The organism is Nonomuraea sp. NPDC003707 (genome assembly GCF_053587055.1).
Map to the genome: position 1 here is coordinate 1 of NZ_JBSFNK010000018.1, position 111,118 is coordinate 111,118.

Sequence of the window (111,118 nt, forward strand, 5' to 3'; positions counted from 1 at the left end):
CGGTTACATTCCGAACCCGGAAGTTAAGCTTCTCTGCGCCGATGGTACTGCACTCGGGAGGGTGTGGGAGAGTAGGTCGCCGCCGGACAATCTTTGAGGGGGTTCGACGCCTTGGGCGTCGGACCCCCTTTTTTTTGTGCCATCACGGCCCCCGGTCGGGAGCGCTGCCGGCGGTCAGTAGGGTTAAGGGGTGGATTATCGTGCGGTAGAACGCGCGATCATGGAGCGCGGCGTCGAGTGGGATTTCGAGCCGACGCTCGACAGGATCGCGGCCCTTCTTGATGTGCTCGGTTCGCCGCAGAGGGCGTACCCGGTCATACACATCGCGGGCACCAACGGGAAGACGAGCACGGCCCGGCTCACCGAGGCTCTGCTCAAGGAGCGCAATCTCAGAGTGGGGCGGTTCACCAGCCCTCATCTGGTGTCGGTGCGCGAGCGGATCACGGTGGACGGCGAGCCGCTGAGCGAGGAGCGGTTCGCGGAGGTCTACGAGGAGATCATCCCGTATGTCGAGCTGACCGACACCCAGGGGCGGCGCATCCAGTTTTTCGAGCTGCTGACCGCCATGGCCTTCGCCGCCTTCGCCGACACCCCGGTCGACGTCGCGGTGATCGAGGCCGGCATGGGTGGGTCCTGGGACGCGACGAACGTCGCCGATGGCCTCGTGTCCGTGATCACGCCCATCTCGCTCGATCACACCGACCGTCTGGGTCCCGACATCCCCAGCATCGCCGGTGAGAAGGCGGGCATCATCAAGCCCGGCTCGACCACCGTGCTCGCCCAGCAGGAGCTGGCCGCGGCCGAGGTGCTCATGCGACGGGCCGCCGAGGTCGGCGCGGTCGTGGCCCGTGAGGGGATCGAGTTCGGCGTGCTCAACCGGGAGGTGGCCATCGGCGGGCAGCTGCTCACCCTGCGCGGCCTCAAGGGGGTCTACGACGAGGTCTACCTGCCGCTCTACGGCGCGCACCAGGCGAGCAACGCGGTCTGCGCGCTGGCCGCCGTCGAGGCGCTGACCGGCGGTGACGACCCGCTCGACGTCGATCTCGTACGGCAGGCGTTCGCGCAGGCCGCCTCGCCGGGGCGGATGGAGGTCGTGCGGCGGACACCGACGGTCGTGATCGACGCGGCCCACAACCCGGGCGGCATGCAGGCGACCCTGGAGGGGCTGCACGAGGCGTTCGACTTCGCCAAGGTCGTCGGGGTCCTCGCGGTCATGCGGGACAAGGACGTCGACGCGCTGCTCGAGCTGCTCGAACCGATGCTCGACGAGATCATCGTCACGCGTAACTCCTCGCCCAGGTCCATGTCGCCGGAGGAGCTGGCGTCCCTGGCCGAGCCGCTGTTCGGCGAGGAGCGCGTACACGTGGTCGAGCGGCTCGACGACGCCATCGACCAGGCTATCGGCGTCGCCGACGCCGAGGGGGAGTTCAGCGGCACGGGCGTGTTCATCACCGGGTCGGTTGTAACGGCGGGTGACGCGCGGCAGCTGCTCAAGGCGGATGGTTCGCGATGAATTTCCAGGTGACTCCAGGTATGCGCAGGCTGGGCGCCAGCGTGCTCGGCATGGAGGCCATCGTGGCGGGGCTGATCACGCCCGTGGCGATCACCGTGGGCGGGGTGGCGCCCGCGCTCGCGGTGACCGCCGGCATCGGGCTGGCCGTGCTGTGCGTGGTCGCCGCGGGCCTGCTCAAGCGGCCTTTCGGCTACATCCTCGGCAGCCTCGTACAGGTGCTGGCGATCTGCACGGGCTTCCTCGTGCCGATGATGTTCTTCCTCGGCGCGATCTTCACAGCGCTGTGGATCACGGCGATTATCGTCGCTCGGCGTGTTGAGGGCGCTACTTCCCGCTAAAGTCGGCGCATGACCGTCCCCCCGATTCAGCGGTCGGCCGGGCCCAGGGTCCCATGGCTGCTCGATGTGACGCTCGGGCTGCTTGTCGTTGCCGCCTTGCCGCTGGCGATCGTCACCGTTCCCAATACGCTTTCCGTCGTCGCCAAGCTGCTGCCCGGCGACGTCGACCAGGTCGGGCTGATGCGCACGCACGGGCTCGCCCTGCCCGCGCTGATGCTGACCGTGCCGCTGGCGGCGGTGGTGCTGCGGCGCGTGCAGGTGGTTCACGTGGTGCTGCTGGGGCTGGCCCTGGTGGCCCTGTCCGACGTCGCCGGTGGGTACGCGGGCTCGGAGCTCCTCGCCGGAGTGGTGCGGGTGCTGCGCGGCGTCGGCGCGGGCCTGGTCGTGCCCGCCACGCTGGCGGCCGTCTGGGACCGCGTGCCGGTGTTGCGGGCGCTGTGGGTGGGCGTGTTCAGCATGAGCCTGCTCGCGGCCGAGGCGCTGGCGCTGTGGCCGCTCGACAAGGCGAGCAGCTGGAAGGTCACGCTGCAGCCGTACCCGATGCTGACGGGGATCGCGCTGGCCCTGGCGGGCGCGTACCTGCTCATCTGGATCCTGCTCGGGCGGCCGGCCACGCCGATGCTCAACGACGGGGAGCGGAGCCGGCTGCTGCTGGCCGCCGTGCCGGCGGCGGGCATCGCGGTCGTGGCGATCAGCACCGCGACCGAGGGGTGGCGGGCCATGCCGGTGATCGTGCTGGCGGTGGTGGCCGTGGCCGGGCTGCTGGGGCTGGCCACGATAGGGGCCGCGGAGAGCCGTACGCTGGCGTACTCCATGGTGGCGGTCGGCGTGGTGCTGCTGCCCAGCGCGGCGCAGGTCACGCTGGTGGAGATGGGCGGGCTCGGCGGGCCAGGGCTGCGGGGGCTCTGGGTGCCGTTCGCGGTGGCCGGGCTGCTCGCCGTCGGCGCTGCCGCGGCCGTGCGGCGGTTCGCGCCGGCCCCCGGGCGGTGGCTGGTGCCTTTCGGGTTGCTCGCGATGGTCATGGGGCTGTCCTCGGTGCGGCTCGTCGTGCCGTCGGCCGACGGGTTGGTGCTGGCGGTGCCGTTCACGCTGCTCGCGGTGGGGGCAGCGGTGGCGTTGACGTCGGCGCTGCAGGGGGTGGGGGTCGGGACGGCCGTCTTCGGGCTCTCGCTGTGCGTCGCGGGGGTGCTGGCGGGGTTCCTGCTCGGTACGGGTGTGCAGATGGCGATGCTGGACGGGGTTTCGTCGGCCCAGGAGCTGGTGGACAGCTTCGTCGGCGCGCTGCACTCGTGGGCCCTGATCGGCGGCTTCCTCGTGGTGCTGGTCATCGTGCTCTCCACCGTGATGGCCCGGCGGGGTGCCGCCAGGCCCGAAGAGCCGGCGTCCGCGTCGCCTGCGGAGGGGGCGGAGGATGAGGACGAATCTGCCGGTTCGGTGCCCGCCGTGCCGCCGCAGGGCCAATCGCCCGAGGACACCGCCTCTCCATGACGCCGTTCCGTAGGAAAACGAGGGTGGGGGCGCGGGACGGTAAGCTGAGGCCCAAGCCACGGCGACGCGTGGGCCCGTCCCCCGCGAAGCATCCCGCGGCCGGGCCGGGCGCCCGTGATCGCGATCCTCACTCTGTTCGAAGGAGAACTCCAAGTGTCCGAGCGCACTCTTGTCCTGATCAAGCCCGACGGGGTTAAGCGCGGCCTCATCGGTGACGTGATCGCCCGTGTGGAGCGCAAGGGCCTCAAGGTCGTGGCGATGGACCTGCGCACCCTCGACGCCGACACCGCCAAGTCGCACTACGCCGAGCACTCCGAGCGGCCGTTCTTCGGTGAGCTCGTCGAGTTCATCACGTCGGGGCCGCTCGTCGCCCTGGTCCTCGAGGGCCCGCGGGCCGTCGAGGCGTTCCGCGCGCTGGCCGGCGCCACCGACCCGGTCAAGTCGGCCCCCGGAACGATCCGCGGCGACCACGCCCTCGAGATCGGCGAAAACGTCGTCCACGGCTCCGACTCGCCCGAGTCCGCCGCCAGGGAGATCAAGATCTTCTTCCCTGACCGTTTCTAGGCGATTCGCCTCGCCAATCCGCGCCCGCGCAGCATGTCGCTGCGCGGGCGCGCGTTTTTGTCGGGCGCCTGTCGTAGGGTGGCGAGGTCTTGGTGTGCGGGGTCGATTCGTGGGCGTGGCGGGGGCGGGATTTTGTCGGCGCTTCCGCGTACGGTTGGCAGGGTCGATACGTGAGGCCTCGAGCCGATGGGCGTTTTGGATCGTTCCAGCAAGCCTTTGGGTGTTGTGGTGCAATCCGGGCAAAATTGCGGTTGAGGTAGGGGCTGGAGATTTTTGTGGGGCGCGAGGGCTCATTGCGCCCATCGGTGGGTACGTCACGTTACGATTCGAATTCGATCCGTAATCATTCGCGAACGACGTTACGGAGGGCTCCGTTCCCCATGGGCAGCAAGCTCGCGTTTCTCGGCCGTGACATGGCGGTCGACCTGGGCACCGCCAACACGCTGGTCTACGTGCGCGGCCGGGGCATCGTGCTCAACGAGCCCTCAGTCGTAGCGATCAACACCGCCACGGGCAAGATCGTGGCGGTCGGCATCGAGGCCAAGCGGATGATCGGTCGTACGCCTGGCAACATCGTCGCCGTCCGCCCGCTCAAAGACGGCGTGATCGCCGACTTCGATGTGACTGAGCGGATGTTGCGATATTTCATCCAGAGGGTGCACCGACGTCGGCATCTCGCCAAGCCACGCATCATCATCGCCGTGCCGAGCGGCATCACCAGCGTGGAGCAGCGCGCGGTGAAGGAAGCCGGATACCAGGCAGGCGCCAGGAAGGTCTACATCGTCGAGGAGCCCATGGCCGCCGCCATCGGGGCCGGGCTCCCGGTGCACGAGCCGACCGGAAACATGGTGGTCGACATCGGTGGGGGCACCACCGAGGTGGCGATCATCTCGATGGGCGGCGTGGTCACCAGCCAGTCCATCAGGATCGGCGGCGACGAGCTCGACCAGGCGGTGATCGCGTTCGCCAAGAAGGAATACTCGCTGATGCTCGGCGAGCGCACCGCCGAGGAGATCAAGATCGCCATCGGTTCGGCCGGCCCGACCGGCGAGGAGTCGCACGCGGAGATCCGCGGGCGCGACCTGGTCAGCGGGCTGCCCAAGACCATCGTCGTGTCGAGCGAAGAGGTCAGGAAGGCCATCGAGGAGCCGGTCAACGCCATCGTCGACGCGGTCAAGACCACGCTCGACAAGTGCCCGCCCGAGTTGTCCGGCGACATCATGGACCGCGGCATCGCGCTCACTGGCGGGGGCGCCCTGCTCAAGGGGCTGGACGAGCGCGTCAAGGCCGAGACGGGCATGCCCGTGCACCTGGTCGAAAACGCCCTCGACTCGGTCGCCATCGGCTCCGGCAAGTGCGCCGAGGAGTTCGAGGCGCTCCAGCAGGTCCTGGTGCCGGAGTCGCGGCACTGATGAGAGACTCTCGCCATGCGCGGCTGATCCTGGGCGGGCTGCTGACGGCGGCCCTGATCATCTTGACCGTCGACCATCGCACTGGCAACAGCTCGCCGCTGCGGCCGCTGCGAACGGCGGCGGCTTATGTGTTCGGCACAGCGGAACAGTTCGGCGGGGGGCTGGTGCGCCCCGTCAGCGGGTTCGTCCGCGCTCTTGTGGACGCGCCCGGCGCCCAGGACCGCATCAACGCGCTCAAAGCGGAGAACGCCCAGCTCCGGGCCGGCCTGGTCGCCAGCAAGCTCGACGCGACCCGCTCCAAGGAGCTCAAGCAGTTGCTCGGCCTGTCGGGGTCGGGCGGATACAAGGTGGTCCCGGCCAACGTGGTCGCCCGGCGCGGGCTGCCGGGCTTCGAGGACGCCGTGCAGATCGACGCCGGCACGAGTGACGGCATCCGTACGGAGATGACCGTGCTGAGCGGCGACGGTCTGGTCGGGCGCGTGATCAACGCGGCCCCGCACAGCTCGACGGTGGTGCTCCTCAGCGACCCGGCCTCGGCCGTCGGGGCGCGGCTGGAGGGGGGCAAGGAGATCGGTGTGGTGCACGGGGTGGGGGAGAACGGGCGGCTCGTCCAGTTCCGGCTCCTCGACTCCACAGCCCCGCTGACCAGCGGCGCGCGGATCGTCAGCTTCGGCTCGCAGAACGGCAGCCCGTACGTGCCGGGGGTGCCCATCGGGGTGATCGAGCGGGTGGAGTCGACGCCGGGGGAGCTGACCCGCATCGCGTACGCCCGTCCGTACGCGGATCTTTCTTCGCTGGACGTGGTCGGGGTGGTGGTGGAGGCTCCGAAGCGGGATCCGCGTGACGCGGTGCTGCCCGCCAAGGCGCTGCCTGCCACGGAGGGATCGCGATGATCGGGCGGCGGGCGGTTCCACGGCGCCTGCCGATCAATGGGCACGGTGATCCGGGTGCGCGCGGAAGCGCTGGCTGTCTGGGTGCGAGGTGCGGTGCCGGCGCGTATCTGGCTGCGTGGGGCGGTGTTGGGGCGTATCTGGGCGCACGGTGCGGTGCCGGCCGGTGTCTTGGCGTGTGCGGTGCCGGCCGGTGTCTTGGCGTGTGGGGTGCTGGTGGGCATGCGGACGTGACGTGGCGTGCTGATGGGCATGCAGGCGCGCGGCGCGGTGCTGGCGGGAGCGTAGACGCGAGATGGGGTGCTGGCGGGCGTGTGGGCGCGTGTCAGGGCGGCAGTGGCCGTCTGGAGCGTTCCATCGGGGGTCGGCGCTACGCGTCTCTGAGAGCGCTTGTGGCGGCGTCTGACGAGGGTTGGGCGTGGGCGGTGCGGAGGCCTTCGGGGTGGATCGGCCCGCGAGCGCCGCGCGGAAGCTCGGCTCCGGGGTGGGAGTCGGTGAAAACGTCGGCTTGGGTGTCGGGCTCGCGTGGGCTCCGGTCGCCGGCCCGGGTCCGGTCGTCGGCGCGGGTCCGAGCGGCCGGCGGTGGCCGGTGGGCGTCGGTGTCCGCTCGGCTGGATCGCCGGTGGGCGTCGGTGGCGGGTGGGTCGGATCGTTGGTGGCTCGGTTCGCTGGAACGGCTCGAACGACCTGGCCGGGCTCCATCCGGCGGGTCGGGCACGGGGCGCGCGTGCGGGGCGGGGCGGATTGTGAGGGATTCCCGGGAGGGGGCGCGGTGATCGGCGGGTTGTCCGTGTTGTTGGCCTTGCTGGCGCAGGTCATGTTGGTCAACCGATTTCCCCTGCCGGCCGGGGGCTCGCCCGATCTGGTGCTGCTGGCCGTGATCGGGGCGGCGTTGGGGCGTGGAGCGTCGTCCGGGGCGGTGCTCGGGTTCAGTGCCGGGCTGCTCGTCGATGTCATGCCGCCGACCGCGCACCTCGTGGGGCAGTACGCGTTCGTGCTGGCGCTCGTCGGTTACGTGGCCGGGCGTGGCGCGGGTGGGCCGGTCACCACCGTGGTGTTGTGCGTGCTGATGGCGCCGTTGCTGGCGGCGGTCGTGAGCGGGCTGATCGCCGATCCCCGGGTGACGATCTCCACGCTGACCGAGCAGGTGCCCGTCACCATCGTCTACACGCTGGTCGTGTCCCCCATCGTGATCTGGCTGACCACACGGGGCAGGGAGGCGGGGTTCTCGACATGATGCGGATGCGGGCCAGGCTGCTGCTGGTGCAGGTGCTCGTCGTGACGTTGCTGGTCGTGCTGGCCGTGCGCCTGTGGCAGGTGCAGGTGGTGCGCGGGAACGAGTTCGTGACGCGGGCGACGGAGACCAGGACACGGGCCGTGATCGTGCCCGCCGTGCGGGGGCAGATCCTCGACTCGCACGGGCGGCCGTTGGTGCGCAACAAGACCGCGTTGGTCGTGTCCGTGGACCGGACCAGGCTGACCAGGATGAAGGACGGCGGGCTCAAGGTGCTGGGCAAGCTGTCGGCGGTGCTCGGCCGGCCCGTCGCCGATCTGCAGCAGCGCATCACGCCGTGCGGGCCGGGAGTCCGCAAGCCCTGCTGGACGGGATCGCCGTACCAGCCGGTTCCGCTCGACGAGAAGGTGGACACTCGGGAGGCGCTGCAGATCCTCGAGCGGCAGGAGGAGTTTCCCGGGGTGACGGCGGAGATCCACTCCGTCAGGCAGTACCCCGGCGGGCGCGACGGGGCGCAGATGCTCGGCTACCTGCAGCCGGTCACCGAGGCCGAGCTGGAGAAGCGCGAAGGGCTGAAGGCCAGCTTCTCCGGGGTGGACCTGGCGGGGCGTGACGGGCTCGAGTACGTCTACGACGAGGCGCTGCGCGGCAAGTCGGGGCTGCGCAGGGTACAGGTCGACAGGATGGGCAAGGCGCTCGGCGTCGAGGAGCAGATCACCCCGATTCCCGGCGACCACCTGGTGACCAGCATCGACTCGCGGGTGCAGTCCGTGGTGGAGAAGGCGCTGGCGAAGGCGATGAAGTCCGCGCCGGCGGCTGACGGCGGCGCGGGGGTGGTGCTCGACGCGCGTACGGGACGGGTGGTGGCGCTGGCCAGCGCTCCCGGATACGACCCGGCGGTCTGGGCGGGTGGGATCTCGACGCGCGGATATCAGTGGCTGCTGTCGGATAAATCAGACATGCCGCTCGTGTCCCGGGCGATCAACGGCCAGTTCGCGCCGGGTTCGACGTTCAAGATCTCGTCGGTGTCGGCGATGTTGCGGTCCGGATACCCGCTGAACGGCACGTACGGATGCCCCGGCTCCTACATGGTCGGCGACCGGGCGTTCAGCAACTTCCGCGGCGTTTCGCTCGGCTCGCTCAGCCTGCACACCGCGCTGGTCAAGTCGTGCGACACGATCTTCTACAAAGCCGCGTACGAGCAGTACTTGAAGGACGGCGGGCGCAACCCGAAGAAGGCCACCAAGGAGATCTTCGCCAACACGGCCAGGGCGTTCGGGTTCGGCAGGCCGACCGGGGTGGACCTGCCGGGCGAGTCCTCCGGGCGCATCCCCGACCGGGCGTGGAAGAAGGACCTGTGGAACCGCACCAACGCCGTGAGCTGCGAGCGGTCGCGCAAAGGATACCCGGAGGTCAAGGATCGGGCGCGGGCCGACTTCCTCAAACGGCTCGCGCTGGAGAACTGCACCGAGGGGTTCCTGCTGCGGCCGGGCGACTCGGCCAACTTCTCCATCGGCCAGGGCGACGTGCTGGTGACGCCGATGCAGCTCGCGCGGGCGTACATGGCACTGGTGAGCGACGGGAAGCTGCGCAGCCCGCGCATCGGGTGGGCGCAGGTGCGGCCTGACGGCAAGGTCGTCAGGACCATCCCGGTGCCGGTCGTGGGCAAGCTGCCGATCAGTGAGAAGGAACGGCTCTACATCAAGAACGCGCTGAGCCAGGTCCCCTCGGACGGCACCGCGGCGGGGGCCTTCGCCGGGTTCCCGATGGACAAGGTGCGCATCGGCGGCAAGACCGGCACCGCGGAGGTCTGGGGCAAGCAGGACACCTCGTGGTTCGCGTCATTCGCGCCCACGAAGAATCCGCAGTACGTGGTCGTGGTCATGGTCTCGCAGGGTGGCATGGGCGCGCAGACGGCGGCGCCTGCCGTGCGGGAGATCTACGAAGGGATCTACGGCATCAAGCGGCCTCCCGCCGTGCCCGGTGGGAAGCTCACGACGAGGTTGCCCAGCTTCTCGCCCGACGGAACGGTGGCCGGAGGATGAGCGCCCAGAGCCTGGAGCTGGGCACGGGCGGTCGGACGGTCGGCACCGGCGCCGGCGGTGGTCGTGAGAGTCGGTCGGTGGTGAGTGGTGGTCGCGGGGGCCGGCGTGTGGCGGGTGGTGGCCGGAGACGTTGGTTGGCGGTGGGGGATCGCCGTGGAGGCTGGCCCGTCGCAGGCGGTGCGGGCCGGGGTCGGCTGGTGGGCGGCGCGCGCAGAGGTTGGCCCATGGTGAGCGGTGGGCGGAGCGGGGTTCGGCGGCCGGGTGGTGGGACGGCGGGCCGGTGGGTGGTCGGCCGCGTGGTCGGAGGGGTGGTCGGCTGGGCGGCCGGGTGGGTGATCGGCTGTGTGGTCGGGTGGGTGACTGGCCGGGTGGTCGGGTGGATGGTCGCTGGGATGGAGGTGCGGAGGTGATCGATCGAACGGTGGCCGTCCGGCGGCCGTCGCTGTTCCGCCGAGTCGCCGGTGAGAACTCGACGGTGCGCAGGCTGGATGCCCTGATGCTGGTCGCGGTGGCCGGGCTGTGCGTGATCGGCACGCTGCTCGTCTGGTCGTCCACCAGGACCTGGGCCCCGGGCTCGACGGGGCTGGTGAAGAAGCACGTCTTCAACGAGATGATCGGGATCATCCTGTGCGCGATCGTGGCGACGGTCGACCATCGCGCGATGCGCGCGTACGCGCCGCTGGTGTTCCTGGTGTCGCTGATAGGGCTGGGGCTGGTCATCACGCCGCTGGGTGCGACGATCAACGGGTCGCACTCGTGGATCCTGCTCGGTGGCGGGTTCGCGGTGCAGCCGTCGGAGTTCGCCAAGGTCGGGCTGCTGCTGATCATCGCGATGCTGCTCGCGCAGCCGGCCGAGGGCAGTGATCGGCCGCGCGCGCTGGACATATGGCTGGCGCTCCTCGCCTCGGGGGTCACGATGGGGCTGGTGATGCTCCAGCCGGACCTCGGGACGGCGCTGGTGCTGGCGGTGATCACGGCCGCCGGGCTGATCATCGCGGGGGTGCGCAAACGGTGGATCGCGGCGCTGACGCTGGTGGCTGCTGGCGGGGTGTTCTCGGTGTTCTACTTCCAACTGCTCGAGCCGTACCAGGTGGCCCGGTTTACGGCGTTCGTCGATCCGAGCGTCGATCCGCGCGGGGTGGGCTACAACAGCACGCAGTCGATGATCGCGATCGGCTCCGGGCAGCTCCTGGGAAAGGGGCTGCTGGGGGGCGGGCAGACGACCGGGCGGTTCGTGCCCGAGCAGCACACCGACTTCATCTTCACGGTGGCGGGGGAGGAGTTCGGGTTCCTCGGGTCGGTCACGGTGGTGCTGCTGCTCGGGGTGGTGCTGCTGCGCGGGCTGAAGATCGCCAGGCAGTGCGACGACAGGTTCGGGACGTTGGTCGCGGGCACGATCGTGTGCTGGTTCGCGTTCCAGACGTTCATCAATGTGGGCATGACGATCGGGATCATGCCGATCACGGGGCTTCCGCTGCCGTTCGTGTCATATGGCGGTACGGCCACGTTCGCGAATCTCATTGCGATTGGGCTTCTCCAAGCCATCAGGGTGCGAAGACAGTCGTTTAATTAGAGACATGTTCTTGGCCTATTGCGATGAGTGCGAGGAGCGCTTTCTGCTTCCCGCGAACCACGTCGTCGGCGTGCACAATCTGGCGAGCGGCGTGATCGCCGTCGAGCTGACCTGCTACGAAGGGCACCGTCTCCTGGTGCTCATCGGCAACGACATCGACATCCCTGGACCTGCCACCGTCTGAGCGCCGCTACCCTGGACCGTATGTCTGTCGAGTCGGTGTTCCCCCGCCTGGAAGCGCTACTGCCCAAGGTGCAGAAGCCCATCCAGTACGTCGGGGGTGAGCTCAACTCGACCGTCAAGGACTGGGACTCCGCCGACGTGCGGTGGGCGCTGATGTACCCGGACGCCTACGAGGTCGGGCTGCCCAACCAGGGTGTGGCGATCCTCTACGAGATCCTCAACGAGCTGCCCGCCACGCTGGCCGAGCGCACCTACGCGGTGTGGCCGGATCTCGAGGCGCTCATGCGGGCCGAGGGCGTCCCGCAGTTCACCGTCGACGCGCACCGGCCGGTGCGCGCCTTCGACGTGTTGGGCGTGTCCTTCTCGACCGAGCTGGGCTACACCAACATGCTCAACGCGCTCGATCTGGCGGGCATCCCGCTGATGGCCGTGGACCGGGGTGAGGACGACCCGATCGTGCTCGCCGGCGGCCACGCGGCCTTCAACCCGGAGCCGATCGCCGACTTCCTCGACGCGGCCGTGCTCGGCGACGGAGAGCAGATCTCCATCGCCATCTCCGAGGTCATCCGCGAGTGGAAGGCCGAGGGCAGACCCGGCGGGCGGGACGAGCTGCTCATGCGGCTCGCCGAGTCCGGCGGGGTATATATCCCGAAATTTTACGATGTGGACTACCACCCGGACGGTCGCATCAAGCGCGTCGCCCCCAACAGGGCCGACGTGCCGTGGCGGGTGCACAAGCACACCGTGATGGACCTCGACGAGTGGCCCTACCCGAAGAAGCCGCTGGTCCCGCTGGCCGAGACCGTGCACGAGCGGTTCAGCGTGGAGATCTTCCGCGGCTGCACCCGTGGCTGCAGGTTCTGCCAGGCGGGCATGATCACGCGCCCGGTGCGGGAGCGCTCGATCACCACCATCGGGGCGATGGTCGAAAACGGCATCAAGGAGTCCGGCTTCAACGAGGTCGGCCTGCTGTCGCTCTCGTCGGCCGACCACTCCGAGATCGGTGAGGTCGCCAAGGGCCTGGCCGACCGCTACGAGGGCACCAACACCTCGCTCTCGCTGCCGTCCACCAGGGTCGACGCGTTCAACATCGACCTGGCCAACGAGTTCTCCAGGAACGGCAGGCGTTCCGGCCTGACGTTCGCGCCGGAGGGCGGCTCCGAGCGCATGCGCAAGGTGATCAACAAGATGGTCACCGAGGAAGACCTGATCCGCACCGTCACCACGGCCTATTCGCAGGGGTGGCGGCAGGTCAAGCTCTACTTCATGTGCGGCCTGCCCACCGAGCAGGACGAGGATGTGCTGGGCATCGCCGACCTGGCCAAGAAGGTCATCCAGGCGGGCCGCGAGGCGACCGGCAGCCGCGACATCCGCTGCACGGTCTCCATCGGCGGCTTCGTGCCCAAGCCGCACACGCCGTTCCAGTGGGCCGGACAGGCCGATCACGAGACCGTCGACCGGCGGCTCAAGCAGCTGCGCGACTCGCTCAGAGGCGACAAGCAGTACGGCAGAGCCATCGGCTTCCGCTACCACGACGGCAAGCCCTCGATCGTGGAGGGCCTGCTCTCGCGCGGCGACCGCCGGGTAGGCGCCGTGATCCGCGCCGTCTGGGAGGACGGCGGCAGATTCGACGGCTGGAGCGAGCACTTCTCCTACGAGCGCTGGATGGCGGCCGCCGAGAAGGCGGGCGTCGACGTCGACTGGTACACCACGCGCGAGCGGGCGGAGAACGAGGTCCTGCCATGGGACCACCTCGATGCCGGGCTCGACCGCGAGTGGCTCTGGCAGGACTGGCAGGAGGCCGTCTCCGGCGGCGAGGTCGAAGACTGCCGCTGGACTCCTTGCTACGACTGCGGCGTCTGCCCGACGATGGGCACGGAAATTCAGATCGGCCCCACGGGGCGAAAACTCCTTCCTCTTACGGTGGTCTAGCGCGCTCAGTGGGCAGCCGGTGCCTCGGCGTACACATACACGCGCCAGGGCGGCTTATCCTGAGACGAAGGAACTCTGACAAGGGAAGGACGACAAGCTCTGAAACCTGTTCCCGAAGGGCCTCCGCCCGCGCCCACGGTGCAGCGCCTTCGCGTGCGCTACGCCAAGCGCGGCCGCCTGCGCTTCACCAGCCACCGCGACATTTCGCGGGCCGTTGAGAGAGCGGTTCGCCGTGCCGGCATACCGGTGGCCTACAGCGCAGGTTTCTCGCCCCACCCGAAGATCTCCTACGCGGGCGCGGCGCCGACCGGCGTCGCCAGCGAAGCCGAATATCTCGAGATCGGTGTCACCACGCCGTGCGATCCCGAGCAGGTGAGACAGGACCTGGATGGGTCGCTGCCGCCGGGGCTCGATGTGCTCGACGTTGTGACAGCGGGCCCGGGTGGGCTGGCTGACCGCTTGGAGGTCTCCGACTGGGAGGTGCGGCTGCCCGGTGCCGATCGCGAGCTCGCCGAGGTGGCGGCGGAGAAGTTTCTCGCGGCAGGCGCTGTGGAGGTCGAACGCCTCACCAAGAAGGGCCCCCGTCGCTTCGACGCGCGGGAGGCCGTCCTGGGGCTAACGGTGTCCGAGGGAACAGACAGAACTGCAGCTCAGGTGCTCGGAGGGCCGTGTGTCATACTGCGCATGGTTGTTCGGCACATGACGCCTGCCGTTCGACCCGACGATGTGCTCACAGGGCTGCGCCTTGTGGCCGACTTCGCGCCGCCGGTTCCCCCCGAGGTGACCAGGCTGGCGCAGGGGCCGCTCGACGTCAGCACTGGTGCGCTTGCCGATCCGCTCGACCTGGACCGCGACACCACGCGCGGCGGCGAGGCGGGACCGGCGAGTGAGCACGTCGCCGGTTGAGGAGGTGCCCCGCGCGAGCGGGGCACGACCGCTGACAGGACTTGGCGCCGACACCCCCACCTCGGGGGCGTTGGCGGACAACGAGACACGAGAGCTCCTGCGCGGCGCGGCGACGCGCCCGGGAGCTGACGGGAGAGCGCCCGCATGCTCGAGAACGAGCCCAACGCCGGGGCCATTGGCCCTGACGGGGAGACAATTGAACAGCCAGAGGTGACCCCACGTCGCCGCTCCGCCAGCCGCCCGGCGGGTCCGCCGCCGGAGCCGGAGGAGCCTGCCCACGTTCCGGTCACCACTGCGGCGGCGCAGACCGCGCCGTCGGTGGCTGACGTACAACCGGTGCAGAGCACCGCCGCGCAGCGCGCGGCGGGAGAGCCCGCGCCTCAGATCCGCACCGCCGCGCCCGAGCCGGAGGCCGCTGCGGCGACCGCGCCGGAGAGCCCGGTCGAGGCGGCCGTGGCCGAGACCGTTGCCGAGGCCGCCGCCGAGGAGAAGCCCAAGAGGACCACGCGGACCCGGTCCACCGCCACGACGACGCGGCGCCGTACGACGAAGAAGGCCGCCGAGGCCGAAGCCGAGGCTGCCCCCGTGGTGGAGGAGCCGCCCGCTGAGGCCGCCGAGCCGGTGAAGCGGCGCAGGACGCGCAAGAAGGTGGAAGAGCCCGTCGAGGAGGCCGTCGCAGGCGCTGTGGGGGCGGTGGCCGACTCCGAGAAGGCCGCCGCGAGCGAGGGCCTGGCCGGCAAGGCCGCGACGACGGCGCTGACCGCCGAGGCGGCGCCCGCCGGTGGCGCCCAGGCGACCGCCGAGGCTGTGCGTGCCGGTGGTGTCCAGGCGGCTGCCGAGGATGAGGACATCCTTGAGAGCCTGCCCGACAACGAGCCCCTTGACGACGAGCCCGCGGGCGAGGACCTCGACGAGGAGCCCGCACGGGCGAGCCTGCTGTCCGACCCGTTCGGGTTCGCCGCGCGCACGCCGGCCGAGCCCGGCACCGCGTTCCAGCGGCCGGCGGCCATCTTCGCGCCGCTGTTCCAGGCACCCGACCCCAGCCAGGCCAAGCCAGCCGTCACCCGGCGGGCCGAGGCGCCGCAGCCCGCTCCCGAGCCCGAGGAGGTCGAGGAGCCGGTCGACGAGTCCGCGGTAGAGGACGAGACCGACCTCGACACCTCCGACGAGCAGGAGGAGGAAGAGGGCGCGGGCCGTCGCCGCCGTCGCAGGCGGGGCGGCCGGGGCCGCGGCAAGTCGCGCGAGCGTGACGAGGGCGAGGAAGGCGACGAGCAGGACGAGGAGGCCGAGGAGGAGCAGGCCGAGGAGGGCGCCGCTCACGACGAGGAGTCCTCGACCTCGCGCCGCCGCCGTCGCCGTCGCCGCCGGGGCTCCGAGGAGGGCGCCGAGCCGGCCAGCGACGACCCGCCGAACACGGTGGTGCGCATCCGCGCGCCTCGTGCGGGCCGCAGCAGCGGGCTGGAAACCGCGACCGACGGTGTGCAGAGCGTGCGCGGCTCCACCCGCCTCGAGGCCAAGAAGCAGCGCCGCCGCGAGGGGCGCGAGCTGGGCCGCAGGCGTCCGCCGATCATCACGGAGTCGGAGTTCCTGGCCCGCCGCGAGTCCGTCGACCGGATGATGGTGGTACGCCGCCAGGGCGACCGTACGCAGATCGCGGTCCTGGAGGACGGCGTGCTCGTCGAGCACTACGTCAACCGCGAGGCCAGCCAGTCCTACGTCGGCAACGTCTACCTCGGCAAGGTCCAGAACGTGCTGCCCTCGATGGAGGCGGCGTTCGTGGACATCGGCAAGGGCCGCAACGCCGTCCTGTACGCCGGTGAGGTCAACTTCGACACCGCCGGGCTGGAGGGCCAGCCCAAGCGCATCGAGGCGGCGCTGAAGTCGGGCCAGTCGGTGCTCGTACAGGTCACCAAGGACCCGATCGGGCACAAGGGCGCCCGGCTCACGTCCCAGATCAGCCTGCCCGGGCGATACCTCGTCTACGTGCCGGACGGGTCGATGACCGGCATCAGCCGCAAGCTGCCCGACAAGGAGCGCACGCGGCTCAAGAGCATCCTGAAGAAGGTCATGCCGGAGAACGCCGGCGTGATCGTGCGTACCGCCGCGGAGGGCGCCTCCGAGGACGAGCTGGCGCGTGACGTGGCCCGCCTGTCCGCCCAGTGGGAGAGCATCCAGAAGAAGGCCAAGTCGGCCAGCCCGCCCGAGCTGCTGTCCGCGGAGCCCGATCTCACGATCCGGGTCGTGCGCGACGTCTTCAACGAGGACTTCACCTCGCTGATCGTGCAGGGCGCCGACGCCTGGGACACGGTGGACGACTACGTCAAGTACGTCGCGCCGCACCTGGGCGAGCGCCTGGCGCGGTGGGACGGCGACCAGGGTGACGTGTTCGAGCACTACCGGATCGACGAGCAGCTCGGCAAGGCGCTCGAGCGCAAGGTCTGGCTGCCCAGCGGCGGCTCGCTGGTGATCGACCGTACCGAGGCGATGACCGTCGTCGACGTCAACACCGGCAAGTTCACCGGGCAGGGCGGCAACCTCGAGGAGACCGTCACCCGGAACAACCTCGAGGCGGCCGAGGAGATCGTGCGCCAGCTCAGGCTGCGCGACATCGGCGGCATCATCGTGATCGACTTCATCGACATGGTGCTGGAGTCCAACCGCGACCTGGTGCTGCGGCGGCTGCTGGAGTGCCTGGCCCGCGACAGGACCAAGCACCAGGTGGCCGAGGTCACCTCGCTGGGCCTGGTCCAGATGACGCGTAAGCGGGTCGGACAGGGGCTGCTGGAGGCCTTCTCCACGCCGTGCGAGTGCTGCAACGGGCGTGGCCTGCTCGTCTCCACGGAGCCGGTCGAGCCCAAGCCCGAGCCGCGCGGCACGCAGGGGAAGATGGCCATCGAGAAGGCGGTCTCCGACAAGGTTTCCGCGGCCAAGGACACCTCGAGCCGTGATACGGTGACCGGTGCGCTTGAAGACGTCCCGACTGAGGACGACCAGGCTGGCCAGACTTCCGGCAGAGGGCGGCGACGCTCGCGCCGAGCCAAGTCGGCCGAGTAGTTCTCGGCAGGCTTCCGACGTTCCGTCCGGTTCGCCTAGGGGACCGTTAATCCGGTACCCTGGTGTATCGGTGCGTCAGGTGACGTGCCCTGTTGGCGCGCTTACTCGGTTCGTCGGTTTGAGACAGGCCGAATGACAGGCGCAGCATTCGGCGGCCGCCTCTCGATGAGGCGGCTGATGTACGAGACAACAGTGAGTCAGAAGGGTTCCGCGGTGTACGCGATCGTTCGTTGCGGCGGCAGGCAGCAGAAGGTCTCCGTCGGTGACGTCCTCGAGGTGGACAAGGTCGCCGGCGAGGTCGGCTCTTCGGTTTCGCTGCCGACGGTGCTCGTCGTCAACGACGGCGATGTGACCACGGAGGCGGGCAAGTTCACGGTCAGCGCCGAGATCCTCGGTGAGACCAAGGGCCCGAAGATCCGGATCCTCAAGTACAAGAACAAGACCGGTTACAAGAAGCGCCAGGGTCACCGTCAGCGGTACACCCAGGTGAAGATCACCGGTATCGAGCAGGCCTGAACGGGAGTTTGAGAGATGGCACACAAGAAGGGCGCGTCGTCCACCCGGAACGGTCGTGACTCCAACGCCCAGCGCCTGGGCGTCAAGCGCTTCGGCGGCCAGCTGGTCAACGCGGGCGAGATCATCGTCCGTCAGCGTGGCACCCACTTCCACCCCGGCGACAACGTGGGGCGTGGCGGCGACGACACGCTGTTCGCGCTGGCGGCCGGGCACGTGCAGTTCGGTGTCAAGCGCGGCCGGCGGGCCGTGAGCATCGTTCCCGTCGCGGAGTAGGGGTTCTTCCTCTCCGTAGACCTTGGGTTTTCTTGCCAAAGGGGTGGATCGCGGCGTCGATCCGCCCCTTTGCTTTTGGCTGACTTCCGCCGGTGGGCGGTGTGTGGAGGAGTGCAGAGTGCCGGACTTTGTGGACCAGGTGGTCCTTCATATCGGTGCCGGTGACGGGGGGAACGGGTGCGCCTCCATCCACCGGGAGAAGTTCAAGCCGCTCGGCGGCCCGGACGGCGGCAACGGCGGCCGGGGCGGTGACGTCGTCCTCGAGGTCGACCCCAACACGGCGACGCTGCTCGAGTACCACCGCCGGCCGCACCGCAAGGCCGAGAACGGCAAGCAGGGGCAGGGCTCCAACCGGGACGGGGCCAACGGGCCGGACGTGATCCTGCCGGTGCCCAACGGCACCGTGGTGAAGAACGCCTCCACGGGTGAGGTGCTGGTCGACCTCGTGGGCGTCGGCACGCGGTACGTCATCGCCGAGGGCGGGCACGGCGGCCTGGGGAACGCCGCCCTCGCCTCGACCAAGCGGAAGGCGCCCGGGTTCGCGCTGCTCGGGGAGCCCGGGGACGCGCTCGACGTCATGCTGGAGCTCAAGAGCGTGGCGGACGTGGCGCTGGTCGGGTTCCCGAGCGCCGGCAAGTCCTCGCTGATCGCCGCCCTGAGCGCGGCCAAGCCCAAGATCGCGGATTATCCGTTCACGACCCTGATCCCCAACCTGGGGGTGGTGACCGCGGGGGAGACCGTGTTCACCGTCGCCGACGTGCCCGGTCTGATCCCCGGGGCCTCGCAGGGGAAGGGGCTCGGGCACGAGTTCCTGCGGCACGTCGAGCGGTGCGACATGCTCGTGCACGTCATCGACTGCGCCACCATGGAGCCTGGACGCGACCCGATCACGGACTACGAGGTCATCGAGTCGGAGCTGCACGCGTACGGGAAGCTGGAGGACCGGCCCCGGCTGGTCGTGCTGAACAAGGCGGACGTGCCCGACGCGCGGGAGCTGGCCGAGCTGGTCAGGCCCGAGTTCGAGGCGCGGGGGCTGCGGGTGTTCACGATCTCCGCCGCCACGCATGACGGGCTGCGGGAGCTCACGTACGCGATGGGCGAGTGGGTCGCCGCGGCCAGGGCCCAGAAGCCGGTCGAGGAGCCCACCAGGCTGGTCATCAGGCCCAAGCAGCTCGGCGAGACCGGGTTCCGGGTGCGGCGGGTCAACGAGAACCTGTTCCAGATCACCGGTGAGAAGCCGGAGCGGTGGATCAGGCAGACGGACTTCACCAATGACGAGGCCGTGGGCTACCTCGCCGACCGGCTCGAACGGCTCGGCGTGGAGGCGGAGCTGGCCAAGGCCGGCGCCACCGCCGGCGCCGAGGTGGTCATCGGGTCGATGGAGGGCGGCTACGTCTTCGACTGGCAGCCCACGCTCAGCGCCGAGTCCGTACGGCAGGGCCCGCGAGGGTCCGACAACCGCCTCTGACAGAAGCGCCACGGGCGTAGGACGGCTTCGGCGTCGATGACCTGAGCGCCGGGCCGGCCGGCGTTGACCCTCCCTGAACTGCGGCGCGTGGAGGTGGCCGTCGTCATGCGCCGGGAGGCAGGTTTTCGGGCCGTATCCCGCCGGGCTCCGGGAGCGAAGGGCTCTCGGGGCTCGGATAGGCTGCCAGACGTGCGGGAACAGATCAGCTCAGCGTCGAAGGTCGTTGTCAAGGTCGGCTCCTCCTCGCTCACCACCCCCCAGGGCACGATCGACGTCGATCGGGTCGACGCCCTTGTGGACGTGCTGGCGGCGCGGCGCCGTACGGGGACCCAGATCGTCCTGGTCTCCTCCGGGGCGATCGCGGCGGGCCTCGGCCCGCTCGGGCTGACCGCGCGACCACGCGACCTGGCCACCCAGCAGGCGGCGGCGTCCGTCGGGCAGGGTGTGCTCGTCGCCCGCTACACCTCCTCCTTCGCCCGCTACTCCCTGCGCGTGGGCCAGGTGCTGCTGACCGCCGACGACATGATGCGGCGCGCCCACCACGCCAACGCCCAGCGCACGCTCGCGCGCCTGCTGGAGCTGGGCATCGTGCCCATCGTCAACGAGAACGACACCGTGGCCACCGACGAGATCCGCTTCGGCGACAACGACCGGCTGGCGGCGCTGGTGGCGCACCTGATCCACGCCGACGCGCTCGTCCTGCTGTCGGACGTCGACGCCCTGTACGACGGCCCGCCCAGCCGCAGCGGCTCCCAGCGCCTGTCGGAGATCCGCGGGCCGGAAGACCTGGTCGGCGTCGAGCTCGGGAAGAACGGCGCGGCGGTGGGCACCGGCGGCATGGTGACCAAGGTGCAGGCCGCCAGGATCGCCACGGGGGCGGGCGTTCCCGTGGTCCTCACGGCGGCCGCTCACGCCGCCCAGGCGCTCGGTGGAGCCGATGTCGGCACCTACTTCCACCCAGGGGGCCGCCATCCCGGCACGCGGCTGCTGTGGCTCGCGCACGCCACCACCGGGCGCGGCCGCCTCCACCTCGACCAGGGGGCGGTGGAGGCCATCGTGGGGCGGCGCAAGTCGCTGCTGCCCGCGGGGGTGACGTCCGTGGAGGGTGAGTTCGCGGCGGGCGATCCGGTGGATCTGTGCGGGCCTCAGGGGCTCGTGGTGGCTCGCGGGCTGGTCAACTTCGACGCCATCGAGATCCCGGGCCTGCTCGGCCGCTCCACCAGGGAGCTGGCCAGCGCGCTCGGTCCGGAATATGAGCGTGAGCTGATCCACCGTGACGACATCGTCATACTGGAAGCTCACAACTAGTCCCCATCCCTAGGGCGACGAGCGTGCTGGGAACGTAGGGAGCGGAGCGTAGCCATGAGCACAGAGTTCTTGAAGGTCGCCCAGGCGGCGCGAGAGGCCGCCGCCGAGCTGGCCCCGCTGCCGCGGGCGCCGAAGGACCGGGCGCTGCGTGCCGTGGCCGACGCCCTGGTCGCGCACGCGGCGGAGATCGTCGAGGCCAACGCCAAGGACGTCGAGCAGGCCAGGGCGCAGGGCACGTCCGAGGCGATGATCGACCGGCTCCGGCTCGACGAGGCCAGGGTCGGCGCCATCGCCGAGGCCGTGCGCCAGGTGGCCGACCTGCCCGATCCGGTCGGCGAGGTCGTCCGCGGCGCCACCCTGCCCAACGGGCTGGAGCTGCGCCAGCTCAGGGTGCCGCTCGGCGTCATCGGCATCATCTACGAGGGTCGCCCCAACGTCACCGTCGACGCCGCCGCGCTCTGCCTCAAGAGCGGCAACGCGGTGCTGCTCAGGGGCTCCTCCAGCGCCTACTCCTCCAACACGGCCCTGGTGAAGGTCATGCAGGACGCGCTGGAGGGCACCGAGGTGCCCGCCGGAGCCGTCCAGCTCGTGCCGGGGCAGACCCGCGACTCGGTCAAGGAGCTCATGCGCGCCCGCGGCCTGGTCGACGTGCTGATCCCGCGCGGCGGCGCCTCGCTGATCAACTCGGTGGTGGAGGAGTCCACGGTGCCGGTGATCGAGACCGGCGTCGGCAACTGCCACGTCTACGTGGACGCCGAGGCCGACGTCGACCTGGCCGTGCAGATCCTGGTCAACGCCAAGGCGCAGCGGCCGTCGGTGTGCAACGCGGCCGAGACGTTCCTCGTCCACGAGGACGTCGCCGACGCGTTCGTGCCGCGGGCGCTGGCGGCGCTCGCCGAGGCGGGCGTGACCGTGCACGGTGACGAGCGCATCGCCGGGCACGGTTCGGGCGTCGTGCCCGCCACCGAGGACGACTTCTACGCCGAATACCTCTCGCTCGACATCGCCGCCGCGGTCGTCGGCTCGCTGGAGGAGGCGGTGGCCCACATCAGGAAGTACGGCTCCGGCCACACCGACGCCATCGTCACCAGGTCGCAGCGGGCGGCGCGCAGGTTCGTGGCGCTGGTCGACTCGGCGGCCGTGGCGGTCAACGCCTCGACGAGGTTCACCGACGGCGGGGAGTTCGGGTTCGGGGCGGAGATCGGCATCTCCACGCAGAAGCTCCACGCGCGCGGCCCGATGGGGCTGCCCGAGCTCACCTCCACCAAGTGGATCTACACCGGTGAGGGGCATTTGCGCACGTCAGAAGGCACGGTGGTGGCCGGTTGATCGGCGTGTCGGCCTGACCGGCGCCGTGGAGCGCAGGTTGACTGAGAGGCATGGAGATTGTCATCGCCCTCGTCTTCTCGGCTGCCGTGCTGTTCGGCGCCGACCGGTTGCTGCTCTGGCTCGAGAGCCGCGGACACGTCCACTGGCGCAGGAAGGGGCGCAGGCAGCTGTCGGACGAGCCCACGGCCCGGCTCGACAGCATGCTCTCCGATCACACTCGCCGATAATCCTTCGGCGTGCCTCAAGCGCCGACAGGGGTCCCAGCGCTAAGGTTAGGTCCCTTATGGGCGGGCCGGGCGGGGAGAGACGGTGAGCAAGCTCGGCAAGATCGGGCCGTACACCCTGGTCGAGCGGCTCGGTCGCGGCGGCATGGGCGAGGTCTACCTCGCGACCACCCGCCGGGGCGAGAGCGTCGCTCTCAAGGTCCTGCACGACCTGGCCGAGGATGAGACCTCCCGTGTCCGGCTGGAGCGCGAGGTCCGGGCGCTGCGCAGGGTCGAGAGCCCGTACGTGGCCAAGGTGCTCGACGCCGACCTGAGTTGTGCCCGCCCGTACCTGGTCATGGAGTACATCGAGGGCGCCACGCTCCTCGACCGCGTCCGCCAGAACGGCGCACTCGATGTCGGCGACCTCGTGGACCTGGCCCAGGGCATCGCCGCGGCCCTGGCGATCATTCACGCGGCCGGGGTCGTCCACCGGGACCTCAAGCCGGGCAACATCATCATGGGCTCCGAGGGGCCCGTGCTCATCGACTTCGGCATCGCGCAGGTGCTCGACGCGACCCGGCTCACCATGACCGGCACGTTCCTGGGCACGCCCGGCTACACCGCGCCGGAGATCTTCGCCGACGAGCAGGTCGACTCGCCCGCCGACGTGCACGCCTGGGCGGCGACGGTGGCGTTCGCGGCGACGGGGCGGCCGACGTTCGGGCGGGGGACGGCCGAGGCGCAGATGTACGCGGTGCTGAACGGGCAGGCCGACCTCAAGGGCGTGCCCGTGGAGCTGCTGCCGCTGGTACGCGCCGCGCTCAACAGGGAGCCGGGCAAGCGCCCCACGGCGGCGTTGCTGGCCGATCGGCTGTCGCGGCTGGCCAGAGCCACCAGCGCGGCCGAGCCGGAGCCCGCTGCCGGGTCCTCGGAGGAGGCAAAGACAGGCCGCGCCACCCCTGAGGAGAAATCCGCCCGGAGCCGGGCGAACACGGATAGTAAGGTGCCCGCGCCGCGCACCCGTGCGAACCCCGACACGAAGGGCTCGCCCGTCCGCGCCGACGGCAAGGGCGCCGCGGCGCGCAACCGTACCGGCACGGATGGGAAGGGCGCCGCGGTCCGCAGCCGCACGGAGGTGCCCGCGCCGCGCGGGCGCACGGGCGCGGCGGACGGGAAGTCCGCTCTCGCGCGCTCCAAGATGACCGCGCCGCGCCAGCGTGCGGCGGCGGCCGTCCGGAGCCGGCCTCAGGTGCGCAGGAAGGCCGGGCTCAGAGCAGAGTCGACCACCACGCTGCCCGCGGGCAACGGCGCCCTGCTGATGCTGGCCGTGCTCGCGGTGCCGTGCGTGGTGACCTCGGTGATCTGGCCGATCGCCTCCATCGCGATCACCACGGTGTTCGTGGTGCTGACCAGGACGCTCTGGATGAGCCACTGGCTGGTCAGAAACCGCAGCTCGCGGCGTACGCGGGTGGCGCTGCGCGTGCTGCTCTTCCCGGTCGCCCTGGTCGGGGCGGCCGCCACCGCCGGCGTGTGGCCGGGCGTGCCGGTCGCGCTGGCGTCGGGCGGCGCGCTCTGGGTGACCGGCGGCGGAGTGATCGACTCCGACTGGTGGCAGCAGCCCGCGCCCGTGACGGTGGCGGGCGTGGTGTTCGGGATGCTGTGCGGTGGTTTCGCCGGGCGCGAGATCGAGCGGATCGGGCATCGGCTGCCCGATCTGCGCAGGGAAGGGCTGCGCGCACTGGCCGTGCTGGGCGGGTTCGTCGCCCTGTGCGCGGCCGCCGTGCGCGCTATCGCTCTCCTGCTCTGACCTGCCGCTCTCCAAGGCAGGCCGAAGCTGCCCCTCGGGGTTCGGAACCCGCCGCTCGTCGCCGATCGCGGTGGGTTTCGCGGCCGATCAAGCTGATCGGCCGCGTACGGCGGTGCGGCCGGTCAGCCCTGGCCGCCGTCGCGGCGCGAGAAGCGGTTGAAGATGCGCTCGCCCGCGTTGACCGCGCCCTCGGCCACGTCGCGCAGGACGCCGATGAACGGGTCCTGCGACTGGGACCAGGACGCGCGGTAGGACTCGGCCGCGGCCTTGATCTCGTCGGTCACTCGTGCGTTGGGGTCGTCCTCCCTGCGCGGGTAGTCCCCGCCCAGGATGCGCTCGTACTCGCCGCTGCGCTGCCACTTGTCCAGCTCGGCCACGCGAACCACCGCGAACGGGTGGGTCGTGCCGAGCAGGTTGAGCACCTTGAGGAAGCCGTCGCGAAGGTCGCCCGCGGTGTCGTATTCCTGGTACTGCTCCAGGAACGCCTCGATGTTCATCTCGTGGGTGTAGTCGCCGCCGGCGAGCTTCATCAGCGCCCTCTTGGCCGCCTCGGGGTCCTGGCCGACGAGCAGGCCGCCGCGGTCGGAGGACAGCTCCGACTTGCGGTACCACTCCTCCAGGCCCGCGACGATCGCGCGCAGGCCGATGTAGCCGAGCGGGATCCAGGCGACGCGGGTGGCGAGGCGGGTGAGGATGTCGAGCATCGTCCGGTAGACCGCGTGTCCCGACAGGATGTGGGCGGTCTCGTGGCCGATGACGAAGCGCTGCTCCTCCTCGTTCATGAGGTTGAGCAGGCCGGTGGTCACGACGATGAACGGGTCGTCGAAGCCGATGGCCTTGGCCTGGACCTGCGGATCCTGCTGGATGTAGATCTCGGGGATCCGGTGCAGGTCGAGCGTGTAGGCGGCGTCGCGGCCCATGTCGTAGATGGAGCGGAACTGGGTCTCGCTCACGCGTACGGCAGACGCCAGGTACATCAGGCGCAGCCGGCGCTCGCTGATGAGGCCGGACATCTGCTTGAGAACCGTGTCGAACCCACTCAACTTACGCAGAGCGACCAGGGCGGACCGGTCTGCGGGGTGTTCGTAGGCTCGGGACGAGATGCCGGGCAGTTGGACGCGGTTGCGGTCCGGGGTGGTCGTCATGCCCGGCATGCTACGTCCGCAACGGGAGTGATGCGCGGTCATCACCAAGGGGGGTGCCATCATGTTGTGGTACAAGGTCCGCGTAAGGTCCGTTTCATGATGAATGCACCTGGTGTGCAGGGGAAGCGGCGAGTCGGAGTGATGGGTGGGACGTTCGATCCCATCCACCATGGCCACTTGGTGGCCGCCAGCGAGGTGGCCCACCACTTCGACCTGGACGAAGTCGTGTTCGTGCCGACCGGGCGGCCGTACCAGAAGGCCGAGCGCGAGGTGTCGGCCGCGGAGGACCGCTATCTGATGACGGTCATCGCGACCGCGTCGAACCCCCGCTTCTCAGTGAGCAGGGTGGACGTTGATCGCCCGGGGCCGACGTTCACCATCGATACTTTGCGCGATATTTCGGAAATTTACGGTCCTGGGGTTGAGCTGTACTTCATCACCGGCGCGGACGCGCTCGGCGCCATCCTGGACTGGCAGAACGCGGACGAGCTGTTCGAGCTGGCCCATTTCGTCGGCTGCACCCGTCCGGGGCACACGCTCCACGATCCCGGGCTGCCGGAGGGGCGGGTGACGTTGCTGGAAATTCCCGCACTGGCCATCTCGTCGTCCGAGTGCCGGCAACGTGTCGCCAAGGGAGAGCCGATTTGGTATCTGGTGCCGGACGGAATCGTCCAGTACATCAACAAACGGGGGCTGTATCACGCGGAAGGATGACGGCCTCCGTGCCGTAGGTGAGGGGTTTCGGCCCGGAAGGGTACCCTCAACGTATAGGCATGCTGCCGACACAGGAGGACAGACCCGCATCGTGACCGCATCCGACAGATCCGTCCAGCTCGTGCGCATCGCCGCGGAAGCCGCGGCGGACAAGCTGGCCGATGACATCCTCGCATACGACGTGAGCGAACAGCTCGTCATCACCGACGCCTTCCTGCTCTGCTCCGCCACCAACGACCGCCAGGTACGCGCCATCGTCGACGAGATCGAGGAGCGGCTGCGCACCGAGGCCGACGCCAAGCCCGTGCGCCGAGAGGGCGAGCGCGAGGGCCGCTGGGTGCTGCTCGACTACATCGACATCGTCGTGCACGTCCAGCACGAGGAAGACCGCACGTTCTACGCGCTCGAGCGCCTGTGGAAGGACTGCCCGGCCATCTCGCTGCCGGAGAGCGTCATGCAGGCCAACCTCCAGCGGGCACGCGCGTGAGCGGGCTCCCCCATCTCGAGTCCGAGCGTTCCGCATGAGCAAGAGGATCGTCTGCCTCCGGCACGGGCAGACCTTGTGGAACGTCGAGCAGCGATTCCAGGGACACTCCGACATCCCCCTCGACGAGACCGGCATAGCGCAGGCCGCCAGGGCGGCGTCGTTGCTGGCCTCCCTGCGGCCCACCCTGGTCGTCTCGTCCGATCTCCAGCGCGCCAACGACACGGCGCTGGCGCTCGCGCGGGTCGTCGGGCTGGATGTGAGCGTGGACAAGGACCTCCGCGAGCGCGGGGGCGGCGAATGGGAAGGGCTCACGCGCGACGAGATCGCGTCGCGCTGGCCCGAGGAATACGTGGCCTGGGAGGCGCCGGGTGGAGAGCCCGTCGCCGACGTGGCCACCAGAGTGGCCGGCGCCATGCGCCGCTGGGCGGCCAAGCTCGACGACGACGGCCTGCTGGTCGTGGCCTCCCACGGGGCCGCGCTGCGGCTCGGGATCTGCGAGCTGCTCGGGCTGCCCGAGTCGCTCTGGCCGGCGCTGGGCGGGCTGGGCAACTGCTCGTGGTCGGTGTTGCAGGAGGGGCGCAGGGGATGGCGGTTGCTGGAGCACAACGCCGGGACGCTGCCTGAGCCCGTCCGCAGCGACGACCGGCCGGAGGCCGAGGCATAGCGAGTTCGTACGGCTCGGGGGCCGTACGACCAGCGCGCTCCGATTAGGCGAATCGGCGCGGATGGCTATATGCTCTCGGAGCGCCGCAACGGGTGGACTCGGAGCGGTGACCAGGGGCTATAGCGCAGTTGGTAGCGCGCCTCCATGGCATGGAGGAGGTCTGGGGTTCGAATCCCCATAGCTCCACAAGCGGATTCGATCAGCGGCGGTGTCCTTCAGGGCATCGCCGTTTTTTGCGTGTTTGGGGCAAGGCCTGGTCAATGATGCCCGTGCTGAGAGTGGACACCGCAAACGATCATGGTGCCGTACTATGGCGTGGTACGCCGAGGTACGATTGAGCCATGGATGCTCCAATACCTCGTTCGACCGAGGTGAGCGTGCGCCAGTTCGTCAACGACTCTGGTGGCGTCACGCGCGGCCTGCGTGAGGGAAAGCGGTACATTCTGACGCTCAACGGCGAGCCGCTCGCCGAAGTGAAGCCGATCAAGCGTCGCCGGTTCGTTCCCACAGCTGAGGCGCAGGCCGTGTTCGCCACCGCCCCGGCTATTGACTGGGACGAGGTACGGGCTGATCTGGACGCGATGATCGATGACGAGCTACGCGATCCGCTCGACGGGACCGGCCTGTGACCCGGCATGAGCGAGGCGTTCTCGACACGAACATCGTGGCTGCTTTCAAGCTCTTCGATCCCGCCGAACTGCCCGCAGAGTCGGCGATCACCGCAGTCACGCTTGGCGAACTGTCACGTGGGCCGTATGCCACCGATGATCCGGTCAAGCGTGCGGGAAGGGTCGCGGTGCTCCAGTATGCCGAGGCGGCGTTCGGTGATCCGCTGCCGTACGACGCCGAGGCGGCCCGCGTGTTCGGGCAGATCTGTGCCGTCGTGTACATGCAAGGTCGACAGCCACGAAGCCGGACCGCCGACCTGATGATCGCCGCAACGGCCGCCGGTAACGGGCTGCCGTTGTTCACCGCGAACCCCAAGGACTTCGACGGCCTGGAACGGCTTGTGAACGTGGTCGCTGTGACACGACCTCACGGCGCGACGGGCTAGCCTCGATGAAAGAAGCCCGGCTTCCGTGATGGAGCTGGGCTTTTTTGCTGTTTAGGCTTGATCGCTGTGGGCGCCGGGATGGCGGGAGATGCTGCTTCCGGGCGTCCTGGTCGTCGTGCAGATCCTGCTCTGGGCACCGCACGTCCCAGGGCTTCTCCTGGCCGCGAGCACGGTGATCGCCTTCGCCGCCCTCAGCTGCCGTCGTCTCGCACCCGCGTGGGCCCTCGGCGGCACGCTGCCGGCGGCGGTGCTGGGCATCGGCACGATGGGTGGCGCTCTGGTGGCGGTGCTGGTCGTCCTTCATCCGCCGGCCGTGCGCCGTACGGCCGGGTTCGCCGCGGCCGGGGGCGTCTGCGCCGTCCTGGTCGTGATCGGGACGGCCCTTGCCGCCGGCGCGCCGGTGAGGACCGTCGCGGGACTCGCTGTCCAGGCCGCGGGCCTGGCGGCGTCGTCTGGGTGATGGGCCGGTCCCGGCGGCGCGGACAGACCCGCAGGGCCGCTGCCGCCGCGTATCGCGAGCTCCTCGTCGGTGCCTCGCCTGGCCGCGCGAACGCGGGTCACGCCATCGCGGGCGGCCGACCCGAGGCCTGCACCCGCCTCCTGCGGACCTTCCTGACCGAACGGTAGTGTGCGGGAAAACATGATCGAAAGGTATGAACCTTGGCAGCCTCCCTCGTCGCGTTAGCGCTTGCCTCGTTGCTCACCGCTCCGTCCTCCGCACTGCCCGCGTGCCCGCTGATCTTCGGGCACGGCGGCTACCCCACGGGCGCCAACGCCTGGGAGCGGGACCAGGTGCGTCAGCCCAACAACCCCACGGCCATCCGCCGCTACCAGTCCTGGGGCGCGTCAGGCGTCGAGGCCGACCTGCAGCTCACCAAGGACGGCACCAAGGCCGTCATGTGGCACAACACCTCTACCTGGGGCCTGACGGGCACGAAGAAGAACATCACCGACATCTGGTGGGCGGCGGGCGACACCGCGCTCAAGGGCCGGACCATCAACCGCGGCATCTTCGAGGGCGAGACCGTCTACACCTTCCGCGAGTGGCTGGCCGAGATGAAGAGCGCCGGCATGATCGGGCTGGTCGAGATCAAGCCGGAGGCCCGGCAGTCGCTGCTCAGCTCCAACGCCGCGATCAAGGCGCGGGCCTGGGCCGAGGTGCTCGACCCGGTCAAGGAGCGCTACCAGTCGCAGGAGATCATCCTGTACTCCCACAACAGCGAGATCGCCGCCGAGCTCAGGAGCCGGGTGAGCGCCGCGGGCATGACCAAGGTGCTGAGCGGCGGGCCCATCTGGCCGGAGGTCACCAAGTGGGAGGAGCCGCCCCCCTCGTGGACGCTGAACGAGAGCGCGTGGCAGGGGGCGCTCGATCGCGGCGCCAAGCGGGTGGCCACCGACTACACGCCCCAGTTCAACGCGTGGCTGAAGGGGAAGTGCCAATGACCCGGTGACGGGTCCGGCCTTCGGTGTCGTCCGGTGGCCGATCAGTTGAGGGCGCCGTTGCGGGCCTGCCAGCGGGTCCGGTGGCGCTCGGCGGCACCCTCGGCCAGGGCCGTCGCCGCGGCGGGCACCGGCTCGGCGGCCCAGGAGCCGAGCCGGCTCTCCATCCGGTCCACGAAGGTCACCCCGTGCTCCGTCAGCCGGCCGCTGCTCAGGAGGGTGCGGGTGACCAGGTGGGCCGCCGCCCGCCAGCGGGCGAACTCGGCGCTCGCGCGGATCTCGTCCTCGCCCGACTCGTGCTGCCGCTGCCGCCGCCAGAAGTCCGTCACGCCCAGGTACGCGTACGCGCCCTGGAGCAGCCCGCCGGCGGGCCTGGGGTCCTCGCGCCAGGGCGCGTAGTAGCGGGAGCCGTCGTCGGGTTCGGTCAGCGGCACGATGTCGAGCAGGGCCGAGAGCTTGGCGTGCTGGGCCTCGTGGGTGAGGGTCTCCGCCAGCGTGCGGGGGTCCGGCGGGTCGGAGAGGGCGATGCAGCCGTAGGCGTCGCGCGAGGAGGCGCTGGACGAGCCCGTCGAGGGGGCGGTCAGCGGCGTGAGGACCGTGATGCCGGCCGACACCTCCTCGGCGATCGGCTCGTGGTGGCTCACCAGGAGCTGCCAGGATTCGTCCAGGAGGCGCTGCCAGCGGGCCGCCTCCGCGTCCGTGAGCCGCCCGTGCAGATCGGTCGCCCCCGGCAGCCGGTGCGGGTCCAGATCGTCGATGAGCACGTTCAGGCTTCTGCCCCGGGACTCGGCGGAGAGGGCGCGCAGCCGCTGCCAGCCGGGGGCGTCGTCGCGGATCTCGACCACCAGGTCGCCCGCGCTCACCTCCGCGCCCTCCGGCCAGCAGTGCACGGTCGCCATGGTCACGCCGCCGGGGAAGGCGACCTGCCCCAGCGACGGCAGCATGGCCCTGCCGGCGAAGACCGGAACGTCCACCTCGCACGTCGTACGGGCGTGGATGGCCGCCGCCGCGGCCAGGGCGGCCAGCTGCTCCGGCGAGCGCCGGGAGCGGATGGCGTGGCGGGCCCAGGCGCCGACCGACGGGTGCTGCAGAACCCTGCCGACCGCCTCCGGATGGCTCGTCTGGAGCGTGGCGAGCAGGTCGTAGGCGCGGCGCGTCCGCGCCCAGGAGGTGTGGCCCAGGTCGCGGGCCACGTCCAGGACACCCCTGATGAGCAGCAGGTGCTTGCTGTATTGGGCGGCCTTGAGCCGCCGCACGGCGCTGCCGCCTCCGCCGCCGTTCGCGAGGGCGTCGAACGCGTCCGCCGGGATCCGGTGGTCAGTGAGGTTCATCGGGGATCCTTAGTACGGCGACGGACGTCGGCCTGCACGGTCCGGCCGACGTGCTTGATCAGGCGCAGCAGGTCGGCGCAGTAGACCGAGGGGTTGTGGAAGCCGTTGCCCGCTCTGTAGCGGTGGGCGAACAGGCCGCCACCGCAGATCATGCCCACCTCGCACGCGGCGCACTCCGGCGCGGGGTCGAGGCGGGCGATCTGGCGGGCGGCGGTGAAGGGCAGGAGCAGGAGGTCGTCGAAGGAGTCGCGTGCCACGTGCAGCCCGGTGCTCCCGGCGCCCTCGAACGCCGACTTGAGCAGGTCGGACTGCTCGATCTCGCCGTCGGTCTCGATCACGATCATGGCCGCGGGCGAGAGGCCGATCTGCTCGGTGGCCGACTCCCCGCCGAGGAGCAGGTGGATGATCTCGTCGAACAGCCGGACGCGGGTGCCGTGGGACGGGTTGGCGTACCACTGGTCGAAGACGGTCGCCAGCCAGGTCGCGTACGGGGTGTCCGGCGAGCCGGGGACCCTGCCGGGCGGCGGCTCGGACCAGTTGCCGTGGGGGAGCAGGAAGTCGATCAGCGGCGGGTCGAAGCCCAGGAGGGCGGTGTAGGTGCCCAGGGGGTCGTTGCGGAGATCGACCGTGCACAGCAGCCCGTGGAACAGGTGCCGGAAGTCCTCGGACGTGAGGAGCTCCAGCGCGGCGGCCACCCGGTGGTAGCTGCCGCGGCCGTCGGTGGTGCGGCGGGAGCGGTCGTGGTCGGCCTGCCCGCCGTCGAGGCTGACCCCGACACCGATCTCCAGCTCGTCGAAGAGCCTCAGGAAGCGCGCGTCGAGGAGCGTCGCGTTGGTCTGCACGCTGACGTCCACGCGGACCGGCACGGCGGACCTGACGACGCCCACGAGGTCGCGGATGTCGTCGTGGCCGGCCAGGAGCGGCTCACCGCCGTGCAGGATCACGTCGACGCTGTCGAGATCGTGCGCCTTGGCATGTTCGGCGATCCTGCCCGCGGTGGCCTCGACCGTTTCCCGAGACATACGTTTTGGGCGAAATCTCCAGCTTTGATCCGCCATTTCGTACATGTAGCAATATGTGCATGACAAATCACATCTGCTATGTACTTTCAGGATGAACTGCCGGAACGGCGTCGGCCGCCAGCCGCGGACCAGCAGCGCGTCGACGTCCAATGTCGCTGGCCACTCTGACACCGCGGATCAGCCTCCACATTGAGACTTGCGAGGTGCCCAGCATATGACGTCATTCTGATAGTCGAAGCATCTCGTTGGCCCTGTCGAGCGCCTCGTCGGTGAGCAGGGGAAAGATGCCGTGAACCACGGCCGCGGCGGCTCGGGGAGTGCCCGAACGGTGAAATGCCTCCGCTAGTGCCATTTGTGCGGATATGTCGTTCGGTGCGAGGGTCACTGCCGCGTTGATCTGCTCGATCGCTCGGGTGAGATCCCCATGGGCCAGGTGCCAGCGGCCGTCGATGGTGAGCGCGCGGGCGACGCCGTCGAAGCGCCCGCGCTCGGCGTACAGGCTCACCGCCTCGTCGCAGTAGCGGCGTACCTGCTTGACGTCGCCCTGGGCGAGCGCCGCGTCGGCGTGGATCTCGGCGACCTCGGCCCGCACCCAGGAGTCGTCGGGCTCAGCCGCGTGCCTGGCCTCGTCGGCGAGCCGGGCGGCGAGCGGCCAGTTGCGCTGGGCCCGCGCCGTGCGGGCCGCCTCCAGGTAGGTCGCGGGCGAGCCGCGGTGCGAGACCGGGCCGATGAGCCGGTCGTGGGCCAGCTCGTACCAGCGGCTGCCCATGCGGTGCTCGCCGCGCAGGATGTGCCGGTCATCGAGGGCGCGGGCCACGGCGTTGGGCATGCCCATGGTCTGCTCGACGCCCTCGTACGCGATGTTGCGGGTGCCATGGTCGGTGATGAACGTACGGCGCAGCCAGAGCAGCAGCTCCCCCACGGGGACGTCGAACTCGCGCGCCACCTCCCCGACCGCGCGCTTGAAGAAGTCGAACAGGAACTCCTCGACCACCGCGTACACCTGCACGTGCTCCTCGCCGATCTCCGTCACCTCGTCGGGCAGCGAGTCCCACAGCGCGGAGCAGACCACCTGGAGCTGGACCGGCTCCACCAGATCCAGCTCGACGGTGGACGGGTTGCCCCACGCGTCCTTGACGGTGGCCGAGCGCAGCTCGCCGACCAGGAGCCGGGTGGCGGCGCTCGTGATGGTCCTGGACGTGCGGTCCAGCGGCCGCTCCACGGCCTGCCTCGCCGCCTCGGGGGAGAGCGGCTGCAGGTGGAAGCGGGCCCGTGAGCCCTGGCCGAACGGGCGCTCGTAGGGCAGGACGAGGAACAGGTACTCCTCGCGGAGCGACAGCAGGAGGTGCAGGCTGGGGTGGTCGCGCATGGCCCGTACGAGCTGGTCGACGAGCTCCTTGCGGTCGCGCTGGCGGGCCAGGTCGCTGTGGAACAGGGTCTCCGCCTGGTCGATGGCGGCCAGGACGGGCAGCGGGTCGCCGTACTCGTCCTCGCGCCCGGGGCGCTCGGTCAGGAAGCGCGTGATGGTCAGGCCCGCCAGCGAGCCGGGCGAGGCGTCCGGAGCCCAGGCCGACAGCAGCGCCATGACGTACGGGTTGCCGCCCGCGATCGGGAGCGGGGTGTGCGGCGAGATCCTGGCGACGGGCAGCACGTCGGCCCGCTCCGGATCGATCCTGGGCAGCACGCCCGCGTTGAGCAGCGAGGTCTTGCCCACGCCGGAGGCGCCGTAGAGCACGGTCAGCCCGGCCGCCCGCCAGAGCGTGGCGATCTCCCGCGACTCCTGCTCCCTTCCGTGGAACAGGTGGCTGTCGGCACGGCCGAAGGGGCGCAGCCCGACGAACGGCCGGCCGGCGGGATCGGTCACGGTCATAGCGGCGTCCTCGCATTCCAGTCGAGCAGTTCCTTGAAGAACGCGGACGTGGTGCCGACGTAGATCGAGATCTTCAGATCGGCGTAATAGCTCTTCAGGTATTCGCCGGCCAGATTCTCCGCGTCGGTCAGCGACGTGTTCAGCTCCGGCAGGAGTTGCACGCTGATATGCCGGCGCTGCCGGGTGGAGGGAATGGATTTGATCAGCCCGTGGAAGAGCACCCGGAAGTTCCAGTCCTGGAGGCTGTAGCCGAGGAAGAGCAGCGGGCTCGAGGTCATGGCGTCGAGCACCGGATCGGGAATCGGGAGGAGCTGGCGGCCGTTCGCGTCGTCGACGTCGCGCAGATTGAGGAGATACTGCACGTAATCGTTCTCGGTCAGCACGATGGAGGAGGGGTCGTCCCAGTTCCCGTGCAGATGATAGATCAGCGGGTGGTCGGGATCGGGGTCGGGCACGACGGCCCGCTTCGTCGGCTCCCACCACGTCGACCTGCACACATTCGGGGTCCGCGGACCTTTGCGGCAGTGCTGTAAAGCCTGGAGCATGAAGTCGTCGTAGTTGGTGGTGAGAAAAGTCTTGATCGGGAACTCGGCCAGCACCGTGTGCGGGTCGAGCGGGTCGGCGGCGCCCGCCGCGCGCTGTTTCAGGTATGCGCAGACTTCCACTTTGAGATCAGTGGGATCGTTATGCACGTGAGCCGCGTACTGCATCACGTGCGCGAGATTTCCGTGGTCGGCGAACGGAAAGCCGTACTCCTTCGCGAAGTGCTTGCTGAGCTCCTTGCCGGTCGGAAGTCGCCCATAGCAGGCGCCCGCCCCGAGAAGCGGGGTACAGTCGCCTCTGCGGAGCTGTCTGACCAATCGCACCCAGTCCGCTTCGTTCACGCGCCACCCCACCGGCAGGACCATTCTTGTGCTGAGGAGTATATGACCCGGGACCGATGGAAATATGTGAATGTTTTCGGGCTGGCCTAAATGTGGGGGAAGTGCCGGCCCGCAGGTCAGGCGTGGCGGCCGACCCGCGGGCTGACTCAGATGGAAGACTGGAATTTGGCCACGGGCGTCACGCCGGTCTCGTCGAGAAGGCGGTCTATGGCGTCCTTCAACCGGGAGTCGTCGATGTCTTTGAGCTCCTCCAGGGTGCGCCCGCTGACATCAATGAGCCCACCGCCGTACCCCTGCACTGCTTCCTTGTTCATCGCTCTCCCTGGACCTGATGGATCTAGCGGATCCTATCTATCTCTGGCTTCAATATGCTGTCTATGCTTGTCTCAGCTGACGTGACGACCGGCCGACTCGAGGCGATATCGTGACAAATTCGCACTCGCAACACGATTCCGGCCATGCGCCGTCCGTATGGGGCAAAGTCCCCCAGCGGAACAAGAACTTCACGGGTCGGGACGACCTCATCGAGAAGCTGCGTACGGGGCTCCAGTCCAAGGTCACTGCCGTCCTCCCCCAGGCACAGGACCAGTCTCAACCCGCGCCGCACGCTCTGCAAGGACTCGGCGGCGTGGGCAAGTCGCAGCTCGCGATCGAGTACGCCCACCGCTTCAGGCACGCCTATGACCTGGTGTGGTGGGTGCCGTCGGCGCAGACGATGCTGGTGAAGTCGTCGCTGGCCGGGTTGGCCCGGGAGCTGCATCTCAAGGTCGGTCCCCACAGCGTCGAGGACGCGGCCGAGGCGGCGCTGGACGCGCTGCGGCGCGGCGACCCGTACCGGAACTGGCTGTTGATCTTCGACAACGCCGAGACCCTGGACATCAACGACATCGTCCCGCGCGGCCCCGGCCACGTGCTGATCACCTCCCGCAACCACAGCTGGCAGGGCGTGGTCGACACCCTTCCCGTGGACGTGTTCGAGCGCGAGGAGAGCGTCGCGTTCCTGGTCAAGCGGGTGGGGCGGGCGATCGACCACGAGCAGGCCGACCGGCTGGCCGAGGCCCTCGGCGACCTGCCGCTGGCCCTGGAGCAGGCGGGCGCGCTGCAGGCCGAGTCGGGGATGTCGACCGATGAATATCTGCGGCTGCTGAAGAGGCAGACGACCCGGCTCCTGGGCGCCAACAAGCCGTCCGACTACCCGCTGTCGATGACGGCGGCCTGGGCCACCTCGGTGTCGCAGCTCAAGGCCAGGCTGCCCGACGCGGTCGAGCTGCTGCGCTGCTTCGCGTTCTTCGGGCCCGAGCCGATCCCACGCGACCTGCTGGACGAGCTGCCCGAGGAGTACGCGGCCGGATCCAAGATCGCTGGCCTGCTGGCCGACCCGATCCAGCTCAGCCAGGTCATCCGGGAGCTGGGCAGGTACGCCCTGGTGCGGATCGACTCGGAGAGCCGTACGGTCCAGGTGCACCGGCTGGTCCAGGCGCTGCTGCGCGACGAGCTCGACGGCGACGAGGCCGACGCCTTCCGCCGCGAGGTCCACCTCCTGCTGTCGGCCTCGGTGGCCGACTACGAGCCGGACGACACCACGGCCTGGCCCCGCTACGCCAACCTCCTGGGCCACATCACCACGGCCGACGTCAAGGGCAGCCGCGACCCCAACGTCCGCAAGTTCGCGCTCAACATCATCCGCTACGTCTACACCTCGGGCGACTTCGCGTCGGCCCGCGAGCTGGTGCAGGAGTTCCTGGAGGCCTGGCGGGAGGACGGCGGCGAGGACGACCGCCACGTGCTCACCGCCCAGCGCCACTACGCGATCATCATCCGCGAGCTGGGCAGCATCGACGAGTCGTTCGAGCTGAACAAGGCCCTCATGGAACGGATGCGGCGCGTGCTCGGCGAGGGCGACGAGGAGACCCTGCTGCTCACCAACAGCCACGGCGCCGACCTGCGCAACCGCGGCGAGTTCGCGGAGGCGCGGGAGCACGACCAGGAATCGCTGAGCCGGCACGAGGCGGTCTTCGGCCGCTCGCACCGCCGCACCCTGCGCGCCATGAACAACCTCGCCCTCGACCACCTGCTGCTCGGCGACTACAAGGAGGCGCAGACCCTGCACGCGCGCGTGCTCAAGCTGCAGCGGCAGGCCGGGTCGGGCGCCAGCCGCGCCAACGTGCTCTCCTCGATGAACAACCTCGCCCGCGTCGTACGTCTCCAGGGCCGCTACCGTGAGGCCTGCGACCTCGGCCAGGACGCCTACGACTTCGGTCTCCAGGAGCTGGGCCAGGAGCACCCCTGGACGCTGCGCTGCTCCAAGGACCTGTCGATCGCCAAACGCCGGGCGGGCCTCATCGAGGAGGCGCTCGAACTCGCCGACCGCACCTTCGAGGTGCAGAAACGCGGCACCAGCATCGACCACCCCGACACCCTGGCCGCCGCCCTCTGCCTGGCCAACGCCCAGCGGGCGGCCGATCAGGTGGACGACTCGCTGCGGCTGCTGCGGGACATCGTCTCCAGGTTCGCCAGCATGTACGGCGACGACCACCCGTTCAAGTACGGCTGCGACAGCAACTTCGCCCTGCTGCTGCGGGTGAGCGGCAGCAAGGAGCAGGCCCGGGAGATCGACGAGGCGGCGCTGGCCGGGTTCGACCGGCGGCTCACGCGCAAGCACTACTTCTCCCTGACCTGCGCCATCAACCTCGCCAGCGACCTGGCCGAGGTGGGGCTGCACGAGGAGGCGCGGGTGCTCGGGGAGCAGACCCTGCTGGACCTGCGGGCCCTGTTCGGCGACGACCACCCGGTGACGCTGGCCGCCGGGGCCAACCTCGTCGTCGACCTGCTCGCCACGGGGGCCACGGAGGAGGCGGCGGCGCTGCGCGAGGACGTGCTGGATCGCTACGACCGGGTGCTCGGCCCCAACCATCCCGACGTGCTGGTGTCCCGCCAGGGCAACCGCCTCGACTTCGACTTCGACCCACCCGTCCTCTAGCCAGGGCCCGGGCTAGGCGGAGGGGGCGGGGACCGCGATCGCCGTCACGATCAGGCCGCCGCTCACCAGCCAGCGGCCCTCGAAGCGGGTCGGCCAGCCCGGGCCGTGGACCGCGATCTCGGCGGCGAAGGTCCCGAACCCGGCCGGCGGGTCCGGTGAGGGGGATGGGGAGGTGGTGAAGGCGACCGTGGCGTCCAGGAAGCCGAGCCACTGGCCCGTCAGCGGGTGCCACGCCTTGTAGATCGCTTCCTTGGCGCTGAACAGCAGGCGGCCCGGGTCCGGGATGTCCAGGAGGTCCAGGGCGGCGGCTTCCGCGGGGGTCGCGGTTCGTTCCAGGACGCCGCGGGGCATCGGGAGGTGGGGTTCGGCGTCGATGCCGATCGACAGGGCGCCGCGCGCCACCGCCGCCGCCCGGTAGCCCGCGCAGTGCGTGATGCTGCCCACGACCCCGGGCGGCCAGGCGGGAGCGCCGCGGTCGCCGCGGAGGACGGGGCGGGGGGCCACGCCGAGCCGCCGTAGTGCCAGGTGGGCGCAGTGACGGGACGTACGGAACTCGCGCCGCCTCTTGTCCGCCGAGTCCGAAACGAGGGCTTCCTCCTCAGGGAAGAGCGTGATGTCCGGCGGGTCGCCGAAGAGCTCGGCGGTGGCGACCCACGAGGGCAGGATCTCATCGAGCATGGTGAACGCATTATCGTTCACGGTCTCGGCCGGGTCGCCCGGGCGAAGCGGTCGGTGAGGGCGCGGATGCGGTCGAGGAGTTCGGGCGGGTCGAGGACTTCGAAGTCGAACCCGGTGAGTCCGACATAGAGGGCGATCTCGTCGAGCGAGTCGGATCCCGTGTGCAGCAGGCAGGTGTGCTGGTCGATCGCCTCTATCCGGCCCGCCGTGGGGGACATGCCGGCGGCCGCCCGCTCGGCGGAGGTGTGGAGCAGGATGCGGGCCTGATGGCGGTACGGAGCCGACGCGACGGACTCGGAGACGTAACCCGCGACGTCCTCGGCCGGAGCCGGGCGCGGGGTGAACCGCGGGCCGGAGGACGGCCGGCTCTCGATGCGGTCGACCCGGAAGGTCCGCCAGTCCTCGCGGCCGGTGTCCCAGGCCACGAGATACCAGCGGCGGGGGGTGTGCACGAGCCGATGGGGCTCGACGACGCGGGTGCTCGCCGTCTCGTCGCGGCTGCGGTAGGCGAAGCGCAGGCGATCATGATCGCGGCAGGCGGCGGCGATCGTGGTCAGCGTCTCCGGGTCCACCGTCGGCCCGGTGCCGGGCAGGGAAACGGTGACCGATTGCAGCGCCTCGACCCGGCGGCGCAGCCTGGACGGCAGCACCTGTTCGAGCTTGAGCAGCGCGCGTACCGACGTCTCCTCGATCCCCGCGACGGTGCCGACCGCGGCGCCACGGAGTCCGACGGCGACCGCCACGGCCTCCTCGTCGTCGAGCAGCAGCGGCGGGAGGGCCGCACCGGCGCCGAGGCGGTAGCCGCCCGCCGTGCCCGACGTGGATCCCACCGGATAGCCGAGGCTGCGCAGCTTGTCGATGTCGCGCCGGACGGTTCGTACGTCGACGTCCAGGCGCTCGGCGAGGTCGGCGCCGGACCAGTCGCGTCGCAGCTGAAGCAGCGACAGGAGCCGGAGCAGGCGCGCTGAGGTCTCCAACACAGTTCTCAGTCTGACGCCCCTTGAGGACAGTAATCGTCCGCAAGGCGAATTAACGTCTGGCCCATGCACACCGAGAGCACCGAAATCCGGCCGTTCCGCATCGATATCCCGCAGGCCGACCTGGACTCCCTGCGGGACCGGCTGGCGCGTACCCGCTGGCCCGACGAGCTGCCCGACGTCGGCTGGACCTACGGCGTCCCCGTCGGCTACCTGAAGGGGCTGGCCGAGTACTGGCGGACCTCCTACGACTGGCGCGAGCACGAGAAGAGGCTCAACGACTTCCCGCAGTTCACCACCACGATCGACGGACAGAACATTCACTTCCTGCACGTCCGCTCGCCCGAACCGGACGCGCTGCCGCTGATCATCACCCACGGGTGGCCGGGTTCGATCGTGGAGTTCATGGACGTGATCGGGCCGCTCACCGACCCCCGTGCGCATGGCGGCGACCCGGCCGACGCGTTCCACGTCATCGCCCCGTCCATCCCCGGGTTCGGCTTCTCCGGGCCGACGCGTGAGACAGGATGGGACATGTCCCGGATCGCCCGTGCCTGGGCGGAGCTGATGAGCCGGCTCGGCTATCAGCGGTACGGCGCCCAAGGCGGCGACACCGGCTCCGTGGTCTCTCCAGAGCTGGCCCGCATCGACTCCGAGCACGTCGTGGGCGTCCACGTCAACGGCAGCCTCGGATTCCCCACCGGGGATCCGGCGGAGCTGGCCGCCCTGAGCGAAGCCGAGCAGGAGCGGCTCGCCCGCCTGCAGCGGCAGATGGAGGAGGGCGCCGGGTACGCGACCATCCAGTCGACCCGTCCGCAGACACTGGGATTCGGGCTCGCCGACTCGCCGGTCGGGCAGCTCGCCTGGATCGTCGAGAAGTTCAAGGAGTGGACCGATCCGGCCGCCGAGCTCCCCGAGGACGCCGTCGATCGCGACCTGCTGCTCACCAACGTCAGCGTCTACTGGCTGACCGGTACGGCCACCTCGTCCGCCCGCCTCTACAAGGAGGGCAGGGCCGCTTGGGGGCGGCCGGCGACACGCTCCGAGGTGCCCGCCGGGGTGGCGGTGTTCCCCGGCGACTTCGGAGTCCGCTCCATCGCCGAGCGTGACAACAACGTCGTCCACTGGTCGGAGTTCGAGCGCGGCGGCCACTTCGCGGCGATGGAGGTCCCCCGGCTCCTGGTCGGAGACGTGCGGACGTTCTTCCGCGGCCTCCGGTGACAACCGTGGCGTCACGGCTGTCACCGGAGAGCCCGATCGGTGTTATCTGAGGGCGTAGGCCCGGTTGACGGTCTGGGTGGTCGAGCCGCCCGCCGTGTCCGACGCCGTGACCCGCAGCGACACGAACCCGCTGGTCTGCGCCAGGGCGGGATGCGCCAGCTCCACGCGGAACCGCCCGTCGCCGTGCTTCCTGACCCGCGTCGCGGCCCGCCAGGTGGCCCCGTCGTCGACCGAGAACTCGACCGTGACCTGGTTGACGGCGGCCGCCCGGCGCACGGCCGAGTGCGCGCCGGCGCGCAGGTCGAACGCGAACGGCTCCCCGGCCGGGGCCCGGTTCAGCAGGTCGAGGGGCAGGTCGTAGGTGACCTGGACGGCCGGCTGGAACGCGCACCCCGCCCCGAACGAGCACGCGTACCCCCGGGGAGCCCCCGAGGACGGCGGCGGGGAGGAGGCGAAGCGCGCGCTGGTCGTGACCTTGCCGGACAGGGTGCGTCCCGAGGTGTCCACGGCTTCCACACGGTAGGCCCCGGGGGCCCCGGTGAAGAATCGGGGGCGCCAGCCCTGCGAGGCCAGCTCCTGATCGGCCGCGAACAGCCGGGGCGCCGAGGTGACCGGGCTCAGGTCGCTGTAGTGACGGGGGTCGGAGTCGCGCCACTGCTCGAAAGGTACGAACCGGTCGGAGTCCCGGCACAGCGCGCACGGCACCTTGACCGGGTACCCCGACGGCACGTCCGCGGCGCCAGGCACCAGCGGCGCCTTGAACCACTGCTCGGAGACCCGCCGGTCGTCACCGGCGAACCGGTCGTCGGAGTGCAGGACCAGCCCGTCGTTCGTGATCGTGCGGGACCACACGACGTCGTCGGACACGGGCCCGAAGTACTCGGTCCGGGTGAGCGGCATCCGCAGCGACCCGCCGTACGCCATCCGCCCCGGCTCCTCGCCGGCCGTCGACTCGCCGTACTCCCAGCCGCTGGTGTCCGGTTTGTCGGCGTGGTAGGCGGCGTCGATCCGTACCAGCCGCCCCATGTCGACCTTGACGGGCCGCGCGGGCACCCGGCCGCGTGAGTCGAAGCGGAGGTGGTAGATCGCGCCCGGCCCCGCGTACGGCTCAAGCCGCAGCGACACCGGCCCCTTGGCCAGGGCGGACCGCAGCGAACGCCCCTCGGCGGCGTCCAGCCCCAGCCGCAGGGACCAGCCCTGTGGCACGCGGGCCCGCCCGCCGTCCACGTCGAGGAAGCCGATGACGCCCGCCGCGCCGCGCAGGGAGGCCTCGCGGCCGGCGTCGTCCATCTGGACGCTCGCGTTGACGTAGCCGCTCTCGACCGGGATCCCGACGAGCACGATCTTGCCGGAGACCTCCACCCCCGAGAAGTCCTCCGGCCGCCCCCTTCCGACCGAAACGACGGGGTAGGACGTGGTGGAGGTCAGCCTGCGCTGGGCCTCCACGTCGTACGCGGGATGCAGGGCCAGCCCGCCCGCGGTGGCCGAGGTGAGCACGGGGGGCTCCAGGTTCCACTGGTGCGACAGCCGCACCTTGCCCGCCTTCACCGAGGACACCGGCGTGACGAACAGCTGCTGCCCGCCGCCCTGTACCCCGCCGTACAGCGAGACCGGCTGGTTGCGGTCGGTGAACGTGCGCACGTAGTACGCGTTCCCGCCCCCGTCCAGCGCCTTCGGCGTCCTCGGCCGGATCGGCGCCGTCCTGCGCGCGTCCAGGGTGACGGTCCGGTCCCCGTCGAGGTGGACGTTCTCGATCACCCAGCTCGTACGGTTGCTGATCCGGGTCTCGTTGGCGACGCCGATCACCTCGTAGTCCCCGGCGGGCAGGGAGAACTCGCCGTTGCCCGAATAGTCGGTACGCAGGTAGTAGTACCCGTACGGGTTGAACGGGTCCTCCGGGCTGTTCGCCCGCTTCAACGGGATCGCGTACACCAGGGGCTCGGCCTGGTAACCGGGGAAGAACTCCTTGGTCCCGTACGAGTTGACCAGCGACACCCCCAGCCGATGCGTGGCGGGACCCGTGTAGTAGCTGAACGGCGTCACCAGCCGCACGTCGCCGCCGCTCGCCGTCACCCAGCCCCCGTACGCGCCGATCGGGCCGGCCGACGGGTCGGCGGTGAGGGAGACGGTGGCGGTGCCGTTCGCGGGCACGGTGACGCTCTGCGCGCCCAGCTTGACCGCCTTGTCCGGCGCGGGCCTGCCGCTCCAGCCGCGGGTGACGAGCGAGACGGCCAGCGTGACGGGCTCGGAGCCGAGGTTGCGGTACGTGACCTGCCTGGTGGCGGGCTTGCCGAGGAGCCGGAAGTCCACCACGGAGGTGGCGAACACGCTCTGGGTGACGGCGCGGGCCACGTCCACCCGGCCGCTGCCCTGCTCGAACCAGTTGTGCCCGTCGTTGCGCACGGCCGTCGAGGTCAGCGCGTCGCGCAGTTCGGCGGCCCGCCAGCCGGGATGCTGCTGGGCCAGGATCGCGGCGGCCCCGGCGACGTGCGGGGTGGCCATGGAGGTACCGCTGAAGGTCGTGTACTTGTCGTCGCCCGGGATGCCGGGCAGCGAGGAGTCGGCCGAGCGCGCGGCGACGATGTCCACGCCGGGGGCGACGATGTTCGGCTTGACGGCGGCGTCGTCCAGCCGCGGCCCCTTGCTGGAGAAGTCGGCCAGGGTGGTGCCGGTCTCCTTGTCCACCGCGCCCACGGCCAGCGCCTCGTCGGCCGCGGCCGGGACGCTCACGGTGAGCGGGTCCTCCTCGTTCCCGGCGGCCGTCACGAAGAGCGTGCCGTACTTCTTCGTGAGCTCGTTCAGCGCCTGGCTCATCGGGTCGGTGCCGTTGCCGCAGCAGGAGCCCAGGCTCATGTTGACCACGTCGGCGCCCTGCGCGGCGGCCCACTCCATGCCGGAGATGGCCCACGACCAGTCGCCCTGGCCGTTGTCCGCGAGGATCTTGCCGACCAGCAGGGACGCGGCCGGCGCCACGCCCTTGTACGTCGGGCCGGCGCCCGCGATCGTCGAGGCGACGTGCGTGCCGTGTCCGACCTTGTCGGCGATGCCGGCGGAGTCGGAGAAGTTCTCGCCGGCGAGGATGCGTCCGGCGAAGTCGGGGTGGGCGGCGTCGATCCCGGTGTCGAGGACGGCGACCTTGACCCCCTTGCCGTCGAACCCGCGCTCCCACCCGGCCGGCGCGCCGATGAGGGGCACGCTCTTGTCGAGCGAGGCCCGCGTCTTGCGGTCCAGCCAGATCTTGGAGATCGCGCCGCCGGTCAGTCTGGCGCCGGTGTCGAGCCCGGCCCAGAAGTCGTCGGCCCGGTCGGCGCGTACCGTGAGCGCGGCGCCGTTGACGCTGTCGAGCACCCGTACGTTCTCGCCGGCCGTCAGGGACCGGGCGGATCTGGCGAGCGCGGCGGGGGCGGGGTCGCCCGGGTAGGTGACGAGCAGCGGGATCGCCTCGACGCGCCGGTCCCGCGCCAGCGTCTCGACGTCGAACAGCTCCTCGTCCAGCGTCCCGGCGGCGACCATGGGAGCCGCGTCGGAGGGCAGGACCAGATATCCGCCGTCCTTGCCGGGCAGCGTGGCGAACGTGACGTCCGCGCCGTCGGGCCTGGGCGCCGGCCTGATGGCGATGGAGGGGACGCCGCCCTGCGACGGCGCGTACTCGACGACGTCTCCGGTGATGAGGGTGAGAGTGACCCGGGCCGGCTGGGTCTCAGCGGGCTCGGCGACCGCGGCTGCCGCCTGGTGGAGCGGCGCGAGTCCGGCGGCGAGCACGAGCGCCGAGCCCGATAACACCGCCGATAACCGCGTGTGAAATTTGGACAAGTTGTGCCCTTTCGGTTGAGCGAGAGCACTTTCGGGAGCGCTCCCAAATTCTCCGAGAAGGGCCAGTATCCATCAGATGATCACACCGGGCTCAGGGGGGTCCGAGCCCGGTGGATCGAGCGGTCAGGTGCAGGTGGCGCCGTTGAGGGTGAAGGCCGGCGGCTTGGACGTGTTCCCTGTGTGGGTGGCCTGGAAGCCGAACGAGGCGGACGCGCCCGGGGCGACCGTGCCGTTGTAGCTGACGTTCCTGGCCGTGACCTGGCCGCCCGCGGGCGAGATCGTGGCGTTCCACGCGGAGGTGACGCTCTGGCCCGCGGGGAGCGTGAAGGTCAGCGCCCAGGAGGTGAGCTGGCTGGTGCCGGTGTTGGTGATCGTGACCTCGGCCGTGAAGCCGGTGTTCCAGGAGTTCATCGCGTACGTGACCCGGCATGCCCCGGTCCCGGGCGTCGGAGTCGGAGTCGGGGTCGGGGTCGGGGTCGGGGTCGGGGTCGGGGTCGGCGTGGGCCCGCCGCCGCCCTGGTCAAGGCCGAAGAACGCGATCGCCGCGGCGGCCATCCCGCTCATCGGGACGTTGTGGCCGACGCCCTGGAGGCTGATCGCCTCGACGGGGGGCGTCGTGCCGGTGCCGCCGTACCTGGTCCTGTTCCAGCCGGACCGCGGCTGGTCGGTGCTGCTGGGCGTCTGGCTCAGGCCGTGGACGTTGGTCCACTGCTTGATCTCCTCCTGGAAGTTCGGGTACTGCAGCGTGGTGTCCGCGGTGCCGTGCCACACCTGCATGCGCGGGCGGGGGCCGCTGTAGCCGGGGTACGCGCCGCGTACGAGGTCGCCCCACTGCTGCGGAGTCTTGCTGACCTGGCCGTTGGCGCAGGCGCTGTTCCACATCGACCCGTCCGTGGTGGCGAAGCAGGCGAACGGCACCCCGGCGAACGCGGCTCCGGCCTTGAAGACGTCGGGGTAGTCGCCCAGCAGCACGTTCGTCATCATGGCGCCCGACGAGGCCCCGGTCACGAAGGTGCGGTCGGGGTCGGTGCTGTAGCGCTGCTGCACGTACCTGACCATCGAGATGATGCCCACCGGGTCGCTGCCGCCGTCGTGCCGCAGCGCCTGCGGCGAGGAGACGTCGAAGCAGGAGCCGCTCCTGGTCGCGGACGGGTAGATCACGATGAACTTGTACCGGTCGGCCAGCGAGGCGAACTCCGTGCCGGAGTAGAAGGCCGGACCCGATCCCGTGCAGTAGTGCACGGCGACCAGGAGAGGTGGTCGGGTCCCGACGCCGTCCGGGACGTACAGGTGCATGCGCAGGTTTGTCGGGTTAGTGCCGAAGCCGGTCACCTCCGTCAGCTGTGCCGACGAGGCCGGTGGCGCGGTGATCAGCCCCGCGACGATGAGCGTCACGGCGGCGATCAAGGCACCCACGATCCGAGCTCTCACGTTCATCGGGTTCCTCTCGTTCGCCTGAAACATTGCGAGTGTGAAGAGAAACTTTCGCCAACGCAATCGTTGCTGGTGGTGACCCGTCAGGTTAGCTAGGTGACCTGCGGCTAAGGATGAGGGCGGGTTGGCGGGGCGTGAAAGTTTCGGGCAGGCATGGCGCAAAAGAAATTTTCTAAGCATGCGCCTAGGAAGAAAATAAATTCCCGAATCGTCTTGACCTTGCCCGTTGACCATGGGAAAGCTGGGACCGGAGAGCCAAAGGTGAAAGGACCCCGATGGTCACAGTCCGCGCCTTCGCGTCCGGTGACGAGGTCTCCCTGGTGGACGCCTGGAACCGCAGCATGCCGGCCGATCCCGCCACCTCCGCCTGGTTCCGCGACTGCGTGTTGCTCGACCCCAACTTCGACCCCGAGGGCCTGCGCGTGGCCGTCTCCGACGGCCGGGTGGTGGGCTGCGCCTACGGCGTGCGCCGCCTGACCCCCTTGGCCCCGGGCACCGACCTGGAGCCGGACACCGGCTGGATCCCGTTCTTCTTCGTCGTCCCCGAGCATCGTGGCGGCGGGCTCGGGAGGCGGCTGGTGGGCGAGGCGCTGGCGTTCTTGGAGCGGGCCGGCCGGACGAAGGTCGATTTTTCGTCCTATACGCCGAACTATGTGCTCCCCGGGGCGGACGCCGAGCTCTACCCCGACGGCTACCGGCTCCTGAACGGGCTCGGCTTCCGGACCCTGTACTCGCCGGTCGCCATGGACCGGACGCTCGTCGGCTACGTGACCCCCGACGAGGTACGCGAGCTGCGCGCCGAGCGCGAGAGCGAGGGGTACGTCTTCCGTAGCCCCACCGACGGCGAGCTGCCCGAGCTGATCCGCTTCGCGGCCGACGCCTTCAACCCCGACTGGGGCGAGGCGATCCGCCTGCACCGCGACCCCCGACGCATGGTCATCGCGAAAAAAGATCAAATAATGGGATTCGCGCTGTACGCGGCCTACCGCGGCATCCCCGAGCGCTTCGGCCCGTTCGGCGTCGACCCCGAGCAGCGCGGCACCGGCCTCGGCAAGATCCTCCTCCATCTCACCATGACCATGATGCGCGCCGAAGGGCTCCACTCGTCGTGGTTCCTCTGGACCGGCGAGGCGAGCCCGGCCGGCCGCCTCTACACCAGGGCGGGCTACCAGATCACCCGGCGCTTCCACGTGATGAGGAAGTCGGCATGACTCACGTCCTGGCCATCGGGGCTCATGCGGGTGACCTGGACCTGACGGCGGGCGCCGTGCTCGCCCAGCACGTCCTGCACGGCGACCGGGCCACGCTCCTCCACCTCACCCTCGGCGAGCGTGGCCACCCCCGCATGCCCGTCCCCGACTACGCCAGGCAGAAGCGCGAGGAAGCCGAGACGTTCGCCGAGCGGATCGGTGCGGGCGTGCGCTTCCTCGACTACGAGGACGGCCTGCTGCCCGAGGACGAAGAGGTCAAGCTGCGCGTCGGCGACCTGATCAGGGAGCTGCGCCCGGACGTCATCCTGACCCATTGGAGCGCGTCCATCCACAAAGATCACGCTCGTACCCACCGGATCGTCGAGGACGCCCGCTTCTACGGCGGGCTCAAGACGCTCGAACGCGAGCACCCGGCCTGCTGGGCGAGCGAGCTCTACTACGCCGACAACTGGGAGGACGCCGAGGGGTTCGTCCCCGACGTGTTCGTCGAGCTGACGGAGGAGGCGTACGAGCTCTGGTCACAGGCGATCACCGGGTACGCCTACGCCAGAGGCGAGACCTACGGCTTCCCGTACATCGAGTACTACCGCGCGCTGACGATCGTGCGCGGCGCACCAGCCGGATTCGGCCGCGCTCAGGCCTTCGCCGCACCGAAGGGCTCGCGCGACCTCCGGACGAAGTATTTCGGAAAGGCCACCCCCCAATGAAACGCTGTCTGGCAGTACTCCTCGCCCTGGCCCTCGCAGGCTGTTCGAGCAGTGGCGGCCCCACCGGCAAGAACAGCACGAGCGCGCCCCCGCTGGTGATCCACGCCGTGGACGCGGGGACGTTCCAGGAGGACTTCAACCCGTACCACCTCGAAGGCGTGAACTTCGGCACGAGCGGGATGATCTACGAGACCCTCATGTACTTCAACAAGCTCAAGCCGGGAGAGATCGTCCCGTGGCTGGCGCTGAAGTACGAATGGTCGGACAAGGGCAAGTCGCTCACGTTCACCCTCCGCCCGGGGGTGAAGTGGACCGACGGGCAGCCCTTCACCGCCGACGACGTGGCCTTCACCTTCCAGATGCTGAAGGACCACGCGCAGCTCAACACGTCCGCGCTGGAGATCAAGGACGCGCGGGCGCTGGCTCCGGACAAGGTGCGCGTCGACTTCAAGACCACCTCGTACGCCAAGCTCTACAACATCGCCGGCGGCTCGCCCATCGTGCCCAAGCACCTGTGGGACAAGCAGCAGGACCCGGCGACGTTCACCAACGCCAAGCCGGTCGGCACCGGGCCGTACAAGCTGTCGAAGTTCTCGGCGCAGCTCTACGAGATGGAGAAGAACCCGTCCTACTGGCAGCCGGGCAAGCCGGAGGTGCCGCTGCTGCGCTTCCCCGCGTACACGGCCAATGCCCTGCAGACGGCGCTCCAGCAGGGCGAGGTGGACTGGGCGGGCGCGTTCGTGCCGGACATCCAGAAGATCTTCGTGCAGGGCAAGCCGGAGCAGAACAAGTTCTTCTTCCCGCCGGAGGGCCTGGTCTCGCTGCTGCCGAACCTGACCAACCCGGTCCTGGCCAAGCCGGAGGTACGGCAGGCGATGAGCCTCGCCATCGACCGGGAGAAGATCGTCCGGGTGGCCGAGCGCGGCTACACCAAGGTCGCCCACCCGACCGGCGTGCCGATGCCGGGCGGCCAGGCGTACGTGCCGCCGCAGTACAAGGACGCCGCGTTCCAGGTGGACGTGGCCAAGGCCAAGGAACTGCTCAAGGGCGTGAACCCGGCCGACCTGAAGTTCACGCTGCTGGTGCCGTCTCCGTTCACCGACTGGGTGAACGCCGCCCAGCTCATCAGGGAGGACCTGGCCAAGGTCGGCATCACGGTCGAGACCAGGGGAGTGGCCTTCCAGGACTGGGTGTCGAAGGTCGGCAAGGGCGACTACGAGCTGTCGATCAGAGGCGCCGAGGCCGGCCCGACCCCGTACTTCCAGATGCGCTTCATGCTCTTCGGCGGCCTGGCCAAGCCCGTCGGCGAGGCCGCGAGCGGCAACTACGAGCGGTGGAAGGACGCCGAGACCGACCGGCTGATCGAGGAGTACGCCGCCACCGACGACCTGGCCGAGCAGCAGAAGGCCACGCAGGGGCTGGGCCGGATCATGGTGGAGAAGCTGCCCCAGCTGCCGCTGTTCTACAGCCCGGGGTGGGCGCAGTTCCGGACCACCAAGTATGTCGGCTGGCCGTCGGAGCAGGATCCGTACGCGATGCCGTCGCCGTACACCTCGCCCGACGCCGCGGTCGTGCTGCTGCACTTGAAGCCGGCCGTCAAGTGAGGTTCCTGGCCCGGCGGCTCGGCTTCTACCTGCTGACCGCCTGGGCCGCCGTCACGCTCAACTTCCTGATCCCCCGGCTCATGCCGGGGGACCCGGTGGAGCTGCTGGTGGCCCGGATGAAAGGCAACGTCGACCCGGCCGCCATCGACGCGATGCGGCGGGCGTTCGGCATCAGCGACGCGAACCTGTGGCAGCAGTATCTGGACTACCTGGGCAATCTCGCACAAGGGGAGCTGGGCCGCTCGATCACCTTCTTTCCCGCCGAAGTGTCCACCGTCATCGCCGGCAGCCTGCCGTGGACGGTCGGGCTCGTCGGGGTCGCCACCCTGATCAGCTACCTGATGGGCACCTCGCTGGGCGTGCTGATGGCGTGGAAGCGGGGCACCTGGCTCGACGGGGTGCTGCCGGCGGCCACGTTCATGCACGCGGTGCCGTACTTCTGGGTGGCGCTGGCGCTGGTGTTCGTCTTCGGGGTGACGCTGCAGTGGTTCCCCGTGTCGAGGGCGTACGGGCTGGACGTGATGCCCGGCTTCACCGGCGAGTTCGCCGGCAGCGTGGTCTACCACGCGGCGCTGCCCGCGGTGACGATCGTGGTCGCGTCGATGGCCGACCGGATCCTCGGCATGCGCAACGTCATGGTGACCACGCTCGGCGAGGACTACGTGGTGGTGGCCGAGGCCAAGGGGCTGACCTCCAGGAGGGTCATGTGGGCCTACGCCGCCCGCAACGCGATCCTGCCGAACATCACCAGCTTCGCCCTGTCGCTCGGCTTCGTGGTGGGCGGCTCGGTGCTGACCGAGATCGTCTTCTCCTATCCCGGGATCGGGTCGATGCTCCTCAAAGGGGTGGAGAACGAGGACTTCCCGCTCATGCAGGGCATCTTCCTCGTCATCTCGCTGGCCGTGCTCGTCGCCAACTTCCTGGCCGACCTGGCGTACGTGGTGCTCGACCCGCGTACCAGGCAGGAGTCCGAATGAAGATCAAGATCGGCATCGGCATCCTCGTCTTCTTCACGCTGATGGCCGTGCTCGGGCCGCTGCTCATCGGCGCCGACCCGGCCGCGACCGGCGACGACGGGCTCCAGGGCCCGTCGGCCGCGCACTGGCTCGGCACCACGCAGACCGGGCAGGACATCCTCACCCAGATCGTGTACGGCGCCCGCGTCTCGATGGGCGTCGGCCTGCTGTCGGCGGTCATCGCCAACGTGATCGCGGTCGCGGTCGGCCTGGTCGGCGGCTATTTCGGCGGCGCGGTGGACGAGGTGCTGTCCGTGCTCACCAACATCTTCCTGGTGCTGCCCGCCCTGCCGCTGATCATCGTGCTGGCCGGCTACCTGCCGCAGCGCGGGGTCGCCTCCGTGGCCGTGGTGATCGCGGTCACCGGCTGGGCCTGGGGCGCGCGGGTGCTGCGGGCGCAGACCCTGTCCGTACGGCGGCGCGACTTCGTCCAGGCCGCGCGCGCGAGCGGCGAGGGGGCCCTCCGGATCGTCTTCTTCGAGATCCTGCCCGTGCTGCTGCCCGTCATCGCCACCAGCTTCCTGGCCACCGTGGTCGCGGCGATCCTGGCCGAGGCCGGGCTGTCGTTCCTCGGCCTGGCCGACCTGTCCACCGTGAGCTGGGGCAGCATGCTCTATTTCGCGCAGAACGGCCAGGCGCTGCTCATCGGGGCCTGGTGGTGGTTCATCCCGCCCGGTCTGTGCATCGCGCTCATCGGCACCGGGCTCGCGCTGGTGAACTTCGGCATCGACGAGATCGCCAACCCCCGGTTGCGAACGGTCAAGGTGAAGGCCCGCACATGAACGTCCTGGAGATCCGCGACCTGAGCGTCGACTACCTGTCCGGCAGCGGCACCGTGCACGCCGTCGCCGACGTCTCCCTCGACCTGCGCCGCGGCGAGGTGCTGGGCCTGGCGGGGGAGAGCGGCAGCGGCAAGTCCACGCTGGCCAACGCCGTCGCCCGGCTGCTGCGGCCGCCCGCCGCGATCACCTCGGGCTCGGTCGTCTACCGCCGCCAGGACGGCTCGTCCGTCGACGTGCTCGGGCTCGGGAGGAGCGAGCTCAGGGCCTTCCGCTGGAAGGAGCTGGCCGTCGTCTTCCAGAGCGCCATGAACGCCCTCAATCCGGTCAGCACCGTCGGCGCCCAGATCGACGACGTCCTGCGCGTCCACGTTCCGGGGATGTCGCGCGGCGACCGTACGGAGCGGGCGGTCGAGCTGCTGCGGCGCGTCGGCATCAGCGCCGACAGGCGGCGCTCCTACCCGCACGAGCTGTCCGGCGGCATGCGGCAGCGCGCCGCCATCGCCATCGCGCTCGCGCTCAACCCCGAGATCATCATCATGGACGAGCCGACGACCGCGCTCGACGTGGTGGTCCAGCGCGACATCCTCCACGAGATCAGGGAGCTCAGGCAGGAGTACGGCTTCGCGGTCGTGTTCATCACGCACGATCTGTCGCTGCTCATGGAGATCTCCGACCGGATCGCCATCATGTACGCGGGCCGGGTCGTGGAGACCGGGTCCGCCAAGGCCATCCACAAGTCGCCGCGGCACCCGTACACGCTGGGGCTGCTCCGCTCGTTCCCGCGCCTGCACGGGCCGCGCGAGGAGCTGCTGGGCATCCCCGGCAGCCCGCCCGACCTGAGGTCGCCGCCACCGGGATGCGCGTTCCACCCGCGGTGCGGGGTGGCGGTGGCGGCGTGCTCCTCGGTCCTGCCCGAACTCGAAGGCGACGTCGCGTGCCTGCTGAACGGCGGCCGCGGTCTGGAGGACGCGTCATGATCGTCCTGGAGGGACGGAATCTCACCAAGCACTTCACCGCGGCCCGCGGTCCCCGAGGCCGCTTCGGCAGGCGGCCGCCGGTGCAGGCCGTCGAGGACGTGTCGATCGCGCTGCGGGCCGGGACGGTGTCGGCGCTGGTGGGGGAGAGCGGCTGCGGCAAGAGCACGGTGGCGCGGCTACTGGCGCAGGTCTATCCGGCCACGTCGGGCGAGGTGCTGCTGCGCGGCGAGCCGGTACGCGCCCACCGCGGGGCGGCGTTCAGGGACTTCCGGCGGCAGGTGCAGCTCATCTTCCAGGACCCGTTCGCCTCCCTGAACCCCTTCCACCGGGTGCGTTACCACCTGGCCAGGCCGCTGCGCATCCACGGACACGTCCGCTCGGACGCGGAGGAACGCGCACAGGTCGCCGAGCTGCTCGAACGCGTCAGCCTCACGCCGGTCGAGCAGTTCATGGACAAGCTGCCGCACGAGCTGTCCGGCGGGCAGCGGCAGCGGGTGGCCATCGCGCGGGCGCTGGCGGTGCGGCCCGCCGCGCTGATCGCCGACGAGCCCGTGTCGATGCTGGACGTGTCGATCAGGCTCGGGGTGCTGCGGCTGCTGGAGGGGCTGGCGAGGGAGAGCGGGCTGGCGCTCCTGTACATCACGCACGACATCGCCGGCGCCCGCTACTTCGCCGAGGACATCACGGTCATGTACGCGGGGCGGCTGATCGAGAGCGGGCCGAGCGAGGAGCTCACGCAGTCGGCGCGGCACCCGTACACGCGGCTGCTGCTGGAGTCGGCGCCGGATCCCGACCGGGTGGCGGCGCCGGAGGTCACGCGGCACGGCGAGCCGCCGAGCCTGATCGATCCGCCGGGCGGGTGCCGGTTCCATCCGCGCTGCCCGGCGGCGCTGCCGGTGTGCTCGGAGGAGGCGCCCGCGCGTACCGCGCTGGGGGACGGCCACTGGACGCACTGCTGGCAGGTGGAAGCGGCGGCTCAGGCGGGGAGATAGGCGCGACGGCGCAGGTAGGGCGGCGGCTCAGGCGGGGCGGTAGCGAGCGGCGAGCTCGGTGGCGGTGGTGGCCATGCGGTCGCGCAGCTCGGCGGGGGCGAGCACCTCGGCGTCCGTGCCCAACCGCAGGAACTCGGCGAGCGCGTGCTCGATCGACTCGATCGGCACCGTGACCCGCGTCCAGCCCTCCTCGTCGGGCGGCTGCGCGCTCTCCCTGGCCGCCGCCACCACGCCGGGGGTCATGAGGTCGGGCACGCGTGCGACGCCGCGCGGCGACAGCCGGAGCACCGCCTCGCCCTGCCGCAGCCGGGCCTCGAACTCGGCCAGGTACCCCTGCCAGTAGGCCGCTAAGTCGAAGCCGTCCGGCCTGGTGAAGCTCTCGGGGAGCGGGTGCAGGTCGAGGATCTGCGAGACGCGGTAGGTGCGCACGTCCTCGCCCGCCCCTGCGACGAGATACCACCGCCCCGCCTTGACGACCAGCCCGTACGGGTCCAGCCGCCGCTCCACCTCCTGGGGCGCCTTCCAGCGGCGGTATCTGACCTGGATGCGGCGCTCGTTCCAGACGGCGTCGGCCACGGCGGGCAGGTAGGTCACCGGCTCCTGGTCGCGGTACCAGGTGGGCGCGTCGAGATGGAAGCGCTCCTGGATGCGCCCGGCGCGGTCGCGGAGCTCGACCGGCAGCGCGGCCATGAGCTTGAGCTGCGCGGCCGTGACCACCGCGCCCAGCCCCAGCTCCGCCGCCGGACCCGGCAGTCCGGCCAGGAACAGCGACTCGGCCTCGTCGGTCGTCAGCCCGGTGAGCCGGGTGCGGTAGCCGTCGAGCAGCTGGTAGCCGCCCTTCGGGCCCGCGTCGCCGTACAGGGGGATGCCGGCGGAGTGGAGGGACTCGACGTCGCGGTAGATGGTGCGTACCGAGACCTCCAGCCGCTCGGCCAGAGCCTGCGCGGTCATCCGGCCGCGCGTCTGCAGGAGCAGGAGGATCGAGACCAGGCGGGAAGCACGCACATTCACTGACACTACCTGTCAGTGACCACCGCCTAGCGTCGCCCGCATGAACGATTTCGACTTTCTCGCCGGCCACTGGAACGTCGACAACCGCCGGCTCGTGAAGGCGCTCGCCGGCAGCGACGAATGGGACGAGTTCCCCGGCCGTTCGGTCGCCAGCCGGCACTTCGACGGGGCGGCCAGCTTCGACGAGATCACGTTCCCGACCAAGGGGTCCAGCGGGCTGACCGTGCGCGTGTACAACCCCGAGACACGGCAGTGGGCCATCTACTGGGCCAGCAGCACGAGGGGCACGCTCGACAGCTCGCCCATGGTGGGCGAGTTCGAGGGGGACCGGGGCGAGTTCTACGGGGAGGAGGCGTATGAGGGCAGGCAGGTGCGGTGCCGGTTCATCTGGACGGTGCTCGGCCCGGACGCGGCCCGCTGGGAGCAGGCGTACTCGGCGGACGACGGCCTGACCTGGGAGACGAACTGGACGATGGACTTCAGCCGGGCCTAGGAGCCGGAGCGGGCCCACAGGACCGCCGCCACCGCGACGGCCGCGACCAGCAGCACCAGCGACCCGGCCACGATCGCCCACCACCAGGCCGATTGAGGCGGCTTGGTCTCGTAGTGGGACACGTCGGGCAGCATGTCCGGCGTGTAGGGGAGCCGCTGCGTGGAGGGCGGATCCTGCGGACGCCCGGGCCGGGGCACGCGCACGGTCGGCGGAGCCGGGGGTGGCGGCACGCGCACGGTCGGAGGGTCCTGCGGGGGCGGGTGTCCGTGCCGCGGCGGCGGGACCTGTCCGGGAGGTCCCTGCCGGGTGGGCTGGGTCGGGAAGGGTGGGCGGTGCCTGATCGTCTGGTGGGGGTCCTGGCCCTGCGGGTCAGGTTGCTCTCGAGTCATGATCTCCTCAGGAGCCGCTGCGGAGAGTGGGGGCGTGCCCTCCCATTGTCACACTTCGCCGGGGGACCCGTCCCGCGGGTTCGTCAGCTCTGGCCCTGGCCCTGGCCGTAGGGCGGCTGCGGCGGGTTCTGCCAGCCGGGCTGCTGCTGCTGGTACGGCTGCTGCTGGTAGGAGGGCTGCTGCGGCCAGCCGGGGCCCTGCGGCGGCTGGGCGGGCTGGCTCGGCTTGCGCCGGGCCACCACGGCCCAGATCAGCAGGGCGGTGCCGCCCGCGTCGAAGAGCAGGGAGACCAGGCTGGTGACGGCCACGGTCGTCTGAATGTCCGACGATGAGGTCATCTGCGGGAACAGCACGTACGAGCGGAAGATGTTGAACAGCAGTCCCAGCAGAAGCAGGATGCAGCCCGCCATGCCGATCATCGCGGCCGAGCCGTGCTCGCGCCGGGCCATCGCGGTCATGACGACGCCGAGGAGCAACAGGATGCCCATCACGGCAAAGGTGAGGATACCGGCGATCGTTGATATCACAGGGAACTCCGTTCGAGGCCAAGCCGGACGCGACGACGCTACGGGGATTCGCGCAGATCGTCCAATGCTCTGCTGATCGACCCCTCGTCCAGGCGGCCCTGGTAGCGCACGCCGTTCAGGAAGATCGTGGGGGTGCCGCGCACGCCGCTGTCGCGGCCGGACTCCTCGTGCAGGGCGATCCGCGCGGCGTGGCCCGGCACGTCGGACCAGGGGTCGATGCCCAGCTCGGCGGCATAGTGCTCAAGGTCGGAGTCGGTGAGGAAGCGCTGGTTGTCGTAGAGGATGTCGTGCATCTCCCAGAACCTGCCCTGGTCGGCCGCCGCCTCGGAGACGATGGCGGCCGACGCGGCCCGGGGGTGCAGCGTGCGGATCGGGTAATGACGGAAAGCCATCCGTACATCAGGATTTTTCCGGAGGATCTCCTCCAGGACCGGGTGCAGTCGCCCGCAGTACGGGCACTCGAAGTCCCCGTACTCGACGATCGTGATCTTGGCGTCCTCGGGCCCGCGCACGTGGTCCGTCGGCCCGACCGGCACCGTGAGCCGGTCGGGCAGCTCCTCGGGCGGCTCGGCCTCGGGCGGCGCGCACACCCCGCCCCGATCCCAGGCCAGCCGGAAGATCACCCACCCCAGCAGGGCGGACAGCAGCGACCCGGCCAGGATGCCGATCTTCGCCTGAGCGTGGACGGGTGACCCGTCGAAGGCCAGGTCCACGATGAACAGCGCCACCGTGAACCCGATCCCGGACACGGCCGCCCCGCCCAGCAGCTGCCCCCACACCAGGTTGCCGGGCAGGATCCCCCAGCCGAACCGCAGCGGGAGCCACGTGCCGAGGGAGATCCCGACGAACTTCCCGACCACCAGCCCCAGCGCCACCCCGATGGAGACGGGCGAGGTGAGGGCGGCCCGCAGGGTCTCGCCGTCGAGCCGCACCCCGGCGTTGGCCAGGGCGAAGATCGGCACGATCACGTAGCTGCTCCACGGGTGCAGGCGCAGTTGCAGCCGCTCGTTGACGGAGACGGCCCGCTGGACCCGCCGCGTGGCCTCCCTGGCGGCCCGCGCGCTCGGCTCGCTGGTGAACTCCTGCACGGCCTCGCCGGCCAGCAGCAGCTTCTGGTCCGTGGGCGCGTAGACGAAGACCAGCAGGCCCAGCGCGATGCCGACCAGCGTCGGGTGGATCCCGCTCTCGAGGGTGGCCACCCAGAGCGCGAACCCCAGCACGACGTAGGCGGGCGCCCGCCAGATCCTCAGCCACCGCAGGGTCACGATGGCCGCGAGGAGCAGGACGGCGGTGATGAGCGCGGGGATGGAGAGGCTGGCCGTGTAGAAGATCGCGATGATCATGATCGCCAGCACGTCGTCCACGATGGCCAGCGTCAGCAGGAACGCCCGCAGCGGATCCGGGCACCGGGCCCCCACGACGGCGAGCACGCCCAGCACGAACGCCGTGTCGGTGGCGATGGGCACGCCCCACCCGCCCGCGCCCGGCCCGCCGAAGTTGAGCAGGAGGTAGACGCCGGCCGGCACCAGCATCCCACCCAGGGCCGCGACGGCGGGCACGGCGATGAGCCGCCGGTCCCTGAGCTGCCCGAGCCGTACCTCGTACGAGACCTCGAGGCCGATGAGGAAGAAGAAGACGGACATCAGCCCGTCGTTGACCCAGTGCCGCAGGTCCAGCGAGAAGTCGGCGTCCCCGAAGGAGATGCCCATGGGGGTGTGCCAGAACGCCTCGTAGGTGTCACCCCATGGCGAATTTGCCCAGAGCAGGGCAAGCACCGTGGCCACCAGCAGCACGGTCGTGCTGCCTGCCTCGGTCCGCAGGAACGCCCGCAACATCACAGATCTCCCCCCGAAGATCCAGCGGAGGCATCCGATCCTACGGTCTCTGGAAGAACAGATAAAACGCTGCATCCCGGGCAAGCAGGAAACCGACGATGGCAACGCCCCAGCTCAGGGCCGACGCCGCGTGCTTGCTCATCCAGGCCCGCAGCCACTCCAGCTTCGGCTCCAGCCAGGCTCCCGCCACGGCACGCAGCCCCATGAGCGCCAGCGGCGGCAGGATCATGACGAGCACGTACGCGCCCAGCACCGGCACCCACTGCCCGACGGTCAGCCCCGCCGTGGTCATGATGCCGATCGCGGCGAGGTAGGGCACCATCGTCGCCACCTCCAGCACCCCGGCGGTCAGCCCCAGCAGCACCATCACGCGCGGACCGCCCACCCGGGGCTCGAAGCGGCGCTCGGGCTTGCCCAGCTTCGCGCGCCGCTTGGGGTCGAGCCTGAAGCTCAGCGCGAACAGCCCCACGCCCAGCACGAGCTGCACCCAGTACGCGGGACCGCTGCGCAGCACGTCGCCGAAGCGGTCCATCACCGTGGACAGCCCCAGCATGAGCGCGACCCCCACCAGGAAGTAGAAGACCGTGATGGTGGCCAGATAGATCAGCAACCCGTGCGACCGTTTCGAGGCCAGCAGCAGGTAGACGGGAATGCCGAGGGTGCCGAAGCTGGTGCTGTCGACGAGGGCCAGGGCGGCGAGGGCGAGCAGCAGTCCGATGGTCATGCTCTCGATCGTGCTGGTTCGCGAGCGCCGGCTCCTCCTCCGGCGGGGTGAACCGGGCGTACATACTTCTTCGTATCGCGCCGGAGGAGGCCGGGCCGCGGACGGGCCCGGCCTCTCCCGGTTACAGGTTCCGCAGGTATGCCAGCGACGGCGCGAAGAAGTACTCGCCGCCCTTCATCGTGACCGTCTGGGTCACCTGGGCCTGCGGCGCCGACAGCTCCGGCTTGCCCCAGACCTTCGGGAACGCGACCTTGATGTCCCGATCGCCCTGCCCGATCACCGGGTCGTGCCCGGTGGCCGGGTTCTCGAAGTCGGGGTTGTTCGCCCATGACTGCTGCGTGAACTCGAACTGGCTCAGCAGGCTGCCGTTGAACGCCATGAACAGCAGCCCGACCTCGCCGCTCGGCCGGGTCTCCGGCGGCGAGTCGTCCCACGGCTCGTCGGTCCGCTCCCCGTACGTCTGGCCGCGCCGCGCCATGAGCACCTCACGCCCGAACGAGCGCGGGTTCGTCTTCCTGATGTGCCCGCTGAACGGGCACTTGCTGCCGTCGTCGCCGTCGAAGGTGAAGTCGTTGGTCACCGGCCCGCCGCCCGCCTTGGGCTTGCCGGTCAGGGGCGTGCCGTCCCTGAACCGGCCGACGATCATGGCGCCCGCCCGGTCGCGGTCGGCGCCGACCAGGCCCAGGCCGTCGGCCAGCTCCTGCTCGATCGTCTTGAACGCCCGTACGTTCTGCTCCAGCTTCCGGAACACCAGGTAGCTGCCGTGGTGGCGGACGGGGTTCGGCGCGAAGGGGTCGGGCACGAGCACGTTGCTCAGCGGGAACGCCGGGTCCCAGTGCTTCTTCGGCTCCTTGTCCACCTCGTCCTTCACGAACAGCGGCTGGCTGCGGCCGTCCACGTACCCGAAGTGCTCGATGCCGTCGCCGGCGGGGTTGCGCATGCCCTGCCCGGTCTCCTCGCCGAGCAGCCGTGCGCTCTCCGGCAGCTCGCCGAGGATCTCCTCGCGCAGCGCCGCCACCGGCTCGGGCTCAGCGTCGCCGATCAGGATGACGGCGTGGATCTCCCGCTGGTACGTGCGCTCCCACGTCTCCACGGGGGGGTCGGCGACCTCGGCGACGCGGCGCTTCATGCCGTCGCGGAACACCCGGTCCCCGAACTTGCGCACGTCCTCGACCGAGTGGCCGAGGTCGCGGTAGCCGGCCTTGCTGATGCCGATGCCGACGTACGGCGTGCCGCGGCTGCCTTTCGCGTTGAAGTCGTGCACCTCCTGCAGGTGCCGGCGGGCCGACTTCATCTTGGTGGTCGCGACGTGCCGGAGGAACGCCTTTCCTTCCGCCGCGTCGTTGAACCGGACGAACAGCACGGACAGGTGCTCGCGCACGTGGGCGCGCAGGATGTTCGGCTGGAGATTGTCGAGCATCGCCTTGGTGTCCGCGTCGAGCGCGGCGGAGTCCCAGGCCAGAGGTTGTGCGTTGTTCAGGTCGACAGGCATTGCCGAGTCCCTTCCCCGTTTCGATGTGAAATCGGGCCCCCTATCGCGTCGAACGAGGAACGGCGAATCCCCCATGTTCCAACGCGCCCCACCTGTACGACTCCTGGGAACGCGAGAAGGTTTCCGGGAAAACGGTCGGGTTGCTTTCCCGATCAGCCGACGGTGAGAGCGGTACGCGCCACGCCGCCGTTCTCGCAGCGCACCGTCACCCCGAACCGGCCCGCCTTGACCGCCTTCAGGGCCGACGACCAGGTGGCCGTGGGCGCGGTGGGGCGGTTCCGGACGGTGGCGAAGGCGTTCGAGGTCACGTCACGCACCGTCGATCCGCCGCAGACCGCCGTCACCCTCACCTGCTGGCCGACCCTGGCCGCGGCGGGGGCGACGCCGACGCCCGCGTTGACGGCCGGCACGTCCCCGGACGGCTGCGTGGGGGCGGCCGTGGGGGTGGGCTTGGGGGTCGCGGTGGGGGTGCCGGTGGGCGTGGGGGCCGGGGCGGGGTTGGCCTGCCCGAAGACCACGTCCGAGCAGGAGTAGAACGCCTCGGGGCTGTCGCTGCGCTGCCAGATCGCGTAGATCAGGTGCCGTCCCTGCCGGGCGGGCAGCTTGGCGTTCATCGTGTAGAAGCCGTCCGTCACCACCGGGTTCTGCACGGTCTGGAACGGCTTGGCCTCCAGGTCCGACCACTTCAGCGGCCTGGCCGGGTCGTAGCCGTCCTTGGTGATGTAGAGCTCGAACGATCCCTTGTGCGGCGCGGTCGCCCGATACCTGAACGTGTGGGATGCGCCGCTCGCCAGGGTCGTCGCGGGCCAGTCTGCCCGCGCCTGGTCGAACCCGCGGTATTTGTCCCGCCCTGCGCTGCACAGCTTCCCGTCCGGGATGATCTGGCGGTGCCGGCCCGCCGCGTCGGCGATGTTGACCTCGTTCCAGTCGTAGAGCGGCTGGGTGCCGCCGATGGCCACGGCCTGCTTGCAGGCGGCCGACTTCGGGTTCTCCGGGCCCTCGCTGTAGCAGACCATGGTGCGGCTGGGCGGGTTGCTCATGGTGCCGTGCGCGGAGGCCGTGCCGGGGGCGACGGCGAGCACGAGCAGCGTGGGGGCGGCCAGGGTGGTGGCGACGAGCGCCTTGCGGGTGATCTGCATGTAGATCACCTTGATGCACCAGAAAGAGCGGAACTTCGGGCTTAAGTGTCCTTTAAGGCTGCCTTAGCTGCTATTTCAGTACGCAGCCACACCTGCACCTGGGCCCCGCCCATCGACGACCGGTCCAGCCGCAGCCGGCCCCCCGTCGACTCGGCGAGCCTGCGCGCGATGTCCAGCCCGAGCCCGGTGGACCCGCTGCCGCTGCTGCCCCGCTCCATCGCCGAGTCCGGGTCCGCGATGCCGGGCCCCGCGTCGGCGATCAGGATGCCGACGGTGTCCTGGCCCTCGTGCAGGGTGACGCCGAACGCCGTGCCCTCCGCCGTGTGCCTGAACACGTTCCCGAGCAGCGCGTCCACCACCGCCGTCAGCTCACCGGCCGGTACGGGCACCCGTACCGGAAGCGTGGCCCCGACCAGCTCCCACGGGCGCCGCTGGTCCTCCGCCAGCGCCGACCAGAACGTCAGCCGCTCGCGCAGCACCTCGGCCGCGTCGCACGACCTGGCCGCCCGCGACGGCCGCCGGGCCGCCGCGATGATCGTGTCCACCTCGCCTTCCAGCCTGGCCAGTGCCTGCCTGCCGGGCTCCGCCTGCGGACCGAGCTGGTCCAGGCTGAGCTTGAGCGCGGTGAGCGGGGTACGGAGCCGATGGGAGAGGTCGGCGGCCAGCTCCCGCTCGGCGGCCACGAGCTGGGTGACGCGGTTCGCCATGGCGTTGAACGCGGTCGCCGCCGCCTTGAGCTCGGGCGGCCCGTCGGGGTAGACGCGTTCGCTCAGGTCACCGGCTCCCAGCGCGGTCGCGGCGGTGCCGAGCCGCCGCGCCGAGCGTACGACCCGCGCCCCGAGCCGGTCGCCGACCAGCACCGAGCCGAGCACCAGCGCCACGGCCACCCCGGTCAGCACCGCCCATGACGTGAAGACGCCCCGGTTGAGGTCGGCGGCCGGGACGAACACCTCGATCACCGCGCCCCGGTCCTCGTCCAGCGCGACCGGGCGCAGCAGCACGTATCCGCCGTCCAGTTCGACGGTGCTCGCCCTGGTCTCGCGGGCGGCCCTGGCCACCTCTGCGGCCGGCGCGCGGGAGGTGCCCTGCGTCGCGCCGCCCTTGACGTGGACGGCCAGCAGGCCGCGCCGCCCTGCCTCGGTGCGGGCCATGGCGTGCCCGAGGTCGTCGCTCCTGGTCGTCAGCGCCAGCACCGGGACCAGCGCGGACGCCTGCCGCTCGGCGCCCGCCAGCGCCCTGGTCTGCGCGGTCTCCTTGACGATCAGCGCCAGCGGCACGAGGAAGGCCAGCGCGACCATCGAGGTGACCGCGACCATCAGCACCGCCAGGGTGCGCCTCATCGGGGCACTCTCAGCGGGCGCTCGCACGGGGGCGCTCTCATCGGGGTGCCGACAACATCACGCCGACGCCCCGGACGGTGTGCAGGTAGCGCGGCTGGGAGGCGCTCTCGCCGAGCTTGCGCCGCAACCACGACAGGTGCACGTCGATCGTCTGGTCGTCGCCGTACGACTGCCGCCAGACCTCGGCCAGCAGCTCCTGGCGGGTGACGACGCGGTCGGCCCGGGCGGCGAGGTAGGCGAGCAGGTCGAACTCGCGCCTGGTCAGCGAGAGCGGACCGCCGTCGAGCGCGGCCTCGCGCCGGCCCACGTCCACCTCCAGGCCGCCCACGCGGAACATCTGGGGCGCGGGCGCGGACCTGGCCCTGCGCAGCACGGCGTCCAGCCGGGCGCTGAGATGGTCACCGGAGAACGGTTTGACCAGGTAGTCGTCCGCGCCCGCCCGTAACAGCCGGACGATCTCGGCCTCCTCGTCGCGGGCCGTGGCCACGATGACCGGCACGTCGGAGACGCCGCGGACCATGCGCAGCGCCTCGGACCCGTCCAGGTCGGGCAGGCCGAGGTCGAGGACGACGGCGTCCGGCGGGCGCTGCGAGATCTCCCTGAGCGCGTCGAGCGCGCACCCGGCGCTGCGGACGGCGTGCCCGCGCCGGCCCAGCTCGTGGATGATCGCTGATCTGACGAATTCATCGTCTTCCACTACGAGAACCGTCGCCATGCGCCCAACCGTACCGACGAACCGGTACATAATTCGTCTCATGCGTCGAGCCCTTCGATACGCGGCGATCTGGTGCGGGGCGACCGCGGTGGCCGTGTCGGTCTCGTGGTTCGGCGTACGGGGTGTGCTGCGGGACGAGTTCGTGGACGACGTGGACGTGGAGCCGTTCGTCGCCCAGACGATCGCGGCCGACGAAGCCCCGCTGACCCTCACCAGCCCCACCGCCAGCCCCAGCCCGAGTCGTGCGCCGAGAAAGCCGGTCAAGAGCCCGGTCGAGAGCCCGGTGCAGAGCCCGGTCAAGAGCCCCTTGAAGAGCCCGGCGAAGAGTCCCGCGCCGAGAAAGCCGCTGAAGGTGGTGAAGGTGAAGGGCGGCGAGGTGGCGTTCACGCTCGGCCCGGAGGGCTGCCGCCTGGTGTCGGCCACCCCGGTCAGCGGCTACACCGCCAAGGTCGCCCGCGCCACCGGCTGGATCAGGGTGGACCTGGTCAAGGGCGAGCACGGCACGGGGGTGTTCTGCATCAGCCACGAGCAGCGCACCGACACCTGGGAGTACTGACGAGCGGTGGCCGCCGGGCTACGGCGGGCGTGGTATCCGCACCGCCTCCCTGGGGACGATTCGCCGCCCCGCCCCGGGTGCGAGGGTGGATCACATGGACGCACTTCGCAGGGCCCTGGGCTGGCTGTCGCTGCTGTACGCGCTGATCTTCCTCTCGTTCGGGCTGCTGCACGCCGGGATCGCGTTCGGCCCGGTACGCGAGCCCGTGATCGTGCCGGCCGCGATCGTGGAGACGCTGTGCGCCGGGGCCACGTTCGCCGGGGCGTACGGCGTGCTCGCCAAGCGCGCGTGGGCCTGGGACGGGCTCATCTACGGCCACGCGGCCGCGCTCGGCGGGGTGCTGATGGGGATCCTGTCGCTCGCGCTCGGGGCGGGCCCGGCGAGCACGCTGCTGAGCTGGTATCACAGCGTGATCGCGGTCCTGCTCGCCACCGGGCTGGCGGGCTCCTTCTACGCGTCCAGAGTGCGCGGGGTTACGGCTCCAGAGTCCGCAGATAGTCGGCGGCCTCGTCGACCTGGTCCTCGGTGAACACGCGGATGCCGTGCTGCTCCAGCAGCGCCGTCGTGACGCCCTGGCCGGGGCCGCGCCGGCCGCTGAACGTACCGTCGTAGATCGACAGCGCGCCGCACGACGGGCTGCCCTCCTTCAGCACCGCCAGTCGGATGCCGTACGAGCGCGCCACGGCCAGCGCCGACCGCGCGCCCGCCAGGAACTCGGCCGTCACGTCGGACCCGTCGCTCGCCAGCACGCGGGCGGCCCCGGACAGGACGGCCGCCCCGCCCGCGCCGCCCTCGATCTCGGCGGCGGGACGCGGGATCGGCAGCCCGCCCGACACCTCCGGGCAGTGCGGCACCAGCCGCCCCTCCTCGCGCCACGCGGCGAGCCGGGCGTCCGAGCTGGTCTTGGCGCGACCGTCGTAGCGGACCCGGCGGCCCATCAGGCAGGCGCTGACGAGGATCCTCTCCATGCCTTCGATCCTATGAGCGCGATCGGCACCAGCGAGACGGCCGCCAGCGCGATCGCGACGCCGAACGCGTACGTGAAGGGCCGCTCCACGCCCGTCCTGGTGAACACCTGCAACAGCACGGCCAGCACCGCCACCCCGAACGGGGAGGCGAGCCGCACCGCGATCGTGCTCAGCGTGGTCGCGGCCGGGATGGCGACCGGCTCCAGCGTCTTGAACGCGGCCGCCATCACCGACGTCGACACCAGCCCGTGCCCGAGCCCCAGGACGAACATCGGCACGAGACCCCCGAACGCCGCGAATCCCGCGATGCCCGCCACCGCCACGACCACGCCCGCCGCGCCGACGCCGCGCGGCCCCTTGCTGTCGGTCAGCCTGCCCGCGACCGGCATCGTGATCGCCGCGCCGATCCCCATCGGGGCCAGCAGCAGGCCCGCCTCCAGCGCGCTCCCGCCCTGCGCGAGCTGGCTGTAGAGGGGCACGAGCACCGTGAAGCCGAACATGGCGGCCGAGTAGCACACGAGCGCGCCCACCGCGGCGGCGAACTGCCTGTTCCCGAACAACCGCAGATCCAGCAGCGTGCCCGTCGTCCGCAGCGCCCGCACGGCGAACGCGGCGACCAGCGCCACGCCGATCCACAGCGCGGGGTGCAGCGGGGAGGCTCCGTCGCCGATCTCGGACAGCCCGTAGACCAGCGCGGCCAGGCCGGGCGAGAGCACCGCGAGACCCAGCACGTCGAGCCCCTGCGGGTTCGCGCCCGGTTCGCGGGGGAGCAGCAGGAACGCGGCCGGCAGCGCCACCGCGCAGAACGGCACGTTGATCAGGAACAGCCACCGCCAGCCGAGATTCTCCACGATCACCCCGCCCAGCGGCGGCCCGAGCACCGGCACCAGCATCGCCGGGAGCGAGATCATGGCCATCGCGCGGCCCATCCGCTCCTGGCCGGCCGCCCTGGCCAGCATCATCTGGCCGACCGGCAGGAGCAGGCCCCCGCCCAGCCCCTGCACCGCGCGGAAGGCGACCAGGCTCCCGACCGACCAGGCGGCGGCGGTGAGCGCGGAACCCGCGACGAACAGCGCGAGCGAGACCAGCCAGACGTTCCTGGCGCCGAACCTGCCCACGGCCCAGCCGGTGACCGGGACCGTCATCGACAGGGCCAGCAGGTAGCCGGTGACCGCCCACTGCATGGTGGCGAGCGTGGTGTGGAAGTCGCGGGCCAGGGTGCCGAGCGCGACGTTGACGATCGTGGTGTCGAGCATCGTCATGACGACGCCCAGGAGGACGACCAGGCCCGTTGTCCGGAGTGAACTTCGTACGCTGTATCGCATGTCGTACACCGTAGCACTTTCGTACAGTGTCTAAGATCTGGGCGTGAGTTCGATCTGGTCCCGTCCCACGCCTCCCCGCCGCCCGGTCCTGACCCGGGAGGCGATCGTGGCCGCCGCCATCGCCGTCGCCGACGCCGAAGGGCTGGCCGCGGTCTCGATCCGGCGGGTGGCCGCGGAGCTGGAGGCGCGGGCGATGACGCTGTACTCGTACATCGAGCGCAAGGAGGACCTGCTCGCGCTGATGCTCGACGAGGTCAGCGCCGAGGTGCTCGTCGAGGAGCCGCTGCCGTCCTCCTGGCGCGAGGCGCTGCTGCTGATGGCGCGGCGGGAGCGCGAGCTGGTGCTGCGGCATCCGTGGCGGGTGGAGCTGATCTCGCAGCGGGTGGCCGTGGGGCCCAACGCGCTGCGGCACGTGGAGCAGAAGCTGGCCGCCTTCGACGGGCTGGGGCTCGACCGGCTGACCCGGTGGCGGTTCCTGGCGGTGTTCAACGACTACATGACCGGGTTCGTGGTGCGGGAGGCGCAGGAGCGCGGGGCGCCCCGGTCGGAGGGGATCAACGAGGCGGAGCGGACGGCCGTGGCGGAGCCGTACATCAAGGAGCTGGTCGAGAGCGGCGAGTTCCCGCGGCTCGCGCCGATGATCGAGCAGGGGGTACGCGGGGCGGACGACAACTTCGAACGCGGCCTCAACTGGGTCCTCGACGGCATCGAACGCGCCATCCCGGAGCGGTAGCGCCGCCCTCGCTTCCGGCCGCCGCGAAATGGGGACCGGGACACTCTGGGGATAGCCTTGGCCCCGATGAACACCGTCATCTCCACGATCGTCATCGTCGTCTCGCTGCTGCTCATGCTGGCGAGCCTGATCGTCACCATCCGCAACCGGCCGATGGGCATGGTGCTGCTGGTCGGGTTCGCCGTGCTCGAGGTGGCCGTGCTGGTGCAGGCGGGCTTCGTGATCGCGGCGGTGGCCGGGGGACAGGGGCCCGCCGAGAAGGTCACGCTCTTCGGCTACGTCGGAGGCCAGGTGGTGATCCCGCCCGCCGGGGTGTTCCTGGCGCTGGCGGAGCGGAGCAGGTGGGGGTCGGCGATCCTGGTCGTGGCGGGGTTCGCGATCGCGGTGATGACGGGGCGGATGCTGCAGATCTGGGCGGGGGGCGCGTGACCGCCTCCATCAGCACCGGGCCCGGACGTGCCCTGATCGCGGTCTACGGGCTGTTCTCGCTGGCCGCCGGGGCTCGCGCGGCGGTGCAGATCGTCTCCAAGTTCGACCAGGCGCCGCTGGCGTACTCGCTGTCGGCCTTCGCGGCCGCCGTCTACATCGCCCTCACCGTGGCGCTCTGGCGCGGGGCACGGCTCCTGGCGCTGGTGGGGCTGGGGATCGAGCTGGCCGGGGTGCTGGTCATCGGCACGCTCAGCCTCCTCGACGCGGCCGCCTTTCCCGCCGCGACGGTGTGGTCGGCGTACGGGAAGGGGTACGGGTTCATCCCGCTCGTGCTTCCGGTGGTGGGCCTCTACTGGGTGCTGCGCCACAAACGCTGACCCCCGGTCGAGCCGTGCGTGCGCCGTCCGTTGGGTCGTCGTGCTGCCCGCAGCCGACACAGCCAGGAATAAATGCATATTTCGGTCCTGTTAAGATGGCGATTCGTCCTATGACTTGATGAGTGGAGGACCGCCCCCGATGAGCGTGCTGACCCAAGAGGCACGAGGCCGTACCACCGGACCCCTCGCCTGGCTCCTCGTCCTGGGGATCGTCCTCGCCGCACTCAACCTCCGCACCGCCGTCACCAGTGTCGGCCCCCTCCTCGACCAGCTGACCGGCGCGCTGGGCATGTCGAGCGTCGGCACCGGCCTGCTCACCACCCTCCCCGTCCTCGCCTTCGCCAGCGTGGGTGCGATCACGCCCACCCTGGCCCGCCGCGTCGGCGAGCACCGCCTGCTCCTGCTCGCCCTCGTCACGCTGGGCGTCGGCATGCTGGTCAGGTCGCTCGTCGGCTCCGCCCCCGTGTTCCTGCTGAGCAGCGCCGTGGCGCTCTCCGGTGGCGCCGTCGGCAACGTGCTCATCCCCACGCTGATCAAGCGCCACTTCCCGGCCCGTACCGGGATCATGACCACCGTCTACACCACGGCCCTGGCGGTCGGCACCATGCTGGCCGCCGCCGCGACCGTGCCGATCGAGCGCGCGTCGGGCGACTGGCACATCGCGCTCGGCGTGTGGGCGGCCCTGGCCGCCGTCGCCGCCATTCCGTGGCTCGCGCTCCTGCGCAGTGAGCCGGAGCGTGACGCGGGCAGCCGGGACGCGGGCCTCCGCCGCCTGCTCGGCAGCAAGCTGGCGTGGATGATCGCGATCTACTTCGGCACCCAGTCGATGATCGCGTACATGATGTTCGGCTGGCTCGCCACCATGCTCACCGACAGCGGTTTCAGCACGTCGGAGGCCGGAGTGACCCTCGGCGTGTTCACCGCGCTGAACATCCCGGTCTCGATCGTCGTCCCCATGGTCGCCTCCCGCTTCCGCGACCAGCGTCCCGCCGTGGTCGGGCTCGTCGCGTTCTACGCGGCCGGGTTCCTGGGGCTGTGGGCCGGGCCGGCCGACCTGGCGCTGCTCTGGGTGACGCTGGTGGCGGTGGGCATGGGGTCGTTCCCGCTGGCGCTGATGATGCTGGCCCTGCGCACCCGTACGGCGGAGGCCACGGCCGCGCTGTCGGCGTTCGGGCAGAGCGCGGGATACCTCATCGCCGGCGCCGGTCCGCTGCTGGTCGGCGTGCTGCGCGACGTGACCGGCGGATGGACGCTGCCGTACATGCTGATCTTCGTGGTGCTCGTCGTGCAGCTGTTCACCGGCCTGTACGCGGGCCGCAACCGCTACCTGGAGGACGAGCAGGCGGTCCCTGCGAGAATGACCGGATGAAGTCCACCATCGTCACCTTTCCCGACGGCCGGACCAGCGGCCGTTCCGAGATCGTCGGGGCCGTGCCGGTGGGGGACCGGCACGGTCTCGTCGTCGCCGAGACGCCGTTCCACCCCCTTGACCACACCTGGCCCGACCAGCCCGCAGACCGGGGCACGATCGGAGGCCTGCCGGTCATCGACTGCGTGACAGGGGCCCAGTCGAGCACCGGCGAGGTCTTCGTCGGCGACGCCATCCCGGTACGGCGCGGCACGGAGGGCTGGGAATGGCTGGTCGTCCACGTCACCGAGACGCCGCTGCCCGTCGGGGCGGAGGCCGGGCTCGAGGTGGACGCCGGATTCCGGGCGGCGCTCTCGGCGGGTCACACCGCCTGCCACCTGGCCGCGCTCGCCGTGAACGCGGCCCTGGCCGGTCACTGGCGCAAGGAGGCCACGCCCGACCCGCTCGGGCACCCCGACTTCGACCAGACGGCGATCGTCTCGTCGCGGATCGAGCCGTACGGCAGCGTGGACGTCTACCGTCTGGGCAAGTCGTTGCGCAAGAAGGGGTTCTCCGCCGAGGGCCTGGACTTCGGGAAGGTCGCCCGGCACGCGAACGAGCAGCTCGCCGCGTGGGTGGCCGCCGACGCGCCGGTCCGGCTGGACATTCCGGGGCCGGGGCTGACCGCCCGCCGCACGTGGCACTGCTCGCTGCCGGAGGGCGAGGCGTCCATCCCGTGCGGTGGCACCCACGTGGGGAGCACGGCCGAGCTGGGACGGGTCGAGGTCGCGTTCTCGCTGGAAGAGGCCGCCCTGACCATGCGCACCACCTGCGGCGCCCCGAGCTAGCCGGTCAGCGGCTCGCCAGGAAGGCGAGCACCCGCTTCCAGACGTCCCCGCAGGCGGCCGCCACGCTGCCCGAGCGGCTCTGATCGTTGTGTCAGCATGTGTTGACAAGCGGGTGCTTGTCAACACATGCTGACACCATGGAAGTCACCGAGCTGGCCGAGGCGGCCGCCGATCGCGATCCCGGAGTGGGGCTGGCGGCCGTGGCCGCGCTCAGGGGCCTGCTGGAGGAGCTGGAGGCGACGCACGTGTCGAACGCCCGCGCCCAGGGCTGGTCGTGGGAGCAGATCGCCGACGCGCTGGGCGTTCGGCGGCAGTCGGCTCATCGCAAGCATGCTCGCAGGACGGGGAGGTAGCCGCGTGTTCGCCAGGTTCACCGAGGGGGCCCGCAGGGCCGTGGTCAAGGCCGGGATACTCGCGCTCGACGCGGGCCGGCCCGCGCTCGACGCCGATGTGCTGCTGCTGGGGGTGGCCGAGGCCCGGCCGTTCTCGCTGGCGGCGTTCACCGCCTCCGAGGCCGACGTGCGGGCGCGGGTGGATGTGCGCGACGCGCGGTCACTGCTGGCCACGTTGGGGATCGACCTCGACGCCGTGCACCGGCGCACCAGGGCGGGCCTGGACGCGCCCGGGTTGTGGAGCCTGCGCCGGTCACGGGTGCGCCCGCTGCGGGTGACCCTGTACGGGCCGCTGGGGGAGATCCCCCTGGCCATGCACTCCAGGAAGGCGATCGAGGTCGCCATGTGGCGCCCCGGGCCGGTCACGGGTGAGGACCTGCTGTGGGGACTGCTCGCCGACCACGCGAACGGCGCCGCCGCGATCCTCCGGGACGCCGGGGTGGACCTGGCCGCGCTGATCCGCGAGGCCCGCGTCCCCACCCGGCGCACGGCCTGATCGCAGCGGCGTCAGACGGGCTCCAGGTGCGCGATCTTCTCGGGATTCGCGATGAGGTAGATCGTGTCGATCTTGCCGTCCGAGATCAGCAGCGAGGCGACCGTGATCACCCGTCCACCCGCGGAGATGACCATCGCGGGGGCGTTGTTCATGGTCGCCAGCCCGATGGACAGGTCGGAGATCCCCGCCATGCCGATCGAGGCCATGAAGGCCGCGATGTTGGCGGGGGTGTTGATCGACAGCAGCCAGCGGCTGACGTTGTCGGCGCCGGTGATGACCCGCAGCGCGGCCCTGGCCTTGCCGCCGCCGTCGCTGACCATCGTGACCTCACTCGCGAACAGCTCGATCAGCCCGTCGAGGTCGCCCTCGGCGGAGGCGCTGATGAACCGTTCGGTGATCCGCCGCCGCTCCTGCCTGTCCACGTCGAACCGGGGCCGCCTCTCCCGCACGTGGTCCCGCGCCCGCCGCGCGAGCTGCCTGGTCGCCGGCTCGGCCCGCCCGATGATCTCCGCGATCTCGGAGAACGGCAGGTCGAACGCCTCCCGCAGCACGAACACGGCCCGTTCGAGCGGCGACAGCGTCTCCAGCACCAGGAGCAGCGCCAGCTCCACCGACTCGGCCAGCTCGGCGTGCTCGGCGACGTCGGGCGCCGTGCTGATCGGCTCGGGCAGCCACGGCCCCACGTACGACTCCCGCCGCGACTTCGCCCACCGCAGCCGATCGATGGCCAGCCGCGAGGTCACCCTCACCAGGTACGCCTTGGGCTCGCTGACGGTCGCCTCGTCCACCCCCGACCAGCGCAACCACGCCTCCTGCACGACGTCCTCGGCGTCGGCCGCACTGCCCAGGATCCGGTACGCGACCCCGGTCAGCAGGCTTCGGTGGTCTTCAAAGGTCGGCATGAAACCATAGACGTATCACAGGCCTCTCGGTGTGACACAGGGGCTCCCGATCTCCGATACACTTGGTGATCGCAAGGGGCTATAGCGCAGTTGGTAGCGCGCCTCCATGGCATGGAGGAGGTCTGGGGTTCGAATCCCCATAGCTCCACCCTCATCAGACCGCCTCTGACCTGCCGAAACGGCTCAAGGTCGGGGGCGGTTCCGCGTCTGGGGACGCACGCCGGATGCCGTCAGAGCAGGGTCTTGTCGTCCATCAGCGCGATCTTCTTCAGGACGTCTTCTGACGGGACACCCTTGGCTCCGCTGAGGTCGGCGCCGCGCAGATCGATCTTCCCCTGGCCGCTGGGCCATTTCGCGCCGGTGAGGTCGGCCCCGCGAAAGTCGGTGCCCGTGAAGTCGACGCCGCCCAGGTCGACGCCCGTGAGGTCGGCACCGTCCAGGCTCGCGTACCGGACCTTCGCGTTGGTGAAATTCGCGCCGGGAAGCCGTGCCCCCCTGAGGTCGATGTTCGTCAGGTCGGACCCGCCGAAGTTCGCCCCGGTGAGGTTCGCCCCGGACAGCGACACCCGGATCCAGGTCGAGAAGCCTATGTCCGCGTAGGAGAGGTTCGCGTGGTCGAGGAAACTGCGAACCCATGTGATGGAGCCGTCCGCCTGCTCTATGTATTCGCGGTGGCCGAAGTCGGTGTAGGTGAGGTCCGCGCCGGACAGGTCGGCGTTGACCAGCGTCAGGGCCGTGGCGCGGATGCCCGACAAGTTCACCCAGTGCTGCGCGGACCACGGCGGCCCTGTCGGCGGCGGCGTGCCGGCGGGCTTGTTCCTGGCGATGACCGCGAGCGCCGCCTGGATGTCCGCCGGGATGCGCGGTTCCTTCTCCTTGGCCTTCTTCGGGGAGCGCTCGCGGACGTACGTGGCGAGCACGTCCACGACGGTCCGCTGATCGCGCGGCGAGTCGCGAGAGATCCTCTCCAGGGCGTAGATCGCGCCGACCCTCCCCTCCAGCGTGTCCGAGCCGATCTGCTCGATGGCCCGCGTGTAACGCTCGGTGATCTGGCCTTCCTGCGTGGTGTCGAGCGAGCGGGCGGTGTAGAACAGCCCCGCCGCCGTGAACAGCAGCCCCAACAGCACCCCCGACGTGGAGAGTAACTGCATTCTGTTCTGGGTGGCGAGCGCCCTGATCTCGATGCGCTCCTTCACGGGCAGTGCCTCGAACTCCGCGCGGGACCCCCCCTTGATCGACGGGTCCCGGCCGTCGGAGAAGGTCCGCTCAAGACCTTCGATCAACCAGCCCGCGAGCGTGCGCATGCGCTGCATGAAGCAAGTAAAGCCGACAAGGGCCTGCGTGGGGATGGTCCGCCGGACGCCCGCGGCGGCAGGTCGCCTGCCTCGCGGATCCGCGGGCGTCCGGCCATGCGACCTATCCGTGATCCGTGGATCAGGCTAGGCGCCGCACATCTGGCAGGAGCACCGAAGGCAGCTCGTGGAGCCGTTGGGATACAGGTAGATGCACATGCAGGAGTCGCAGCACCCGATCCACGTCGCGGGCAGGGCGTGGGCCTCCTTCCTGGGGACCAGCAGTCCCAGCATCGCGTCACTGACCTTGCCGAACAATCTGTTCATGGTGTACCTCCAGGTACGACGCGGATGTGTTCGGATTCGACCGTAGGGGTGCTGCCGATAGGGCTGGTACACGAATGTGTATGCGTGCCCTTCGGGAAATGTCCGCTCAATGTCCGGTGGCTGACCTTGTTGCGGGCCTTTTCGTTTCCGAGGATTCGAGGTGATGACCCCTGGTTCAATGGAATTCACGGTGCTGGGCGGGCTGGCGATACGGGCGAATGGGCGGTTGCTCAGGCCGGGAGCCCCGAAACAACGCACACTCACGTCCCTTCTGCTGGTGCGGGCCAACTCGCTTGCCCCGCTTCACGAGATCACCGAGGAATTGTGGGGATCGGCTCCCCCCAAATCCGCCATCGCCAATCTCCGTACTTATGCGGCGCGGCTTCGAGCCGCTTTTCCGGCGGCGGAGCGAGATCGCCTGGTCGTCCGCCCGCTCGGCTATCAACTGCGGGTCGAGGCGGCCGAACTCGACCTGAAGGCGTTCGACGACAAGGCGACGTCCGGTCGCGCGGCTCTCGAAAAGGGACGCGCCGAGGAAGCCCTGCGGCAATGCGAAACGGCGCTCGCCTTGTGGCGCGGGCGGCTGCTGGAGGACGTCCCCCACGGGCCGGTCATCGCCGCCCGTGAGGTCGCGATCGACGAGCAGCGCCGAGCGGTCCAGGAGGACCGCTGCGAAGCGCTGCTGCTGCTCGGCCGGCCGGCACCCGCCATCTGGCCCCTCCGTTCGCTCGTCACGGAGCTGCCGCTGCGGGAGCGGGCGTGGGCGCTGCTGATGCGCGCTCTGTACGCCGACCATGACGTCGCCGGGGCGCTCGACGCGTACGAGCAGGCCCGCATCGCGATCACCGGGTCCCTGGGCATCGAGCCCGGCGAGGACCTGCGGCGCCTCCACCAGGCGATCCTGCGCCGGGACCTGCGCCCGCCCCGCGCGGTCGCCTCGGCCTCCCCGCCGTGCCGGCTGCCGCGGAAGCCGGTCATCGTCGGGCGCGAACCGGAGCTCTCCTTTCTCACCCGGCGGCTCGGCGCCGCCGGCGGTGTGGTGGTGGTGCACGGCCCGGCGGGAGCCGGCAAGTCCTCGTTGGCCCTGCACGCCGCCCATCTGGTCGCGGATCGCTATCCGGACGGCCAGCTGTACGTGGACCTGCGACCGCGCCGCCGGCCCGTGAGCGACGCCGATACCGCCCTCGCGCGATACCGGTCGCTCCTGGCGGAAGGCCGCATGCTCGTGGTGCTGGACAACGCGCCCGAGGTCGCGCACGTCCGCCCGTTCCTCGCGGCCGCCCGGCTCTGCACGTTCCTCGTCACGAGCTGTCCGATGCTCACGACGCTGGACGGCGCGCTGCACCTTCGGGTGGACAGGCTGGGACGGCAGGAAGCGATGGCGTTCCTGGCGCACCATGTCGATCCCGAAAGGCTGCGGGAAGATCCCGGCGCCGCCGCCGAGGTGGTACGGCTGTGCGGTCGGCTGCCGCTCGCCCTGCGCATCGTCGCCGCCCGGCTGGTCGCGCATCCCGGCTGGTCCGTCCGCGAGCTGCTGGAGCGGATGGCCGACGACCGGCACCGGCTCGACGAGCTCCAGGCCGGTGACCTGTCGATGCGGGCCAGCATGTACGCGCAGGTCGAGCACCTCATGGCAAGTGAGCACCCGATGGATCGGCTGGCCATCGAGGTGTTCCGGCAGCTCGGCTCGCTTCCCGCCGCGGAGATCAGCACGGGGGAAGCCGCCCGGAGGCTCCATGCGCCTGTCAGGAGCATCAGCCGGGCACTCGATCGGCTGGTCGAGATGGAGCTGCTCGACTTCCACGCGCGTGACCGCTACCGGATGACGGAGCTGCCCCGGCTCCTGGCCCGGGACATCGCCACCGTGTCCCGGGGCTCCCTGAGGCTCATGCCCGGCGTTTGACCGTCGTCCCGAGCAGGCTCTCGCCGTCGAAGAAGCCCACCGTCCGGGAATCCAGGCTCCAGTCGGAGTTGTCGCCCCGCACGATGAACTTCCCGGCGGGGATGGGCGTGCCCGCGGGCCGGCTGACGGCGGTCGCCACATCGGCGGGGATGGGGTCACCGGCGACCCCCGCCACCCGTTTGATCAGCAACAGCGGGATCGAATCCGTCGCCGCCCACCGCACCACGACGACGTCGCCCCGGCGCAGGCGGTCGACTCCGCCGCGTACCACCAGCACGCGTTCACCGCCGCTGTAGGTGGGCGCCATGCTCGTGCCGGTGATGGTCACCGCGACGAACCGGCGCCTGACGTACGCGAGGCCGAGCGCCACGGCGCCGCCGACGACGGCGAGAACCCAGCCGTTCACGACGGCACGCTCTGCTCGTCGGCCCGGTATCCCCGCGCCTGCCTGGTGAACAGCCGCGCGTAGGTGCCTCCCAGCGTGAGGAGCTCCTCATGGGTTCCGTACTCGGTCACCTGCCCGTCCTCCAGCACGGCTATGGCGCTCGCGTCCGTCATGGCACCGAGCCGGTGGGACACGAGCACGCTCGTACGGCCCGCGCGATAGCGCCGCAGCCGCTGGTGGATCTCGTGTTCGGCGTCGGCGTCGAGCCCCGAGCTCGGTTCGTCGAGGATCATCAGGTCGCAGTGGTCGCGGAGCATCGCACGGGCGAGCGCGACACGCTGCCACTGCCCGCCGGACAAATAGACTCCCGTGCTCGCGTCGGTCTTGTCGGCCTCGCTGAAGAACAGCCGCGAGAGCAGGGTCTCGTAGCCGTCGGGCAGACCGGCGAGGAGGGAATGGGCGCCCGCGTCGCGTGCGGCGGCCTCGATGCGGGGCCGGTCTTGGAGCGCGCGGACGTCACCCAGGCCGACATTCTCCGCGGCCGTCAGGTCATAGGCCATGAAGTCCTGGAACACCGCGCTGATCCTGCTCCGCAACGCCTCCGGCGGCACCTCGCGGATGTCCACGCCGTCCCAGAGGATCACGCCCCGGTCGGGGTCGTAGAACCGGCACAACAGCTTGACGATCGTGCTCTTGCCCGCGCCGTTCACGCCGACCAGACCGAGTACGGAGCCGTACGGAACGAACAGGTTGACGCCCCGCAGCGCCCAGGGATGCTCAGGCGAGTACCGGAACCAGACGTCGCGGAGCTCGATCCCCTGCCGCAGCCCCGCCAGCGGACGCCGGCGCGACGGCGCGGGGAGGTCGGGGCCGGCATTCACGACGGCCCGATAATGGTCGAACATCAGGAGCTGGAAATGAGCCCCCGCGACCTCGGTGACCAGGCGTCCGAGCGCGAGCCCCACGCCCGCCACCGCGGCCGCGAACATCGTGACGTCGCCCACGGAAAGCTGCCCCGAGCCGGCTGCCCGGACGGCCCAGACGAGGCCCGCGCCGGACACCGTCGCGCTGACCAGGCCGAGGCCGCCCTGCGTGAGCATTTCCCGCCTGCCGGTGCGCCGCTCGGCGGCGTTCGCGGAAAGCCTGTCGGAGCGCATCAGGCCGCGCAGGTGACCGCCGATGCCGAACAGCCGCACCTCCTTGGCGGCGTCCACGCTTCCCAGCAGGTCCCCGAAGAAGATCTCCCGCCTCTGCAGCGGCCCGATGTGCCAGAACATCTGGGCCCGCCGCCGGGACAGCAGGAATTCGGCGATCGTCATCGGAACCGCTCCCATGAGCACCGCCACGACCATCAGGGGACTGATGACGATGAGCGAGCCCAGAAAGCCGGCGACGCTGATCGCCGCCTGGACGAGGGAGAGCACCGCGGCGACGACCCGCCCAGGGGCGACCCCGCCCGATTGTTTGGCCATGCGCAGCCGGTCCAGGAAGGCGGGATCCTCGAAGCGCCCGAGCCCGGTGAAGGAGTTGACCACCGCGTACAGGCGATCATCGGCCAGCAGCGCCACGGAGCGGCCCAGCTCCTCGGTGACATATTGGGCGGCACGCGGCAGGACGGTGACGACGGCTCCCGCGGCCGCCAATCCGGCGCCGAGACCGGTCAGCGTCGTCGCGTCGGCGTGGCCGGTGGCGATCTGGTCCAGGGTCAGCTTGGTCAGCCACGAGACGGCGACGGGGACGGCGCCGCTCACGACGGTGAGGCCCACGTACACCAGCAACGTCGCAGGCCCGGCCCGCCAGGCCAGGCCGAGGGCGTGGCCGACGCCCCCCAGGCGAGGCAGCCGCACCGTCAGGCCGTTGCGACGTCGTGCGGCAGCAGCGCGGCGGGGGCCGACTCCGATCGGAGCACCTGCCCCGAGGAGTCCACCACCCCGAAGAGCGGGTACGCCGTCACGCCGAACCCCGTGGCGATCGGCCCGTCGGGCGCCTCGCCCACGACCCTCGCCACGGGGGTCAGCCGCTTGACGTACTCGGTGGCGCGGTCGCGTTTGCCGATGACGACCACCAGGGTGTTCTGCCTGCCACCCGGCCACTTCTTCGCGGTTTCGACGAGGTGGGGCAGGCTTTCCTCGCACGGTTCGCAGCCGGGCGTCAGGAAGGCGACGAGGGTGTCGCTCGCGAGCAGCGCCCGCGCGACCGGCTCCCCGTCGGTCGTGGTGGCGGCGAAGTCCCCGACCTGGCTGCCCACCGGTAGAGAGGGTGCCTCGCCCGTGATCGGGGTCGCCCGGCCGGCGAGCAGCTCCGTGTGCTCGCGGAGCCGCCGGATCACACCGAACGTGAGCAGCAGATTGAGCACCGTCAGCACGCTGACGAACGCAAGGATCGCGACGAGACCTGACATGGGGGTCCTCTCCCTTTCGCCGTGGCCGGGCATCGGAACCCTAGGAACCGCGGCGATAGGCCCCGCATACGCACTCGTGTATCGGCCCGATCGGCGGCCTCTCTACGGTCGACCCCGAGAACCGTCGGCGTTCCGCTTGGAGGCGGGAATGAACAGAATGTTCGGCAAGGTCAGCGATTTCATGCTCGGCCTGGTGGTGCCGAGGGCCGAGGCGGCGGCGTACGCTCCGCCCCCGGAGTGGATCGGGTGTTGCGACTTCCAGATCTGCAAGTTCCGGAGCGGGAGCGGCGTGATCGCGTGCGCCCAGTGCCTGGACCCGCGCTGCCGATGACCGCGTAGGCGCGAAGGCCCGTCCGGACGGGCCTTCGCGCCTGTTTTGTCCCGCCCTACGGCAGGGCGGGCACGGCCGGCTCGGCGTTGGTCCAGCCGGCCTGGAGCACGGTCTGGGTCATGGTCTTGTTCGGGAACACCTTGCCGTCCTTCAAGGTCGTCTGGCTCTCGGACAGCAGGAGCATCGTGCCGGTGTCGACGACCAGGTCGGTCGTGACCTTGATCGTCTCCTTCTTCTGGCCGGCCGGCTGATAGCCGATCGAGACGGCCGCGCCGGTTCTGCCGGTGCCGTCCACGGACTTTCCGCGCGAGCTGACGCCGGGCATCGTCAGCAGGGCCTGGTAGGCCGCGGCGCGGACCTCCTTCGGCGCCGGGAGCTGGTGGAGCAGTATGGGCAGCTCCGAGGTGACGTCCCTGTCCACGGCGTTCTCCGACACCCGTGAGACCCGCGCGGCCTGCGCGAGCCAGGACTTCAACGCGTCCGGGTTCGCGGGCAGCCGCTGGACCTCGTCGTACGTCAGCCGCTGCCCGGCCAGGAAGAACGTGTTGTCACCTCGTACGGGGGTGACGTGGCCCTTGGTGGGCGTGGTGGACAGCGACACGGTCTGGCCGTTGGCGGTGCGGGTCCACTTGGTGGGGGAGCCGTCGCGGCGCCACGCCGCGCGGTCCGCCGCGCTCTGCGGGTACGCCCCCAGCTCCCGCGATCCGACCCAGCGTCTGCCGTCGGGCGCCGTCCATTCCTCGGTGAGCGACTGCTGGACCACCGAGTAGCGGTTCGCGCCGCTGCCGACCTGACGGGGCTCTGGGCGCTGCGACAGCACTCTCGTATGCCAGTACGCACCCTCCGGTGGAGCCGACGCGGCGGCCGTGAGCCGGGCCTCCGGTGCCTTGGTGAGGCTCGGCAGACCCAGCAGTGCGGCGGTGCCCACGGCGGCCAGGCCGGCCCCGAGGGCGATCAGCGGCCGGGCCGGTGCGGTCGCGCGCTTCATGTGCTTCCTCCAGAAATCCGGTTCGATGTCCTCAAATACGCCCGGGCGTCGGGCAAGGTTGCCCGCGGGCGCCTGGCAACTGTTTGGAGCGGCCGAGGCGTATTAGGAGGCGTGAAACTGGACAGACAGCCGTGAGCGGCGCGGAGCATGACTTCGGCGCGTTCGTGGCCGCAAGGGCCACGACCCTGTTGCGGGTCGCCTATCTCGCCTGCGGAGACGAGGCGGAGGCGGAGGACCTGCTGCAGACGGCGCTGGAGCGTACGTACAAGAACTGGGACCGGGTGCGGCGCGACACCGTCGAGCCTTATGTGCGCCGCGTCATCATCAACACCGCCATCAGCCGGGCCCGGCGCCGGGCGATCCTGCACATCATCCCGATGCGCGTGCCGCCGGAGAGAGCGGCGCGCTCGACCGACGTCGACCTGCGTCACGTGCTCATGGACGCGCTGCGCGGCCTGCCTCCCCGGCAGCGCGCGGTGGTCGTCCTGCGGTACTGGGAGGACCTCAGCGAGACGCAGACCGCGGAGGTGCTCGGCTGCACGCTCGGCACGGTGAAGAGTCAGGCGTCGAAGGCGATGGCCAAGCTGCGGACGGCACTCGGCGAGGAAGCCGTGGAAGGAGTGATCGGGAATGCCCATGCTTGAGGACCAGCTCCGCCAGATCATGGCGGAGGAGGCCGCGCGACTGCACGCCGCGCCCGACCTCGTGGAGCGGGTCGTCCGGTCCTCGCGGCGGAAGCGGATCCGCGGCCGGATCGCGACGGCGGCCACGTCGCTGGCCGTGGCCGCGGCGGTGCCCCTCTACCTGACGGCGGCCCCGGGCGCCGTGCAGACGTCCGTCGTCTCCGAGACGCCGGATCCATCCGCCTCCGAGACGCTGGGTCCGCCGGCCATCGACGACACCCCGCCAGTGCGGTCCGAGCCCCCGAACCTCGGGGACCTGGGCGACGGAAAGGCGTTCAAGCACGTCAGGGTGGGTTACCTGCCCGACGGGCTGCGGTGGTCCAACTGGTCGCTGGACTTCGGCGAGAGCTACACGACCTCGTGGAACTACGACGGCGACAAGACCGGCTTCTACTGCGTCCAGATCTACGTGTACGAGGGCAAGACCGTCCAGGAGGTCGACGACCGCGTGCAGGTGCACCGCGACGAGGGGGAGGGCGAGGAGGTGACCGTCGGCGACCGGACCGGGTACCTGATCGTCGAAGGGGTCGGCGAGGACGGCATGAAGGGCACCCCCACGCTCTTCCTGAACATGGGCGAGCAGCGGAGGGCCGAGATCATGTTCAGCCCGGTGTACGTGAAGAAATTCCGCGACGCCAAGGCCGTCGACCGCGAGCTGATCAAGATCGCCGAAGGGCTCACCGCCGTCGACTAGGGGCTTGAGCTACCAGCGCAGCGGGAGGGTGGCGATGAACTCGCCGAGGCGGTCGGCGATGATCCGGTGGTCGTGGACGGACGGGTGCCAGTGGCAGCCGAGGTAGTCGAGGCCGGATTCGCTGTAGTACCAGTAACGGATCCGGTCGTCGCCCCTGCCGTTGCGCTCCTGGACGATCTGCCGCGCGATCTCGGCGAACACGGTGGTGTTGGACATGTATGTGGCGCTGACCACGATGGTCGTGCGGGGGCCGTACCGTGACCGGAGCTTGTCGAGGAAGCCCTGGTAAGCGGTGCGATAAGCAGCGGCCAGAGTGTCCGGCGTCCACGGTTCGCCCGGGTTGATGGCGGTGGAGAAGTCGTTGATGCCCAGGCCGATCACGACCAGCTGGGGGCGCCAGGTGCCCGGGTTCTGCCAGACGTCGCCGGCGACGTTCAGCAGGGCCCGGTCGTAGTAGGTGCGGTAGTCGGTGCCGGGGTCGCTGCCGTTGTAGTTGCGTACCATGCCGCGGCCGGAGAAGGCGTTGAGCTGGTAGTCGGCGTTCAGGCGGCGCGCGGTGAGGGCGCCGAAGCTGAGGTTCGCGTCGGTGGTGCGGGCGACTTTGTCGGTGGTGCAGTCGCGGCTGTCGGAGCGGTTGCCGTAGCCGACGGTGTAGGAGTCGCCGATGAACTCGATCTGCCGGTGGCGCGCGGCGGGCCTGCCGAGGATCGCGCCGCCCGGGGCGGCGACGAAGCCGCCGAAGGCGCTCGTGGCCCACGGGCTCTCGGTGCGTTTGACCAGCCGCACGCGGTGCACGCCCCGGGTCAGGCCGTTGACCCAGTACGTGGTCCGGCCCGGGGTCACCAGGGTGGCGACGGTCGAGCCGTCGACCTCGACCTCGTAGTCGTTGTCGGAGTCGTCGAGGACGATCCCGACGCCGGTGCCGCGGAAGCGGCCCTCGAAGTAGACGCCGGGCCAGCTGTACTGAAGGGAGTCCCCGCCGGCCTTGACGCGTCCGGCGGTGTGCACCTTGGCGATGGCGCCGGACAAGGGGGTCGCGCTCGCGACGCCGGGCAGCACCAGGGCGCCCGTCAACGCGGCCAGGACTACGGTCACACGCACAGTTCGCACGGCTTCTCCTTCGCGGCTGGGCGATTGTAACGAGCGCCTGCCCGGATGCCGCAAGATCTGATTCCGCCCCCTGTGCGCCGACCAGGCCTTTCACCGTCAGCCCGATGAACGGATCCTGAAACTAACCACACTCTCCCGAATCCGGCGGCCCGAATAGGCTGGAAAGCGTCGACTTTATGCAGGGGAGTCCCATAAGTGGTGAGCATCGCTCAGGAGACGTCGTTCGACGAGGCCGAGATCTTCGAGCTGTACGACTCGATCGGCTGGCAGCCCTGGACCCGCGACATCGCCAAGGTGTGCCGGAGCCTGGTGAACTCGCATCTCGTCCTCGTCGCCAGGGACGCGGACGGGCGGCTGCTCGGCCTGGCCCGGACGGTGTCCGACGACGAGATGGTCTGCTACGTGCAGGAACTGCTCGTCAACAGGAGATTCCACGGTCAGGGGATCGGCCGGCTGCTGCTGGAGCGGCTGAAGGAGCGGTACGCGCACTGCCGCTACTTCGTGCTGACCACCGACCACGAGTCCACCCCAGAAGGGGTCGCCAACCATGCCTTCTACCGGCGGATGGGCCTGATCGAGCACCACGAGCAGGGGCTGTCGGCCTTCGGGCTGAAGGTCGACAACTCCTGAGCGGCCCCGTCACTTGGCGAGCACGTCCAGGTAGTGCTGGTTGTACATGACGCCGAGGATGTTGCCGAACGGGTCGATCACGGACGCGGTGACGAACCCCTCGCCGTGCTGCCTGATCCCCTGGTGCTCCTTGGCCCCCAGGGCGACGAGCCGGTCGAGGGCGACCTCCAGGTCGTCCACGTGCCAGTACGTGATCGAGCCCGCGGGCCCGTCGGTCGCGCCCGCCGGGGCGTAGCGGGCGTCGATGATGCCCAGCTCGTGCTGGTGGTCGCCGACGCGGAACTCGATGTAGCCCGGCACCTGGTAGTAGGGCTCGATACCGAGCAGCTCGGTGTACCAGGCCTTGGCCGCCTCGAGGTCGGCTGCGTAGAAGCTGATCGTGGCGAATCCGCGGAGCATCTGTGGTCCTTCCTTCCGGGTGATGTCTATGATTCTTCCGGTTAAAGTGCTCATCCAATGAGCACTTTACGGAGGAGAATTTCCAGCCATGCGAGCCGATCGACTTGTGGCCGTCCTGCTGCTCATGCAGTCGCGCGGCCGGGTGACCGCGGCCGAGCTGGCCGCGGAGCTGGAAGTGTCCGTGGCCACCGCGCGCCGGGACCTCGAGGCGCTGTCCGCGGCGGGCGTGCCGGTATATCCGCAGGCCGGGCGCGGGGGTGGCTGGTCCCTGCTGGGCGGCGCCAGGACCGACCTCAGCGGCCTCACCGCCAACGAGGCCGAGGCGCTGTTCCTGCTGGCCGGCCCGGCCGCGTCCGCCACACCCGAGGTCAAGTCCGCGCTGCGCAAGCTGGTGCGGGCCCTGCCCCAGACGTTCAGGGACGACGCCGAGGCCGCCGCCGACGCCGTGGTGATCGACCCCACCGGCTGGGGCGAGCGCGACCCCGACCGGCCCGAGCCGGTGCGGGTCCTGCAGAGCGCCACCGTAAGACGCCGCAAGGTCAGGCTCGGGTACGAGGGCCGCTCCGGCGAACGTACGCACCGGCTCGTCGACCCCTGGGGCCTGGTGGACAAGGACGACGTCTGGTACCTGATCGCCGGCACCGAGGCCGGGCAGCGCACGTTCCGGGTGGACCGGATCGCCGAGGCCGAGGTGACGGAGCTGACCTTCGAGCGGCCGGAGGGGTTCGTGCTGTCGGAGGCGTGGGGGAAGGTCGTGGACGAGATGGAGCGGCGGCGCTCGCTGCTGTCCGCGACCGTGCTCATCGCCGAGCGGTTCCTGCCGGTGCTGCGCCACCAGTTCGGGCGCCACTGCGAGGTCGAACGCGTCGAGGAGGACGGGCGGGTCAGGGCACGCGTGGCGGCGCCCATGGCGTTGTCGATCGCCGAGCAGCTGGCCGGATGGGGCGCGACGGTGGAGGTCGTGGAGCCGGAGGAGGTCAGGGTCCAGCTGGCCAGGATCGGGTCCGAGCTCGTGGAGCGCTACCGCGTCTGAGCTGTGCGGGCCTGAGCTGTGCGGGCCTGAGCCGTCAGGGGAGCGTGGCCGACAGGGCCGCGTGCTCCCACCGGATCTGCTCCCACGCCTGCTCCACGTGCCGCCGTTCCGTCGCCACGCCGCCGATGGCCATCCGCAGCACCACCCGGTCATCGATCCTGGTGTGCGTCATGTACATGGACCCGCCGGCGTTGAGCAGCTCCAGCAGCCGCATCGTGGCCCGGTCCGCCTCGTCCGCCGCCAGGCCCGGCCACACCGGGCGGAAGCACACGAGCCCGAGCGGATGCGGCTCGTGCACCTCGAAGCCCGGGTCCGCGGAGATCCACGACGCCAGCTCCTGCGCCAGCGCCACCCCCTCGCGAATGTGCGCGCGCAGCCCCTCGGCCCCGTACCAGCGGATCACCGACCACAGCTTCAACGCCCTGAAGCGCCGGCCCAGCGGCACCTGCCAGTCCCGGTAGTCGACGACGGAGCCGGTCGCGGTGGCGGGGTTCCTGAGGAACTCGGGCATGACCGACAGCGCGTCGAGCAGCGGGGCGCGGTCGGCCGTCCAGAGCACGGTGCAGTCGAAGTTGGTCAGCAGCCATTTGTGTGGGTTCGTGGAGTAGGAGTCGGCGTACTCGGTCACGCCCTCGTTCAGCCACCGGAGCTCGGGGCAGATCGCCGCGACCCCGGCGTAGGCCGCGTCCACGTGCAGCCAGATCCCGCGTTCGCGGCACAGCTCGCCGATCGCGGGCACCGGGTCGACGGCGGTGGTGGAGGTGGTGCCGACGGTGGCGCACACCATGACCGGCACGGCGCCGTCCGCTTCGTCCTGGTCCAGCAGGGCCCGCAGGTGGCAGGGGTCCATGGCCAGCGTACGGGGATCGACGTCCACCACCCGTACGCCGGCCGCCCCCAGCCCCGTGATCCGGGCCGCCCGCTCCAGCGACGAGTGCGTCTGGGACGACACGTAGATCGTGTACCTCCGGGTGACGCCGTCGGAGGCGACCCGGCCGCCGCTCGCCCGGTGCAGCGCGGCCAGCAGCGCGACCAGGCAGGCGCTCGACGCCGAGTCCTGGATGACGCCGCCGCCCGCCCGGTCCGTACGGAAATGCTCCGGCAGGCCGAGCAGCCCGGCCAGCCAGTCGACCACCACCGTCTCCAGCTCCGTGCACGCCGGGCTGGTCACCCAGAGCATGCCCTGCACGCCGAGCCCGCCGGACAGCAGGTCGCCCAGGATGGCCGGGCCGCTGGCGTTGGAGGGGAAGTAGGCGAAGAAGCCGGGATGCTGCCAGTGCGTGATGCCGGGCAGCAGGATCCGCCCCAGGTCCGACAGCACGGCCTCGAACGGCTCGCCGTGCTCGGGGGCCGCGGACGGCAGCGCGCTGCGGATGTCCCCCGGTCTCACCTGGGACATCACGGGATGGGACTCGATGCCGGCGAGATAGTCCGCGATCCAGTCGACGACCTGCCTGCCGTGGCGGCGGAACTCCTCGGGGCTCATGTGACCGCTCATCCGCCCACTCTGATCGCCTGGCGGGCGTCGGGAAAGGGGACGGGCCGGTGGCTTTGCCGCCACCGGCCCGTCTATGTCGAGCGGTCGATCGACCGCCTTGGGTCAGTAATGTCCGCGGTGGCGCCGGCCGCCGAACGACTTGCCGAGGTGGAAGCCGCCGGGCAGGTGCACGGAGATGTGGCGGCGGCCGTCGGGAGTGGTCGTGACGTGGAAGCGGCGGTTGCTGTAGCTGTGGCCGACGCCGCGACGTGACAGGTTGATCCGGAACGGGCCCACCTTGATGGTCTTGCGGTAGTGCCAGCCCATGTCCCTCCTTCGCCGTTCCTGCGCTCACCCTGACAACGGACGGGGCCGCCGTCAGGTTCCGGCGAGTACTCGGGCCAGGGCTTCGAGGGCGTGCGGGTAGGTGCGTTCGGACGCGGCGGCGTACCCGATGAGCAGGCCGCCGGGGCCGTCGCCGCGCCAGAGCGGGGAGGCGGCGCGCAGCGCGATGCCCCTGCGCTCGCACTCGGCCAGCAGGTCCCCTTCGGCGGGACCCTCCTCCGGGAGCAGGAGGAGCGCGCGCAGCCCCGCGGCCACCCCGGGCAGGGCGACGCCGGGCAGCGGCTGGCCGGGCCCGGGGCCGAGCCGGGCGAGCAGCAGCTCGCGGCGGCGGCGGTAGCGCAGGCGGGCGGCGCGGATGTGGCGGTCGTAGTCGTGGGTCTCGATCAGCCTCGCCAGCACGAGCTGGCCGAGCACCTCGGTGTGGGTGTCGGTGTGCAGCTTGGCCTCGGCCACGGGGCCGATCAAGGAGGGCGGCACCGCCATCCAGCCCAGGCGCAGGGCCGGGGCGAGGGATTCGGAGGTGGTGCCGACGTACACGACCCGATCGGGCGCGGTCCCCTGGAACGCGCCGACCGGCTGCCGGTCGTAGCGGAACTCCCCGTCGTAGTCGTCCTCCACGACGAGCCCGCCCCACTCGCGCAGCGCGCGGCGGCGGGCGGGGTGCAGGGGCACGCCCGTGGGGTACTGGTGCGCGGGCGTGACGACGGCCGCCGCGGTGGCGCCGGTGAGGGTGTCCACCTGGGCGCCCAGCCCGTCCACGGGCAGCGGTACGGTCTCGCGCCCGGCACGGCGCAGCACCTCGCGGTAGAAGTCGTGCCCCGGCTCCTCCGTGGCGATCGGGCCGTCGATCACCTGGACGAGCAGGTTGAGCGCCTGGACGAACCCCGTCGTGACCACGATCAGGTCCGGCGTGGTGATCACCCCGCGCGTCCTGGCGAGGTAGCCGGCCAGCGCCGCCCGCAGCTCGATCCGGCCGCGCGGGTCGCACGGGCCGAGGACCTCGGCGGGTGCGGTGGAGAGCACGTGCCGGGTGGCCCGCAGCCACGCCCGCGCCGGAAACGCCGACACGTCGGGCTGCCCGGGCCGCAGGTCATGGAGCGGCGCCGCGGGGGGTCCGGCCGGCAGCCGCAGGTCATACCCCGGCCCGGGGGAGGGCTCGGACGTCGGCCGCAGGTTGTGGCCCGGCCTCGGGGAGGGCTCGGACGGCGGTTCTGAACGGGACGGCGTGGTGGGGGACACGTCGGCCACCTCGGTGGCCGAGCCCGGGCGGGTGGCCAGGTAGCCCTCGGCGACGAGCTGGTCGTAGGCCGCGCTCACCGTGCCGCGCGACAGCCCCAGCTCCACCGCCAGAGACCGCGTCGAAGGCAGCCGCGTGCCGCGCGGCAGTCGCCCGTCCCGGACCGCCTGCCGCAGCGCCTCCTCCAGCCCGCGCCGCCGCCCGCCGCCGGTGGAGACCTCCAGATGCAGGTCCACTCCGAAACCGGCCCAATCTTTCCGCACGGAACCGGATCTTACGCATGGTCCGGTACCCGGGCCTACGGTAGGTGAGCAGGCAGAACCCGGAAGGACGACGTCAACATGATCGTGATCGCTCACCTGAGCGACATCCACATCGGCGCGACGCCCCAGAGCGTCGACCGCGCCACCTCCGTCATGCGCTACCTCGACGCGCTCCCCGCCGACCTCTCCGCCGACCTCGACGCCGTGCTCGTCACCGGCGACATCGCCGACCACGGCCTCCCCGAGGAGTACGAGGAGGCGCGCAAGCTGCTCTCGTCCCGCCACCCCGTCCTGGTCGGCCCGGGCAACCACGACGTGCGGGAGCAGTTCCGCCGCGTCCTGCTGGGCGACCGGAGCGGCGGCGCGGGCCCGATCAACCAGGTCCTGCGCACGGACAGGGCCGTCTACGCCATGTGCGACTCCTCCATCGCCGGCGAGGACTCGGGCCACCTGGACGACGAGACGCTGGCCTGGCTGGACGACGTGCTCGCGGGCGCGGACCGGCCGGTGTTCGTGGCCTTCCACCACCCGCCCACCCTGCTGCACAGCCAGGTGGTCGACGGCATCAGGCTGCACCGGTCCGAGCCACTGGAAGAGCTGCTCGGCCGGCATCCGAACGTGCCCGCCGTGCTGGTCGGCCACGCCCACACGGGCGCCGCCACCACCTTCGCCGGCCGCCCGCTGCTGGCCGCCCCCGGCGTCGTGTCCACGCTGAAGCTGCCGTGGGAGGGCGGCACGACGTTCGCCAACTGCGCGGACTACGACCTCCCGCCGGCGATCGCGTTCCACGTGCTCGACGACACGGGCCGGATGACCACGCACTACCGGGTCGTCGCGTAGCCGCCGGGCGGGCCTCCAGGAGGAGGCCCGCCCGCGCCGTCATCGCTCGGTCAGCCGTACGAACGTCACCGAGTGCGCGGGGAAGTCGTAGGTGAAGGCCGAGGAGAAGCCGTGCACCTGCCGCTCCACCGGCGCCACCCGTTCCGGCTCGGACAGGGAGTTCGTGTCGGACGGCGAGCCCGTCAGCGTGGTCACCGTGGCGACCGGCCGGAACCGCGCCGGGCCCAGGTCCACGCTGCTGCGCACGGCGGTGTCCTGCGCGTTGACGACTTTGTCCGTCCGTCCCTGGACACCACCTGTTGAAGTGCTCTCCTCCGTGAGGTGAACGGAGGAGATTCCCTCCTACCTTGCGGCGGCGGGCTTGACGCGGCGAGCGCGCCTGACGACTGCCCTCCCGGCAGCCGGGACGAGCGCAAGGCCCATCCGATACAGATGCAAGGTGTTCCGGGCGGCATTGTGGTCGGCATTGCCGGACCAGCCGCAGCCCGGGTTCTTGCACACGAACACGGCCTGGCTCTCCCGGCTGCCCGGGGCGGTGAACCCGCAGGCCGAGCAGCGCAGAGAAGTGCCCGGAGCGGGAACCTTGTGCAGCGCGCCGCCATAGCGTGCAGCCTTGTACATCAGCAACGTCACGGTGCGGCCCCAGGCCTCCTGGCTGATGGAACGGTTCAGGCCGGTCTTTTGCGCGACGTTCGTCCCCGGGTTCTCGACGGTGCCCTTGGCGCTCTTGGTCATATTCGCGATGGGCAGGTCTTCCACCACGATGACGCCGTAGGTGCGGGCGATCTCGGTGGTGGTCTGGTGCTGCCAGTCGATCGTCCGGCGCTTGGCTCTTGCACGCAGGCGCGCGATCTGGTCGTAGGTGGCCCGCAGCCGGCGCGAGGTGCGCTCGCCCGGGTTACGGAAGCTCTTGCGGTGGGCCGCCCGCCGCTCCAGAGCGAGCAGCGTGGCCTGTTCCTTGTCGGTCAGCCAGGCGTTCGGCTTGTCCTTGGTGGCCTTCCATTTCTCGTGGGTGTGATGGTTGCCATCCGACAGGGCCAGCGGCACTGCCACACCGGCGTCGATGCCGACGTCCGGCCCCTGGTGGGGCTCGGGCCTGGGGGCGATGGTCTGGATACGGAAGGCGATGTGCCAGCCGAGCGCGTCCTTGACCAGCCGGGCACCGGTGATCCGGTTGCCGACATCGGCCTTCTTGCCGACGGGCAGGTCCTTGGTCCAGCGGAACCGGACCCGGCCGACCTTGGGAATATTGACCATGCCCCAGCGCCGGTGCGCCCGCGCGACCTGCAGGTCCCGGCCCTGCGGGATGTCCACCGACATCACCGATCGGAAGCGGGCCTTGAAGGCCGGCGCCGCGGCCCGGCCCTGCCAGCAGTTCTTCCACGCCTGGAAGTACGTCTTGAGGACGGCCTGCGCGGCCTGGGCAGGCAGCACGGCGAGCCAATCGATGTCCTGGCGGGCCTGCCGGACCGCAGCGTCTGCCGCGCCCAGCGTGCGCTGGTGTCTGGCCAGCATCGTCCACCAGTCGTGCAGCAGGTTCCACAATGCACGGGCCGCGTGCGCCTGGTCGTCGATGAGGCGGGCCTGGGCGGGTGTCAGCGCCAGCCGGGCGCGGTGCCCGAACCGCCGCTTGTCCGGGCCAGGCTCCTGGGCCGGGGCGGCGGCGAGCTGCGGTTGCACCACCGGCGGCAGGTCCTGCTTGTTGGTGGTGGAGCGGCGGATCACCATTACGCACCTCCTGTCACATGGTCATCACTCACCGCGAATATTACCTAGCGTCACCGAAGTTTTCCATAGTGTTTTCGAAAGTAGCGCGGGCCTGCTTCGCCCGGTCCTGAACGACCAGTTCTCCCGCGCCGCGCTTCGGATGAAGTCCTTGACCTTCCGGTTCGTACGTCGCCGGGAGTTGCGGCGGGGCACCGCTGACCGTCGTAGCCGGGCCGGGCCGCGAAGCTCGCGTTGAACGAGGCCCCGACCTCGGTGTCCGTCTCGATCACCGGCCCGCCCGCGGACCCGACGTGGGCGAGCCCGGCGCGTACGTAGTTGTCCCAGTCCTGCCAGGCCAGCAGGCCCGCGCTCTGGTAGTCCAGCGCGACCGGGGCGCTCAGCTTGGTGACCACCTCGAAGTCGCCGGCGGGGACGTCCACGAGGAAGAGGTTCCTGGCGGTGTTGGTGCCCTGGTACGTGTCGCCGGTCAGGCTCTCCACGCGCAGCGCGCCGCCCGACAGCGACCAGCGGGAGCTGTCCGGTGACAACACCGTCCAGTCCTCGCCGAGCGTGGTGCCGTCGAATTGGTCGACCACGGCGCCGTCCGGGATGGGCTCGGCAAGCGAGGCCGCCGCGGTCACCGGCGGTGGCGCCACCAGCGAGGCCGCCAGGAGCAGGGCGGATAAGGCGATTCGCGTCATGAGCGGGGGGCTCCTCAAGGTTGTTAGCGTTAACAAGGCAAGTGAGCGTTAACAACGGCGATCCGCGACAAGTTAAGGACTGGCCCAGACCCTCGTCAAGGCCCAGTCCGTGTGATCCGACCGTAATCAGGCGGCCCCTTGACGAGACCGGTTGTTAACGTTCACAGTCGGGGCGAGCTCACCAAGCACTTCAAGACGCTCGTCAGCATCCTCAGCGCATCGAAAAGGTAGGCGTCGGCGACGCCCTCGGGGACCAGCGCGGCTGGTGCGTGCGCCGTACCGCAAGGCAGGAAGGCGCCGGCGTCCCGCTCTGGGATGTTAGCGCGAACATCAGAAGGGACCCCCCACGTGTTAAAGAGGATCTCGGCCCTGGTTCTCGCCGGTTTGACCGCGATGTCGATGACCGCGTGCGGCAGCGGTGGCGGCGGTGGCGGCGGCTCGATCACCATGGGCTTCTCCCAGGTGGGCGCGGAGAGCGGGTGGCGTACCGCGAACACCAAGTCCGTGCAGGACTCGGCCAAGACCGCGGGCATCACGCTCAAGTTCTCCGACGCCCAGCAGAAGCAGGAGAACCAGATCAAGGCCATCCGCTCCTACATCCAGCAGAAGGTGGACATCATCGCCTTCTCGCCGGTGGTGGAGTCCGGCTGGGACACGGTGCTCAAGGAGGCGAAGGACGCGAAGATCCCGGTCATCCTGACCGACCGCGCCGTGGACTCCAAGGACACCTCCCTCTACAAGACCTTCCTCGGCTCGGACTTCGTCGAGGAGGGCAAGAAGGCCGGCCAGTGGCTGGTGAACGAGTACAAGGACGCCAAGGACCCGGTGAACATCGTCGAGCTGCAGGGCACGACGGGCTCGGCCCCGGCCAACGACCGCAAGTCCGGCTTCCAGGGGGTCATCGGGGCCGATCCCAAGTTCAAGATCATCGCCTCGCAGACCGGTGACTTCACCAGGGCCAAGGGCAAGGAGGTCATGGAGGCCTTCCTGAAGTCGAACCCGGACATCGACGTCCTCTACGCCCACAACGACGACATGGGCCTGGGCGCGATCGAGGCCATCGAGGGCGCGGGCAAGGTGCCCGGCAAGGACATCAAGATCATCACCGTGGACGCCGTCAAGGACGGCATGCAGGCGCTCGCCGACGGGAAGATCAACTACATCGTCGAGTGCTCGCCGCTGCTCGGCCCGCAGCTCATGGACCTGGCCAAGAAGGTCATCAAGGGTGAGCAGGTGCCGGCCCGCGTGGTGACCGAGGAGACCACGTTCACGCAGGAGCAGGCCAAGCAGGTCCTCTCCTCCCGCCAGTACTGACCCGCCTTCCGGCCGCGCCTCCGTACTCCGGCCGGGGTCTGGGTGCTCCCGCCGGCCGGAGTGCGCGGGGCGCGGCCGTCCTTCTCGGCGCCCCGGGCCCTGGACCGGGGCGTAAGGGAGGCGTAGTGACGAGGCAAGGCGGCGGTTTTCCTGCCATATGAGGAGAGACATGGTCACACCCGCGCCGGTCCTGACGATGAGCGGGATCGGCAAGCAGTTCCCTGGCGTGAAGGCCCTGGACGGCGTCGACCTGCGGCTGCTACCGGGCGAGGTGCACGCGCTCATGGGAGAGAACGGCGCGGGCAAGTCCACCCTGATCAAGGTGCTCACCGGCGTCCACCCCGCCGACGCGGGCACCATCGAGCTGGGCGGTGCGCCCGTCGCGTTCGGCAGCCCCCTGGAGGCGCAGCAGGCCGGCATCAGCACGGTCTACCAGGAGGTCAACCTCTGCACGAACCTCTCGGTGGCCGAGAACATCTTCATCGGCCGCGAGCCCCGGAAAAGGGGCCGTATCGACTGGAAACGGATGCGCACCAGGGCCGCCGAGCTGCTGTCCCGGCTGGAGCTGAGCGTGGACGTGTCGGCGCCGCTGTCGACGTACTCGCTGGCCGTCCAGCAGATGGTGGCCATCGCGCGGGCGATCGACATCGAGGCGAGGGTGCTCATCCTGGACGAGCCCACCTCCAGCCTGGACGCCGACGAGGTCGAGCAGCTCTTCCGGGTGATGAGGCGGCTGAAGGAGGAGGGCATCGCCATCCTCTTCGTCTCCCACTTCCTCGACCAGATCTACGAGATCTCGGACCGCATGACGATCCTGCGCAACGGCAGGCTCGTCGGCGAGTACCTCACCGATCGGCTCCCGCAGGTCGAGCTGGTCGCCAAGATGATCGGCCAGGAGCTGGCCGCGCTGGAACGGCTGCACGGTGAGGCCAAGGTCTTCGACCGGCCGCTGGTCGAGGCGCGCGAGCTGGGCCGGCCGGGAGCCATCGAGCCGTTCACGCTCACGATCCACGAGGGCGAGGTGGTGGGCCTGGCCGGGCTGCTCGGCTCCGGCCGTACGGAGATCGCGCGGCTGCTGTTCGGCGCCGACCACGCGGGCACGGGCGAGCTCGCGGTCGGCGGGACCCCGGCGTCGTTGCGCACGCCCCGCGCGGCCATGAACCACAAGATCGCGTTCTGCTCCGAGAACCGCAAGGCCGACGGCCTCATCCCCGACCTGACCGTGCGCGAGAACATCATCCTCGCCCTCCAGGCGACCAGGGGCTGGACCAGGCCGGTGCCGCGCGAGCAGCAGGACGAGCTGGTCGGCAGGTACGTCAAGGCCCTGAAGATCAACCCGCCCAACCCCGAGCACCTCGTACGCAACCTCAGCGGCGGCAACCAGCAGAAGGTCGTGCTGGCCAGATGGCTCATCCTCGAGCCGCGCCTGCTCATCCTGGACGAGCCCACCCGGGGCATCGACGTCGGGGCGAAGACCGAGATCCAGCGCCTGGTGGCCGAGCTGTCCGACGGCGGCATGGCGGTGCTGTTCATCTCGGCGGAGCTGGAGGAGGTGCTGCGGCTCAGCCACAAGGTCGAGGTGCTGCGCGACCGGCGGCTGGTGGCCGAGCTGCCCAACGACGACGAGCTCACGACGGACGTGCTCATGGAAACGATCGCGAGCGGAGGCCGGACCTCATGAGGCGGCTGCTCTGGCCGGTGGTGGTCCTCGTACTGCTGCTGGCGCTGAACGTGTTCTTCACGCCCAGCTTCTTCTCGATCCAGGTCAGGGAAGGCCACCTGTACGGGAGCCTGATCGACATCCTGCGCTTCGGCGCCCCGCTGATCCTGGTCTCGCTCGGGATGACGCTGGTCATCGCCACCGGCGGCATCGACCTGTCGGTGGGCTCGGTGGTGGCGATCTCGGGGGCGCTGGCCTGCCTGCAGATCAGCGAGGACGCGAGCCTGGTCACCGCCGTGGCGGCCGCGCTCGGGCTCTGCCTGGTGCTGGGCGCCTGGAACGGGTTCCTGGTCGCGACCGTCGGCATCCAGCCGATCATCGCCACGCTCATCCTCATGGTGGCCGGGCGCGGCCTGGCCCAGCTCATCACCGACGGGCAGATCATCACCGTCAACAGCCCGGCGTACAAGGTGATCGGCGGCGGCTACTGGCTGACCGTGCCGTTCGGCATCATCATCGTGCTCGGCGTGCTGGCGATCACCGCGTTCCTCACCCGGCGGCTTGCGCTGGGCATGCTGATCGAGTCGGTCGGCGGCAACGCCGAGGCCAGCCGGCTGGCGGGCATCAGGGCGCGCGGGATCATCATCATGGTGTACGCGTTCGCCGCGCTGTGCGCGGGCGTGGCCGGGCTGATGATCAGCTCGAACGTCTCCAGCGCCGACGGCAACAACGCCGGCCTGTGGATCGAGCTGGACGCCATCCTGGCCGTCGTGATCGGCGGCACGTCGCTGTCCGGCGGCCGGTTCTCGCTCGGCGGCACCGTGCTGGGCGCGCTGATCATCCAGACCCTGACCACGACGATCTACTCGATCGGCGTGCCACCGGAGACCACGCTGCTGTTCAAGGCGCTGGTCGTGACGGCGGTCTGCCTCATCCAGTCCCCGTCCTTCCGTGAGAAGGCGTTCCGCAGACGCGGCCGCGCCGCGCCCGCCGGTCCGGTGGCCGAGGAGAAGGTGCGAGTGACCACATGAGCACGCTGACGATCGGGCGGGCGAGCGTGCCCGCCAAGTATTTGCCGGTCCTCGTGACCGGGTGCCTGTTCCTGGCCATGTTCGTGGTCGGCGGGATCCGCTACGAGGGGTTCGCCAGCGGGCAGGTGGTGCTCAACGTCTTCATCGACAACGCCTTCCTGCTGGTGGTGGCCGTCGGGATGACGTTCGTGATCCTGACCGGGGGCATCGACCTGTCGGTGGGGTCGGTGGTGGCGCTGTCCACGATGATCTCGGCCAGCCTCATGGCGGGGCCGGGGTGGCCGCCGTACCTGGTCATCCCGCTGGTGCTGGTCATCGGGTCGGGGCTGGGGCTGGTGATGGGGTACATCGTGCACGCCTTCGACATCCAGCCGTTCATCGTGACGCTGGCGGGCATGTTCCTGGCGCGGGGGCTGTGTTACACGATCGGCACGGACTCGATCCCGATCAACGATCCCACCTTCACGGCGTTCGCGCAGGCGAGGATCGACCTGTTCGCCGACATGTGGATATCACCCAGTGTGATCGTCGCCGTGGTGGTGGTGCTGGTGGCGGCGTACGTGCTGCACTACACCCGGCTCGGCCGCGCGGTGTACGCGACCGGCGGCAGCGAGCAGTCCGCGCTGCTGATGGGGCTGCCCGTGGGCCGGACGAAGATCGCGGTCTACACGATCAGCGGGTTCTGCTCGGCGCTGGGCGGCGTGCTGCTGTCGTTCTACATGCTCTCCGGCTACGGGCTGCACGCCGTGGGCATGGAGCTGGACGCGATCGCGGCGGTCGTCATCGGCGGCACCCTGCTGACCGGCGGCAGCGGCTTCCTGCTGGGCACCGTCCTCGGGGTGCTCGTGCTGGGCCTGATCCAGACGATCATCAGTTTCGAGGGGACACTGTCCTCATGGTGGACCAAGATCTTCATCGGAATGTTGCTCTTCGTCTTCATCTTGCTGCAGCGCCTGTTTTCGGCCCGTGCGAGGCGCTGACCTGCGGTGAAAGTTACCTGAAAGTTTCCGGTAGGTTATGCGCGCCCGTTGACACGAGCGTTGTTAGCGATAACAATCGGCGGAAGCGAACGAGAATTATGTTCTGATTCGTTACTTTCTGTAATCGAATTCCTCGCTCTACCGGCAGCCGCCGCGTCCAGCGCTGCCGGACCCCCATCGCAAGGAGATGACATGAGGTTGGGACGAATCGGGGGCGTGGTATCCGTCATCGCGCTCGCCGCGACGATGACGGCCTGCGGGTCGAGCACGAAGACCGTCGACGCCCAGGCTTCCGCCTCGGCCTCCGCCGGAAGCGGGGGCGCCCTGATCGGCGTCACCATGCCCACGAAGTCGTCGGAGCGCTGGATCCACGACGGCGACAACGTCAAGCAGCAGCTGGAGAAGCTGGGCTACAAGGTCGACCTCCAGTACGCGGAGAACGACATCCCGACGCAGGCCAACCAGATCGAGAACCAGATCACCAAGGGCGCCAAGCTCCTGATCATCGCCTCGATCGACGGCACCGCCATCACCTCCCAGCTCCAGCAGGCCGCCGACAACAAGATCCCGGTCATCGCCTATGACCGTCTGATCCGCAACAGCCCGAACGTCGACTACTACGCCACCTTCGACAACTTCAAGGTCGGCGTGCAGCAGGCGACCTCGCTGCTCAAGGGCCTCGGCGTCGAGGACGGCAAGAAGGGCCCGTTCAACGTCGAGCTGTTCGGCGGCTCGCCCGACGACAACAACGCCACGTTCTTCTGGAACGGCGCCATGTCGGTGCTCAAGCCGAAGATCGACGACGGCACCCTGAAGATCGCGAGCGGTCAGACCGACTTCAAGCAGGCCGCCATCCTGCGGTGGGACCCCGCCACGGCGCAGAAGCGCATGGAGGACATCCTCACCAAGACCTACGGCGGCAAGAAGGTGGACGGCGTGCTGTCGCCGTACGACGGTCTGTCGATCGGCATCCTGTCGGCGCTCAAGAGCTCCGGCTACGGCACCAGCGGCCAGCCGTACCCGATCGTGACCGGCCAGGACGCCGAGCTCGCGTCGGTGAAGTCGATCATCGCCGGTGAGCAGTACTCCACCATCTTCAAGGACACCCGCAAGCTCGCCGAGCAGACGGTGAAGATGGCCGACTCCGTGCTCAAGGGCCAGAAGCCCGAGGTCAACAACGAGAAGGACTACGACAACGGCAACAAGGTCGTCCCGTCGTACCTGCTCGACCCGGTGATCGTGGACAAGAGCAACTACAAGGAAGTCATCATCGGCGGCAACTACTACACCGAGGACCAGCTCAAGTAAGGGCCAGAGCCCCGGGGACCCCAGGGGTCCCCGGGGCTTCCTCTCTGAGCGAGGGAAATATGACCGAGCACATCTTGCGGATGAGCGGGATCACCAAGACCTTCCCCGGCGTCAAGGCGCTGCAGAACGTCAACCTGTCCGTCCGGCGGGGCGAGATCCACGCCATCTGCGGCGAGAACGGCGCCGGCAAGTCGACGCTGATGAAGGTGCTTTCCGGGGTCTACCCGCACGGCGAGTACGAGGGCGAGATCACCTTCGAGGGCAGGACGGTCGAGTTCGGCGGCATCCGCGACAGCGAGCACGCCGGCATCGTCATCATCCACCAGGAGCTGGCGCTCAGCCCGCAGCTGTCGATCGCCGAGAACATCTTCCTCGGCAACGAGCGCGCCAAGCGCGGCTTCATCGACTGGAACCGCACCAACTACGAGGCCGGCGAGCTGATGAAGCGGGTCGGCCTGCGTGAGAACCCGACGACGCCGATCGCCGACATCGGCGTGGGCAAGCAGCAGCTCGTCGAGATCGCCAAGGCGCTCTCGAAGGAGGTGAAGCTGCTCATCCTCGACGAGCCGACCGCCGCCCTCAACGACGACGACTCGGCCCACCTGCTCGACCTGCTGCGCGGTCTGCGGGACGAGGGCATCACCTGCGTGATCATCTCTCACAAGCTGAACGAGGTCACCGCCATCGCCGACTCCGTCACGATCATCCGCGACGGGCAGACGATCGAGACCCTCGACATGGCCACCGACGACGTCACCGAGGACCGCATCATCGCCGGCATGGTCGGCCGGGCGCTCGACAACCGCTTCCCGCCGCACGAGCCGACCATCGGCGACGAGGTGCTGCGCATCGAGGACTGGACGGTCTACAGCCCCAGCCAGCCGGGCCGGAAGGTGGTCGACGGCGCCGCCCTCACGCTGCGCCGGGGCGAGATCGTCGGCCTCGCGGGGCTGATGGGCGCCGGGCGCACCGAGCTGGCGATGAGCGTGTTCGGGCGCGCGTACGGGGTGCACATCTCCGGCAAGATCTTCAAGGACGGCAAGCCGATCGAGCTCCGCAACGTGCAGGACGCGATCAAGCACGGCATCGCCTACGCCACCGAGGACCGCAAGCGGTACGGCCTCAACCTCATCGAGGACATCAAGCGCAACATCTCGGCGGCCGGGCTCACCGGGCTGTCCAAGCGCGGCTGGGTCAACGAGAACGAGGAGTACAAGGTCGCCGAGCAGTTCCACAAGAGCATGAACATCAAGGCGCCCACGGTCAACAGCATCGTGGGCAAGCTGAGCGGCGGCAACCAGCAGAAGGTCGTGCTCTCCAAGTGGATCCTGACCGAGCCGGACGTGCTCATCCTCGACGAGCCCACCAGAGGCATCGACGTCGGCGCCAAGTACGAGATCTACACGATCATCAACCGGCTGGCCGACCAGGGCAAGGCCGTGCTCGTGATCTCCTCTGAGCTGCCCGAGCTGCTCGGTCTGTGCGACCGCGTCTACACCCTCTCCGAGGGCCGGATCACCGGCGAGGTGCCGCGCCAGGAGGCCACCCAGGAACACCTCATGTACCTGATGACCAAGGGACAGGAAAAATGAGTAGCATCACGCCCACCGACGTGGAGGTCGGCGCCAAGGGCGACGGAGGAGCTCCACGGCAGCCGGGCAGGGTGTCGCTCGGCGGAGTGTCGCTCAACCTGCGATCCAGCGGCATCTACATCGCCTTCGCGCTGATCGTCGTGCTGTTCTCGGTGCTGACCGACGGCGCGATGCTCACGCCGCAGAACATCTCCAACATCATCGTCCAGAACTCCTACGTCCTGATCCTCGCGATCGGCATGATCCTGATCATCATCGCCGGGCACATCGACCTGTCGGTCGGCTCGGTGGTGGCGGTCACGGGAGCGCTGGCGGCCGTGCTCATGGTGAACATGGGCTGGCCCTGGCCGCTGGCCCTGCTCGTCACGCTGGTGGCCGGGGCGCTGATCGGGGCCTGGCAGGGCTACTGGATCGCGTACTTCGGCATCCCGGCGTTCATCGTGACGCTGGCCGGCATGCTGCTGTTCAGGGCGCTGACCCTGACCGTGCTGGGCAACCAGGGCATCGGCCCGTTCCCCGACCAGGTCCGCACGCTGGCCAACGGCTTCACCAACGGCTACCTCGGCAACATCGGCCTCGGCCCGCTCGGTGGCGCCGACCTGTTCAGCCTGCTGATCGGCGTCGTGGCCATCGCCGGCATGGCGGTCTCCCAGTGGCGCACCCGCAACGCGCGCCAGGGCTACGGGCAGGCCGTGGAGCCGATGGCGCTGTTCGTGCTGAAGCTGGCGGCGGGGGCCGCGCTGATCCTCTTCCTGGTCGTGCAGCTCGCCCGCTTCAAGAACCTCCCGTGGGTGCTGGTGCTGCTGGCGGTGCTCGTGCTCGGCTACTCGCTGATGGCCAACCGCACGGTCTTCGGCCGGCAGATCTACGCCATCGGCGGCAACCTCCAGGCGGCCGTCATGTCCGGCGTGAAGGTCAAGTCGGTGGTCTTCTGGATCTTCGTCAACATGGGCGTGCTGTCGGCCATCGCCGGCATCATCTTCGCCGGCCGGCTCAACCAGGCGGGTCCCACCGCCGGTAACAGCTTCGAGCTGGACGCCATCGCCGCGGCCTTCATCGGCGGCGCGGCCGTCCAGGGCGGTGTCGGCAAGGTGGTCGGCGCCATCACCGGCGGTCTGATCATGGCGGTCATCAACAACGGCATGTCCCTGATCGGCTCGCCCAGCGAGCGGGTCATGCTCGTCAAGGGAGCGGTCCTCCTGGCGGCCGTCGCGTTCGACGTGTGGACCAAGCGCAGGGCAGGTGCCGCGCGTTAGCTAAGATCCCCTGAGCCCAGCGAAAGGAGAGACCGTGACGACCCCCAAGCGCCGCCTGCCGGTCATGGCCGATGTGGCCAAGGAGGCGGGCGTGTCGCACCAGACGGTCTCCCGGGTGCTCAACGACCACCCGAACGTCCGGGCGGACACCCGCGCCCGGGTGGAGGAGGCGATCACCCGGCTGGGCTACCGACGTAACCTGGTCGCCCGCGCCCTGGTCACCAAGCGGTCGAGGACGCTCGGCGTGGTGAGCTTCGACACCACGCTGTACGGCCCGGCCAGCACGATCTACGGCATCGAGCAGGCGGCCAGGACCGCGGGCTACTTCGTGAGCATCGTCAGCCTGAAGTCCATCGACGCGACCAGCGTGCGCGACGCCATCGACTACCTCGCCGAGCAGGGCGTGGACGGGGTCGTGGTGGTCGCGCCGCAGCGCTCGGCCGGGCGCGCACTGGAGAACCTGCCGAGCGGCATGCCGGCGGTCGCGGTCGAGGGCACTCACGCCGCCGACGTGTCGGTGGTCTGCATCGATCAGGTCCAGGGCGCCAGGCTCGCCACCCGCCATCTCCTTGAGCTGGGTCACGAGACCGTCTGGCATGTCAGCGGCGCCCCCGACTGGCTGGAGACCGAGGGCCGGATCGAGGGCTGGCGCGCGGCCCTGGAGGAGGCGGGCCGTCCGGTGCCCGAGCCGCTGGCCGGTGACTGGAGCCCGCGCGCGGGTTACGAGGCCGGCAAGAGCCTGGCGGCGATGGAGGGCGTCACGGCCGTGTTCGCCGGCAACGACCAGATGGCGCTCGGCGTGCTGCGCGCGCTCAGCGAGGCGGGCGTGCGGGTGCCCGACCAGATCAGCGTGGTGGGCTTCGACGACATCCCCGAGTCGGAGTTCTTCTCGCCGCCGCTCACCACGGTCAGGCAGGACTTCGACGTGGTGGGCAGGCACTGCATCGAGGTGCTGCTGCGCCAGATCGACGCCGGGCCCACCGCGTACGAGCGCCTGGTCGTCCCTCCCAGCTTCGTCGTGAGGTCGAGTACCTCGCAGCGGCGGTAGATGATGTGCATGCCACAGAAGAAAATCCCCTGGAGTGCAATGTGAACGCTAACAGTTACGTGGTCGGAGTCGACTTCGGCACGCTCTCGGGGCGTGCCGTTGTCGTCCGCGTGAGTGACGGCGCGGAGCTGGGCAGCGCCGTCCACGAGTACGCCCACCGCGTCATCGAGCACAGCCTGCCGGGATCCGACGAGAGGCTGGGCCCGGACTGGGCGCTGCAGTCGCCGCAGGACTGGATCGACGTGCTGAAGATCGCCGTACCCCAGGCGGTCGCCGCCTCGGGCGTCGCGCCCGAGCAGATCATCGGCATCGGCACCGACTTCACCGCCTGCACCGTGCTGCCCACGACGGCGGACGGCACGCCGCTGTGCGTCGAGACCCCGTCCGAGCCGCACGCGTGGCCGAAGCTGTGGAAGCACCACGCCGCGCAGTCGCACGCCGACCGGATCAACGAGCTGGCCGCGCGCCGGGGGGAGAGCTGGCTGCCGCGCTACGGGGGCAAGATCTCCTCGGAGTGGGAGTTCGCCAAGGGCCTGCAGGTCCTGGAGGAGGCCCCCGAGGTGTACGCCAGGGCCGAGCGCTGGATCGAGGCCGCCGACTGGATCATCTGGCAGCTCACCGGCGTCGAGAGCCGCAACATCTGCACTGTGGGATACAAGGGGATCTTCCAGGACGGCTCCTACCCGTCCGAGGAGTTCCTCGCCGAGCTCAACCCCGGATTCGCCGGGTTCGCGAGCAAGCTCGCCACCGGTCAGGTCGGCGACCAGGTCAACGGCACCACGCTGGCCCCCCTCGGCGGCCTCGCCGGGCGTCTGACCGCGCAGGCCGCGCAGTGGACCGGCCTGTCCGAGGGCGCGGCCGTGGCCGTCGGCAACGTGGACGCGCACGTCACCTCGGCCGCCGCCGACGCCGTCGGGCCCGGCCAGATGGTGGCCATCATGGGCACCTCCACCTGCCACATCATGCCCAGCGACCAGCTCGCCGAGGTGCCCGGCATGTGCGGCGTCGTACGCGACGGCATCGTGCCCGGCCTCTGGGGCTACGAGGCCGGCCAGTCCGCGGTCGGCGACATCTTCGCCTGGTTCGTGGACAACTTCGGGGGCGACCTCGACCACGAGAGCCTCACCGCGCTGGCCGAGAAGCAGGCGGTCGGCGAGCATGGGCTGGTCGCGCTCGACTGGTTCGGCGGCAACCGTTCCGTGCTCGTGGACCACAACCTCTCCGGCGTGATCATCGGCCAGACCCTGGCCACCAAGCCCGAGGACGTCTACCGGGCGCTCATCGAGTCCACCGCGTTCGGCGCCCGGATGATCGTGGAGACGTTCGAGAAGTCGGGCGTGCCGGTCGAGGAGTTCGTGGTCGCCGGCGGCCTGCTGAAGAACCGCTTCCTCATGCAGGTCTACGCCGACGTGCTGCGCCGCCCGCTGTCGGTCATCGGCTCCGACCAGGGCCCCGCGCTCGGCTCGGCCATCCACGCGGCCGTCGCCGCCGGCGCCTACCCGGGCATCCAGGAGGCCGCCGCGGCCATGGGCAAGCGCACCGAGGCCGCGTACGTGCCCGACGAGGCCAGTGCCGACGCCTACGACCGGCTCTACGCCGAGTACCACAGGCTCCACGACTTCTTCGGGGACGGAAAGATGCTGCACACCCTCCGCGCGATCAGGAACGAGGCCCAGGCATGACAACGAGGAAGATCGTCGCCGACCTGCACGCGGAGCTGGTCCGCTACAACCTGGTCGTCTGGACCGCGGGCAACGTCTCGGGCCGGGTCCCGGGTGAGGACCTGTTCGTCATCAAGCCGTCCGGGGTCTCGTACGACGAGCTGACCCCGGAGAACATGGTCGTGTGCGACCTCGACGGCAACCTCGTGGAGGGTGAGCACTCGCCGTCCAGCGACACCGCCGCGCACGCGTACGTCTACCGCAACATGCCCGACGTCGGCGGCGTCGTGCACACCCACTCCACCTACGCCTCCGCCTGGGCGGCTCGCGGCGAGGCCATCCCGTGCGTGCTGACCGCGATGGCCGACGAGTTCGGCGGCGAGATCCCCCTCGGCCCGTTCGCGCTGATCGGCGACGACTCGATCGGCCAGGGCATCGTCGAGACGCTCAAGGGCCACCGCTCCAAGGCCGTCCTCATGCAGAACCACGGCGTGTTCAGCATCGGCAAGGACCCGAAGGCGGCCGTGAAGGCCGCCGTCATGTGCGAGGACGTGGCCCGCACCGTCCACGTGGCCAGGCAGCTCGGCGAGCCGCTGCCGATCCCGCAGGACGACATCGACCGCCTGTACGACCGCTATCAGAACGTCTACGGACAGAGGAGCCCGCGTTGAAGATCTGGTTTCTGACCGGCAGCCAGGGGCTGTACGGCGAGGACACGCTGCGCCAGGTGGCCGAGCAGTCTCAGCGGATCGCCGAGCAGCTGCCCATGCCCGTCGAGTGGAAGCCCGTGCTCACCGACGCGGCGGCGATCAGGCGCGTGATGCTGGAGGCCAACGCCGACGACTCGTGCGCCGGCGTGATCGCGTGGATGCACACCTTCTCCCCGGCCAAGATGTGGATCGCGGGGCTCGACGCGCTGCGCAAGCCGCTGCTGCACCTGCACACGCAGGCCAACGTGGAGCTCCCGTGGAGCACCATCGACATGGACTTCATGAACCTCAACCAGGCGGCGCACGGCGACCGCGAGTTCGGGTTCGTGCAGACGCGGCTGGGCGTGCCGCGCAAGACCGTGGCCGGGCACGTCAGCGACCCGTCCGTGGGCGAGCGCATCCTGACCTGGGTGCGGGCCGCCAAGGGCCTGGCCGAGGTGCGCACGCTGAAGCTGGCCCGCTTCGGCGACAACATGCGCGACGTGGCGGTCACCGAGGGCGACAAGGTGGAGGCGCAGCTCCGCTTCGGCGTCTCGGTCAACACGTACGGCGTGAACGACCTGGTGGAGGCCGTGGACGCGGCCTCGGACGCGGACGTGACGGCGCTGGTCAAGGAGTACGCCGAGCAGTACACCGTCGCTCCCGAGCTGCTCGGCGAGCGCAACGAGTCGCTGCGTTACGCGGCCAGGATCGAGCTGGGCCTGCGCGGCTTCCTGGAGGCGGGCGGCTTCAAGGCGTTCACCACGAACTTCGAGGACCTCGGCGGCCTGCGCCAGCTCCCCGGCCTGGCCGTGCAGCGGCTCATGGCCGACGGGTACGGCTTCGGCGGCGAGGGCGACTGGAAGACCTCGGTCCTCCTGCGCACCCTGAAGTCCATGGCGCCCGGCGGCACGTCGTTCATGGAGGACTACACCTACGACCTGTCGCCCGGCCAGGAGCTCATCCTGGGCGCGCACATGCTGGAGGTCTGCCCCTCGATCGCCTCCGGCACGCCGTCGTGCGAGATCCACCCGCTGGGCATCGGCAACCGGGAGGACCCGGTCCGGCTCGTGTTCGACGCCGAGCCCGGCCCCGGCGTCGTGGTGGGCCTGGCCGACATGGGTGACCGGTTCCGGCTGGTGGCCAACGAGATCGACCTCGTGGCCCCGCCCCAGCCGCTGCCCAAGCTGCCGGTCGCCCGCGCGGTCTGGAACCCCCGCCCCAACCTGCGTACGTCCACGGAGTCGTGGCTCACGGCGGGCGCGCCGCACCACACGGTGCTCTCCACGGCGATCGGCCGCGCGGAGCTGACCGACCTGGCCGACATGCTCGGTGTGGAGCTGCTGATCATCGACGCCGACACGACGACCGAGCGGTTCACCAAGGAGATCCGCTGGAACCAGGCGTACTACCGCCTGGCCCAGGGCTTCTAGTCCTCGGGCGGTTTCTTGGGGGCGTTCCTGCGCTGCTCCTCGGCGCGTTCGCGGCAGCGGCGCAGGAACTCCTCGTCGTCGTCCGGGTTGCCGGCGGCGAAGCGGCCCGGGCGGTCGTACTCGGGGAACGCGTTCGGCCGGGTGGCCGCCTGCGACCGGTCCGGTCGGCCCGCCACCAGCCAGGCGACGGAGCCGATCAGCGGGAACAGCAGCACGACGACCACCCAGACGATCTTCGGCAGGTTCCTGCAGAGCACGTCGGGCGTGGTGATCGCGTCGAAGAGGCAGTAGAGCCAGAGCACGAGCGTGACAAGGCCGACAGCCTCGGACAGGTAGAGCACGGCACACCTCCGTCAGCGGCTCCCGAAGCTAGCGGCACCCGGGCGGGGCTGACAAGGTGGTTTGTGGGAAGGTAATGCCGTGACGCTGACCAATTGGGCGGGAAACACCGCATTTCGGGCGCAAGATGTCCATCACCCGACCTCGCTCGACGAGCTCCAGCGGCTCGTCTCGGCCGGCTCCCGCGTGCGGGCGCTGGGGAGCGGCCACTCGTTCAACGACGTCGCGGACACCGACGGCGACCTCGTCGTGCTCGACCGGATGCCGGACGCGGTGGAGATCGACAGCGCGGCGGCCACGGTGCGGGTGCCCGCGCGGATGACGTACGCGCGGCTCGCGCCGCAGGTGCACCGGGCCGGGTTCGCGCTGGCGAACATGGCCTCGCTGCCGCACATCTCCGTGGCCGGCTCGGTCGCGACCGGCACGCACGGCTCCGGCGACGCCATCCCCGGCCTGGCCTCGGCCGTGTCCTCGCTCGACCTCGTCACCGCCGACGGCTCCGTGCTCACCCTCTCCCGCGGCGACGCCGACTTCCCCGGCGCAGTCGTGGCCCTCGGCGCGCTCGGCGTCGTCACCTCGCTGACCCTCGACCTGGTGCCGGCCTTCGAGCTGCGCCAGTACGTACGCGAGGGCCTGACCGTGGCCGCGCTCGCCGACTTCGACCAGATCATGTCCGCCGCCTACAGCGTCAGCCTCTTCACCGACTGGCGTGACACCCGCGTCTGGCTGAAGAGCACCGAGGAGCTGACCGACGCCGACTGGCACGGCACCACCCCGGCCGACGGCCCCCGCCACCCCCTGCCCGCGATGTCGGCGGAGAACTGCACGGTCCAGCTCGGCGTGCCCGGGCCGTGGCACGAGCGGCTGCCGCACTTCCGTCCGGACGCCGAGCCGAGCGGCGCGGGCAACGAGCTGCAGTCGGAGCTCATCCTGCCCCGGGAGCACGCGGTCAAGGCGCTGCGCGAGCTGTACGCGATCGGCGACCGGATCCGGCCCGTCCTGCAGATCTCCGAGGTGCGCTCGATCGCGTCCGACGACCTGTGGCTGAGCCCCTTCCGCGGTCGCGACAGCGTCGGCATCCACTTCACCTGGATCAGGGACGTGGCCGCGGTGCTGCCGGTGCTGGAGCTGGTGGAGGAGACGCTGGCGCCGTTCGCGCCCAGGCCGCACTGGGGCAAGCTGTTCACCCGCCGGCCCGAGTGCCCCGGCGAGTTCCGCTCGCTGGCACGGCGGCTCGACCCCGAGGGCAAGTTCGCCAACGACTTCACGCGGATACTGCTGCAGGAGTAGCACTCTCGCGCGGGTATGCGCCCCCGGATGTAGGAGACCACCGGTCCGGGGGACGATGTCGCCGGGGCGCGGATCCGCGATCGTTGGTGGCATGACCGATCACCCGTTCAGGTTCGGCGCGGTCGCCGGACATGCCACCGACGCAGGCGCGTGGACCGGCCTGGCCCGCAGGGCGGAGAGCCTCGGCTACTCGACGCTACTGGTCCCCGACACGCTCGGCACCCTGTCGCCCTTCGTCGCCGCCGCCGTGGCCGCGACGGCCACGACGACCCTGCGCGTCGGCACGTTCGTGCTGAGCGCCGCCAACCGGACTCCCGAGGCCGTGGCATGGGAGACCGCCACCCTGCACGCGCTCACCGACGGGCGCTTCGAGCTCGGCCTGGGCGCCGGACGCCCGGACGCGGAGCGGGACGCCGCGGCGCTCGGCGTCGGGTACGGCACGCCCGGCCAGCGCATCGAGCGCGTCGCCCGGACGATCGAAGCGGTCAAGGACGTACGCGTCCTGGTCGCCGCGTCCGGGACCAGGCTCCTCAAGCTCGCCGCCCAGCAGGCCGACACCGTGGCGCTCGGCCTGCCGCCGCACTATACGGAGGATCAGGTGGCGGCGAAGCTGGACGAGCTGTACGAGCTGGCCGGCGACCGTTTCCACGACCTGGAGCTCAGCATGAACCTCGCGGCCGCCGGGGCCGAGCCGCCCTCCTGGCTGAACGTCCCGGCCGGCGGCACCGGCGTCCTGCTGGGCACCGCGGACGAGATGGCGGACACGCTGCGCAGGCGCCGCGACCGGCTCGGCGTCTCGTACGTGTCGGTGAACGCCCAGTACCTGGACGAGTTCGCCCCGGTGGTGGAACGCCTCACCGGTACCTGACGGGAGCTGACAGGTATGACCGGCACGATGGAGCCATGACCGCCAAGGGAACCTTCGACACCGCAGGCTGGGACGCCAAAGCACCGTTCGTGGAGCGTGACGGCGTCTCGATCGGGCTCGTGACCATGTCCAAGACCTTCCACGGGGACCTGACGGCCACCAGCGTCGTCCACCTGCTGACGGCCTCGACGCAGGTCGAGGACTCGAGGTCGTACGTGGCGCTGGAGCGCATCGAGGGCACCCTCGACGGCCTCGCGGGGGCCTTCGTCGTGCAGCACAACGCGGTCAGCGACCGCGGCGAGCGGTCGCTGAGAATCTCGGTCGTCCCCGACTCGGCGACGGGGGAGTTGCGGGGGCTCAGGGGCGAGATGGACATCATCATCGCCCCTGATGGCTCGCACTCCTACACATTCGACTTCACCGTTCCTCGGCACTGAGCGGGAGCGCAGCGGCACGCCCCGAACGGTCTTGGGCGCACTGGTCGCCCACGTTCAACCCTGGGCGGCGACACGCGTCTCGCGTGTGGTCCGATCCAGGGCGGCAGGCTCCCTGACGATCTGGACATGCCGACGCAGCCGATGGCAGCCGGGGAGGCTCCGGACCATCGCTCTGGTGGAACGGGGGCCCCGAAGCCGACGCTGCGCCAGACATCCATGTCGCATACGGAGCGTACAGGGGCTATTGCACACGGTCAACACGGCTGCAGCTCGAACACCAGCCCGGCGACCAGCGCCGCCCCGAGCACCAGCCACGGTGACGGCGCCCGCCCGGCGGCCCGGCGCAGGCGCGGCAGCCGGAAGGCCGCCACCACCAGCAGGACCACGATCACCACGATGGCCACAAGCTGCGGCACGGACGCGAGGAAGTGCCCGTTCTGGTAGGAGAACAGCGTGGTCGACGCGGCTCCCAGCACGGCCAGCGCCGCCGCCACGCTGAGACCGGCCCTGCCCAGCCACGGGGTGGTCCGCCGCTCGCCGGCCGGCTCCTCCATGACCGCGATGGGCACGCTCACGCTCCACACCGTGTGCAGGGCCAGCACGAACAGCGTCCACGGCACCCCGATCCCGAGCGCGGACACGTAGCCGGGGTCGAGCAGCCGCTGCCCGGCGTAGTCGGGGTTGAAGAGCGACATCGTCATGATGCCCTCCTCGAACACGCCGTAGGCGAGGGCCATGAGCACGATGCTCGGCCACCCGAGCCCCTTCCTCCTGGCCGCCTCGCGGATGACCACCGTGGCGCCGCCATAGGTGGGGGCGAGCAGGAGCAGGAAGCGATTTCGCGGCGTTGACCGGTGCCATCGATCCTGACCTTGGCATGACAATCGTCCTATGCCTGGTGCTCCTCATCCGTGAGCTGCCCCAGCACGGTCTCGGCGATGGCGCCCAGCGCCTCCAGCTGGGCCGGGGTCAGCACGTCGACGACGTAGCGCCGTACGGCCCTCTCGTGGTGGAGCCTGGCCTCGGCGGCGAGCCGGCGGCCCTCCTCGGTGACCCGGATGACCGACCCCCGGTTGTCCTCCTCGCACTCGGCGCGCGTGACCAGCCCGCGCTGCTCCATGCGCCGCAACTGGTGGGACAGGCGGCTCTTCTCCCATGCCAGCCCGCACCGCAGCGCCAGCGCCCGCATCGACTCGTCGGGCGACTCGGTGAGGTGGGCGAGGATCTCGTAGTCGGCCTCCGACAGGCCGGTGGCCCCGGCGAGCTCCCGGTTGATCCGCCCGGTGAGCTGCACGCGCATGCGCTGATAGCTGGCCCACTGGGCCGCCTGACGGGTGGAGAGCGTGGACATGACGACAGTCTAGTATGGTTGATGCATCAACCTAATTGTGTGAGAGGGCTCGGATGAACTACGGCCATCCACTGACGTTCGGCACGTTCATCACCCCCGGAGCCGACCCCGGAGCCGATGCCGTGTCGCTGGCGGTCCGGAGTGAGGAACTGGGGTACGACCTGGTCACCTTTCCGGATCATCCGGACACCTTCGACACGTGGACGCTCTTGTCATGGGTGGCTGGACGGACCTCGCGGGTGGGCCTGTCGGCCAACGTCCTGGACCTCGCGCTGCGCCCGCCCGCCGTGCTCGCCCGCGCGGCGGTCAGCCTCGACCTGCTGTCCGGCGGCCGGTTGTCGCTCGCGCTGGGTGCCGCTGAGGGGGCCGGCGAGGCGATCGACGTGATCCGCGGCATGTGGGACGAGGACGGCGGGCCGTTGCGGTTCGACGGCGAGCACTACCGGCTCGGGGGCGCGCAGCCGGGGCCGCCGGCCGCGCACGACGTGCCGATCTGGCTGGGCGCGGACGACGCGGGCTCGCTGCGGCTGGTGGGGGAGCGGGCGGACGGCTGGCTGGTGTCCCTCGACGAGTGCGGGCCGGACCGGATCAGGGCCGGGAACAAGCTCATCGACGAGGCCGCGGTGGCGGCCGGGCGCGATCCCCGGGAGATCCGCCGGCTGGTCAACGTCCCGGCGCGGTCCCGCGTGGCGGACCTGCTCCCGCTGGCCGTCGAGGACGGGATCGGGACGTTCATCCTCATGTCGGACGACCCTGAGGCCGTCGAACGGTTCGCCCTGGAGGTGGCGCCCGCGCTGCGCGAGGCCGTGGGACCGACCGGCCGTCAGCTGCGCCGCGCCTCCGTGCGCGCCGTGCGGCGAGCCGGGATCGACTACGACCTGGTGCCCGCGTCCCTCCCGGTGATCGAGCCGGGTGACCCGGGGTATTCGCGGGTCAGGTCGACGTACCTGCGGGGCGGGGCGCCGGGGCTGGTCATCCGGCCGGGCGACGCCGGCCAGGTGGCCGAGGCGCTGGCGTTCGCGCGGGCCCACCCGCACCTGCCGTTGGGGGTGCGCAGCGGCGGCCACGGGATCAGCGGCCGCTCCACCAACGACGGGGGCATCGTCGTCGACGTGTCCGGGCTGAACTCCATCGAGGTGCTCGACCGGGCGAACCGCCTGGTCAGGATCGGGCCCGGCGCGCGCTGGACGGACGTCGCCGCGGCCCTGGAGCCGTACGGGTGGGCGCTCAGCTCCGGCGACTACGGCGGGGTCGGCGTCGGCGGCCTGGCCACCGCCGGCGGCCTCGGGTTCCTGGCCCGCGACCACGGCCTGACCATCGACCACCTGCGCGCCGTCGAGATGGTGCTCGCCGACGGCTCGGTGGTGCGGGCGAGCGAGGCGGAGAACGCGGACCTGTTCTGGGCGGTACGCGGCGCGGGCGCGAACTTCGGCGTCGTCACGGCGTTCGAGTTCGAGGTGGACGAGGTCGGCGACGTCGGGTGGGCGCAGCTCGTCATGGACGCCCGGGACACGGCCGCGTTCCTCGAGAGGTGGGGCGCGGTCCAGGAGGCGGCCCCGCGCGACCTCACGAGCTTCCTCATCGTGAGCCAGCCGCGCGCCGGACGTCCGGCGACCGGGCACGTGATGGCCATGGTCAACGCGGGCGTGCCGGAGACCGTCATCGACCGGCTCCAGCCGATGGCGGACATCGCCCCGCTGCTCGACCAGCAGGTCGTGATCACCTCGTACGCCGCCGTCATGGCCAACGCGGCCGGCGACGGCCACAACGGCCAGGGGGAGCCGGTCACCCGCTCCGGGCTGGTCGAGCACATCACCCCGGAGTTCGCCGCCGCCGCGGCGCGGCTGATCCACAGCGGCGCTGTCTACTTCTTCCAGATCCGCTCGGTCGGCGGCGCGGTGGCCGACGTCCCTGCCGACGCCACCGCCTACGCCCACCGCTCCGCCAATTTCTCGGTCATCGCTTTCGGGGCGAACCGGCAGCGGGTGGACAAGGAGTGGGCCCGGCTGGAGCCGTACGCCAACGGCCTCTACCTCAGCTTCGAGACCGACGGGCGGCCCGAGCGGCTGGGCGACGCGTTCCCGCCGGGCACCCTGCGGCGGTTGCGCGAGCTCAAGGCACGGTACGACCCGGACAACGTCTTCCGCGACAACTTCAACATCCGACCTGAGGAGTCATAGATGACCGACTACGGGCACGACCTGCTGTTCGGCGCGTTCGTCACCCCCACGGCGCAGCCCGCCACCCACGCGGTGGAGGTGGCCGTGGCGGCCGACCGCGCCGGCCTGGACCTGGTGACGTTCCAGGATCATCCGTACCAGCCGAAGTTCCTCGACACCTGGACGCTGCTGTCCTACGTCGCCGCCCGCACCGAGCGCGTCCGGCTCAGCGGCAACGTGCTCAACCTGCCGCTGCGGCACCCGGCCGTGCTGGCCCGCAGCGCGGCCAGCCTCGACCTGCTCAGCGGCGGCCGCTTCGAGCTGGGCATCGGCGCGGGCGGGTTCTGGGACGCCATCGAGGCCATGGGCGGCCGGCGGCTGTCCCCCGGCCAGGCCGTGGACGCGCTGGAGGAGGCGATCCGGATCTTCCGCGAGATCTGGGCGGCCGACGAGCCGGGCGGCGTCCGGGTGGACGGAGAGTACTACCAGGTCAAAGGCGCCAAACGCGGCCCCGCCCCGGCCCATGACATCGGGATCTGGCTCGGCGCCTACAAACCGAAGATGCTCAAGCTGACCGGCCGCGCCGCCGACGGCTGGCTGCCGTCGCTGTCCTACCTGCAGGGCGGCCCCGGGGACCTCACGGAGGGGAACAAGCACATCGACGAGGCCGCGCTGTCCGCCGGCCGCTCGCCCGCCGACGTACGCCGGCTGCTGAACCTCTCGGGCCGCTTCGCGAGCTCCAGCCGCGGGCTGCTCGACGGGCCGCCGGACCAGTGGGCGGAAGAGCTCGCCGGCCTCGCCCTGGACCACGGCGTCAGCACGTTCATCCTGATGGCGGACGACCCCTCGGTGGTGGAGCTGTTCGCGGCCGAGGT

107 protein-coding genes, 2 tRNA genes, 1 rRNA gene and 1 pseudogene (1 of these 111 cut by a window edge) are annotated in these 111,118 nt (G+C 70.4%); 72 read left to right on the forward strand and 39 right to left on the reverse strand.

The window, feature by feature from the left end:
• The 21 genes from rrf to ACWDRB_RS37525 all read left to right on the forward strand — a co-directional run.
• Nucleotides 1–88 (forward strand): 5S ribosomal RNA (gene rrf, locus ACWDRB_RS37425); the annotation flags it as partial.
• A 132-nt stretch (nucleotides 89–220) separates the two neighbouring features.
• A complete protein-coding gene (locus ACWDRB_RS37430; protein WP_449902304.1) occupies nucleotides 221–1,513 on the forward strand; it encodes a bifunctional folylpolyglutamate synthase/dihydrofolate synthase in 1,293 nt (430 codons plus the stop codon).
• Nucleotides 1,514–1,533: 20 nt separating this feature from the next.
• A complete protein-coding gene (locus tag ACWDRB_RS37435; protein ID WP_192786901.1) occupies nucleotides 1,534–1,851 on the forward strand; it encodes a DUF4233 domain-containing protein in 318 nt (105 codons plus the stop codon).
• A gap of 9 nt (nucleotides 1,852–1,860) precedes the next feature.
• Nucleotides 1,861–3,339: a hypothetical protein gene (locus tag ACWDRB_RS37440; protein WP_449901887.1), complete on the forward strand. Its 1,479-nt coding sequence runs from the start codon at nucleotides 1,861–1,863 to the stop codon at nucleotides 3,337–3,339.
• A gap of 153 nt (nucleotides 3,340–3,492) precedes the next feature.
• Entirely contained in the window at nucleotides 3,493–3,903 is a 411-nt protein-coding gene (gene ndk, locus ACWDRB_RS37445; RefSeq protein ID WP_350740740.1) for a nucleoside-diphosphate kinase, read from the forward strand.
• Between the two features lie 380 nt (nucleotides 3,904–4,283).
• Nucleotides 4,284–5,315, forward strand: a complete 1,032-nt coding sequence (gene mreB / locus ACWDRB_RS37450; RefSeq protein WP_185078196.1) for a rod shape-determining protein — start codon at nucleotides 4,284–4,286, stop codon at nucleotides 5,313–5,315.
• Complete coding sequence (mreC, locus tag ACWDRB_RS37455; protein ID WP_350740738.1) at nucleotides 5,315–6,208, forward strand: rod shape-determining protein MreC; 894 nt, start codon at nucleotides 5,315–5,317, stop codon at nucleotides 6,206–6,208. Before mreB ends, mreC begins: the two co-directional genes overlap by 1 nt.
• 769 nt (nucleotides 6,209–6,977) lie before the next feature.
• Nucleotides 6,978–7,442 carry a rod shape-determining protein MreD gene (mreD, locus tag ACWDRB_RS37460; protein WP_350740736.1) on the forward strand — a complete coding sequence of 155 codons (465 nt, stop codon included), beginning with the start codon at nucleotides 6,978–6,980 and terminating at the stop codon, nucleotides 7,440–7,442.
• Entirely contained in the window at nucleotides 7,439–9,484 is a 2,046-nt protein-coding gene (gene mrdA / locus ACWDRB_RS37465) for a penicillin-binding protein 2 (protein WP_449901892.1), read from the forward strand. Before mreD ends, mrdA begins: the two co-directional genes overlap by 4 nt.
• 406 nt (nucleotides 9,485–9,890) lie before the next feature.
• Nucleotides 9,891–11,057 (forward strand): rod shape-determining protein RodA, encoded by a 1,167-nt coding sequence (gene rodA, locus ACWDRB_RS37470; protein ID WP_350740732.1) that lies wholly within the window; start codon nucleotides 9,891–9,893, stop codon nucleotides 11,055–11,057.
• A 4-nt stretch (nucleotides 11,058–11,061) separates the two neighbouring features.
• On the forward strand, nucleotides 11,062–11,241 hold the full coding sequence (locus tag ACWDRB_RS37475; protein ID WP_350740730.1) for a hypothetical protein: 180 nt from the start codon (nucleotides 11,062–11,064) through the stop codon (nucleotides 11,239–11,241).
• A 20-nt stretch (nucleotides 11,242–11,261) separates the two neighbouring features.
• A complete protein-coding gene (locus ACWDRB_RS37480; protein ID WP_449901894.1) occupies nucleotides 11,262–13,172 on the forward strand; it encodes a TIGR03960 family B12-binding radical SAM protein in 1,911 nt (636 codons plus the stop codon).
• A 153-nt stretch (nucleotides 13,173–13,325) separates the two neighbouring features.
• Nucleotides 13,326–14,078 carry a TIGR03936 family radical SAM-associated protein gene (locus tag ACWDRB_RS37485; RefSeq protein WP_350740726.1) on the forward strand — a complete coding sequence of 251 codons (753 nt, stop codon included), beginning with the start codon at nucleotides 13,326–13,328 and terminating at the stop codon, nucleotides 14,076–14,078.
• Between the two features lie 318 nt (nucleotides 14,079–14,396).
• Complete coding sequence (locus tag ACWDRB_RS37490; RefSeq protein ID WP_449901896.1) at nucleotides 14,397–17,132, forward strand: Rne/Rng family ribonuclease; 2,736 nt, start codon at nucleotides 14,397–14,399, stop codon at nucleotides 17,130–17,132.
• 213 nt (nucleotides 17,133–17,345) lie between these two features.
• On the forward strand, nucleotides 17,346–17,648 hold the full coding sequence (gene rplU / locus ACWDRB_RS37495) for a 50S ribosomal protein L21 (protein WP_043634375.1): 303 nt from the start codon (nucleotides 17,346–17,348) through the stop codon (nucleotides 17,646–17,648).
• Between the two features lie 15 nt (nucleotides 17,649–17,663).
• Nucleotides 17,664–17,921, forward strand: coding sequence for a 50S ribosomal protein L27 (rpmA, locus tag ACWDRB_RS37500; protein WP_012893687.1), 258 nt, complete (start codon nucleotides 17,664–17,666; stop codon nucleotides 17,919–17,921).
• Between the two features lie 118 nt (nucleotides 17,922–18,039).
• Nucleotides 18,040–19,389, forward strand: a complete 1,350-nt coding sequence (gene obgE, locus ACWDRB_RS37505) for a GTPase ObgE (RefSeq protein ID WP_449901900.1) — start codon at nucleotides 18,040–18,042, stop codon at nucleotides 19,387–19,389.
• Nucleotides 19,390–19,578: 189 nt separating this feature from the next.
• Nucleotides 19,579–20,697, forward strand: coding sequence for a glutamate 5-kinase (gene proB, locus ACWDRB_RS37510; protein WP_449901903.1), 1,119 nt, complete (start codon nucleotides 19,579–19,581; stop codon nucleotides 20,695–20,697).
• A gap of 54 nt (nucleotides 20,698–20,751) precedes the next feature.
• On the forward strand, nucleotides 20,752–22,026 hold the full coding sequence (locus tag ACWDRB_RS37515) for a glutamate-5-semialdehyde dehydrogenase (RefSeq protein WP_449901905.1): 1,275 nt from the start codon (nucleotides 20,752–20,754) through the stop codon (nucleotides 22,024–22,026).
• A 50-nt stretch (nucleotides 22,027–22,076) separates the two neighbouring features.
• Nucleotides 22,077–22,253 (forward strand): hypothetical protein, encoded by a 177-nt coding sequence (locus tag ACWDRB_RS37520; RefSeq protein WP_350740718.1) that lies wholly within the window; start codon nucleotides 22,077–22,079, stop codon nucleotides 22,251–22,253.
• Nucleotides 22,254–22,335: 82 nt separating this feature from the next.
• Nucleotides 22,336–24,039 (forward strand): protein kinase domain-containing protein, encoded by a 1,704-nt coding sequence (locus tag ACWDRB_RS37525; RefSeq protein ID WP_449901907.1) that lies wholly within the window; start codon nucleotides 22,336–22,338, stop codon nucleotides 24,037–24,039.
• A gap of 122 nt (nucleotides 24,040–24,161) precedes the next feature.
• Here the strand turns inward: ACWDRB_RS37525 and ACWDRB_RS37530 are convergent, their stop codons facing one another.
• Nucleotides 24,162–25,193 carry a M48 family metalloprotease gene (locus tag ACWDRB_RS37530; RefSeq protein WP_397372319.1) on the reverse strand — a complete coding sequence of 344 codons (1,032 nt, stop codon included), beginning with the start codon at nucleotides 25,191–25,193 and terminating at the stop codon, nucleotides 24,162–24,164.
• 87 nt (nucleotides 25,194–25,280) lie between these two features.
• Here ACWDRB_RS37530 and nadD point away from each other — a divergent pair, with 87 nt between their 5' ends.
• The 8 genes from nadD to ACWDRB_RS37570 all read left to right on the forward strand — a co-directional run bounded on the left by nadD (nucleotide 25,281) and on the right by ACWDRB_RS37570 (nucleotide 29,546).
• Nucleotides 25,281–25,898: a nicotinate-nucleotide adenylyltransferase gene (gene nadD, locus ACWDRB_RS37535; RefSeq protein WP_192793669.1), complete on the forward strand. Its 618-nt coding sequence runs from the start codon at nucleotides 25,281–25,283 to the stop codon at nucleotides 25,896–25,898.
• A 91-nt stretch (nucleotides 25,899–25,989) separates the two neighbouring features.
• A complete protein-coding gene (gene rsfS, locus ACWDRB_RS37540; RefSeq protein WP_080046168.1) occupies nucleotides 25,990–26,385 on the forward strand; it encodes a ribosome silencing factor in 396 nt (131 codons plus the stop codon).
• A gap of 34 nt (nucleotides 26,386–26,419) precedes the next feature.
• Entirely contained in the window at nucleotides 26,420–27,049 is a 630-nt protein-coding gene (locus tag ACWDRB_RS37545; RefSeq protein ID WP_449901912.1) for a histidine phosphatase family protein, read from the forward strand.
• A gap of 113 nt (nucleotides 27,050–27,162) precedes the next feature.
• Nucleotides 27,163–27,235: transfer RNA gene (locus ACWDRB_RS37550), tRNA-Ala, on the forward strand.
• Between the two features lie 191 nt (nucleotides 27,236–27,426).
• A complete protein-coding gene (locus tag ACWDRB_RS37555; protein WP_449901915.1) occupies nucleotides 27,427–27,678 on the forward strand; it encodes a hypothetical protein in 252 nt (83 codons plus the stop codon).
• Nucleotides 27,675–28,103: a type II toxin-antitoxin system VapC family toxin gene (locus tag ACWDRB_RS37560; RefSeq protein ID WP_363966558.1), complete on the forward strand. Its 429-nt coding sequence runs from the start codon at nucleotides 27,675–27,677 to the stop codon at nucleotides 28,101–28,103. The genes ACWDRB_RS37555 and ACWDRB_RS37560 overlap by 4 nt, the downstream gene beginning before the upstream one ends.
• Before the next feature lie 88 nt (nucleotides 28,104–28,191).
• A complete protein-coding gene (locus ACWDRB_RS37565; protein WP_449901918.1) occupies nucleotides 28,192–28,563 on the forward strand; it encodes a hypothetical protein in 372 nt (123 codons plus the stop codon).
• A gap of 200 nt (nucleotides 28,564–28,763) precedes the next feature.
• Nucleotides 28,764–29,546, forward strand: coding sequence for a glycerophosphodiester phosphodiesterase (locus tag ACWDRB_RS37570; RefSeq protein WP_355205009.1), 783 nt, complete (start codon nucleotides 28,764–28,766; stop codon nucleotides 29,544–29,546).
• Nucleotides 29,547–29,587: 41 nt separating this feature from the next.
• Here ACWDRB_RS37570 and ACWDRB_RS37575 read toward each other — a convergent pair whose 3' ends face one another.
• From ACWDRB_RS37575 to ACWDRB_RS37595, 5 genes are all read right to left on the reverse strand, one after another.
• Nucleotides 29,588–30,874: an HEXXH motif domain-containing protein gene (locus tag ACWDRB_RS37575; RefSeq protein ID WP_449901922.1), complete on the reverse strand. Its 1,287-nt coding sequence runs from the start codon at nucleotides 30,872–30,874 to the stop codon at nucleotides 29,588–29,590.
• On the reverse strand, nucleotides 30,871–32,067 hold the full coding sequence (locus tag ACWDRB_RS37580) for an FxsB family cyclophane-forming radical SAM/SPASM peptide maturase (protein ID WP_449901924.1): 1,197 nt from the start codon (nucleotides 32,065–32,067) through the stop codon (nucleotides 30,871–30,873). The genes ACWDRB_RS37575 and ACWDRB_RS37580 overlap by 4 nt, the downstream gene beginning before the upstream one ends.
• A gap of 49 nt (nucleotides 32,068–32,116) precedes the next feature.
• A complete protein-coding gene (locus ACWDRB_RS37585; RefSeq protein WP_449901926.1) occupies nucleotides 32,117–33,766 on the reverse strand; it encodes a tetratricopeptide repeat protein in 1,650 nt (549 codons plus the stop codon).
• A complete protein-coding gene (locus ACWDRB_RS37590; RefSeq protein ID WP_449901929.1) occupies nucleotides 33,763–34,674 on the reverse strand; it encodes an SIR2 family NAD-dependent protein deacylase in 912 nt (303 codons plus the stop codon). Before ACWDRB_RS37590 ends, ACWDRB_RS37585 begins: the two co-directional genes overlap by 4 nt.
• 122 nt (nucleotides 34,675–34,796) lie before the next feature.
• Nucleotides 34,797–34,964 carry a hypothetical protein gene (locus ACWDRB_RS37595; RefSeq protein ID WP_185078173.1) on the reverse strand — a complete coding sequence of 56 codons (168 nt, stop codon included), beginning with the start codon at nucleotides 34,962–34,964 and terminating at the stop codon, nucleotides 34,797–34,799.
• 110 nt (nucleotides 34,965–35,074) lie between these two features.
• Here ACWDRB_RS37595 and fxsT point away from each other — a divergent pair, with 110 nt between their 5' ends.
• Nucleotides 35,075–37,630, forward strand: coding sequence for an FxSxx-COOH system tetratricopeptide repeat protein (fxsT, locus tag ACWDRB_RS37600; RefSeq protein ID WP_449901932.1), 2,556 nt, complete (start codon nucleotides 35,075–35,077; stop codon nucleotides 37,628–37,630).
• A 12-nt stretch (nucleotides 37,631–37,642) separates the two neighbouring features.
• On the opposite strand, the gene ACWDRB_RS37605 is transcribed toward fxsT, so the two are convergent.
• The gene (locus ACWDRB_RS37605; protein ID WP_449901935.1) at nucleotides 37,643–38,308 is read right to left on the reverse strand and encodes a 4'-phosphopantetheinyl transferase family protein; all 666 of its coding nucleotides are present in this window, start codon (nucleotides 38,306–38,308) and stop codon (nucleotides 37,643–37,645) included.
• 17 nt (nucleotides 38,309–38,325) lie between these two features.
• Complete coding sequence (locus tag ACWDRB_RS37610; protein ID WP_449901937.1) at nucleotides 38,326–39,288, reverse strand: helix-turn-helix transcriptional regulator; 963 nt, start codon at nucleotides 39,286–39,288, stop codon at nucleotides 38,326–38,328.
• Between the two features lie 63 nt (nucleotides 39,289–39,351).
• Between ACWDRB_RS37610 and ACWDRB_RS37615 the strand changes: the two genes are divergently transcribed.
• A complete protein-coding gene (locus ACWDRB_RS37615) occupies nucleotides 39,352–40,506 on the forward strand; it encodes an epoxide hydrolase family protein (protein ID WP_449901939.1) in 1,155 nt (384 codons plus the stop codon).
• A 42-nt stretch (nucleotides 40,507–40,548) separates the two neighbouring features.
• Here the strand turns inward: ACWDRB_RS37615 and ACWDRB_RS37620 are convergent, their stop codons facing one another.
• Both ACWDRB_RS37620 and ACWDRB_RS37625 read right to left on the reverse strand, forming a co-directional pair.
• Nucleotides 40,549–44,289, reverse strand: a complete 3,741-nt coding sequence (locus ACWDRB_RS37620; protein ID WP_449901942.1) for a S8 family peptidase — start codon at nucleotides 44,287–44,289, stop codon at nucleotides 40,549–40,551.
• 153 nt (nucleotides 44,290–44,442) lie between these two features.
• Entirely contained in the window at nucleotides 44,443–45,756 is a 1,314-nt protein-coding gene (locus tag ACWDRB_RS37625) for an extracellular catalytic domain type 1 short-chain-length polyhydroxyalkanoate depolymerase (RefSeq protein WP_449901945.1), read from the reverse strand.
• Between the two features lie 272 nt (nucleotides 45,757–46,028).
• Between ACWDRB_RS37625 and ACWDRB_RS37630 the strand changes: the two genes are divergently transcribed.
• The 7 genes from ACWDRB_RS37630 to ACWDRB_RS37660 are packed head-to-tail and all read left to right on the forward strand — an operon-like array spanning nucleotide 46,029 to nucleotide 53,042.
• Nucleotides 46,029–46,964: a GNAT family N-acetyltransferase gene (locus ACWDRB_RS37630; protein ID WP_449901947.1), complete on the forward strand. Its 936-nt coding sequence runs from the start codon at nucleotides 46,029–46,031 to the stop codon at nucleotides 46,962–46,964.
• Nucleotides 46,961–47,671 (forward strand): PIG-L deacetylase family protein, encoded by a 711-nt coding sequence (locus ACWDRB_RS37635; RefSeq protein ID WP_449901949.1) that lies wholly within the window; start codon nucleotides 46,961–46,963, stop codon nucleotides 47,669–47,671. Before ACWDRB_RS37630 ends, ACWDRB_RS37635 begins: the two co-directional genes overlap by 4 nt.
• Nucleotides 47,668–49,275, forward strand: coding sequence for an ABC transporter substrate-binding protein (locus ACWDRB_RS37640; protein ID WP_449901953.1), 1,608 nt, complete (start codon nucleotides 47,668–47,670; stop codon nucleotides 49,273–49,275). Before ACWDRB_RS37635 ends, ACWDRB_RS37640 begins: the two co-directional genes overlap by 4 nt.
• Nucleotides 49,272–50,252 (forward strand): ABC transporter permease, encoded by a 981-nt coding sequence (locus tag ACWDRB_RS37645; protein WP_449901956.1) that lies wholly within the window; start codon nucleotides 49,272–49,274, stop codon nucleotides 50,250–50,252. The genes ACWDRB_RS37640 and ACWDRB_RS37645 overlap by 4 nt, the downstream gene beginning before the upstream one ends.
• Nucleotides 50,249–51,073: an ABC transporter permease gene (locus ACWDRB_RS37650; RefSeq protein WP_364265257.1), complete on the forward strand. Its 825-nt coding sequence runs from the start codon at nucleotides 50,249–50,251 to the stop codon at nucleotides 51,071–51,073. The genes ACWDRB_RS37645 and ACWDRB_RS37650 overlap by 4 nt, the downstream gene beginning before the upstream one ends.
• On the forward strand, nucleotides 51,070–52,050 hold the full coding sequence (locus ACWDRB_RS37655; protein WP_449901959.1) for an ABC transporter ATP-binding protein: 981 nt from the start codon (nucleotides 51,070–51,072) through the stop codon (nucleotides 52,048–52,050). The genes ACWDRB_RS37650 and ACWDRB_RS37655 overlap by 4 nt, the downstream gene beginning before the upstream one ends.
• Nucleotides 52,047–53,042, forward strand: a complete 996-nt coding sequence (locus ACWDRB_RS37660) for an ABC transporter ATP-binding protein (protein ID WP_449901961.1) — start codon at nucleotides 52,047–52,049, stop codon at nucleotides 53,040–53,042. Before ACWDRB_RS37655 ends, ACWDRB_RS37660 begins: the two co-directional genes overlap by 4 nt.
• Nucleotides 53,043–53,069: 27 nt before the next feature.
• Here the strand turns inward: ACWDRB_RS37660 and ACWDRB_RS37665 are convergent, their stop codons facing one another.
• The gene (locus tag ACWDRB_RS37665) at nucleotides 53,070–54,047 is read right to left on the reverse strand and encodes a helix-turn-helix transcriptional regulator (RefSeq protein ID WP_449901963.1); all 978 of its coding nucleotides are present in this window, start codon (nucleotides 54,045–54,047) and stop codon (nucleotides 53,070–53,072) included.
• Nucleotides 54,048–54,093: 46 nt separating this feature from the next.
• Here ACWDRB_RS37665 and ACWDRB_RS37670 point away from each other — a divergent pair, with 46 nt between their 5' ends.
• A complete protein-coding gene (locus ACWDRB_RS37670) occupies nucleotides 54,094–54,546 on the forward strand; it encodes a hypothetical protein (RefSeq protein ID WP_449901964.1) in 453 nt (150 codons plus the stop codon).
• Here ACWDRB_RS37670 and ACWDRB_RS37675 read toward each other — a convergent pair.
• From ACWDRB_RS37675 to ACWDRB_RS37710, 8 genes are all read right to left on the reverse strand, one after another.
• Nucleotides 54,543–54,935: a hypothetical protein gene (locus ACWDRB_RS37675; RefSeq protein ID WP_449901966.1), complete on the reverse strand. Its 393-nt coding sequence runs from the start codon at nucleotides 54,933–54,935 to the stop codon at nucleotides 54,543–54,545. The genes ACWDRB_RS37670 and ACWDRB_RS37675 overlap by 4 nt on opposite strands.
• 83 nt (nucleotides 54,936–55,018) lie before the next feature.
• Complete coding sequence (locus tag ACWDRB_RS37680) at nucleotides 55,019–55,423, reverse strand: hypothetical protein (RefSeq protein ID WP_449901969.1); 405 nt, start codon at nucleotides 55,421–55,423, stop codon at nucleotides 55,019–55,021.
• 77 nt (nucleotides 55,424–55,500) lie between these two features.
• The gene (gene nhaA, locus ACWDRB_RS37685) at nucleotides 55,501–57,297 is read right to left on the reverse strand and encodes a Na+/H+ antiporter NhaA (protein WP_449901971.1); all 1,797 of its coding nucleotides are present in this window, start codon (nucleotides 57,295–57,297) and stop codon (nucleotides 55,501–55,503) included.
• Between the two features lie 40 nt (nucleotides 57,298–57,337).
• Nucleotides 57,338–58,021 carry a GAP family protein gene (locus tag ACWDRB_RS37690; RefSeq protein WP_449901973.1) on the reverse strand — a complete coding sequence of 228 codons (684 nt, stop codon included), beginning with the start codon at nucleotides 58,019–58,021 and terminating at the stop codon, nucleotides 57,338–57,340.
• 121 nt (nucleotides 58,022–58,142) lie between these two features.
• On the reverse strand, nucleotides 58,143–59,513 hold the full coding sequence (locus ACWDRB_RS37695) for a Dyp-type peroxidase (protein ID WP_449901976.1): 1,371 nt from the start codon (nucleotides 59,511–59,513) through the stop codon (nucleotides 58,143–58,145).
• Nucleotides 59,514–59,665: 152 nt separating this feature from the next.
• On the reverse strand, nucleotides 59,666–60,652 hold the full coding sequence (locus ACWDRB_RS37700; RefSeq protein WP_449901979.1) for a lytic polysaccharide monooxygenase auxiliary activity family 9 protein: 987 nt from the start codon (nucleotides 60,650–60,652) through the stop codon (nucleotides 59,666–59,668).
• A gap of 41 nt (nucleotides 60,653–60,693) precedes the next feature.
• Nucleotides 60,694–61,992 carry a sensor histidine kinase gene (locus ACWDRB_RS37705; protein WP_449901981.1) on the reverse strand — a complete coding sequence of 433 codons (1,299 nt, stop codon included), beginning with the start codon at nucleotides 61,990–61,992 and terminating at the stop codon, nucleotides 60,694–60,696.
• Between the two features lie 37 nt (nucleotides 61,993–62,029).
• Nucleotides 62,030–62,707, reverse strand: coding sequence for a response regulator transcription factor (locus ACWDRB_RS37710; RefSeq protein WP_350740650.1), 678 nt, complete (start codon nucleotides 62,705–62,707; stop codon nucleotides 62,030–62,032).
• Nucleotides 62,708–62,747: 40 nt separating this feature from the next.
• Between ACWDRB_RS37710 and ACWDRB_RS37715 the strand changes: the two genes are divergently transcribed.
• Nucleotides 62,748–63,263 carry a hypothetical protein gene (locus ACWDRB_RS37715; protein WP_449901984.1) on the forward strand — a complete coding sequence of 172 codons (516 nt, stop codon included), beginning with the start codon at nucleotides 62,748–62,750 and terminating at the stop codon, nucleotides 63,261–63,263.
• A gap of 94 nt (nucleotides 63,264–63,357) precedes the next feature.
• Entirely contained in the window at nucleotides 63,358–63,792 is a 435-nt protein-coding gene (locus ACWDRB_RS37720; RefSeq protein WP_449901986.1) for a hypothetical protein, read from the forward strand.
• Here ACWDRB_RS37720 and ACWDRB_RS37725 read toward each other — a convergent pair.
• Nucleotides 63,737–64,231 carry a DUF523 domain-containing protein gene (locus ACWDRB_RS37725; protein ID WP_350740641.1) on the reverse strand — a complete coding sequence of 165 codons (495 nt, stop codon included), beginning with the start codon at nucleotides 64,229–64,231 and terminating at the stop codon, nucleotides 63,737–63,739. The two genes, ACWDRB_RS37720 and ACWDRB_RS37725, sit on opposite strands and share 56 nt — an antisense overlap.
• Complete coding sequence (locus tag ACWDRB_RS37730; protein ID WP_449901988.1) at nucleotides 64,201–65,556, reverse strand: DHA2 family efflux MFS transporter permease subunit; 1,356 nt, start codon at nucleotides 65,554–65,556, stop codon at nucleotides 64,201–64,203. The genes ACWDRB_RS37725 and ACWDRB_RS37730 overlap by 31 nt, the downstream gene beginning before the upstream one ends.
• 43 nt (nucleotides 65,557–65,599) lie before the next feature.
• On the opposite strand from ACWDRB_RS37730, the gene ACWDRB_RS37735 reads away from it, so the two are divergent.
• The 7 genes from ACWDRB_RS37735 (at nucleotide 65,600) to ACWDRB_RS37765 (ending at nucleotide 70,179) form a co-directional block, all read left to right on the forward strand.
• Nucleotides 65,600–66,289, forward strand: coding sequence for a TetR/AcrR family transcriptional regulator (locus ACWDRB_RS37735; protein WP_397372286.1), 690 nt, complete (start codon nucleotides 65,600–65,602; stop codon nucleotides 66,287–66,289).
• 66 nt (nucleotides 66,290–66,355) lie between these two features.
• Nucleotides 66,356–66,718: a hypothetical protein gene (locus ACWDRB_RS37740; RefSeq protein WP_449901991.1), complete on the forward strand. Its 363-nt coding sequence runs from the start codon at nucleotides 66,356–66,358 to the stop codon at nucleotides 66,716–66,718.
• On the forward strand, nucleotides 66,715–67,095 hold the full coding sequence (locus ACWDRB_RS37745) for a hypothetical protein (RefSeq protein WP_350740629.1): 381 nt from the start codon (nucleotides 66,715–66,717) through the stop codon (nucleotides 67,093–67,095). Before ACWDRB_RS37740 ends, ACWDRB_RS37745 begins: the two co-directional genes overlap by 4 nt.
• Before the next feature lie 139 nt (nucleotides 67,096–67,234).
• Nucleotides 67,235–68,464: a CynX/NimT family MFS transporter gene (locus ACWDRB_RS37750; protein WP_449901994.1), complete on the forward strand. Its 1,230-nt coding sequence runs from the start codon at nucleotides 67,235–67,237 to the stop codon at nucleotides 68,462–68,464.
• Nucleotides 68,461–69,291: a metal-dependent hydrolase gene (locus ACWDRB_RS37755; protein WP_449901996.1), complete on the forward strand. Its 831-nt coding sequence runs from the start codon at nucleotides 68,461–68,463 to the stop codon at nucleotides 69,289–69,291. The genes ACWDRB_RS37750 and ACWDRB_RS37755 overlap by 4 nt, the downstream gene beginning before the upstream one ends.
• A gap of 137 nt (nucleotides 69,292–69,428) precedes the next feature.
• Nucleotides 69,429–69,644: a helix-turn-helix domain-containing protein gene (locus ACWDRB_RS37760; RefSeq protein WP_350740620.1), complete on the forward strand. Its 216-nt coding sequence runs from the start codon at nucleotides 69,429–69,431 to the stop codon at nucleotides 69,642–69,644.
• A gap of 4 nt (nucleotides 69,645–69,648) precedes the next feature.
• On the forward strand, nucleotides 69,649–70,179 hold the full coding sequence (locus ACWDRB_RS37765) for a Clp protease N-terminal domain-containing protein (RefSeq protein WP_449901998.1): 531 nt from the start codon (nucleotides 69,649–69,651) through the stop codon (nucleotides 70,177–70,179).
• Nucleotides 70,180–70,190: 11 nt separating this feature from the next.
• Here the strand turns inward: ACWDRB_RS37765 and sigJ are convergent, their stop codons facing one another.
• Nucleotides 70,191–71,081 carry an RNA polymerase sigma factor SigJ gene (sigJ, locus tag ACWDRB_RS37770; protein ID WP_449902001.1) on the reverse strand — a complete coding sequence of 297 codons (891 nt, stop codon included), beginning with the start codon at nucleotides 71,079–71,081 and terminating at the stop codon, nucleotides 70,191–70,193.
• A gap of 75 nt (nucleotides 71,082–71,156) precedes the next feature.
• On the opposite strand from sigJ, the gene ACWDRB_RS37775 reads away from it, so the two are divergent.
• Nucleotides 71,157–71,229: transfer RNA gene (locus ACWDRB_RS37775), tRNA-Ala, on the forward strand.
• 82 nt (nucleotides 71,230–71,311) lie between these two features.
• On the opposite strand, the gene ACWDRB_RS37780 is transcribed toward ACWDRB_RS37775, so the two are convergent.
• Together ACWDRB_RS37780 and ACWDRB_RS37785 are read right to left on the reverse strand one after the other, a co-directional pair.
• Nucleotides 71,312–72,394, reverse strand: a complete 1,083-nt coding sequence (locus ACWDRB_RS37780) for a pentapeptide repeat-containing protein (RefSeq protein ID WP_449902004.1) — start codon at nucleotides 72,392–72,394, stop codon at nucleotides 71,312–71,314.
• Between the two features lie 126 nt (nucleotides 72,395–72,520).
• Complete coding sequence (locus tag ACWDRB_RS37785) at nucleotides 72,521–72,700, reverse strand: hypothetical protein (protein WP_449902006.1); 180 nt, start codon at nucleotides 72,698–72,700, stop codon at nucleotides 72,521–72,523.
• 163 nt (nucleotides 72,701–72,863) lie between these two features.
• On the opposite strand from ACWDRB_RS37785, the gene ACWDRB_RS37790 reads away from it, so the two are divergent.
• Nucleotides 72,864–74,603 (forward strand): BTAD domain-containing putative transcriptional regulator, encoded by a 1,740-nt coding sequence (locus ACWDRB_RS37790; RefSeq protein WP_449902008.1) that lies wholly within the window; start codon nucleotides 72,864–72,866, stop codon nucleotides 74,601–74,603.
• Here the strand turns inward: ACWDRB_RS37790 and ACWDRB_RS37795 are convergent.
• From ACWDRB_RS37795 to ACWDRB_RS37805, 3 genes are read right to left on the reverse strand one after another with little or no spacing between them, the layout of a single operon-like run.
• Nucleotides 74,587–75,009 carry a S26 family signal peptidase gene (locus ACWDRB_RS37795; RefSeq protein WP_449902010.1) on the reverse strand — a complete coding sequence of 141 codons (423 nt, stop codon included), beginning with the start codon at nucleotides 75,007–75,009 and terminating at the stop codon, nucleotides 74,587–74,589. The two genes, ACWDRB_RS37790 and ACWDRB_RS37795, sit on opposite strands and share 17 nt — an antisense overlap.
• A complete protein-coding gene (locus ACWDRB_RS37800) occupies nucleotides 75,006–76,835 on the reverse strand; it encodes an ABC transporter ATP-binding protein (RefSeq protein WP_449902012.1) in 1,830 nt (609 codons plus the stop codon). Before ACWDRB_RS37800 ends, ACWDRB_RS37795 begins: the two co-directional genes overlap by 4 nt.
• 2 nt (nucleotides 76,836–76,837) lie before the next feature.
• Complete coding sequence (locus ACWDRB_RS37805) at nucleotides 76,838–77,389, reverse strand: TlpA family protein disulfide reductase (protein ID WP_449902014.1); 552 nt, start codon at nucleotides 77,387–77,389, stop codon at nucleotides 76,838–76,840.
• A 148-nt stretch (nucleotides 77,390–77,537) separates the two neighbouring features.
• Here ACWDRB_RS37805 and ACWDRB_RS37810 point away from each other — a divergent pair, with 148 nt between their 5' ends.
• Nucleotides 77,538–77,720, forward strand: coding sequence for a hypothetical protein (locus ACWDRB_RS37810; RefSeq protein ID WP_449902016.1), 183 nt, complete (start codon nucleotides 77,538–77,540; stop codon nucleotides 77,718–77,720).
• A gap of 55 nt (nucleotides 77,721–77,775) precedes the next feature.
• Here the strand turns inward: ACWDRB_RS37810 and ACWDRB_RS37815 are convergent, their stop codons facing one another.
• Entirely contained in the window at nucleotides 77,776–78,708 is a 933-nt protein-coding gene (locus tag ACWDRB_RS37815; RefSeq protein WP_449902019.1) for a hypothetical protein, read from the reverse strand.
• 131 nt (nucleotides 78,709–78,839) lie between these two features.
• Between ACWDRB_RS37815 and ACWDRB_RS37820 the strand changes: the two genes are divergently transcribed.
• Nucleotides 78,840–79,352 carry a SigE family RNA polymerase sigma factor gene (locus ACWDRB_RS37820; RefSeq protein ID WP_350740591.1) on the forward strand — a complete coding sequence of 171 codons (513 nt, stop codon included), beginning with the start codon at nucleotides 78,840–78,842 and terminating at the stop codon, nucleotides 79,350–79,352.
• On the forward strand, nucleotides 79,339–80,085 hold the full coding sequence (locus ACWDRB_RS37825; protein WP_449902021.1) for a hypothetical protein: 747 nt from the start codon (nucleotides 79,339–79,341) through the stop codon (nucleotides 80,083–80,085). The genes ACWDRB_RS37820 and ACWDRB_RS37825 overlap by 14 nt, the downstream gene beginning before the upstream one ends.
• Nucleotides 80,086–80,094: 9 nt before the next feature.
• Here the strand turns inward: ACWDRB_RS37825 and ACWDRB_RS37830 are convergent, their stop codons facing one another.
• Nucleotides 80,095–81,195 carry an SGNH/GDSL hydrolase family protein gene (locus ACWDRB_RS37830; RefSeq protein WP_449902023.1) on the reverse strand — a complete coding sequence of 367 codons (1,101 nt, stop codon included), beginning with the start codon at nucleotides 81,193–81,195 and terminating at the stop codon, nucleotides 80,095–80,097.
• A 195-nt stretch (nucleotides 81,196–81,390) separates the two neighbouring features.
• Here ACWDRB_RS37830 and ACWDRB_RS37835 point away from each other — a divergent pair, with 195 nt between their 5' ends.
• On the forward strand, nucleotides 81,391–81,825 hold the full coding sequence (locus ACWDRB_RS37835) for a GNAT family N-acetyltransferase (RefSeq protein WP_449902025.1): 435 nt from the start codon (nucleotides 81,391–81,393) through the stop codon (nucleotides 81,823–81,825).
• A 9-nt stretch (nucleotides 81,826–81,834) separates the two neighbouring features.
• Here ACWDRB_RS37835 and ACWDRB_RS37840 read toward each other — a convergent pair whose 3' ends face one another.
• A complete protein-coding gene (locus tag ACWDRB_RS37840) occupies nucleotides 81,835–82,224 on the reverse strand; it encodes a VOC family protein (protein WP_449902028.1) in 390 nt (129 codons plus the stop codon).
• Between the two features lie 88 nt (nucleotides 82,225–82,312).
• On the opposite strand from ACWDRB_RS37840, the gene ACWDRB_RS37845 reads away from it, so the two are divergent.
• Nucleotides 82,313–83,257 carry a helix-turn-helix transcriptional regulator gene (locus ACWDRB_RS37845; RefSeq protein ID WP_449902030.1) on the forward strand — a complete coding sequence of 315 codons (945 nt, stop codon included), beginning with the start codon at nucleotides 82,313–82,315 and terminating at the stop codon, nucleotides 83,255–83,257.
• Nucleotides 83,258–83,291: 34 nt separating this feature from the next.
• Here ACWDRB_RS37845 and ACWDRB_RS37850 read toward each other — a convergent pair whose 3' ends face one another.
• The 3 genes from ACWDRB_RS37850 to pdxR form a co-directional block, all read right to left on the reverse strand.
• Nucleotides 83,292–84,755, reverse strand: a complete 1,464-nt coding sequence (locus ACWDRB_RS37850) for a pyridoxal-dependent decarboxylase (RefSeq protein WP_449902032.1) — start codon at nucleotides 84,753–84,755, stop codon at nucleotides 83,292–83,294.
• A gap of 102 nt (nucleotides 84,756–84,857) precedes the next feature.
• Nucleotides 84,858–85,061, reverse strand: coding sequence for a DUF4236 domain-containing protein (locus ACWDRB_RS37855; protein WP_449902034.1), 204 nt, complete (start codon nucleotides 85,059–85,061; stop codon nucleotides 84,858–84,860).
• 51 nt (nucleotides 85,062–85,112) lie between these two features.
• Nucleotides 85,113–86,579, reverse strand: a complete 1,467-nt coding sequence (gene pdxR / locus ACWDRB_RS37860; RefSeq protein ID WP_449902037.1) for a MocR-like pyridoxine biosynthesis transcription factor PdxR — start codon at nucleotides 86,577–86,579, stop codon at nucleotides 85,113–85,115.
• Between the two features lie 78 nt (nucleotides 86,580–86,657).
• On the opposite strand from pdxR, the gene ACWDRB_RS37865 reads away from it, so the two are divergent.
• Complete coding sequence (locus tag ACWDRB_RS37865; RefSeq protein WP_449902039.1) at nucleotides 86,658–87,419, forward strand: metallophosphoesterase; 762 nt, start codon at nucleotides 86,658–86,660, stop codon at nucleotides 87,417–87,419.
• Nucleotides 87,420–87,458: 39 nt separating this feature from the next.
• Here the strand turns inward: ACWDRB_RS37865 and ACWDRB_RS37870 are convergent, their stop codons facing one another.
• The 3 genes from ACWDRB_RS37870 to ACWDRB_RS37880 are packed head-to-tail and all read right to left on the reverse strand — an operon-like array spanning nucleotide 87,459 to nucleotide 89,827.
• Complete coding sequence (locus ACWDRB_RS37870; RefSeq protein WP_449902308.1) at nucleotides 87,459–87,755, reverse strand: alpha-L-arabinofuranosidase C-terminal domain-containing protein; 297 nt, start codon at nucleotides 87,753–87,755, stop codon at nucleotides 87,459–87,461.
• 6 nt (nucleotides 87,756–87,761) lie between these two features.
• Complete coding sequence (locus ACWDRB_RS37875; RefSeq protein WP_449902041.1) at nucleotides 87,762–89,147, reverse strand: RNA-guided endonuclease InsQ/TnpB family protein; 1,386 nt, start codon at nucleotides 89,145–89,147, stop codon at nucleotides 87,762–87,764.
• Nucleotides 89,148–89,197: 50 nt separating this feature from the next.
• Nucleotides 89,198–89,827, reverse strand: a complete 630-nt coding sequence (locus ACWDRB_RS37880) for a beta-xylosidase family glycoside hydrolase (protein ID WP_449902043.1) — start codon at nucleotides 89,825–89,827, stop codon at nucleotides 89,198–89,200.
• A 348-nt stretch (nucleotides 89,828–90,175) separates the two neighbouring features.
• On the opposite strand from ACWDRB_RS37880, the gene ACWDRB_RS37885 reads away from it, so the two are divergent.
• From ACWDRB_RS37885 to araA, 11 genes are all read left to right on the forward strand, one after another.
• Complete coding sequence (locus ACWDRB_RS37885) at nucleotides 90,176–91,141, forward strand: ABC transporter substrate-binding protein (protein WP_449902045.1); 966 nt, start codon at nucleotides 90,176–90,178, stop codon at nucleotides 91,139–91,141.
• 169 nt (nucleotides 91,142–91,310) lie between these two features.
• Nucleotides 91,311–92,822 (forward strand): sugar ABC transporter ATP-binding protein, encoded by a 1,512-nt coding sequence (locus tag ACWDRB_RS37890; protein WP_449902048.1) that lies wholly within the window; start codon nucleotides 91,311–91,313, stop codon nucleotides 92,820–92,822.
• A complete protein-coding gene (locus ACWDRB_RS37895) occupies nucleotides 92,819–93,832 on the forward strand; it encodes an ABC transporter permease (RefSeq protein WP_449902050.1) in 1,014 nt (337 codons plus the stop codon). The genes ACWDRB_RS37890 and ACWDRB_RS37895 overlap by 4 nt, the downstream gene beginning before the upstream one ends.
• Nucleotides 93,829–94,812 carry a galactofuranose ABC transporter, permease protein YjfF gene (gene yjfF / locus ACWDRB_RS37900; RefSeq protein WP_350741728.1) on the forward strand — a complete coding sequence of 328 codons (984 nt, stop codon included), beginning with the start codon at nucleotides 93,829–93,831 and terminating at the stop codon, nucleotides 94,810–94,812. Before ACWDRB_RS37895 ends, yjfF begins: the two co-directional genes overlap by 4 nt.
• A 192-nt stretch (nucleotides 94,813–95,004) precedes the next feature.
• Nucleotides 95,005–96,120 (forward strand): multiple monosaccharide ABC transporter substrate-binding protein, encoded by a 1,116-nt coding sequence (gene chvE / locus ACWDRB_RS37905; RefSeq protein ID WP_363966434.1) that lies wholly within the window; start codon nucleotides 95,005–95,007, stop codon nucleotides 96,118–96,120.
• Nucleotides 96,121–96,179: 59 nt separating this feature from the next.
• On the forward strand, nucleotides 96,180–97,712 hold the full coding sequence (gene mmsA / locus ACWDRB_RS37910) for a multiple monosaccharide ABC transporter ATP-binding protein (protein ID WP_449902054.1): 1,533 nt from the start codon (nucleotides 96,180–96,182) through the stop codon (nucleotides 97,710–97,712).
• Nucleotides 97,709–98,968 (forward strand): multiple monosaccharide ABC transporter permease, encoded by a 1,260-nt coding sequence (gene mmsB / locus ACWDRB_RS37915; RefSeq protein WP_449902056.1) that lies wholly within the window; start codon nucleotides 97,709–97,711, stop codon nucleotides 98,966–98,968. Before mmsA ends, mmsB begins: the two co-directional genes overlap by 4 nt.
• Before the next feature lie 64 nt (nucleotides 98,969–99,032).
• Complete coding sequence (locus ACWDRB_RS37920; protein WP_449902311.1) at nucleotides 99,033–100,016, forward strand: LacI family DNA-binding transcriptional regulator; 984 nt, start codon at nucleotides 99,033–99,035, stop codon at nucleotides 100,014–100,016.
• A gap of 59 nt (nucleotides 100,017–100,075) precedes the next feature.
• Entirely contained in the window at nucleotides 100,076–101,698 is a 1,623-nt protein-coding gene (araB, locus tag ACWDRB_RS37925) for a ribulokinase (protein ID WP_363966628.1), read from the forward strand.
• On the forward strand, nucleotides 101,695–102,348 hold the full coding sequence (locus ACWDRB_RS37930; protein ID WP_449902058.1) for an L-ribulose-5-phosphate 4-epimerase: 654 nt from the start codon (nucleotides 101,695–101,697) through the stop codon (nucleotides 102,346–102,348). The genes araB and ACWDRB_RS37930 overlap by 4 nt, the downstream gene beginning before the upstream one ends.
• The gene (gene araA, locus ACWDRB_RS37935; protein ID WP_449902060.1) at nucleotides 102,345–103,799 is read left to right on the forward strand and encodes an L-arabinose isomerase; all 1,455 of its coding nucleotides are present in this window, start codon (nucleotides 102,345–102,347) and stop codon (nucleotides 103,797–103,799) included. The genes ACWDRB_RS37930 and araA overlap by 4 nt, the downstream gene beginning before the upstream one ends.
• Here the strand turns inward: araA and ACWDRB_RS37940 are convergent.
• Nucleotides 103,796–104,140: a PLD nuclease N-terminal domain-containing protein gene (locus ACWDRB_RS37940; protein WP_449902063.1), complete on the reverse strand. Its 345-nt coding sequence runs from the start codon at nucleotides 104,138–104,140 to the stop codon at nucleotides 103,796–103,798. The two genes, araA and ACWDRB_RS37940, sit on opposite strands and share 4 nt — an antisense overlap.
• Nucleotides 104,141–104,219: 79 nt before the next feature.
• Here ACWDRB_RS37940 and ACWDRB_RS37945 point away from each other — a divergent pair, with 79 nt between their 5' ends.
• From ACWDRB_RS37945 to ACWDRB_RS37955, 3 genes are all read left to right on the forward strand, one after another.
• Nucleotides 104,220–105,428: an FAD-binding protein gene (locus ACWDRB_RS37945; protein WP_449902065.1), complete on the forward strand. Its 1,209-nt coding sequence runs from the start codon at nucleotides 104,220–104,222 to the stop codon at nucleotides 105,426–105,428.
• Nucleotides 105,429–105,519: 91 nt separating this feature from the next.
• Nucleotides 105,520–106,296 (forward strand): LLM class flavin-dependent oxidoreductase, encoded by a 777-nt coding sequence (locus ACWDRB_RS37950; RefSeq protein WP_449902067.1) that lies wholly within the window; start codon nucleotides 105,520–105,522, stop codon nucleotides 106,294–106,296.
• 35 nt (nucleotides 106,297–106,331) lie between these two features.
• Nucleotides 106,332–106,733: a DUF3224 domain-containing protein gene (locus ACWDRB_RS37955; protein ID WP_449902068.1), complete on the forward strand. Its 402-nt coding sequence runs from the start codon at nucleotides 106,332–106,334 to the stop codon at nucleotides 106,731–106,733.
• Nucleotides 106,734–106,987: 254 nt separating this feature from the next.
• Here the strand turns inward: ACWDRB_RS37955 and ACWDRB_RS37960 are convergent, their stop codons facing one another.
• Both ACWDRB_RS37960 and ACWDRB_RS37965 read right to left on the reverse strand, forming a co-directional pair.
• Nucleotides 106,988–107,527: a hypothetical protein gene (locus ACWDRB_RS37960; RefSeq protein WP_449902070.1), complete on the reverse strand. Its 540-nt coding sequence runs from the start codon at nucleotides 107,525–107,527 to the stop codon at nucleotides 106,988–106,990.
• Nucleotides 107,528–107,622: 95 nt separating this feature from the next.
• Nucleotides 107,623–108,084, reverse strand: a complete 462-nt coding sequence (locus ACWDRB_RS37965) for a MarR family winged helix-turn-helix transcriptional regulator (RefSeq protein WP_350741750.1) — start codon at nucleotides 108,082–108,084, stop codon at nucleotides 107,623–107,625.
• Between the two features lie 53 nt (nucleotides 108,085–108,137).
• On the opposite strand from ACWDRB_RS37965, the gene ACWDRB_RS37970 reads away from it, so the two are divergent.
• On the forward strand, nucleotides 108,138–110,264 hold the full coding sequence (locus ACWDRB_RS37970) for an LLM class flavin-dependent oxidoreductase (protein WP_449902072.1): 2,127 nt from the start codon (nucleotides 108,138–108,140) through the stop codon (nucleotides 110,262–110,264).
• Nucleotides 110,265–111,118: pseudogene (locus tag ACWDRB_RS37975) on the forward strand (LLM class flavin-dependent oxidoreductase) (its annotated part continues 37 nt past the right edge of the window); the annotation flags it as partial.

What these genes read in the sequence shown, in the direction of transcription:
- ACWDRB_RS37430 (WP_449902304.1), top strand. Translation starts at nt 221, where the DNA reads ATGGAGCGCGGCGTCGAGTGGGATTTCGAGCCGACGCTCGACAGGATC.
- ACWDRB_RS37435 (WP_192786901.1), top strand. Translation starts at nt 1,534, where the DNA reads ATGCGCAGGCTGGGCGCCAGCGTGCTCGGCATGGAGGCCATCGTGGCG.
- ACWDRB_RS37440 (WP_449901887.1), top strand. Translation starts at nt 1,861, where the DNA reads ATGACCGTCCCCCCGATTCAGCGGTCGGCCGGGCCCAGGGTCCCATGG.
- mreB (WP_185078196.1), top strand. Translation starts at nt 4,284, where the DNA reads ATGGGCAGCAAGCTCGCGTTTCTCGGCCGTGACATGGCGGTCGACCTG.
- mreC (WP_350740738.1), top strand. Translation starts at nt 5,315, where the DNA reads ATGAGAGACTCTCGCCATGCGCGGCTGATCCTGGGCGGGCTGCTGACG.
- mrdA (WP_449901892.1), top strand. Translation starts at nt 7,439, where the DNA reads ATGATGCGGATGCGGGCCAGGCTGCTGCTGGTGCAGGTGCTCGTCGTG.
- ACWDRB_RS37475 (WP_350740730.1), top strand. Translation starts at nt 11,062, where the DNA reads ATGTTCTTGGCCTATTGCGATGAGTGCGAGGAGCGCTTTCTGCTTCCC.
- ACWDRB_RS37480 (WP_449901894.1), top strand. Translation starts at nt 11,262, where the DNA reads ATGTCTGTCGAGTCGGTGTTCCCCCGCCTGGAAGCGCTACTGCCCAAG.
- rpmA (WP_012893687.1), top strand. Translation starts at nt 17,664, where the DNA reads ATGGCACACAAGAAGGGCGCGTCGTCCACCCGGAACGGTCGTGACTCC.
- ACWDRB_RS37515 (WP_449901905.1), top strand. Translation starts at nt 20,752, where the DNA reads ATGAGCACAGAGTTCTTGAAGGTCGCCCAGGCGGCGCGAGAGGCCGCC.
- ACWDRB_RS37520 (WP_350740718.1), top strand. Translation starts at nt 22,077, where the DNA reads ATGGAGATTGTCATCGCCCTCGTCTTCTCGGCTGCCGTGCTGTTCGGC.
- ACWDRB_RS37530 (WP_397372319.1), bottom strand. Translation starts at nt 25,193, where the DNA reads ATGCCGGGCATGACGACCACCCCGGACCGCAACCGCGTCCAACTGCCC.
- nadD (WP_192793669.1), top strand. Translation starts at nt 25,281, where the DNA reads ATGATGAATGCACCTGGTGTGCAGGGGAAGCGGCGAGTCGGAGTGATG.
- ACWDRB_RS37545 (WP_449901912.1), top strand. Translation starts at nt 26,420, where the DNA reads ATGAGCAAGAGGATCGTCTGCCTCCGGCACGGGCAGACCTTGTGGAAC.
- ACWDRB_RS37565 (WP_449901918.1), top strand. Translation starts at nt 28,192, where the DNA reads ATGCTGCTTCCGGGCGTCCTGGTCGTCGTGCAGATCCTGCTCTGGGCA.
- ACWDRB_RS37575 (WP_449901922.1), bottom strand. Translation starts at nt 30,874, where the DNA reads ATGAACCTCACTGACCACCGGATCCCGGCGGACGCGTTCGACGCCCTC.
- ACWDRB_RS37585 (WP_449901926.1), bottom strand. Translation starts at nt 33,766, where the DNA reads ATGACCGTGACCGATCCCGCCGGCCGGCCGTTCGTCGGGCTGCGCCCC.
- ACWDRB_RS37590 (WP_449901929.1), bottom strand. Translation starts at nt 34,674, where the DNA reads ATGGTCCTGCCGGTGGGGTGGCGCGTGAACGAAGCGGACTGGGTGCGA.
- ACWDRB_RS37595 (WP_185078173.1), bottom strand. Translation starts at nt 34,964, where the DNA reads ATGAACAAGGAAGCAGTGCAGGGGTACGGCGGTGGGCTCATTGATGTC.
- ACWDRB_RS37605 (WP_449901935.1), bottom strand. Translation starts at nt 38,308, where the DNA reads ATGCTCGATGAGATCCTGCCCTCGTGGGTCGCCACCGCCGAGCTCTTC.
- ACWDRB_RS37615 (WP_449901939.1), top strand. Translation starts at nt 39,352, where the DNA reads ATGCACACCGAGAGCACCGAAATCCGGCCGTTCCGCATCGATATCCCG.
- ACWDRB_RS37625 (WP_449901945.1), bottom strand. Translation starts at nt 45,756, where the DNA reads ATGAACGTGAGAGCTCGGATCGTGGGTGCCTTGATCGCCGCCGTGACG.
- ACWDRB_RS37630 (WP_449901947.1), top strand. Translation starts at nt 46,029, where the DNA reads ATGGTCACAGTCCGCGCCTTCGCGTCCGGTGACGAGGTCTCCCTGGTG.
- ACWDRB_RS37635 (WP_449901949.1), top strand. Translation starts at nt 46,961, where the DNA reads ATGACTCACGTCCTGGCCATCGGGGCTCATGCGGGTGACCTGGACCTG.
- ACWDRB_RS37640 (WP_449901953.1), top strand. Translation starts at nt 47,668, where the DNA reads ATGAAACGCTGTCTGGCAGTACTCCTCGCCCTGGCCCTCGCAGGCTGT.
- ACWDRB_RS37650 (WP_364265257.1), top strand. Translation starts at nt 50,249, where the DNA reads ATGAAGATCAAGATCGGCATCGGCATCCTCGTCTTCTTCACGCTGATG.
- ACWDRB_RS37655 (WP_449901959.1), top strand. Translation starts at nt 51,070, where the DNA reads ATGAACGTCCTGGAGATCCGCGACCTGAGCGTCGACTACCTGTCCGGC.
- ACWDRB_RS37660 (WP_449901961.1), top strand. Translation starts at nt 52,047, where the DNA reads ATGATCGTCCTGGAGGGACGGAATCTCACCAAGCACTTCACCGCGGCC.
- ACWDRB_RS37670 (WP_449901964.1), top strand. Translation starts at nt 54,094, where the DNA reads ATGAACGATTTCGACTTTCTCGCCGGCCACTGGAACGTCGACAACCGC.
- ACWDRB_RS37675 (WP_449901966.1), bottom strand. Translation starts at nt 54,935, where the DNA reads ATGACTCGAGAGCAACCTGACCCGCAGGGCCAGGACCCCCACCAGACG.
- ACWDRB_RS37680 (WP_449901969.1), bottom strand. Translation starts at nt 55,423, where the DNA reads ATGGGCATCCTGTTGCTCCTCGGCGTCGTCATGACCGCGATGGCCCGG.
- nhaA (WP_449901971.1), bottom strand. Translation starts at nt 57,297, where the DNA reads ATGTTGCGGGCGTTCCTGCGGACCGAGGCAGGCAGCACGACCGTGCTG.
- ACWDRB_RS37690 (WP_449901973.1), bottom strand. Translation starts at nt 58,021, where the DNA reads ATGACCATCGGACTGCTGCTCGCCCTCGCCGCCCTGGCCCTCGTCGAC.
- ACWDRB_RS37695 (WP_449901976.1), bottom strand. Translation starts at nt 59,513, where the DNA reads ATGCCTGTCGACCTGAACAACGCACAACCTCTGGCCTGGGACTCCGCC.
- ACWDRB_RS37700 (WP_449901979.1), bottom strand. Translation starts at nt 60,652, where the DNA reads ATGCAGATCACCCGCAAGGCGCTCGTCGCCACCACCCTGGCCGCCCCC.
- ACWDRB_RS37705 (WP_449901981.1), bottom strand. Translation starts at nt 61,992, where the DNA reads ATGAGGCGCACCCTGGCGGTGCTGATGGTCGCGGTCACCTCGATGGTC.
- ACWDRB_RS37710 (WP_350740650.1), bottom strand. Translation starts at nt 62,707, where the DNA reads ATGGCGACGGTTCTCGTAGTGGAAGACGATGAATTCGTCAGATCAGCG.
- ACWDRB_RS37715 (WP_449901984.1), top strand. Translation starts at nt 62,748, where the DNA reads ATGCGTCGAGCCCTTCGATACGCGGCGATCTGGTGCGGGGCGACCGCG.
- ACWDRB_RS37720 (WP_449901986.1), top strand. Translation starts at nt 63,358, where the DNA reads ATGGACGCACTTCGCAGGGCCCTGGGCTGGCTGTCGCTGCTGTACGCG.
- ACWDRB_RS37725 (WP_350740641.1), bottom strand. Translation starts at nt 64,231, where the DNA reads ATGGAGAGGATCCTCGTCAGCGCCTGCCTGATGGGCCGCCGGGTCCGC.
- ACWDRB_RS37730 (WP_449901988.1), bottom strand. Translation starts at nt 65,556, where the DNA reads ATGCGATACAGCGTACGAAGTTCACTCCGGACAACGGGCCTGGTCGTC.
- ACWDRB_RS37740 (WP_449901991.1), top strand. Translation starts at nt 66,356, where the DNA reads ATGAACACCGTCATCTCCACGATCGTCATCGTCGTCTCGCTGCTGCTC.
- ACWDRB_RS37750 (WP_449901994.1), top strand. Translation starts at nt 67,235, where the DNA reads ATGAGCGTGCTGACCCAAGAGGCACGAGGCCGTACCACCGGACCCCTC.
- ACWDRB_RS37755 (WP_449901996.1), top strand. Translation starts at nt 68,461, where the DNA reads ATGAAGTCCACCATCGTCACCTTTCCCGACGGCCGGACCAGCGGCCGT.
- ACWDRB_RS37760 (WP_350740620.1), top strand. Translation starts at nt 69,429, where the DNA reads ATGGAAGTCACCGAGCTGGCCGAGGCGGCCGCCGATCGCGATCCCGGA.
- sigJ (WP_449902001.1), bottom strand. Translation starts at nt 71,081, where the DNA reads ATGCCGACCTTTGAAGACCACCGAAGCCTGCTGACCGGGGTCGCGTAC.
- ACWDRB_RS37780 (WP_449902004.1), bottom strand. Translation starts at nt 72,394, where the DNA reads ATGCAGCGCATGCGCACGCTCGCGGGCTGGTTGATCGAAGGTCTTGAG.
- ACWDRB_RS37785 (WP_449902006.1), bottom strand. Translation starts at nt 72,700, where the DNA reads ATGAACAGATTGTTCGGCAAGGTCAGTGACGCGATGCTGGGACTGCTG.
- ACWDRB_RS37790 (WP_449902008.1), top strand. Translation starts at nt 72,864, where the DNA reads ATGACCCCTGGTTCAATGGAATTCACGGTGCTGGGCGGGCTGGCGATA.
- ACWDRB_RS37805 (WP_449902014.1), bottom strand. Translation starts at nt 77,389, where the DNA reads ATGTCAGGTCTCGTCGCGATCCTTGCGTTCGTCAGCGTGCTGACGGTG.
- ACWDRB_RS37810 (WP_449902016.1), top strand. Translation starts at nt 77,538, where the DNA reads ATGAACAGAATGTTCGGCAAGGTCAGCGATTTCATGCTCGGCCTGGTG.
- ACWDRB_RS37815 (WP_449902019.1), bottom strand. Translation starts at nt 78,708, where the DNA reads ATGAAGCGCGCGACCGCACCGGCCCGGCCGCTGATCGCCCTCGGGGCC.
- ACWDRB_RS37825 (WP_449902021.1), top strand. Translation starts at nt 79,339, where the DNA reads ATGCCCATGCTTGAGGACCAGCTCCGCCAGATCATGGCGGAGGAGGCC.
- ACWDRB_RS37840 (WP_449902028.1), bottom strand. Translation starts at nt 82,224, where the DNA reads ATGCTCCGCGGATTCGCCACGATCAGCTTCTACGCAGCCGACCTCGAG.
- ACWDRB_RS37845 (WP_449902030.1), top strand. Translation starts at nt 82,313, where the DNA reads ATGCGAGCCGATCGACTTGTGGCCGTCCTGCTGCTCATGCAGTCGCGC.
- ACWDRB_RS37850 (WP_449902032.1), bottom strand. Translation starts at nt 84,755, where the DNA reads ATGAGCGGTCACATGAGCCCCGAGGAGTTCCGCCGCCACGGCAGGCAG.
- ACWDRB_RS37855 (WP_449902034.1), bottom strand. Translation starts at nt 85,061, where the DNA reads ATGGGCTGGCACTACCGCAAGACCATCAAGGTGGGCCCGTTCCGGATC.
- ACWDRB_RS37865 (WP_449902039.1), top strand. Translation starts at nt 86,658, where the DNA reads ATGATCGTGATCGCTCACCTGAGCGACATCCACATCGGCGCGACGCCC.
- ACWDRB_RS37875 (WP_449902041.1), bottom strand. Translation starts at nt 89,147, where the DNA reads ATGGTGATCCGCCGCTCCACCACCAACAAGCAGGACCTGCCGCCGGTG.
- ACWDRB_RS37880 (WP_449902043.1), bottom strand. Translation starts at nt 89,827, where the DNA reads ATGACGCGAATCGCCTTATCCGCCCTGCTCCTGGCGGCCTCGCTGGTG.
- ACWDRB_RS37890 (WP_449902048.1), top strand. Translation starts at nt 91,311, where the DNA reads ATGGTCACACCCGCGCCGGTCCTGACGATGAGCGGGATCGGCAAGCAG.
- ACWDRB_RS37895 (WP_449902050.1), top strand. Translation starts at nt 92,819, where the DNA reads ATGAGGCGGCTGCTCTGGCCGGTGGTGGTCCTCGTACTGCTGCTGGCG.
- yjfF (WP_350741728.1), top strand. Translation starts at nt 93,829, where the DNA reads ATGAGCACGCTGACGATCGGGCGGGCGAGCGTGCCCGCCAAGTATTTG.
- chvE (WP_363966434.1), top strand. Translation starts at nt 95,005, where the DNA reads ATGAGGTTGGGACGAATCGGGGGCGTGGTATCCGTCATCGCGCTCGCC.
- mmsA (WP_449902054.1), top strand. Translation starts at nt 96,180, where the DNA reads ATGACCGAGCACATCTTGCGGATGAGCGGGATCACCAAGACCTTCCCC.
- mmsB (WP_449902056.1), top strand. Translation starts at nt 97,709, where the DNA reads ATGAGTAGCATCACGCCCACCGACGTGGAGGTCGGCGCCAAGGGCGAC.
- ACWDRB_RS37920 (WP_449902311.1), top strand. Translation starts at nt 99,033, where the DNA reads ATGGCCGATGTGGCCAAGGAGGCGGGCGTGTCGCACCAGACGGTCTCC.
- ACWDRB_RS37930 (WP_449902058.1), top strand. Translation starts at nt 101,695, where the DNA reads ATGACAACGAGGAAGATCGTCGCCGACCTGCACGCGGAGCTGGTCCGC.
- ACWDRB_RS37950 (WP_449902067.1), top strand. Translation starts at nt 105,520, where the DNA reads ATGACCGATCACCCGTTCAGGTTCGGCGCGGTCGCCGGACATGCCACC.
- ACWDRB_RS37955 (WP_449902068.1), top strand. Translation starts at nt 106,332, where the DNA reads ATGACCGCCAAGGGAACCTTCGACACCGCAGGCTGGGACGCCAAAGCA.
- ACWDRB_RS37965 (WP_350741750.1), bottom strand. Translation starts at nt 108,084, where the DNA reads ATGTCCACGCTCTCCACCCGTCAGGCGGCCCAGTGGGCCAGCTATCAG.
- ACWDRB_RS37970 (WP_449902072.1), top strand. Translation starts at nt 108,138, where the DNA reads ATGAACTACGGCCATCCACTGACGTTCGGCACGTTCATCACCCCCGGA.